The organism is Kitasatospora sp. NPDC058032 (genome assembly GCF_042885845.1).
GTDB lineage: Bacteria > Actinomycetota > Actinomycetes > Streptomycetales > Streptomycetaceae > Kitasatospora.
Genome location: NZ_JBHVRK010000009.1, coordinates 13155 through 127203 on the forward strand (window position 1 = coordinate 13155; position 114049 = coordinate 127203).

A 114049-nucleotide genomic window follows, 5' to 3' on the forward strand; every position below is an offset into this window, starting at 1 on the left:
GCCCTGACAGTGGCCCGACGGCATGGGGCAAGCGGCAGGGGTTGCTCCAGCGCAGCCCTTGGCGCCGGCCCACGGCGCAGAGGAGGGGAGGGCGAGCACCGCACCGAGAGAGTAGACGTCGCTCGCCACAGTCAGGCTCTCACCGCGGATCTGCTCCGGTGACATGAAGGGAGGCGAGCCGATCGCCACACCCGTACTCGTCAGGCCGCCGTCGACGGAGTCCGGAGCGCGCGCGATACCGAGGTCGACCACCTTCGGCCCGTCGATGGTCACCATGACGTTCGAAGGCTTCAGGTCCCGGTGGGCCAACCCGGCGGCGTGGATGCCGCCCAAGGCCCGACACACTCCTGATGCCAAGCCACGCACCGAATATTCCGGCAACGGCCCGGAGGCCGTCACCCCCGATCGGGCCGAGCGCCTGCGTCTTCCCGACGGTGGAGCCGGGTGAGGGCCGGCTCCGCGGGGTGCGCTTGCCTTGAGCGGGCAGCCCTGGAGCGAGGTCCGCGGTGGAAAGCGCGAGCGGGTCGGCGCGGGGGCGGCGCGGCCGTGAACGAGGCACTTTTCGAGAGGGTCGGCGAAGTCTGCGAACACCCCCGGCGTCCATGCCCATCTCGTGCGGTTGTGTGGTCGTCAGGTGAGCCGAGACCGACTCCGCGTTCGCTACGTCGTCATCGGACGGGAAGAGCCCCCTTCGGCAGGCCGAAGGGGGGCCGCGGTCCGGCCGGTGGGGGCGGGACCTGGCGGGGCCCGCCCCCGGTGTCGTGTCAGGCCACCTCGGCCCGGGGCGCGAGGTGGAAGGTACAGGGTCCGCCCGCGTGGGCGGCGAGTCCTCCCCCGGCGATGTCGAGGGACACGGTGGCGAGCGTCTCCCAGCGTTTGCCGAGCGCCGCGTCCGGCTGGGCGTGGCAGCACAGTTCCGCGCCCTCGTCCGCGTGGCAGGTGAGGGCCTCGACGAGGTCCTCACCGTTCGGTCGGGTGAGGGTCGCCGTGCGCTGCCGCAGGACCTCCATCCGCCGGTACGTGCCCGGGTCCTCGACTCCCATGGCCTCGCCACCGGCCAGCGCCCGCTCCACGAAGTGGTTGGTCCGCAGCAGGAAGCCGTCCTCCCGCGGGCGCAGCAGGGCCGAGCCGGCCGGGCTGAGTTCGATCGCCGCGGCGGTGCTCCGCCCGTGCGCGTGGTCGGCGAACGTCAGTGAGCTGGAGGCCGCCACCGGTGTGGCGGTGGCCAGTTCGACGGCCTCGGAGGTGCTTGTGCAGGTGTCGAGCACGTGTCGTGCCAGGACGTGTACCGGTATCCACGGGCCGGCCGGCGCGGGCGACTTGTCGGAGGTGTGGCCGAGGATGTTGAAGTGCAGGCCCAGACCCGCCGTGTTGACGCCGATCTTGCCGACGATGCCGAACTCCGTCACCGTGTGCACGACCCGGCCGTCCGGGTGCTCGATGGTCCAGACGAACCAGCCGTCGCGCATGCCGTCGTGCCAGTCCCAGGTCTGCGCGGTGACCGGCGGGCGTCCGTCGTGCGGCGCGTACACGAGCGTGGAGCACTCCGGGTGCTGCGCGCGGCCGAGGCGGCCGAGGATCTCCGTCCGGGCGTTGAGCGCGGCGATCCGCCACAGGGGAAGGCCCGCGCCGCTCGCCATGCCGTCGATCTCCTCGGCCAGGTCCGGGGCCCAGGCGCTGATGTGATCGAGGGCCCGCAGGCTCCAGTCGGTGACGTCCTCGGGCGCGGCGCCCGAGGCGGCGAACAGCCGGTCGTAGAAGGCGCTGACCTGTCCGATGCGCTCCGGGAAGGCCTTGCCCAGGCGCTGCCCGCGATCGCCGGGGGCCGCCTTGGCCGATCGGAAGACCGTAGGGGTGGTCACGATGTCTCCTCCATGGCGAGCGCCCGGCGCTCGTCCTGGCTCATGCGCCGCGGCTTCCAGCCGGGACCGGGCACGGATCGGCGCAGCATCCGGGTGTAGGGGTGCTGCGGGTCGTCGAGGATGCGGGCGGTGGGGCCGGATTCCACGATCCGGCCCTTGCGCATGACGATCGCGTCCTCGCTGATCTGCCGTACGACGGACAGGTCGTGGCTGATGAACAGGTAGGTGAGGCCGGTGCGTTCGCGGATGTCGGCCAGCAGGTTGAGGATCTGGGCCTGGATCGAGACGTCGAGGGCGGCGACCGCTTCGTCCAGGACCAGGACCTGGGGTTCCGCCGCCAGGGCGCGGGCGATGGCGACCCGCTGGCGCTGTCCGCCCGACAGCGCGGAGGGCAGCGCGCGCGATTGCCGCTCGTCGAGGCCGACGTCCTCCAGCAGGCGGGTGATCCGCTCCTCGCGTTCGCCGCGGGCGGGTTTGAAGTGCAGGTCGATGACCTCGCCCAGGGCGTCGCGCACCGTCCTGCGCCGGTTGAGGGATCCGTAGGGGTCCTGGAAGACCATCTGGATCTCGCGTCCGCGCCGGCGTCGTTCGGCCGTGCCGGCGCGTCCCGGTGTGCGGGGGCGGCCGAGGACGGTGATGCTGCCGGAGGTCGGGGTCTCCAGGCCGACCAGCATCCGGGCGACCGTGGACTTGCCGGAGCCCGACTCCCCCACGATGGCGAGCGCTCCTCCGGCCCGGACCCGGAAGCCGACGCCGTCCACGGCGGTGAAGTCGGTGTGGCCGCGGCCTTCGGGGCGCCGGACCCGGAAGACCTTGCGCAGGTCGGCCGCTTCGACGACGGGGGTGTGGTCAGGCATCGCGCACCTCCGTGCCGGAACGTCGCAGAACGGGCTCGATCTCTTCGCTGCGCAGGCACCTCACCCGTCCCCCGCCGGTCGACCGCAGGGCCGGGACGGTGGCCGTGCACCGCGGCTCGGCGTGGGGGCAGCGTGGGGCCAGGGCGCAGCCGGGGCCGACCTCGAAGGCCGAGATCGGCCGTCCGGGGATGACTTCCAGGCGGTCGGCGGCCTGGTCGATGCGCGGCCGGGAGTCCAGCAGGAGCCGGCTGTAGGGGTGTCTGGGGTGGTCTTCGAGCGCCTGCGGCTCGCTCTCCTCGACGATCGAGCCCGCGTACATGACCGCGATGCGGTCGCACACGGCGCCGGCCAGTTCCAGGTCGTGGGTGATGAACAGCATGGCGAGGCCGTGTTCGCGGCGCATCTCGTCGAGGATGCCCATCACCTCGGACTGGGTGGTCACGTCCAGGGCGGTGGTGGGCTCGTCCGCGAGGATCATCCGGGGGCGGACGGAGATCGCGGCCGCGATGACGACGCGTTGCAGCAGCCCGCCGGACAGTTCGTGCGGGTACTGGCGCATCCGGCGCGCGGCGTCGGGGATGCCGACGTCGGACAGGATGCCCTGGACGCGGGTGCGGGCCCGGCGGGGATTCTCCCGGTGGTTGGCGACCAGTGCCTCCACGAGGAAGTCGCCCACGCTCGACACGGGGTTGATGGCGGCGCGCGGGTCCTGGTGGATCACCGCGAGATCGTGGGAGCGCAGCCTGCGCAGCTCCTTGGCGGGCATGGACAGGACGTCGGTGCCGTCGAAGTCGATGCGCCCCGAGGTCTCGGCGCCGCGCGGGAGCACGCGCAGGATGGAGCGCACCGTCATCGACTTGCCGGAGCCGGATTCGCCGACCAGGCCGACGGCCTCGCCCGCGGCGACGTCGAGCGAGACGTCGTGCAGGACGGGGCGGCGCTCACCGTCGACGTCGAGCGTCACGTGGAGGGCGTCCAGACGCAGCAGCGGGTTCACGCGCGTCCTCCTGCCTTGCGTCCGCCGAGGCGTTCGCCCAGCACGCTGAACGCCGCGACGGTGATGACGATCATCAGGCCCGCGTAGAGGGACTGCTGGGGGAAGCCCTTGACCAGGGAGGCCTGGCCGCTGGAGACCATCAGGCCCCAGTCGGCCGTGGGCGGTTGGACGCCGAGTCCGAGGAAGGAGATCGCGGCGAGTTCGATCATGGCGGATCCGAAGTTGATGGTGGCTCCGGTGAGGATCTGGGGGGTGATGTTGGGCAGGATCTGCCGCACGCAGATGCCGAAGCCCGAGAAGCCCTGGATCTCTCCGGAGGCGATGTAGGGCTGCATGCGTTCGCGCAGGGAGACGCTGCGCAGCACGCGTGCGGTGTAGGGGGTGAAGCCCACCGCGAGCGCCAGGGACGCCTGGAGCAGTCCGCGGTCGTAGAGCGCGATCACGATGATGGCGAGCAGCAGGCTGGGGAAGGCGAACAGCAGGTCGAGCAGGCGGGAGACGAGGTCGTCGACGCGGCCGCCGAACCAGGCGGCGGTCAGGGCCAGGACGGTGCCGAGCACCGCGGTGACGGTGACGACGATGAACGGGCCCAGGAGGCTGGTCCGGGCGCCCCAGATCAGCCGCGAGAGCAGGTCGCGGCCGGAGTTGTCGGTACCGAGCAGGTGCTGCGCGCTGGGGGGCTGATAGGTGGCGGCGAGGTCGACCTGCAACGGGTCGTAGGGGGCGATCCAGGGGGCGAGGACCGCGATGGCGGCCAGCAGGGCGATGACGGCGGCGGCGATGGTGCCGGCGATTCCGACGCGCGCGACGAGGCGTCGGAGCGGGTTGCGGCGGCCGGTGGTGCGCGCGGTCGGGGCGTCCTCGGCCGCGGGGGTCGCGGTGGTGGCGCCAAGGGTGTTGACGTCGTCGCTCATGAGCGCTTCCCTCCGAGCTTGAACCGCGGGTCCAGCCATGCGTAGAGCACGTCGACGGCCAGGTTGACCAGGCCGAAGGCGGCCACCAGCGCGAGCGCGATGGCCTGGACGACGGCGAAGTCCTTCTGGTTGACCGCGTCGACCAGCGCGGAGCCGAGGCCGTCGAGGGCGAAGGCCTTCTCGACCACGGTGGCGCCGGCGATCAGGGCGGCGATGTTGACGCCGACGATCGTGGTCACCGGCAGGAGTGCGTTGCGCAGCACGTGCCGACGCACCACCAGGGAGCGCGGCAGTCCGCGGCCGACCGCGGTGGTGACGTGTTCGGAATCCTTCTCCTCGGTGATCGCGGTGCGGGTGATGCGGGCGACCACCGCGCCCGAGGGGATGGCGAGCGCGATCGCGGGCAGGGTGAGGTGCCAGAGCCGGTCCGTCAGGCCCTCGCCCGATCCGAACACGGGGAACCAGCCGAGTTGCACCGCGAACAGGTCCATGAGCAGCAGGGCGGCGAAGAAGGTGGGGACGGCGAAGCCCGTGCTGGTGACGATCAGCGCCACCGTGTCGAGCCGGCCGCCGCGCAGTCCGGAGACCACGCCGGCCAGCACGCCGAACACGACGATGAGCACGGCGGCGTACAGCGTGAGCAGCAGGGTGGAGCCGACCCGCGGGGCGAGCAGGCCGGCCACGTCCTGGCGGAACACCAGGGACTGGCCGAGGTCGCCGTGGAGCACTCCGGTGATCCAGTCCCAGTAGCGCACCGGGAGCGGGTCGTCGAGGTGGTACTGGGCGCGGATCGAGGCGAGGGTCTCGGGGCTGATCGAACGCCCCTGGGTGAGGAAGGTCTCCGGCCTGCCCGGTGCGAGGTAGAGCGCACCGAAGACGAGGAAGCTGGCGACGATCAGGGTCGCGGCCAGCCCGAGCAGGCGTCGGACGAGGAATCCGAGCATGGGCTGTTCCTGTGTGGGGGTCGCGGGGGCGCGGCCGGGCGTGGGCCGCGCCCCCGGGCGGAGCGTGGTGGAGGGGCAGCGGGTGAGGGGGGCGAGGGGTGGGGGGCGAGGGGGGGGTGAGGGTGGCGGGCGCCGCGTGCTACGTGATCACTTGGCCGAACCCACGGACGCGGCCCACGGGTAGTACAGGTAGACGAAGGACGCGGGTGCTCCGGTGATCCGGCTGTTCATGAACAGCCGGGTCGAGGGGGCGACCATGGGCAGCCACGGCGTCTTGGCCATGTACGTCGTCTCGATCCGGGCGGTGAGCTCGGCCCGCTTGGTGTCGTCGCTCTCCGAGGAGGCCTGGCCCACCAGCGCGGTGATCTCGGGGTCGGAGAACTTGTCGTAGTTCTCGGGGGATCCGGGGTCGATGCGGTTGCGCAGGAAAGCCAGCGGCTCGGCGACGTCGAAGTAGTTCGTGGTCATGAAGCCCGAGTAGCCCTTGCGGGCCTCGGCGTCGGAGAAGAAGGCGCCGTACCGTGCGCTCGGGACGCCCTTGGGCTGGACGTCCAGTCCGATCTTCTTACCGGCGCTCTGCACCTCGGCGAGGAGGTCCTCGTAGACGCGCCGCTCGCTGGGATAGGCGATGGTGATCGGCCCGCTGGGCCTTCCGGCCTCCTCGACCAGCTTCTTGGCGCCCTCGATGTCCACCGTGGTGGGCGGCAGCTTGTCGTAGGCGCTCTCGTACGCGGCGGCCCCGTAGGAGTAGCTGCCCGGGGGCACCACGGAGCGCAGGGGCGTGGCGGTGCCGGCGAAGACGGTCCTGCCGATGGCCTCGCGGTCGGTGGCCATCAGCAGGGCGGTGCGCAGCCGCGGGTCGGCGAAGGGGCCTTCGCCGGTGCCGATGACGGCCACCATCTGCATGGACCTGCCCAGGTAGAGGGTGCCGTTGGTGGCGTTGGACAGCTGGTCGACGGCGTCGGTCGGCACGTCGTAGGTGCCGTCGATCTCGCCGGTCTTCAGCGCGTTGGTGAGGGTGGCCGGGTCCGTGATGAAGCGGAAGTCGAACTCCTTGGCCTTCGCCTTGAGCGTCTGGTCCCAGTACGCGTCGTTGCGCGTCAGCCTGATCTGGGAGCCCTTCTCCCACGACTTGAGCTGGAAGGGGCCCGTACACATGACGCCCTTGTCCGGGGTGCCGAACCCGGTGCCGGCCTGCTGGGTGAACGCGGCCTGGGTGACGGCGCCCAGCGGGGTCGCCATGTAGTCGTTGATGACCACGTCCGGCGTCTTGAGGGTGACGGTGACCTGGAGGTCGCCGGTCTTCTCGACGCCCGCGATGTTGCCGGTGAGCATGTCCGCGGCCCAGAAGGAGCCCTCGGCGGGGTCCAGGTGGCGCTTGAGGCTGAAGACGACGTCGTCGGCCGTCATCTCCTGGCCGTCCCAGAACCGCACGCCCTTGCGCAGGTTGTACACCCAGGTGGTGGGCGTGGGGTGCTCCGCCGACTCGGCCAGTCCCGGGGTGACCGAGAAGTCGGGGTTGATCCGCATCAGGCTTTCGCAGAGGTTCGAGAGGACCTCGTTCTCCGGGTAGTTGTAGGACTTGAGGGGGTCCAGCGAGGTGGGCTCGCCGTAGGGAACGTTCCAGGTCACCCGGTCCACCTCGGCCCTGGCGGAGGGGGTGTCGACGCGTGTTCCCGCGCCCGCGCCCTGGTCGGCGCTCGATGACTGCGCCGGGTTTCCGCACCCGGCCAGCGAGATCACGCTCGCGATCGCGACGGCGACAAACGCTCTCTTGCGCACTTCCGGTCCTTCCTGGCCTGTCCCCGGGCATGCGGCGGCGCCACGATGGGCGCACGTGGGGGTCCGCATCCAGCGGGAGTGGACAACTCAGACCGGTAGACTCACCTACCAAAACGTTTTGGTCAATCGTTTTGGTGGTATCTTTTTGCCAACATCCGGAAAGGCTGGACAACGCGTGATGGCTCCGTCGGGGAGAGTGACGATCCGCGACGTGGCGCGGGCGGCCGGTGTGTCGGCGACCACCGTCTCGCACGTGCTCAACGGAAAGGGCGCGGTGGCGGCGGCGACGCGCGAGCGCATCCTGCGCACCGCCGCCGAACTGCGCTACCAGGCCAACCCCATCGCCCAGAGTCTGCGCGGCGGCCGCACGGGGGTGATCGCGCTGGCCATCCGCCCGCTGGACGCCATCGGCTACACCCTGCAGGGCGTGGACTACTTCGTGCGGCTGGCCGGAGCCGCCGCGACCTCGGCGCTCGACCACGGCTTCGGACTCATGCTCGTCCCCGACCTCACGCGCCGGTCCGTCCCCGCCGCCATGAACCTGGACGGCGGTATCGTCGTCGACCCGTTCGTCGGCGACCCGGTCCTGGCCGAACTCCTCGACCGGGGGCTGCCCGTGGTCTCCACCGGCCGCGACCCCGCCCGCCCCGAACACATCTGGTGGACCGACACGGACAACCGCGCCGAGACCCGGCGCGTACTCGACCTGCTCTTCGAACGCGGCGCCCGCCGGATCGCCGTCGTCGCGGGCACGGACGACAACGCCTGGAACCACGACACGGTCGAGGCCTACCTGTCATGGGCCCACGAACACGGCCAGGAACCGATCCTGGAACGGGTCCCCGAAAAACGCGGCGAGACGGCCGGCGCCGAGATCGGCACACTGCTGCTGTCCCGCCCCAACCCCCCGGACGCCGTCTTCGCCAGCACCGGCCGCCACGCCGCCAGCATCGCCCGCACCGCGATCGCCCTCGGCTGGGACATTCCCGGCCGCCTCCTCATCGCCGCGGGATCGGACAGCGAACAGACCCGGTTCGCCTCCCCCGCCATCACCGCCCTCGACCTCTCCCCCGAGGCCACCGGCCGACTCGCCATGGAACTCCTGCTCCAACGCCTCGCCGGCGAGCCGGGATCGGCAGCACCGAGGATCGTGCCCGCGACCCTGCACGAACGCCAGTCCACCGCCCGCCCGCACTGACCACCACCCCCGCCCCTCCCACGCAACCGGCCACCGCCGCGGATCCACCCGTCCTCACGCAGGGAATGTCGTCGGGAAGGCGGCGGGGCGCCGCTGACGGGGCCGCAGCGTCGGCCGGCCGTCGGCCGGGTGCACCGCCGGTCGACTCCGGGGGCGGCCGACAACCGCCACGACCAGGACCGGCCCGGCCGCGGTCCCGGCCGCGCCCGCCGCACGAGCGGATCGGTGCGGCCGGACGGGACACGCGGAGCCCGGCACGAGGCAGCGTAGCGAACGCGTGCCACTGCCCGCCGCTGTCCCCGTCGACACCCCCATCGGGGCCACGGCCGGACCGCGGGTGCGGGTGCGAGCGCGGGCCGTGAAGGCAGCCCTGCTCCCGCGAACAGGGGCACCCATCCGGTACGACAGCCCAGCGCAGGGGCACCGGACGCGGCCCGCGCCGGGTACCGGGCGCCGGATGCCCCGGCGGGCGCGCGGGGCGGGCCGGGCCCCGGGCCGGAGGCCTCCCGGCGGGATCCTCCCGACCCGCCCGGGGTCGGCCCGCGCAGCTCGCCGAGCACGGAGTGGAGCGGCCTGGGCGGCCGGTGGCATTGCCGGGCAGTGACTTGCGGGGGCCTGGCGAAGGCCGGGAGTTGGTCACCCCGCCGGGTGACCAACTCCCGGCTGCCGCCATTCCGATCAACGGCAGTCCCGAAGAGGGGGTACCGGTGTTCCCTGCCAGTCGGCTAGAAGAGGCCGGCGCGCATGTGTTGCGTGAGGTTCTCCAGGACCTCGCGCAGCCACGGTCTGCGGGCGGCCGGCAACCGGACCAGCGTGTGCTGGAAGGTTCCCCAGTCGGCTCGGAACAGGTGATGGGGACGCGGCACGGGCGGGTCGTCGCGGAGAACACCGTCAGGCATGGTTCCTGACACGGGGAGGAGGAGGTGTGGCTCGGGGAAGGCCATCCACATCCACACCCCGAACGGCAGCGGCACCGAGCAGGCCGATGCCACCGGGCCGGCCGGGCTCCAGAGTTCCCCCGTCTGCGGGTGGGTCGGCACGATGACCATGTCGGCATCCGTAGCGGGGGCGGGCAGTCCGGGTCCGGCCAGGACGGCGCGCCGCGCCGGCTGGACCGCGGGCAGCAGGGCGTCGAGGGCACGTTGGAACACTTCCGCGATCAGACCGTGCGGGACGGTCACCGGCCGGCCGTCCGAGGCGGCCAGCAGGTGGGCCAGCGCCCGGCCGGCTGCCGCTTCCCACAGCGGGTTCCATGACCACCAGTGGTCCAGCCCGAGCCTCGAGCCCCATCTCGTGATCGGCACGCTCGGGGGTGTGGCCTTCCCCTCCACCAATAGTTCCGCCCAGGAGAGGATCGCGATGTCGGCGGCGTCGACGGGCACGCGGTGCACGGCGTCCGGCGCGAGCCAGACCGCCTGCCAGAGCGAGCAGTCGTCGATGCGGTTCGCCACGGGCAGGCCGCATGCCTCGCAAGCCATGTTGGGGCCGTCACCCCAGTCGAGGCCACAGCAGTAGCCGCCGGCTCGCTCCGGAACGAGCACGGTGCCGCAGGTGTCCCCCGGTGCGATGACGATGGTGCCGGACGGGCCCTCGGACAAGGCGTGGACCGGACCGTAGATGCCCCGCGCTGCCGCCTCGTCCGGATCGGTCTCCTCCCACCTCCGCCACGGGTGCCCCCAGGGCTCTGGTTCCACGGCGAACGTGCCCCGCTCCATGAGAACCGGGAGCTGAATCCCGTTCCCGTACCTCTGATGGGCGTGGGCCGGCAGCTCTACCCGGGACAGCGGCTCGGTCAGTCTGGCGCCACACCCAGCACACACAAAGACGAACACATGTCCTCCGCTGCAGAGACGCGGGGATCATCGCAGCTCCACGACGGACCGGCCAACGCGTTTTTGATCCGCCGCGCGGGATGCGGGCAGGGCGCGCCAGGCATCGACGGCGAGGAGGACATCCCGCCGCTGGCCGATACTCCCCGTACTACTATCGGACCCGCCTTCCACAGTCCGGGCGACGGGCTCGATCACGTTTTCTGGGGGATGAGAGATGGCCGTCGACTTCGACCTGCCGCTGGACGACACCGAGGAGGCAGCCGAACTCGCCGCCACGCTCACCGACCTCGGCAACGACGGCTTCCTGCGTACGGTGGTCCGCGAGGGCTTCACCGTGCATCACCGGTCCACCGGCGCCCTGCTCGGGTCCCCGCCGGACAAGCGGGACGCATCCGGCTCCAGCCTCCTGCTGCGCGCGCTGCACCTGTGCTTCTGCGCCCACCTGCCGCTGAGCCTCTCCCCCGACCTGCTGTGGTACACGGTGGTCCACGAGGTCGCCACCCATGTCCGGCTGAACAGTGACACCTATGCCGAACTCTTCACCGACACCCCGGGTGAGAAGCAGCTCATCACCGTCCGCGACGACTCGCTGCTGCACGAACCCGACTGGCAACAGTCACTCCACTTGATCCAGCGGCCTCTCCGGGAGCGGATCGGCGACGATGTCGCGGACCTTCTCCAGCCGACGTTCTCCACCACCACGCCCGTGGACGCCTCCGCGACCCTGGTCGCGCTGATGGACGTGATCAGCCCCTACTACGACTTCCGCTGGCATTCGCTCTGCGGCATTCCCCGGATTCGGCTGGAGGGCACCGCCCAGGACTGGCATCGGCTGACCGTCCGGGTCCGCGAGCTGGAGGGACGGTTCGCGGGTCTGCGGCCGTGGCTGCGGAACCTGCGACCGGTGCTCGCCACCATCGCCGCCACGGCCTCCGGCGAGCCGGTCGACCAGGACTTCTGGCGGTCGATCTACAAGTGGCGGTCCGCCTCCGGCGGCGCGCGGGTCACCGGCTGGATCACCGCCTTCTTCGCCCACGACTACGTCGCCGACGGCCCACAGCCGGCCATCGGCGACGTCATCCACGACGGCCGGTTCCCGTCCCACCTCTCCCGTGTCCCGTACAGGTGGCAGCGGCCGGACGGGATCCGCTCGATGGTCTTCCTCGGCGGAGTACTCGGCATCGAACGCGACGGCGACTGGATCCGCCCGCGTCTGGGTTTCGCCGTCCTCGAACTCACCGACCGCCCTCTGCCCGAGTCCTGGACCATCACCGACATCAACGCCTTCACCGGCCGCACGAACGCCACCCTCCTCCCCACCGACCAGTTGACCGCCATCTCCGCGGACTTCAGCCACCAGCTGTCCGCCACCCGGGCGATCTCCTTCGGCGACCACGCCGTGGTGGAAGCCGACGGCCTCTGGTATCCGGGCCACCTCTCCGAACCGGAGTTCATCGCGACGCGCCCTTCCGGCAGCGACCTCGGCTCCGCCCTCCGGGCGCTCCCGCGCTGACAACGACTGTCCCTCGGCGGGTCTTGGCACCCGCCCGTCAACTGTCCTCCCCACAGCCGTGCGGGGGATTTCCCGCCATCGCCGACACCAGCAGAGAGCAGCAGGCCGAGCAGCGTCCGAAAGACGTCACAGCCCGCCTGAAGGAGCGACCGCCGAATCCCCCGGGCGCGGCGCCAGTGGAAAACCGCACGCGACCGCGACCTCGTGGCGCTCAGCACCCGCTGTTGTCGCGGACGACCGTGCGGCCGGGGTCGTCCGCGTCGGGGCAGGCCCGGCCGGCGGTACCGAGGACGGTGCGCCCCCGCGCGGCACCAGCCTCGTAGACCTGGAAGTCGGGCCGGTCCAGGGCTTGGAGAGCGCCCTCCAGCGGGTAGTCGTGGCCCTGTTCCCACACCAGGTCCTGGCCGGCCTGGCCCCGGATCGCCACCGCCCGACCGGGGAAGGCCCGCTCCAGCGCGCGCCGGGCATCGTCGAGGCTGCCGACGCCCCCGACGGTCCGCGCCGGGCGGGGGCGGGTGTCCGGTGGGGGGGTCAGCCGACCACCGGCAGGTCCAGTGTCGAGGCCCGCCCGTCACCGTGGCCGATCAGGTAGGCGGCCCGCCCGTCGGCCGGGAGCAGTTCGAAGGAGTCGGGGTTGGCGGCCGCGACGCTCAGGCGGATCCGGTCGCCCGCGCGGAACAGCGCCGAGACCGGCTGCAGGTCGATCAGCACCCGCTGGGCGCGGCCCTGCGGGAAGGGCGCGGAGTCGGCGGCGGCGTAGGTGCGGGGCGTGCGCAGCCGGCGCCAGTCGGGGTTGTCGTCCCGGTCGGCCACAGCCCGTTCGGTGAGGGCGAGTTGGCCTTCGGTGAGGTAGGTGATACGGCCGTCGGGGGCGACGTGCTCCAGATAGACGTGCAACGCGCCGCGCTCGGAGCCGGCCAGGCCGGTGACGTCGAGGGTGACCTTGCCGTTGCCGGTGACCCGGGTGTCCTCGGTCAGCGGGGCGGTGGTGTAGCTGAGCAGCTTGGCGTCCACGGCGGCGCGGTCGGGGTAGCTGACCTGCTCGCCGCCGAGGTTGGTGTTCCAGCGGTCGAACGCCCCGGTGCCGGCGCTCGGGTCGAGGACCAGCCGGTCGGTGCCGGCGCGGTCCGGGCGGCGGCGGTCGAGGGTGTGGTCCTGGCCGAGGTGGAGCCGGCGGGTGCGGGTGCCGGCCACCGGCCAGCGGTCGGTGGTGCGCCAGGTGCCCTCGTTGAAGGTGTAGTAGTGCACCCGGCGGCGGCCGTCCGGGCGGGCTCCGTCGCGCACGTAGTGGTCGAAGAAGGCCACGACGCGCTGTTCGTTGTCGTGGCGTTCGGCGCTGGTGAGCTCGCGAGCCGGGCGGAACGGGTCGGCGAACCAGGTCGCGCTGTGGTTCCACGGGCCGATCCAGTCGTCCTGGGTGTTGGACAGGGCGCTGAACTGGGAGAGCACGCCGTTGGCGGTACCCGCGTCGAGCCAGCCCGCCATGGTGAACACCGGCACGCCGCCCGCCTCGATGGCCTCGGTGCGTTCGGCGACACTGCCAGTCTTCCACGCCTTGAGCCCGTCCCGGTAGTCACGGTGGGTACCGGCGCGCGCCATCTCGACCTGGTTGACGTTGCCGACATGCTCGGCCCGCGCGGCGGCCAGCAGCGCGGGACCGTCCGGGCCGTCCACCGGACGCGGGGTGACACCGCGCAGGCCCGCGAGGTCGCACAGCTCGCGGGTCTGCTCGTCGCTCTCGCACGTGGTACCACCGGTCCCGTCGAGGACGCGCAGCAGCAACGCGTACGGTCCGAGCCGGGGTTCGATGAGCACGCCGCCCGGGCGCACCAGGTCCTCGTAGATGTCGAAGTCGTAGGAGATCGGCGCGGCGGCGGCGATGTGGTGGTTGCCGAGGGAGGCCGCGAGCATGGCGGTGTCGCCGCCGTAGGAGTCGCCGGTGGTGCCGACCCGACCGTTGGACCACGGCTGGGCGGCGATCCAGTCACTGAGCGGGCCGGCGTCGGCGGCGGCCTCGTCGCTGGGCTCGGAGGTCAGGGTCCCGAAAGAGGCACCCGTACCACGCAGGTCGGCGGTGACATAGGCGTAACCGCGGGCGGTCCAGCGGCGAGCGGCTTCAGTGATGCCGCCGCTGTCGCCGGCCTGCGCGCGGGCACGCCAGTAACGCTGCACGGACAGCACGGTCGGCAGAGCAGCGCCGGGGGCCGTACCGGCGGGGACGTAGACATCGACGGCGATACGCACACCGTCCGGCATGGTGACATACCGCGACTGGAGTTGAGGATCCGCACCCTCCCGCGACACGCCACCACCAGCGGCCGCGGCGGCCGCCGCGGCGGGGCCGGGGACGGCGGCGAGCGTGAGCGCGGCGGCCGCCGCGAGCACCACGGCGCGCCGGCGGCGAGGCGGCGCGACGGCAGACGTGGCAGTGGGTGTGGCGGTGGGTGTGGCGGTGGGTGTGGCGGTGGCACCGCTGGTCCGGTGCACGGTACGACGATTCATCCGATGGCCTGGCCTCTCCTGATACGACGGAGTTCCTGGCTCGTCCCCCTCGACTCGATAGGACCACGGACCGGCGACGAGCCGCCATGGCCACCACCCCCGGAAGAACCCTGACACAGCACGGGCTCCCTCAGGGTTCTCCCTGAGTCCGGCCCCCCGGCTCCGGATCCGGCCAGGCGGTGAAGCCCGCCACGCCATCGGAGCGACATCACCGCAACCGGACCACCGGATGACGGAAGCCGGATCACCGGAGCCGGATGACGGGAGCCGGACGGCCCCGGCGGGTGCCGTCCAGCCGTCGGTGGTGAAGCCGCCGAGAAGGCCGGGCGCGTTCGACCGTGAGGTGTGCCGGGTGATCCGGCGGTCGCCGTGCCGGTGGATCACCGCCGGCCCGGCCGTCGCCAGAAACCGACCACGCCGGTGCCGCCCTCAACACCGAACCGCTCGTGGCACGCCTGCGGCCCGGTCACGGCACCGGCAAGGCGGCTCTCGTGGGCGTTGTACTCGCTATCGCCCGACAAGTAATCTCGACCGATTGGCAGATGACTCCGATCGGCGGCCCGCAGCGTCAGCGTGTTCAGCAGTACGTCTCGATCTATGCGATGCCAACGCCGGTCACACTCCGTTGAGACGGGTCGGTGGTGCAGGGGTGTCCCAGGCCTGCCCCAACCCCAGGACGGCCCGGGGCCGACCCGCGGGCCGTCCGAGAGCCGGCACGACACCGTGTCAGAACCCGGACCGGGGGTGGTGTGTCAGTGCCCCGCGTCCGTGTCCGGGGCGGCGGGGTCGTGGGTGATGAGGTCTCCGGGCTGGCAGTCCAGGGCCGCACAGAGCTTCGACAGGGTCGAGAAACGGATGGCCTTGGCCCTGTCGTTCTTGAGGACGGACAGGTTGACGACCGTGATACCGACCTGCGCGGACAGCTCGGTCAACGTCATGCCGCGCTCGGCCAGGAGACGGTCCAGGTGGATACGGATCGCATGGGGTTCCTCTTCAGGCATCAGATCGTCCCTTCGAGGTCCTCCCGCATACGCACACCCTCACGCATGATCCGCCCCATGACCACCGCGGCCAGGCCCGCGAGGACCAGCACCAGCGGACCGGAGAGCGCCGGCCCGGCCCCGACGATCGGCGCCATGCTCCCCACGAGCCAGGACTGCGACCAGCCCGCGACGAGCCCGGCCACCACCGCACCCACCGTGACGAACCAGCCCACAACGGTCAACAGCCGCGCAACCTCGACGGTGAACGGCCCACGGGACAGTACCGCCTTCATGAGCCGGGAGAACAACAGCAGCGCCATCGCGCCGAACAGCAGCCAGGGCAGTTCACCCCCGAGGTCGGCGGCGCGCTGCCCCACCGACGGATTCCCCTGGCACAGACGCGAGGCACTGCTGGCCGCGTCCACACCCTCACGCACCGGCAGGTCACCGGCCAGTGAGGCATTGGCCCAGAAGCCCGTCTGCACGCACACCGCCCCGTCGTCGAGCATGCGCACGGCCCCCGTCCCGAGGAACGCCAGCCCGCACAGCACCGCCAGCACGAACGTCACCGACGCCAGCACCTTCGTCAGCCGTGTGTCCAACTCCACCCTCCACACATCGATTTTCGATATGGTCAACGCTACTCGACCATATCGATAATCGACAAGCCCGGTCAGGGACCTGCGGGCACACCGCGGCCGGCGAGCGGCGCGGGGAGGTCGGTATCGTCTGCACCCGGCACGACCCGCACGAGGAGGCACCCACCGATGACCGGCTATCCGAACCCCGACACCGACGCGTGGGCCGCCGACCTGCGGGGCTTCGCCGAACGGATCGTGAACAGCCTCGGCGGCGACCCGCAGTGGCTGCGCACCAACCCCGACTGGGCGATCGGACTGCTCGACCGGGAGATCGCCGAGGGCTTCGACCCGACGGCCATGGACGAGGACGAACAGCACCGGTTCCGGGCCATGCTCATGGCCGTCACCGGCGAGTTCCTCATCCACACCCACGGCGCGCACTGGGCATGGCTGCCCGACGACACGTCACCGCTGGGCGGACGCTGGGTGGTCACCGGATTCGCCCACCCCCTCGGCCACGCGACCCGCCCCGTGGACATCGGACGGATCGCCAACGACGCTTTGTCCCTCCGCCAGGTCCAGGTGATCGACCTGATCAGCACCGCCGAACACGAGGCCGGCCTGCCCGCGACCACCTGACACCCGCCGCAACGCCGCCGGTCAGCAGGGGACGGCCTGGGCGCCGATCAGCCCTTGTCCGGTGGCGGACGCCCACCGCCAGGTGGGCGCCAGGTCGTCGAGGAGAACGGCGGCAGTCAGGGAGTTTCCGGCCGACGCGTGCCGGGAGCGGGGCCCGGTGGGGGCGGGCCCCGCCGTGGGTGGGTCAGCCGATGCCCGTGGCCGAGAGGGCGGTGGTCCAGTTGGTGCGGATGGCGTTGCGGGCGGCGGCCAGGGTGATGACGCCGCCGCAGACGGCGTTCTTCATCTTGGTCTCCACGCCGTCCTTGGTGGAGGAGTTCTTGGTGCCGTAGTGCGGCTCGGGCCACAGGTTGCCCGGGTCGCGGGGGGCTCCGCCGAGTTCGAGGGGGACGAGGTGGTCCTCCTCGTAGTCGGCCATGTTGGTGTCGCTGTAGCCGTAGTCGACGATGCCCTGGGCCTTGAGCGGGTTGGTGTAGGACGTCGGCGGGCGGACCGTGGCGGTCCAGCCCGCCACACATATCGTCGAGCCGATGGTGGCCTGGGTGACGGCGCCGTTGTACGAACCGGGCGTACAGCGCGGGTCGGGCAGCGGCAGGTAGGACTGCGAGCAGGTGGCGGCGTGCGCACTGCCCGTGCCGGCGACGAGCGCCGCGCCGGCCAGGGCGACCGCCGCGGTGGCGGAGACGAGACGTTGACGGGTCATCATGGGGCGTCTTCCCTTCGAGCCTGCGACCGGCCCCGCATATCGGGGATGTGCCCATGACAGCACCGGGCCGGGGCCGTCCGGCACCCACCGCGAGATGAACAACGGTCAACCGGCGCACGCGCGGACGGACCCCGGCCGGTCCGTCCCGGGGATGAGCCGCCGTTCCCACCGCAGACGGATGACCGCCCCGCTCGCCCCGGCGAAGCTTGAGCGGACACCACCGCCGCCCGGCAGCCCGCAGGCCCCACAGGAGACCCCGTGCGCGAACAGCCCGCAACATGCCGCGTCACCGTCCACCTGCCCACCGACCTCGCCGAATGGCTCCACTGCTTCGCCGAGATCTCCCACCAGACCGACGACGACGTGGTCCGACGGCTCGTCGAGGCCGAGCGGGCCCGCGTCGAGGCGAACTGGGATCGGCCGGGGCCGGAGGAGGCCTGACCGCGCACCGCCGAGGTGGTGGGGGCGGCCGGTTACGGCGTGGTGGGGGCGCTGTCGCCGCGGGTCCGGACGGCGGCGCCCAGCCGCCACGCCTCGATGTCGCGGTACCGGATCGGCCCCGGACCGCGGCCGATGTTGCTGCCGACGAGGTGCAGGCGTTCGGCCGACCATGTCCGGCCCGCGAAGGCGGCGAGGCCCGCCGCGAGGCCCGGCACGCTGGTGGGATCGTCGCGGCGGGCGCGGGCCAGCGTCAGGTGGGGGTGGAGCGCGCGGTCCCTGAAGCCGATCCCGCAGGACCTGACCTGCTCCCGGACGTCGGCGGCGAGGGTGTGCAGTCCCTCCAGGTCCCCGTCGATCCCGCTCCACAGCAGACGCTGGTCGAAGTGGCCGCCGCCCCGCAGGCGCAGGGCCGGGGCGGGGTGCGACGCGGCGGTGCCGGCCAGCACGGACCGCAGCGGCGGCACGGCCGTGGAGGGCAGCTCGCCGAGGAAGGCCAGCGTGATGTGCCAGTCCTCGATGCGGTTCCACCGCAGCCCCGGGTACGCGGCGTAGGCGGGCTGCAGGGCCCGGGCCAGTTCGTCCTTGGCGTCGTCGGGCGGGGCCAGTGCCACGAAGACACGGAGGGTCGGGGGCTCGGGACCATCGTTCACGAGGGGAGGCTAGCCGAGGGCCGGCCGCCCCCGCGCGGGCGGGGCCAACGGGCGCGGCCGGCGGGCCCCGGCGCCGGTCCGGGTCAGGGCAGCAGCGTGTTGTCCGCCAGCACGCCGCCCTGCAGCCCTGCCTGGCCCTGCGGGGCCACCCCCGTGGTGCACCCGCCGCCCAGGAGTATCCGCCGCCCGTTCGTGCCCTGGCCCACTGAAGCCGCACCCGCCGGGTGCGCCGCGAGTGCCGGACGGCCGCGCAGCACCCGCGGCTGCCTGACTTCGCCGCCGGTAGCAGCTCAGGTTGTTGTTCACCGGAGCCCGGTGCACATGGGTGTCCGGCTCGTCCGGGCGCACGGCCGCCCGGGACGAGGGATCACCGCGGGCCGGAGCGGAAGGCCCGGCGGTAGGCCCCTGGTGTGGTGCCGAGGGTGCCGAGGAAGCGCCTGCGGAGATTGGTGGCGGAGGACAGTCCGACGCGGCGGGCCACGGTGTCCACCGGGAGATCGGAGGACTCCAGCAGTTCCCGGGCCGCCGCGATGCGCTGGGCGAGCAGCCAACGCCCCGGGCTGGTGCCGAGCTGCTCGACGAAGCGCCGGGCCAGGGTGCGGGCGGAGCAGCCGGCCCGGGCGGCCAGGTCCTCGACGGCCAGCGGTTCGTCGAGCCTGGTGGTCGCCCACTCGAGGAGCGGCGCGAGCGAACCGTCGATGTGGGCGGGGTGGGGCGGCGCGGCGTACTGCCGTTGCCCGCCCTCGCGGTGCGGCGGCATGACCATGTTCCGGGCCACCTGTGCGGCGTACCCGGCGCCCTGGTCGACGCGCACCAGGTGCAGGCACAGATCGATCCCGGCTCCGGAACCCGCACTGGTGGCCACGTCGCCGTGGTCCACGTACAGCACGTCGGGGTCGAGGCGGACGGCCGGGAAGCGCGCGGCGAAGTCGCTCGCCAGCGCCCAGTGCGTGGTCGCCGAGCGGCCGTCGAGCAGGCCGGCGTGGGCCAGGGCGAAGGCACCGGAGCAGATGCTGATCACACGTGCGCCGCGCTGGTGCGCGCTCCGCAGGGCCTCCACGACGGCGGGCGACGGGGGCTCGCCGATGGGAAGCCAGCCCGGGACGACCACGGTGTCCGCCCGGCCGAGGGCGTCCAGCCCCTCGGTGACGAGCAGGTCATAGCCGGCGCGCGTGGCGACCGGGCCCGGCTGCTCGGCGCACACGCCGAACGCGTACCGGGTGGCCAGCCCGCCCCGTTCGATGCCGAACACCTCGGCGGCGCAGGCGAGTTCGAAGGTCGACTGCGGCGCATGGACGAGTGCCGCGACACGGTGCATGGCAGAAAAGTACCGCAGGACGTCAATCCCGACACTGGGCGGGGCGGCGGCCGTCGACGAGGCTTGTCCCATGTCAACGGACGCACGGCGAACGGCACAGGTGACACAGACGGCGGACGTGACCGCGCGCATGGGCGGGCAGGTGCCCGGCTACGCGTGGGCGGCCGTCCAGGACGCGCCCACGCGCGAGCTCTTCCCCGGCATCCGGGCGCGGCCGCTGTGGAGCGGCGACGGCGGCGCGAAGGCGCACGTGCTGGAGATGGACCCGCACACCTGCTGGGAGGGTGTCGACGTCCACGACCCCGGGCCGGAGGAGGTCTTCGTGGTCTCCGGCGTCTTCAACGACGGCGAGCGGGACTATCCCGCGGGATCATTCATCCACGCACCCGCCGGGTCGTCGCACGTCCCGCAGACGACGGAGGGCTGCACGCTCTTCGTCTTCTACCCCGAGGGGTAGCCCGCCCACGGCCCGGACGGCCCGGACGTCTCGACGGTGGGGTGGTGAGGAGGTGGTTCGGGAAGGGGCTGAAGGAAAGGGTCGACCCCGACGGCGTGGCCGGGGCGCCGTCGGGGTCGGGGGTAGGGGGCGGCCTGCGCTTCGGTCAGGGAGGCGTCGGCGGCCCGGGCGGGGCGGGGCCCGCCCGGGTGGTCAGCTGAACCGGAAGAGGGCGGTGTGGGTGGTGCCGTCGGTCAGACCCAGGGTGAACAGCCGGCAGGTCCCGGCGTAGGAGGACGAGGTCTTCCAGACGAAGGTGTAGGTGTCACCGGCCGGGTCGTAGCGCAGGGCGCTGCCGCCCGCGGTGACGGCGGGCGCGGGCGGGTCGAGCGGGGCGCCGGTGACGCAGTCGACGTTCCGTGCGGTGGGGTAGCCGCGGGCGATGACGTCCGGGCCGCGGTCGCCGCCGAGGCTGAACTTCATCGGGAACGCCCGGCCGGCGTGGCCCTGGTTGACGGCGGGCGGGTCGGCGACCGGCGGTTGGAACCCGCCGAAGGGGTACTCGTAGGTGTACCGGGCGGCGACACCGGTGGCGCTGCTGCCGGCGGGGGTGGTCACCGTGACGTCCACGGTGCCGCCGACGCCTGCGGGTACGGTCGCCTTGACGGTGAAGTCGTCGACGACGGTGACGCCGGTGGCCGGCACGGTGCCGAACCGGACCGACCTCGCACCCGCCAGGTGGGTACCGGTGATCGTGACGGTGCCGCCGCCCGCCGCCGGACCGTGACCGGCCCGCACCCCGGTGACGGTGGGCGCGACGGTGGCCGTGGCCACGGCGTAGGGGCTGCTCCCGGTGGCGGCGGTGCCGGTAACGGTGTTACCGGCGGTTTCGATCACCGACACCGTGTTGGAGCGGCTGTTGGTCACATAGACGGCGCCGCCGGCCGGATCGGCCATCACACCGACGGGCGTCCCACCGACGTCGACCGTGCCCGTGACGGTGCCGGCCACGGTGTCGATCACCGACACCGTATTGGCGTTCTGGTTCGTCACATAGGCGTGCGCGCCGTCCGGGGCGACCGACACTCCCCCGGGACCGGACCCGGTGGGGATGGTGCCGGTGATGGTGTTGGTGGCCGTGTCGATCACCGAGACGTTGCCGCTGTTGAAGTTCGCGGCGTAGGCGCGGGAGCCGTCCGGGGAGACCGCAACCGCCATCGGCATCCGGGCGTTCGCGCCCGCGATCGTGGCGCTGAGCGTACGGGCGGCCGTGTCGATCACCGAGACCGTGCCGCCGATCAGGTTGGCGACGTAGGCGCGCGTCCCGTCGGGGGTCACGGCGATGCCGAAGGGCTGGCTGCCGACCAGGACGGTCGCGGTGACCGTCCGGGTCGCGGTGTCGATGACGTCCACGCCGCCGGTGCCCGGGCTGACGTAGTGGCCGACGTAGGCGCGGGTGCCGTCGGGCGAGAACGCCACCGGTCCGGGCAGCCGGCCGACGGGGACGGTCGCGGCGACCGTGTTGGCGGCGGTGTCGATCACGGACACCGTGCTGCTGCCGTTGTTGACGACATAGGCCTGGGAGCCGTCCGGGGAGACCGCCACCCCCTGGGGCCCGGTGCCGACCGGGACGGTCGCGACGGCCGTGCCGGTCGACGGGTCGAACGCCGTCACCGAGCTCGACCGCAGGTTGGCGATGTAGACCAGCCGGTGCGCGGGGGCCGGGTCGGCCAGGTGCGCCCGGTCGGCCTGGTCGGCGGCGTGGGCCGACGACACCGGTACGACCGCGCCCAGGGCGCCGAGCGCGCCGGCCACCGAGGCGGCCAGTGCCCGGCGCCGTAACCGTCGAAGGCGGCCCGGGGATCCGGTCCGTCCACTGGGGACCACTGTCATGCCATCCACCTCTCTGCACGACGGCGCGGGGCGGGCGGGGCAGACCCTGGTCACAGCAGGCCGCCACCCTCCGGTCGGCGTGCGCATCCTCTGACGGCGAACCCGGCCGGCCGCCGGGCCACCCCGGGAAGCTTGACCGCCCGCGCCGGACCGCACCAGGGCGCGCGTGGACGGCGTGACGCGCGCCGGGCGCACGACTGCTCCGTGCCTGTGCTCCCCGCCCGGCCCGCCATGCCGGGCCTCCGCCGACGCGGGCTACGCTGGGACCGCTGATTCCTCCGACGACGGTGAAGTGACCGGCATGCGGCTGACGAAGGCACAGGACCGCGCGCTGAATCCGCGAAGGGCCGACGGATACGGACCGAGGCTGATTCCGAACGCTCGGGACCGGGCCCTCCAAGAGGTCATGCGGGCCGCTTCCGGCCCCGGTCGACTGGCGGAGGTCCTCCCCCTCATGCATCCCGACGCCTCGGAGATTCTCGGGGCGTTCGCCGGGCGGATGGCCACGCTGGCTGTGCGCACCCAGGACGTGCGGGCCGCCCGCGACGGGCTGGCGGCCGTGCAACTGGCGATGGCCACCACCCAGGATGCCCGCGAGGTCATCCCCTACATGGCACTCCTGTACCGGGCGCTGGAGCTCATCGGCGCAGATCCCGCAGCGGAGTTCCGCACGGCCCACCAACCGCTTCCCGTCGCCCTGTCCCACGACCTCCCCGGGTTCGCCGCGAGGGACCCGGAGATCCGGTCGCTGCGGAGCATGCTGTACCACGAGGAGGGCGAAGGAGCCGACTTCCGGTTCGTTCGCGACCGGTAGCGAGATTCTCGGGCCTCGAACGGCGCGTGGGCTACGGCTTGAGTGCCAGCTCGCACCGGTACCAGGTGCCCGGCTCACCGCCGAGGTCGGCGGGGTCCGCGGGGCCGGCCGGGACGAACCCGGCCTTGGTCAGCACCTTCCGGGACGCGGCATTGGCGTGGGTGGTGGCGGCCCGCAGTGTGCGCAGCCCGTGCCGTTCCGCCGCCAGCCGGCACAACTCCCGGACGGTCGCGGTCGCCACGCCACGGCCGGCGACGTGCTGCGCGACCCGGTAGCCGAGGCCGGCGGCGCCGTCCTCGAGGTCGTACAGGTTGAACCGGCCGAGCACCGCGCCGTCCTCGGCGACCAGCACGTAGAAGGCGCAGATGCCGGCCTCCTGCTCGGCCAGCAGGGCGCTGTACCGGTCCGCGAAGTGCTCGTAGAACTCGTCGCCCCGGTCGGGAACGGAGACGGCGAAGTAGGCACGGTTCGCCAGCTCGAAGGCCAGCACGGCCGGGGCAAGGCCGGCGTTCAACTGCTTCAGCTCGGGCACGGCGCAACTCTATCCGGACGGCGCGCCGGGGCGACCGGGGTTTCCATCGACGGCAGACCGCCCCGCACCGGGGCGTGGGCGGTGCCGGGGCCGGTCGGATGTGCGGCCGGCGTCGGCACCGCCCTCTCCGGGTGCGGGGTCAGCTCACGCAGGTGACGATGACCTGCCAGTAGCCGGGCGAGATCACCTCGTTCTCCTGGCCGCACTGGGCGTCGGTGTACCCGGCGGCGTGGGCGGCGGCCCAGGCGCGGGGGGCGGCGACGGCCGGGTTGGGGCCGTAGGCCTTGAAGTACCTGATCGTGGTGGCCGACGCGCTGGTGGCGGTACCGGCGAGGCCCAGCAGGGCCGCCGTGGTGAGGGCGACGGCGGCTGTGCGGCGGGGAAGCGAACCCATGGCTGTGCTCCACTTTCTCTGGTGGATCGAGGGGAGTCCGGGCACGTGCGGTGTGATGGCAAGCAGGGACTGTAGCAACGGAGGTGAAGGGCCGACAGGTGCGCGACAACTGCCATCGATCGGGAATCGTGAGCGAACGCCCGCGATGCGGCGGTCAGGCTCCGGAGGACTCGCGCACCGTCAGGTCCGGCAGCAGGTCCAGGTGGTGCACCGGCAGGGCGCTCCCGGTGGCGGTCAGCCGTCGTACCAGGAGGTCCACCGCGGCGGCGCCGACGGCGCGCTTGGGCGGGGCCACGGCGGTCAGCGGCGGGGCGCCGAGGGCGGCGAACACGTCGTCGTAGGCGACCAGGGCGAGGTCCTCGGGGACCCGTACCCCCCTGGTCCGCAGCAGCGGCAGCAGCTGCAGGGCGTCCTGGTCGTTGTGCACGAGTGCGGCCCCGACCCCGTCGGCGACCGCCTCGGCGAGCCGGTGGGCGACGTCGTCGACGCCGGCGGCCGGGGTGCGGACGTCGACGACGGGTTCGGCGGGCAGGTCGAGCGTGCGGCAGGCCTCGGCGTAGCCCAGGCGGACCTGGTGGGCCGTCCAGGTGTCGGTGCGGGCCGCCAGCGCCACCCGGCGGTGGCCGAGGGCGACGAGATGGCACAGGGCGAGCAGGACGCCGTGCCGGTGGTCGGAGCCGACCGCGTCGAGGGCGGCGGCGGGGCTGCCGGGGGCCGGGCGGCGTTCCAGCAGGACGGCGGGGACCGGGAGTTCGGCCAGCCAGACGTGGTCCTCGGGACGGTCGGCGGCGGTCCAGTTCGGGGCGAGCAGCAGGCCCTGGACACCGGAGGCGAGGAGCTGGTCGACCTGGACGCGGTCGGCGCTGGCCTCGTACGAGGAGATGCCGAGGACCAGGTGGACGCCGGCCTCGGCGGCGGCGGTGCGCGCGCCGGCGATCACCTCGTCGAAGTACTGCACGACGGCAGGGACGAGCAGGCCCAGGGTGGGGGCCTCGGCGGGGCGGACCGGTTCGGGGGCGGGGGTGGCCGTGGGGCCGCCGAACGAGACGGAGCCGTGCGTGCGGCGCAGCAGACCGGCGTCGGCGAGGGTCGCGACGTCCCGGCGGACGGTGACGGCGGGCAGGCCCAGCCGCTCGGCGAGGTCCACCACCCGGACGGTGCCCAGGCCGCGCACCGTGTCGAGGATGCGGGCACGACGATCGTCCGCCGGGATCGGCATGGCACTCCCTGTCGGTGGACCGGTCTGTCGAAGTGGACAGGAACCTACCACTCGGTCACCGGAGGGGCGGACGGGCGGCCCGTGCCTGGTCCCCGCGGAGGCGGACGGCCCCGCGGGCACGGGCCGGGGGCCGGCGCGTGCCCGCGGGGCGACAGGGGGTCAGGAGCCGTAGCGCTCCTCGGGGACGACGGGGCCGAGGTCGGGGCCCTCGACCAGTGCGACGTGGTCGCCGGGGCTGTGGAGTTCGAGGATCAGCAGTTCGTTGGCGCCGGCCCGCCAGAGTGGCGCCGGGGCGTAGAGGGTGCGCTGCGGGCCGAGGTCCCAGTAGCGGCCGAGCGCGAACCCGTTCAACCAGACCATGCCCTTGGTGAATCCGGGCAGGGCGAGGAAGCCGTCGGCGGGGGTGTCGACGGTCAGTTCGGCGCGGTGGAAGGCGGGCCCGTCGGCGGTGGAGGGCGCGCCGAGGGCGAGGGTCGTCGGGTCGTCGAGGGGCAGCGGGCGCACCTCCCAGCCGAACTGGTACTGCCGGTCGACCCGGACGCCGCCGGTGATGCCCTTGGGGTCGTGCAGCAGTGGGCCGTAGTTGATCCGGCCCAGGTTCTCGACGAGCAGGTCGAGCACGGCGCCGCCCTCGGGGACCCGCAGCGGGAGGGCCTGCTCGGGGTGGTTGCGGTCGAGGACGCCGAGGGGTTCGCCGTCGAGGAAGACCTGGGCGCGGTCGGCGAGGCCGTCCACCCGCAGCTCGCCGTGGGCGAGCGGGCCGCGCAGGCGGGTGCGGTAGTGGATGAGGCCGAGGTTCTGGCCGAGTTCCTCCATCGGGCGGGGCTCGGGGAGGTGGTGCGCGGTGGAGAGCTCACCGAGGGCGCCGCGGTCGCCCAGCAGGGGGCGGCTCGCGGTGACGGGGGCGGTGCGGGGGGCGAGGCGTGCGGGCAGCGGCGGCAGCGGGTGGGGGTTGGGGCCGAGGTGGCGTTCGATCACCGCGCGGAAGAGGCGGAACTTCTCGGTGAGTTCGCCGGCCTCGCCGACCGGGGCGTCGTAGTCGTAGCTGGTGACATCCGGCCGGTAGGTGGTGCCGTCGTGGTTGGCGCCGTTCCACCAGCCGAAGTTGGTGCCGCCGTGGCCCATGTACATGTTGACCGAGGCGCCGGCGGCGAGCTGGGCGTCGAGCACCTCGGCGGCGTCCCGGGCGTCGCGCACGTGGTGCGGCGTGCCCCAGTGGTCGAACCAGCCGCACCAGTACTCCATGGTGACCAGCGGGCCGACCGGCTGGTGGCGGCGCAGGCAGGCGAGGGACTCCTCGGGGCGGGAGCCGAAGGTGCCGGTGGTGAGGAGTCCGGGCACCCGGCCGCCGAGCTGGAAGCCGTCCTCGGCGCCGTCGGCGGTGAACAGCAGGACGTCGACGCCGCGGGTGACCAGGGCGTCCCTCAGGTGTTCGAGGTAGGCGGTGTCGTTGCCGTAGCTGCCGTACTCGTTCTCCACGGCGACGGCGACCACCGGGCCGCCGTGGGAGGAGAGCAGCGGGAGCAGCACGGGCACCAGGTGGTCGAACCAGGCCTCCACGGCGGCGAGGAAGGGCGGGTCCAGGCGGCGCAGCCGCATCGCGGGGTCGGCGAGCAGCCAGCCGGGCAGGCCGCCGAACTCCCACTCGGCGCAGATGTAGGGGCCGGGGCGGACGATGACGTCGAGGCCGAGGTCGCCGGCGGCGCGGACGAAGGCGGCGAGGTCGCGGTCGCCGGTGAAGTCGGCGCGGTCGGGCGTGGGCTGGTGGAAGTTCCAGGCGACGTAGGTCTCGACGGTGTTGACGCCCATGGCCCGCAGCCGGGTGAGGCGGTCGGTCCACTGTTCGGGGCGGATGCGGAAGTAGTGGACGGCGGCGGAGACGATCCGGTGCGGACGTCCGTCGCGCAGGAAGGTGTCGCCGTCGGTGGTGAGGGCGGGGTGGGGGGCCTGGTCGGCCATCGGGTCCTCCGCGGGAGGGGAGCGGGAGTGAGGGGGCGTGGGACCTCGGGTGGGTCCGGGTGGGTCCGGGCGCACGGCTGCGCGGGTGGCCGCGGACGGGTCGGCGGCGGCCACCGGGGTCACCCTAGGAGTTCGGTGATCGCACGGTCAATCGATCGGCGATCATCGGCATTATTGATCAATTTTCGATCGAACGATACTCTTCGATCGGAATATCATCGGCAGACCGCTTCCGGGCGACGCTTCCGCGGGCACGACAGAGGGAGGCCGGGATGGCCATTTCGGGGGAAGAGCGCCGCAGGCTGATCGTGTCGGCCGTCGGTGAGCTCGGCGGGCGGGTGCGCCTCACGGAGCTGGCCGACCGGCTGGGCATCCCGGCCGTGACGGTCCGCCGTGACGTCGCCGCGCTCGCCGACGCCGGCCGGCTCTCCCGCTCGCACGGCTTCGTCTCCCTGGATCGCCCGGACGCCGCCGGAGCGCCGATCGCCCCCGGCCCCGGCGCGGGCCGCGCCCTCGGCCTGCTGGTGCCCTCGGTCGGCTCCTACTTCGACGAGGTGATCGCCGGTGCCCGGGCCGCCGCCGCGGCCACCGGGGCCCGGCTGGTCCTGGGCATCGCCCCGTACGGCGCGGGCGGCGACCGGCTGCAGACCGAGCGCCTGCTGGAGTCCGGCGCCGAGGGCCTGCTGCTGGCCCCGGGGCTGGTCCCCGGCCGGGCGGCCGAGGACTACGCCTGGCTGGACACCCTGCCGGTGCCCGCCGTCCTGGTGGAGCGCCGCTCCCCCACCCCGGACGGCCCCGGCTCCGGGCTGGACACGGTGGCCTCCGATCACCGCCACGGAGTGCTGAGCGCCCTGCGCCACCTGGCCGGGCTCGGCCACGGGAGCGTGCTGCTGGCCGCCCGGGGCGACTCCTGGACGGCCGCCGAGGTGCGGGCCGGGTACCGGGAGGGCGCCCGGCTGCTCGGGCTGCCCGACCTGCCGGCGCTGGACACGCTCGGACCCGGCAACGTGCCGGCCGACCCCGAGCCGCTGGTGGCGCGGATCGCCGAGGCCGTGCGGTCCGGAACCCGGGCGGTGCTCGTCCACAACGACCAGGACGCGCTGCGGCTGCCGCCGCTGCTGCGCGCGCACGGTCTGTCGGTGCCCGCGGACGTGGCGCTGGTCGCCTACGACGACGTCTTCGCCGCGCTCGCCGCGCCCCCGCTGACCGCCGTCGCCCCGCCCAAGCGCGCGGTGGGCGCGGCGGCGGTCGATCTGCTGCTGCGCCGGCTGGCGGCCGGCGCCGAACTGCCGGTGCACCGCACGGCGCTGCTCCCGGTGCTGCACGTGCGCGCCTCCTGCGGGGCCGAGCAGGCGGCGGCACGAACGGGCGCCGCGCCCCTGGGGTGAGGGGCGCGGCGCCCGCCGCGGAGCTTCGCCGTCGACCGGCCGATCCGGCGAGTCCGGCAGCCGTGCAGCCCGGAAGCCCGGCCGGTCCGGCTACTCCGGCAGCAGCGCGGACAGGTGTCGCGCCCCCGGGCCCAGCCGCGGCGCGAGGGGCGCGGCACGCGGGTGCCAGGGGGCCTCGTACTCCCAGGCCGCCCAGGAGCCGGGCGGCAGCAGGCGCAGGCAGTCGGCGATCGGCAGCACGCCCGCGCCGAGCGCCAGCGGGGTGAGGTCGTCCGCCGAGGCGACGTCCTTGACCTGCACGTACCCCAGGTGGGGGCCGAGCGCCCGATGGGTCTGTGCCGGGATCTCACCGGCGAGCCAGGTGTGCAGCAGGTCCCAGAGCGCGCCGACGGCGGGGTGGTCCACCCGGTCGAGCAGCGGTGCCAGCGCGGCGCCGGCGCGGTGCGAGTCGTGGGTCTCGACGAGGATCCGCACGCCGAGGGCCGCTGCCCGCGGGGCCGCCGCGCGCAGCCTGCGGACCGCGCGCTCGTCGGCCTCGGCAGCCGCTCCGGGGCCGCCGTGCGGGAAGACCCGCAGGTACCGGCAGCCGAGGTCGGCGGCCAGCCGCAGGTGGGCGGTCAGCGCGGCGAGCACCGACGCGTCCGGCCCGGGGGCGGCGACGCCGACGTAGGAGGCGAGGGTCAGCGGGAGCAGGCCGGCCCGGGCCAGTAGCCGGGCGGTGCGCCGGCGCTCCTCCGCGTCCAGCCCGAGGCGGACCGGCTGGTCGTCGGCGCAGCGCAGTTCGAGGCCGTGCCAGCCGTGCTCGGCGGCGAGGGCGGCGGTCCGGTCGAGCGGGAGCCCGGGCAGGCCGAGGGTGGCGAGGGCGAGGGGCACGGCGCTTCAGTCCTGTGCGGCGGGGTGGACGGTGACCGCGCCGGGCGCCAGCCGGATCCGCAGGGCCGGGGCGCCGGCCGGGCGCACGGTCAGGACGACGGCCGCCGGGTCGCGCTCGTCCGGGCGGGCCTCCAGGGTGACGGCGTCGGCGAGGGCGGGCGGGTGCTCGGCGGCGGTGAGCCGGGCGGCGCAGGCGAACAGGGCGGGGCCGTCGGCGGGCAGTTCCCCGGTGAGCCGGGGCAGTGCCGCCTCGGGGCCGAAGGCGGTGCCGCCGGGGACCCGTTGGCTGTCGGCGACGGTGAAGCCGTGCAGGGCGCGCAGCTCGGAGGCCAGCCGGCCGTCCGCGCGGACGCCGATGGCGGCGTGCTGTGCGGCGGCGGCGTCGGCGCCGAGTGGCCGCCCGGTACCGGCGACGGCGGGCTGCTCGGTGCGCCGGCCCGCGACGGCCCAGCCGGTCTGGGTGACCGGGGTGCCGGCCGGCCCGCCGGTCACCAGGTGGGCGCGGACCTCCTCGGCGCCGTGGGCCAGGGTGAGCGAGGTGACGGTGAAGCCGGGCAGTTCACGGCCGCCGACGCGGGGGTGCCAGCGGGAGGCGGCCCAGCCGGGCCCGGTGCCCAGGGGGTGGATGCGCCCGCGCTGGGTGGGTCCGGCGTCGGTCAGCAGGGCGAGGTGGTTGTCGGCGGGTCCGTCGAGGGACGGCCCGGTGGCGGTGGAGTGGGCGAGCCGCGCGTACTGCGGGTCGTCGGGGCCCACGGCGTCCGCGGGCTGGTCGTCGCTGCCGTGGTTGTGCAGCCGGACCAGACCGTCGGCGGCGGTGGACTGCACCAGCCAGCCGGGTCCGGACAGGGCGAGGACGGTGTCGCGCCGCTCGGCGGGCGCGAGGTCCTCGGGTGCGGTCCACACCGGGTGGCCGGGCGGGAGCAGCAGGCCGAGGAAGGCGCTGCCGGCCCAGTACGGGGAGGCCGGGCCGGAGTAGGGCTGGACGAGCCGCAGGTCGGGTCCGTGCCAGCCGAGGGTGAGCAGGCCCCGCTCGTCGACGGCGCCGCGGTCGAGGAAGTGGCGCAGGGCGCCGGAGGCGAGGCGGCGGGTGGTGCCGGGGGCGAGCGGGGTGTGGCCGGTGAGGGCCCCGGCCCAGAGCGGGGCGGTGGCGGCGAAGCGGTAGGTGAGCGAGCGGCCCTGGTGGACGGGCGCGCCGTCGGCCCCGAAGGTGTGCGCGTAGCCGGCCAGGTGGGCGGCGAGGCGTTCGCCGTACACGGCGCGCAGGGCCCGGTCGTCGGCGAGGTGGGCGTGCAGGACGGGGTAGAGGTGCAGGGCCCAGCCGTTGTAGTGGTCGAAGGCGCGGGGGCGGCCGTCGGTGTACCAGCCGTCGCCGAGGTACCAGCGGTCGATGTTCTCCAGTCCGCGGCGGACCGCGGCGCGGGCCTGGTTCTCGGCGATGCCGGCCTCGGCGAGGAAGCCGCCGACGGACATCGGGAAGAGCCACCAGTTGTTGTCGTTGGGCGCGCGGTGCAGGGCGTCGGCCAGCCAGCGGCCGACGCGGTCGCGGACGGGTCCGGGCAGCCGGTCCCAGAGCCAGGGGCGGGTGAGGCGCAGCGCGAAGGCGATGGAGGCGGCCTCGACCATGGCCTGGCCCCGGTCGGTGATCAGCGGCCAGGACTCGAGGTCGCCGTCGGCGAGGTCGCGTTCGCCGGTGGGGGTGCGGGTGCCGGCGTCGAGTCCGGCGGCGTAGTGCGCCAGCAGGCCGTGCGGGTCGGCGCCGCCCGCGCCGGCCACCCGCAGGGCGGCGGGCAGGAAGGTGCGGGCGAAGCCCTCCAGGCCGTCGGAGCGCCGTCCGGACCAGCTCGGGCGGGGGCCGGGCAGGTCGATCAGCGCGCCGGCGGGGCCGGCGTACGGGCGGACCGCGGTCAGCAGGGTGTCGGCCACCGCCTCCCAGTGCTCCCTGGTCCAGCCGGTGTGCGGGCTGAGGTCGCGGTCCTCCGGGGGCAGGCGCATGAGGTCCTCCGTGATCGGGTGGTGAGCCGGAATCTAGGCAGCGCCTGATCATTCGTCAAGCCGAGGCGATCAAATGAGCGGCTTGATCGGATTGTGACCTTGCCGCCGAGGTGGCCGATTGCCCAGATTTTCCGGCATTTCCGGTGCTCACAGGGGTGCCGCCGGGCGCCGGTCAGGCCGATCAGGTCGGATCATTTGATCCAAATCTCTTGACTCCGATCGCCGACCTGCTCAGGATGACAGCCAATCGCCCCCACCCTCTGCGGGTTCCGGTCGGAGCCGACCGTTCCGCAGCCCGCGCACCCTCGCCCTAAGGAGCCCACCGATGCGCTCGACCCCCCTCTCCCGGCGCAGAGCCCTCCGCCTCGCCGCCGCGGCCACCGCCACCGCGCTCGGTGTCACCGTGCTCGCCGCCTGCGGCAGCAGCGGCGACGGGGCCGGGTCCGCCGCCGCCGCCACGGACGACGGCAAGCCGGTCAGCCTGACGTTCTGGGGCTGGGCGAAGGGCACCAAGGACGTGGTCGCCGCGTTCAACGCGAGCCACCCGAACATCCAGGTCACCTTCGAGGAGATCCCGGCGGGCGCGGCCGGCGGCTACGCCAAGATCTCCAACGCGGTCAAGGCCGGCAACGCCCCCGACGTCTTCAACATCGAGTACCCGCAGCTGCCGGACTTCGTCAGCCAGGGCGCCGTCCAGGACATCGGCAAGCTCGTCGGCGCCGACCTCAAGGCCAAGTACCTGCCGCAGGCCGTCGAGCTCACCTCGCTCGGCGGCCGGACCTGGGCCCTGCCGCTGGACGCCGCCCCCCAGGTCTTCTACTACCGCAAGGACCTCTTCGCCAAGGCCGGCATCACCGTCCCCAGGACCTGGGACGAGTTCCGCACCGCCGCGCAGCAGCTGAAGGCCGCCCAGCCCGACACCCGCATCGCCACCTTCTTCCCCGACGACCCGACCACCTTCGAGGCGATGGCCTGGCAGAACGGCGCCCACTGGTTCACCGCCGCCGACGAGTCCTGGAAGGCCGACCTGACCGGGCCGGAGACCCGCAAGGTCTCCGAGTACTGGCAGAAGCTGGCCGACGAGGACCTGGTGCGGGTCATGCCGTCCTTCAGCCAGCAGTGGACCGCCTCCCTGCAGAAGGGCGAGACGGCCGGCTACCTCGGCGCGACCTGGGGCGGCGGCGTCCTGAAGGCCAACGTCGGCACCACCCCCGAGGTCAACGGCACCTGGGCGGCCGCGCCGCTGCCCAGCTGGGACGGCACCCCCGCCAGCGGCATGCTCGGCGGCACCACCTTCGCGGTGTCCAAGGACAGCAAGAAGGCCAAGGCCGCCGTCGAGTTCGCCACCTGGGCGACCACCACCGCCGACGGCTTCAAGGCCCGGATCTCCTCCGGCACCTCCTCCGCCTACCCGGCCGCCACCGAGCTGGTGCCGGTCGCCAAGCAGGCCTTCAACACCGACTTCTACGGCGGCCAGGACCTCTACGCCCTCTACTCCGACGCCGCCAAGTCCATCAAGCAGGGCTGGACCTGGGGACCGGCGATGGGCGTCACCAACGGCTCGCTGAAGGACTCCTTCGGCAAGGTCGCCGGCAAGAGCGGCACCATCGACGAGGCGCTCACCACCGCGCAGCAGGCCACCGTCGCCGAGTTCAAGAACCGCGGACTGAAGGTCGCCCAGTGACCTCCGGCACCCATCCCGGCCGTACCGCCCGCGTCGCCGGCCGGCGACGCGGGCGGTACGGGGCGCCCGCCGTGCTGCTCGCCCCCTTCCTCCTGCTCTTCACCGCGTGCACGCTGATCCCGATCGGCTACGCGATCCGGCTCAGCCTGTTCACCGAACACCGCTCCGGCCTCGGCTTCGGCGACGCCGAGACGGTCTTCACCGGGCTCGGCAACTACACCCGGGCGCTGAGCGACGAGGCGTTCCGCGGCGGCTTCCTGACCGCCGCCCAGTACTGCCTGATCTACATCCCGCTGATGACCGGCCTGGCGCTCGTGCTGGCCCTGCTGCTGGACTCCACGCTGGCCCGCGCCCGGCGCTTCTTCCAGCTGACGCTGTTCATCCCGCACGCCGTGCCCGGCATCATCGCCGCGCTGCTGTGGATGTACCTCTACACCCCCGGCATCAGCCCCGTGCTCGACGCGCTCGAGTCCCTGGGCACCCAGCCCGACCCGCTCGGCCACCCGCTGCCCGCCGTGGTCAACATGGCGCTGTGGCAGTGGACCGGCTACAACCTGGTCATCTTCTACGCCGCCCTGCAGGCCATCGACCGCTCGGTGCTGGAGGCCGCCGTCGTCGACGGCGCCGGACCGCTGCGCACCGCGCTGAGCATCAAGGTGCCGCTGATCCGGCCGTCGATCGCCATGGTCGGCCTGTTCACCGTCATCGGCTCGCTCCAGCTGTTCACCGAGCCGATGATCCTCTACGGCACCTCCCCGGGCGTCACCTCCTCCTGGACCCCCAACATGTACGCCTACACGGCCGCCTTCGAGCGCCACGACTACGGGCTCGCCGCCTCCGCCTCGGTGCTGCTGGCCCTCGCCGCGGCGGGACTCTCCTTCGCCGTCACCCGGCTCACCCGGGGCCGCTCCGACCGCCGGCGGGAGGCCGACGCATGACCACCACCGCCACCCGCCCCGCCGACGCCCCGCCGCGCCGCCCGGACCGCGCCAACCGCCCGCGCCGCCCCTGGACGCTCTCCAAGGCCGCCGTCAACGGCACCCTGGTCCTGGCCACCGTCTACACCCTGTGGCCGCTCGGCTGGCTGCTCACGGCCTCCGCCAAGAACACCGCGGACCTGCTCGGCGGGAACGCCCTGGGCGCCGACAACTTCCGGCTCGGGCAGAACCTGCACGACCTGGCCACCACCGGCGACGGCATCTACTTCCGCTGGTACCTCAACTCGCTGCTGTACGCCGGGATCGGCTCCGTGCTGTGCGCACTGGTGTGCGTCGCGGCCGGCTACGCCTTCCACGTCTACCGCTTCCCCGGCAAGGAGAAGCTGTTCGGCCTGGTGCTGCTGGGCGTGCTGGTGCCCACCACCGCGCTCGCCCTGCCGATGTACCTGCTGGCCTCCGAGCTCGGCATCGTCAACACCTTCTGGGCGGTCTTCCTGCCCTCGCTGGTCAACCCCTTCGGCGTCTACCTGGCCCGGGTGTTCTGCGCCGGCTACGTGCCGAACGAGGTCCTGGAGGCCGCCCGGATGGACGGCGCCGGGGAGCTGCGGACCTTCTGGTCGATCGGGCTGCGGATGGTGATGCCCGGCTTCGTGACCGTGCTGCTGTTCCAGTTCACCGCCATCTGGAACAACTTCTTCCTGCCGCTGGTGATGCTCTCCGACAGCAAGCTGTTCCCGGTCAGCCTCGGCCTGTTCAGCTGGAACGCCCAGACCAAGGCCTTCCCCGAGTACTACCCGCTGGTCATCACCGGCTCGCTGCTCGCCGTCGTGCCGCTCGTGCTCGCGTTCGTGCTGCTCCAGCGGCACTGGAAGGCCGGCCTGACCGCAGGGAGCGTCAAGTGAACCCGAACCCCGCCACCGCCGCGGACACCGCCGCCGCGACCGCGTCCGCCCCTACGCCCGACCGGGAGACCACCGTGCCAGACGGCCGGCCCGCCTGCCGCCCCCGCGCCGTCCTCGCCATGCACCGCGAGCTCGCCGGCCGCCTGATCGACCCGCACACGATGGCCCGGCTCACCGCGCTGGCCGACCTCGACCCGGCGCTCGTCCTGGACGACTTCACCACCCCCGAGGCCCGCGCCGCGCTCGCCGACGCCGAGGTGATCGTCTCCAGCTGGGGCTGCCCGCCGATCGACGAAGAGGTGCTGGCCGCCGCCCCGCGGCTGAGCGCCGTGATCCACGCCGCCGGCTCGGTCAAGCACCACGTCACCGAGGCCTGCTGGCGCCGCGGCCTGCAGGTCACCTCGGCGGCCTGGGCCAACGCCCTGCCGGTCGCCGAGTACACCGTCGCCGTCGTACTGCTCGCCAACAAGCGGCTACTGCCGATCCGCGAGGAGTACCGCAGCCGCCGCGCCCCGTACGACTGGCAGCTGGCGTACGCCACGGCGGGCAACTACCGGCGCACCGTCGGCATCGTCGGCGCCTCCCGGATCGGCCGGCGGGTACTGGAACTGCTGCGCCCGCACGACCTGGACCTGCTGCTGCACGACCCGTACGTCGACCCCGCCGAGGCCGCCCGGCTCGGCGCGCGCTCCGTCGGCCTGGACGAACTCTGCGCCGCCTCCGACGTGGTGAGCGTGCACGCCCCCGAACTGCCGGCCACCCGGCACCTGATCGACGGCCGCCGGCTCGCCCTGATGGCTGACGGGACCACCCTGGTCAACACCTCGCGCGGCTCCCTGGTCGACCAGGAGGCGCTGGTGCGCGAGGTCGCCTCCGGGCGCCTCGGCGCCGTCATCGACGTCACCGAGCCCGAGGTGCTGCCCGCCGACTCCCCGCTCTACGACCTGCCGAACGTCTTCCTCACCCCCCACGTGGCCGGCTCGCTCGGCGGCGAGCTGCACCGGATGGCCGCCGCCGCCGCGGACGAGCTCGCCCGCTACACCGCCGGGCAGCCCTTCGCCCACCCCGTCCTCGCCGAGGACGTCCACCGCACCGCGTGATCGCGCGCCGCGCCCCTGTGCCGCGCGGCCCCTCACCACGCGCACCGCCGCACGTGCCTCGCCACGCGCCCCGTCACGCGTGCCCCCGCACTACGCGCTCCCCGCACCAGCAACGAATCGGAGAACCCCCATGTCCCGCAGGGTGATCGGCATCGTCATGAACGGCGTGACCGGCCGGATGGGCTACCGCCAGCACCTGGTCCGCTCCATCCTCGCCATCCGCGAGCAGGGCGGCCTGCCGCTCGGCGACGGCGAGACACTGTGGCCCGAGCCGATCCTGGTCGGCCGCAACGCCGACAAGCTCAAGGACCTCGCCGACCGGCACGGCCTCACCCACTGGACCACCTCCCTCGACGAGGCCCTCGCCCACCCGCTCGCCGAGATCTACTTCGACGCCCAGGTCACCCCCGCCCGGGAGACCGCGCTGCGCACGGCGATCGCCGCCGGCAAGCACATCTACACCGAGAAGCCCACCGCCGAGTCGCTGGAGGCCGCGCTCGACCTCGCCCGGCTCGCCCGCGAGGCCGGCGTGTGCAACGGCGCCGTGCAGGACAAGCTCTTCCTCCCCGGCCTGCGCAAGCTCAAGCGGCTGGTGGACGGCGGCTTCTTCGGCCGGATCCTCTCCGTGCGCGGCGAGTTCGGCTACTGGGTCTTCGAGGGCGACTGGCAGCAGGCCCAGCGGCCGTCCTGGAACTACCGCGCCGAGGACGGCGGCGGCATGGTCCTCGACATGTTCCCGCACTGGCGCTACGTGCTGGACGGCATCATCGCCCCGGTCCGCTCGGTGTACGCCCACACCGCCACCCACATCCCGGAGCGGACGGACGAGCGCGGGCAGGTCTACCGGGCCACCGCCGACGACGCCGCGTACGGCGTCTTCGAGCTGGAGGGCGGCATCACCGCCCAGATCAACTCCTCCTGGGCGGTCCGGGTGGACCGCGACGAGCTGGTGGAGTTCCAGGTGGACGGCACCGAGGGCAGCGCGGTCGCCGGCCTGCGCGAGTGCCGCTTCCAGCACCGCGCCGCCACCCCCAAGCCGGTCTGGAACCCGGACCTGCCGGTGACCGAGCCGTTCCGCACGCAGTGGCAGCGGGTGCCGGACAACGAGGAGTTCGACAACGGCTTCAAGGCGCAGTGGGAGCTGTTCCTGCGCCACGTGACCACCGGCTCCCCGTACCACTGGGACCTGCTGGAGGGCGCCAAGGGCGTGCAGCTCGCCGAGCTCGGCCTGCGCTCCGCCCGCGAGGGGCGCCGGCTGGACGTTCCCGAGCTGTCCCTGTGACGGCCCGCCGGCCGCACCCCGACACGTCGGCCGCACCCCGGCCGGCCGCCCCGCACCCGGCCGCCGGGGAACCGACCGCCCCGCAGCCGCCCGCCGACGAGACGATTGCGCTGACACCATGACCGAGATCGACCTGCCCGGCCACGGCCGGATCCGGCTGCGCGAGCCCGCCGTGCTGCCCGCCTCCCCCGACGCCGCCCGCTCGCGGACGGCCTTCGCCGCCGCCCACGTGGTCGCCGACCCGCTGGGCGACAACGCACCCGGCGCACCCGCCGCCGTCGACTGGGACTCCACTCTCGCCTTCCGCCGCCACCTGTGGTCGCTGGGCCTGGGCGTGGCCGACGCGATGGACACCGCCCAGCGCGGCATGGGCCTCGACTGGCCCGCCACCCGCGAGCTGATCACCCGCTCCGGGGCCGCGGCCCGCGCCTGCGGCGGCCGGCTGGCCTGCGGCGTCGGCACCGACCAGCTCGCCCCCGGCGCCCACGCGCCGGCCGCCGTCCGCGCCGCTTACGAGGAGCAGCTGACCGTGGTCCAGGAGGCCGGCGCGCAGCCGATCCTGATGGCCAGCCGCGCCCTGGCCGCCGCCGCGCGCGGCCCGGAGGACTACCTGGAGGTGTACGGCGGGCTGATCGCCGGCTCCGACCGGCCGGTGCTGCTGCACTGGCTCGGCGAGATGTTCGACCCGGCGCTGTCCGGCTACTGGGGCTCCGCCGACCTCGACACGGCCACCGCCACCGTGCTGGAGCTGATCGGCGCGCACGCCGACCGGATCGAGGGCATCAAGGTCTCCCTGCTGGACGCCGACCGCGAGATCGCGCTGCGCCGCGCGCTGCCGCCCGGCGTGCGGATGTACACCGGTGACGACTTCCACTACCCCGAGCTGATCCGCGGCGACGAACGCGGCCACAGCCACGCCCTGCTGGGCGTCTTCGACCCGATCGCGGCCATCGCCGCGGCGGCGCTGCGGGCGCTCGACGAGGGCGACCTCGACCGCTACGAGGAGCTGTTCGCACCGACCGTGCCGCTGGCCCGGCACCTGTTCGCCGCGCCGACCTTCCACTACAAGACCGGCGTGGTCTTCCTCGCCTGGCTGGCGGGCCACCAGGACCACTTCACCATGGTCGGCGGTGCGCAGAGCGGGCGTTCGCTGCCCCACCTGGTGGAGCTGTTCCGGCTCGCGGACGCGGCCGGGGTGCTCCCCGACCCGGATCTCGCGGCCGACCGGATGCGCCGGCTGCTCGCGGTCGCGGGGGTGGCGGCATGAGCGGCTCCCCCGCGGTGACCGGCCTCGACCGGCTGTCGCTCAACCAGATCACCACCAAGGGCTGGAGCCTGCCGGAGGCCGTGCGGGGCTGTGCGGACGCCGGCATCCCGGCCATCGGGCTGTGGCGCGACAAGGTCGCCGAGACCGGCCTGGCCCGCTCCGCGAAGCTGTGCCGGGACGCCGGGCTCGCCGTCAGCAGCCTCTGCCGGGGCGGTTTCCTGACCGCCGACGGGCCCGAGCAGCGCCGGGCCGCGCTCGCCGACAACCTGCTGGCCATCGAGGAGGCCGCCGAACTCGGCACCGACACCCTGGTGCTGGTCGTCGGCGGCCTGCCGGCGGGCAGCCGCGACCTGGTCGGCGCGCGCGCCGCCGTCGCCGACCTGCTCGCCGAACTCGCGCCGCACGCGGGCGACTTCGGCGTGCGGCTGGCGATCGAGCCGCTGCACCCGATGTTCTGCGCCGACCGCGCGGTGGTCTCCACCCTGGGCCAGGCGCTCGACCTCGCCGCCCCGCACCCCGCCCGGCAGGTCGGCGTGGTCGTCGACAGCTACCACGTCTGGTGGGACCCGGCGCTGCCCGAGCAGATCGCCCGCGCCGGGCGGGAGGGCCGGATCGCCTCCTACCAGGTGTGCGACTGGACCCTGCCGCTGCCCGCCGACGCCCTGCTCGGCCGCGGCCACGTGGGCGACGGCCACATCGACTTCCGCGCCCTCACCGGCCTGGTCACCGCCGCCGGGTACGAGGGCTGGATCGAGGTCGAGATCTTCAACCAGGAGATCTGGGACACCCCGGGCGAGCTGACGCTGCGCACCCTGATCGAGCGCCACCTCACCCATCTGGCCTCGCCGTGAGGGTCGTCGTCGCGCCCGACTCCTTCAAGGGCACCGTCGGCGCCCGGGACGCCGCCCTCGCCCTGGCCGCCGGCTGGCGCTCGGTGCGGCCGGACGACGAGCTGCTGATCCGTCCGATGGCCGACGGCGGGGAGGGCACACTCGACGCACTCGCGGCGGCCCTGCCCGGCGCCGTCCTGCACCCGGTCCCCGGCTGCACCGGCCCCGACGGGCGGCCGGTCACCGGACGCTACGCACTGCTGCCGGACGGCACCGCGCTGGTCGAACTGGCCGACACCGGCGGCCTGCCGCTGCTCGGCGGCGCCCTCGCCCCGCTCACCGCCGGCACCCGCGGCACCGGCGAGACCATCGCCGCCGCGCTGGACGCCGGTGCGCGGCGGGTGACCGTCGCGCTCGGCGGCTCCGCGTCCACCGACGGCGGTGCCGGGCTGCTGGCCGCCCTCGGCCTGCGGCTGCTGGACGACACCGGCGCCGACCTCCCGGACGGCGGCGGCGCCCTCCCCCGGGCCGTCCGGCTCGATCGCACCGCCCTGCGCGCCGCCCCGGCGGGCGGTGTCCGGGTGCTGACCGACGTCACCAATCCGCTGCTCGGCCCCGGCGGAGCGGCCGCGGTGTACGGACCGCAGAAGGGCGCCGACCAGGACGGGACCGCCCTGCTGGAGGCAGGGCTGCGCCGCTTCGCCGAACTGCTCGGGGGCGACCCGGACCTCCCCGGATCGGGCGCGGCCGGCGGCACCGCCTACGGCCTGGTGACCGCCTGGGGCGCCCAGGTGGTCCCCGGTGCGGCGGCGGTGGCCGGGCTCACCGGACTCGACGAGGCCCTCGCCGGGGCCGGCCTGGTGATCACCGGTGAGGGCCGGTTCGACGGCACCAGTCTGCTCGGCAAGGCGGTCGGCGAGGTCCTCACCTGCGCGCGGCGGGCCGACGTCCCCGCCCGGGTCGTCGCCGGCGAGTCCGCCGACCCCGCCGCGCTCACCCTCACGGAGCTGTCCGGCGACCCGGCCGACGCCCGCCACCGGGCCGCCCACTGGCTCACCACCGCCGGCGCCCACCTGGCCCGCACCCACCCCACCGGCTGACCAGCCGACCGTGCCCCGGGTGCCGCCGCGCGGTGCCCGGGCGGGAGGAGCGGATCACCCGCGTGGTTCGCCCGGCCGCCTCCTGTCTGCGGGACGCCGAGCGCGATCTGGTCGAGCGGTACGTCGCGGCCGCGTGACACCCGGTCCGCCGCCGTCGCGGTGGGTCTTCCCCCGCCCACCGCCGCCGGCTGCCATACTCCGCAGATGGGCAACGCGGACGACGACCCGGGGAAACCCGTCGCGGCGGCCGGAAGGCACCGCGGCGAACCGCACGAGGCGGGCGGCCTGGGCGGCCGGCTGAACTGGCTCCGCGCCGCGGTGCTGGGGGCCAATGACGGGGTGGTGTCGACGGCCGGGCTCGTGGTGGGCGTGGCGGGTGCGCAGGCCACGTCGAGCGAGCTCCTGACCGCCGGTCTGGCCGGGCTGCTGGCCGGATCGCTGTCGATGGCCGCCGGGGAGTACGTCTCGGTCAGCACCCAGCGGGACTCCGAGCGGGCGGCGCTGGCGCAGGAGCGACGCGAGCTCGCCACCGCGCCGCAGGAGGAGCTCGACGAGCTGACCGGCCTGTACGTCGCCAAGGGCCTGACGCCCCAGCTGGCACGGCAGGTCGCGGTGGAACTGACGGCACACGACCCGTTGGCCGCACACGCCGAGGTCGAGCTGGGCATCGACCCCGAGGAGCTCACCAACCCGTGGCACGCCGCCGGGGCCAGCTTCGCGGCGTTCACGGTCGGCGCCCTGCTGCCGCTGCTGGCCATCGTGCTGCCGCCGGCCGACGCCCGGATCGCGGTGACCGTGGCCTCCGTGCTCGTGGCCCTCGCCGTGTGCGGCTGGGGTTCCGCCCGCCTCGGCAGGGCGCCCGTCCGGCCCGCCGTCCTGCGCAACGTCGCCGGCGGCGCCCTGGCCATGGCGATCACCTACGCGGCCGGAGCCCTGCTGCACGCCTCCACACTCTGAGGTCCCGCGGCCCGGAACACTCCGTCCCCTCCGGAGCTCAGTACTCGTTCTTGATGACGAAGAACGATCCGCGGATGGTGCCGGCGAGCTTCGACTTCTGCCGTGCGAACTTGAACCGTGGGGCGAGTTCCTCGGGGACCTCCATCCCGTCGGAGAGCTTGAACCCGACCGCCCGCTTCCCGGAATCGTCCACGGTGTACATCACGTTGACCGACAGGCCGCTCTCGTAGAAGACGTAGGCCATCCGGATGTTCTCGACCTGGAACGCCGTGGCTTCCAGCGGCCTGGACGCGATGACGATCTCGCGTTCCTCCCGGAGGATGCGGTGCACCCAGTCGACGACCTCCGCGGCGTCCTCCGCGCGTTCCACCGTGAAGACGTGGTCGTACTTGTTCTTGAAGTAGCGGGCCTCGTTGGCGCGGAGCCCGGCGAGCGCTTCCGCGACGGGTGACGACTCCAGGCCGACGGTCGACACGGTGGCGAAATCCACGGTGTAGGTCATGACGGACTCCCTCTCAACGGCCTCGACCGCATCAACGGCGCCGCGGGCCATGGAGCGGCCCGTTCGGGGTGTGCCTGTGCACCGGTCCGGCGACGGCGGGGGCGTCGATCGTAACAATCCGCCGCCTCCCGCCCCGGGAACGGCCGAACGGCGTGTCCGCCGCGGCGGGGCCGCCCCGGGCCGGCGGCCGGTCGGTTCCGCGCCCGCCACCGTCGGCGCGGTTGGCCGTTGACCGTACGGCGGGCGAGCGGCACCGGTAGCGTCTGCGGTATGGGAACGACCGAACGCCTTTGGGCGGCAGTGGTGTTGACGATCGCCTGCCTGGCAGCGAGCGGATGCTCCGGGGGCAGCACCCCGGCCGCGGACACGGCCTCGGCGGGGAGCACGACAGGGAGCGCGGCGGAGGACATCGAGGCCGGCGAGTTCGCGTCCGGCCACCTCCGGAACATCGTCGAGTCGGTGTACATCTCCGGAACCGCGGGGCTGCGCGGCGGCCAGGTGTTCCGTCCCGAGCCGGGAAAGCAGCTGACCCTCACGCCCTGCCGGCTGGAGCAGCCGCAGGTCGGCGTGCAGATCCTCGACAAGGACCGCGCGGGGGTTCCGGTCGTGCCTGTTCCGGCGCTCTACGAGTTGCGGGTCCCTGCCGAGGCCGACGGTCTGTGGGTGAGCGTGTACGTGCTCGCGCGCGACGCGGACAAGACCAAAGTGCTCACCGACCTGGTGACGGCCGGCCGCGCGTGCGAACCGCGCAAGGTCACGAGCACCGACCACCCCGCGACGGCGACCGCGCCGGCACTTTCCACGGCGCCGGTGCTGACCACCGCGGGGATCACCTCGGGACCGGACGGCCCCGGTGTGGCCGTGCTCAGCAGGTCGACCCCCGCCACCTCGGCCGCCACCACCCCGCCGAGGACCCCGGGCTGGACCATCGGTCCGGACGGGAGGCTCGCGCCCGACGGCGATCTGCTGGCCGCCTCCAAGCCCGGCCCGGCGCCCGTCGACTACGGCGAGGCGGTGTTCTACGGCACCAACGGCCGCGTCCTGGTCGAAGTGGTCAAGGTCGGCAAGAACCACGTCTCGACGAGCACGTCCGAAACCCCCGCCGCCGAGGAGGCGTATCCGGCCGCGCAGCGGGCCCTCGCGGCGCTGCTCGGCGGCTTCAAGGGCCTGCCGGACTGACCCGGCATCCGCCGGAAGCGGAGTCTCCAATTCCTTGACAGGCCATGTGACTTATCACACCATGAACAGAGGTCGCCCCGAGTCCCGGACGACCACCCCCACACCGAAGGAGACAGACATGCGGAAGATGACGATCCGTAAGTCCGGCACCGTCGCGCTGACCGGCAACACCCGCCGGCTCTGGTTCGAGTGGTGCTGGTAACTCCGGCGCACCACCACTGACACCGGTGGCGTGCCGGGCGTTCCAGGAGCCCCGGCGCGCCACCAGGCGGCAGCCACCGTCGGAAGCGACGGCCACCGGCAGCCCGCAGCGGGCCCGTCGGCGCGAGGAGGAGTCAGTCGAGCATGCGGCACGTCTGGCTGGAGGCACCCCGGCCCCGGGACCGGCGCGCGGCGGCCGCCGGAGCCGAAGGGCTCCTGGGCACCTTCGACTGCCGGGTCTGGCAACGCGGCCCCTACGGCGGAGTCGGTGAGTTCGTCCGCCGCCTCGTCCTCGACCAGGGGCACTCCCCACTGGTGGCCCGCCACCAGGTCGAACTCCTCTGCGCGGTAAGGGACTTGAAGCCAGCGATGCCGTGGGCCACCGAGGCCGTCGCGGCCCTGGACGTCGCGGACGTCCAGATCAGGTTCCACCCGGCCCGACGCACCCGTCATCTCGCCTACGGGACCGGCGAGTTCGTCGCGGCCTGGGCGGCGGGGCGCAGGGCGCCGGCCGCCGTCGTGCTCGACCGGCTGGACCAGGCGGACGCCACCACCGTCGAACTCATCGACGTCCTGCTGCGGCGCGTCGACCCGTCCCGGCTGAGGCTGTACGTCGGTGGCGCCTCACTGCCCGACGCGCTCGCGGAGACCGTCGCCGAGTTCGCCCGGCCCCTCGCCGTCGCCCCGTCCGGGCCGGCCACCGAGGACGCCGCCCCGGCCCACGACCCCGCCTGGCACGACGAACGCGCCGACGAACTGGCCGCCACCGGCGACTGGTCCTGGCAGCTGGGCGCGATCCCCTACCACCGCGAACGCGGCACCCGCCCGGCCACCGACGGTGTCGACGCGCTGCGCACCGCCCTCGGCTCGGCCCTGAACAGCGGCTTCTACGAGCACGCCGTCCGGCTGGCCGAGCGCGGCCTGCCGCTGGTCACCCCGTCGGCGGACACCCGGAACTGGTGGGCCTTCACCACCATGCTGGCCACCGCGCTGACCGCCCTGGACCGCCCGGCGGAGGCGCTCGCGCTCTACGACCACGCCCGGCAGGTCACCGACGAGCCGAGGATCCACCTGTCCGCCGCCTACTCCACCGCCATGCTGCACGCCCGCCACCTTCCGGCGCCCGCCCGGGACCTGGCCGCCGCCCGCACCTGGCTGGAGCGCGCCCTCACGCTCGCCGGGCAGATCGACGACCCGCGCGAGCGCGCCGTCACCACCGTCTTCCACCGCCAGGGCCTGGCCCTGCTGGACAGCCGGGCCGGTGACCACGCGGCGGCACTGCGGACGGTCGAGGAGGGCATCGCGAGGCTCGCCGAGACCCTGGCGCCCGGCGAACGCCCCCAGGACCGCGCCCGGCTGGTGCACAACCGGGCCCAGCTGCACCTCGCGCTGGGCGATCCGGACCGCGCGCTCGCCGATCTCGACGCGGTGATCGCGCAGGACCCGCAGAACGCCGAGTACTACGTCGACCGGGCCGCCCTCCACCGGGCCACCGGGCGGCCGGACGATGCGATCGCCGACTACGGCACCGCGATCCGCCTCGGTCCGCACCTTCCCGAGGCGTACTACAACCGCGCCGAGACCCACACCGACCTGGGCCGGACGCAGGCGGCCCTGGCCGACCTCGACCGGACCCTGCGGATCGCCCCCGACCACCTCGACGCGCTGGTCAACCGGGCCGGCCTGTACCTGGACAGCGGCGAGCCCGACCTCGCCGAACGCGACGCGAACGCGGGCCTGAGCCTGTCCCCCGGCCAGCCCCACCTGCTGTGCGTGCTCGGCCTGGTCGAGTCCGAACGCGGCCGCCTCCCCGAGGCCGAGGCCCTGCTCACCCAGGCCGTCGAGCGCGCCCCCGAACTGCCGACCGCGTGGGCCAACCGCGCGGCGGTCCGCTTCGAACGGGGCGACGTCCCCGGCGCCGTCGGCGACCTGGACCGCGCCATCGCCCTGGACCCCGACCCCCTCGCCCTCTACAACCGGGGACTGGCCCACCGTCGGCTCGGCAACCGCTCCGCCGCCGTCGAGGACTTCACCCGCGCACTTGCCGCCGCCCCCGGCCCGGACCCCGAGCTGCGGGCCGAACTGCGCGCCGAGCTGGCCCGGGAACGGGCCCGCTGAACCCCGCCCCGGGGCCGACCACGGGCCGGCCCCGGGACGCCACTACTCAGCCGCTACTCGATGGGGCCGATCAGCCAGTTCCCCGGTGCGTTCTCGTCGGTGCTCAGGTAGAACTCGGTGATGGCCGCCCTGAACTCCTCGTGGCTGATCGCCCCGTTGCCGTCCCGGTCGAGCCGCCGGAAGGCGTCCCCCGAGTGCTCGGGCGGGATTCCCAGGGCGCTGTACATGCGCACGTACTCGTCCTGGCTCAGCTCCCCGTCACCGTTGGTGTCCAGCGCACGCATCAGGGCGTCGGCGATCGCCAGCACCGCCGACCCGAAGTGCTCCGGAGCCGTGACGTTGACCTCCATGACGTCGAGGAACTCCTTGCGGCTGATCCTCCCGTCCCCGTCGGCGTCCCCGTGCGCGAGCAGCACTCGCCACCACTCCTCGAACGCCTCCCGCATCGCCGAGGCGTTCTCCCGGTCGTCCTCCCCTGCCAGCCCGCTGAAGAGATCCCCCATCGCCCGGAAGTCGTCCTGCGTGAGCAGGCCGTCACCACCCTGGTCGAACCAGTCGAAGAGCATGGTGAACTTCTGCTTCTTCACCTTGGCCGGCATGCCTTCTCCCTCGCTCCCGCCCGACGGCGCAGCCCGCCGCTCCACCCAGGCTCCCGACGCACGTTAGGTCGAAGCCGAACGGTGAGACCATGGCCCGGGGGGAAGTTCACACCTTCGATGGAACAGCGCACCATCGAAGGTGTGGTCCGGGCGCGAGGGCGAGGTGCCGATCCCCGCCGGTTTCACGGTGCAACTGTTCCTGTGCCTGACCGCCGGCATGGTGGCGTACTTCGTGATCCAGCCGTAGGGACGGTACGTCCACAGCTGGGCCGAGGATGGAACCGAAACGGACAAAGTAGGATGAATAAACTCCGGCGCTACGCGCGGAGAGATCCATAAATGATCCATTTTGCCCGATTCATCTCCCGCTTCACATGCACGGAGCCACCCTCATGGACAATCTGTCCACCGCCGACACCGGCGGCGCCGTAGAGACACGCGGTATCGAGCCCGTCCCGGACCACGAGCGCCGGGGCAGGGTCCGCGAGCTCTTCCCGACCTGGGTCGCGGCCAACATCAGCGTCCTGCTTCTCACCATGGGTGCGGCCCTGGTGGTGTTCAACCGGTTGAACTTCTGGCAGGTCCTGGTCGTCGCCGCGTGCGCCGCACTCGTCTCCTTCGGCCTGGTCGGCGTGGTGTCGGTCTCCGGGAAGTGGGGCGGCGCCCCCGGTGCCACGCTCTCCCGGGCCACCTTCGGGGTGCGCGGCAACCTCTTTCCCGGCGCGATCCTGTGGATCGCCCGGTTCGGCTGGGAGACGATCAATGCCGTCACCGGCGCCTACGCCGTCCTGACCGTCCTCGACCTGCTGTTCGGTGTGAGGAGCAACACCGCGCTGATCGTGGTCACGCTCGTCGCCTTCGTCGCCGCCACCTTCCTGGTCTCCGGGCTGGGCCGCAAGGCGCTGAACATCTGCAACACCTGGTCGACGTACCTCTTCGGCGTCTTCAGCGTCCTGGTGCTGGGCTACCTGATCGCGACCATGCCCTGGAGCGAGGTCTTCGCCAAGCCCGCGGGGACCACCGCGATGATGATCGCCGGCATCGGGACCATCGCCGCCGGCGGCATCAGCTGGGTCCCCACCGGCCCGGACTTCGCCCGCTACCTGCCGCACTCCGCCTCCGGCCGGAAGATCGTCGGCGTGACGGTCTCCGGTGCCGGCCTGGTGATGGTGCCGATGGTGCTGATGGGCGCCGTGATGGCGGTGGCCTCCCCCGGGCTGGCCGACGCCGCGGACCCGGTCTCCTTCCTCGGCGACCTGCTGCCGACCTGGCTGGCCGTGCCGTACCTGCTGACCGCGATCGTGGGCATGCTGCTGATCAACAGCCTCTCCATGTACTCGGCCGGCTTCACCGCGCAGACCATGGGCGTGAAGCTGCCGCGTGCCATGGCCGTCAGCATCAACGCCGTGATCTCGCTGGTCGCCGGCCTGCTGCTGATGCTGGTCGCCAAGAGCTTCCTGGGCTCCTTCATCACCTTCCTGATCCTGCTCGCCGTCTCCTTCTCGGCCTGGATCGGCGTCTACGCGGTGGACATGTTCCGGCGCCGCAGGCGCGCGGTGCGCTACGACGCCGACGCGCTGATGGACACCAGCAGGAACAGCCGCTACTGGTACACGGGCGGCTTCTGCTGGCAGGCCATGGTGTCCTGGGTGCTCGCGCTGCTGACCGGGCTCGCCTTCACCAAGTGCGACTGGTTCGCCGGCCCGCTGTCCGGTACGCCCATCGGCCGGTACGGGCTCGCCTGGGCGGCGACCATCGTGATCTCCGCCGCGATCATGGCCGTGCTCCCCACGCCCCGGGAGAAGGCCCCGGCCGCCGGGTCGGACACCGAGCCGGTCACCGAGCCGGCCGCCGACCTCCAGGCGGAGCGGAGCGAGGCGGTCACCGTCTGACCTCGGACACCCCCGGACCGCCCGGCAGCAGCCTCGACCGAGCCTGCGACCGGGCGGTCCGGTTTTGTCACGTGTGCGCAGCACCCACTGCGGCGGGGTCAGGCCAGCGGGCGGCAGAGCAGGGCGTCCGGGACGCCGTAGTGGAGCCACTTCCAGGTGTAGGCGACGCCCGCGACGTACTCGGTGTCGGCGCACTGGCCCTTGTAGTGCCCCGGGGCCCAGTCACTGGCGGTGGAGCCGCCGGTGGCCGGGCGGTTGTCGCCGTGGTCGAACCAGACGGTCCGGCCGGTGCGGGGCAGCGGGGTGGCGGACGGGGCGCAGAGCAGGGCGGACATGGCGTTCCGGTTGACGCTGTAGCCGACGGCGAAGGTGCCGGCGGGGCACTGGAGCTTGTCGTAGCCCGGAGCCCAGTCACCCTCGGTGACGTGGCGCTGGTCGGCGACGGTGACCCAGGTGCCGCTGCCGGTGGCGGGCGAGCCGGCGTCGGTGCACAGGCCGCGGCTGTCGCTCCGGCCGAGGCCGGCCAGGCGCTGGCCGTCGGGGCAGTTGCCCTTGCGGTTGCCGCTGCTCCAGTCCGGCAGGGCCAGCATGCGACCGGAGACGTTCTGGTCGCCGTGGTCGAGGTCGAGCATGTTCCAGTGGTTCACCGGCGCGACCCGGCCGCGGTACGAGGGCGCGTCGAGCAGCTTGTTCCAGTCGGCGGCCCGCCAGTCGCCCGGGTCGCCGAGCCCGAGCCGCCGGCCGTCGGCGTCGTAGGAGAGCAGGGCCCAGTTGTCGTTCGGGACGCCGCCGCTCTGCCAGCCGACCAGCGGCCAGACCGCGAAGTCGGTGTCGTTGGCGGCGAGGATGTCGGTGAAGCGGTCGAACCAGCCCTGTTCCGCGGTGTTCGTGGAGCCGCGCCCGGCGGCACTGAACTCGCTGATCCACACGGGCGCGGTGAAGTGCTGGCCTGAGCGGGTCACGAAGAGCGCCTCCTCGTCGACCACGCGCGCGAGCTGCTCGGGCGTGAAGTCCTGGTAGCGCGGGTCGTTCGTGGCACCCGCGCCACCGGCCGCGCCGGTGTTGGCCGGGCCGGTGTAGGCGTAGAAGTGCGCGGCGTAGACCAGCTTGTCGGACCGGACGAGCGTGTTCGACAGGGTCGCGACCGGGGCGAGCACCGGCCGTCCGTGGGAGAACCCGGCGGCGGGGATGCCGTACCAGTTGATCCCCTCCATGATCACCAGCATGTCCGGGTCGGCCCGCAGGATCCGGTTGCCGGCCTCCTCGAAGGCGGCGTACGCGTCGTGGCCGTCGCCCATCCCCCAGTTGGGGTCGTCCCAGACGTCCCGGCGGACCTCGTTGCGCAGGTCGGCGCCGACGACGCGCTTGTCGGCCTCGTAGCGGTTCACCATGAACAGCCAGTCGTCCTCCCACTGCTGGGTCGTCTGGCCGCTGTTCCACCGCTCGTTGCCGTCCAGGCCGCAGCAGAACCGGTAGCCGGTGGTGTGGTTGTTGAGGATCACCGCGAAGCCGTCGGCGGTCAGCGCGGCGACGACGGCGTCGTACACCTGGAGCGGGGTCCTGCCCCTGAGCTGCGGGTTGGCGGTGACGGCGGCGTCCGGGACGGGGGTGGTGTCGTGGATCATCGCGTTGGCGAACGGGAGCCGGACGCTGTTCAGGCCCAGGCTGTGGAGGTCCGCGAGGATCCGGCCGATCGGCGCCCGGTCCAGACCGAGCGGGATGTTGTACGACACCTGGCGGGCCTGGTTGTTCGCCGGATCCGTGGTCGAACCGTTGCCCTCCCAAGTGCCCTGGGCGCCGGCCCAGTTGCCCGCCTTCAGCTTGAACCGGTCGCCGTTCGCGTCGACGATGTAGCGGCCTCGGGTGCTCAACGGGCCGGTCCAGGAGGCGGCGAGCGCGGCGCCGTCCAGGACCGGCGTGGCGGCCGCGGGGGCGGGCGCGGCGGCGTACGGGGCCGCGGCCGGAAGCGCGGTGGCCGGGGCGGCGGCCGCCGTCCCGGTGAGGAGGGCCGCTGCCGCGACGGCGGCCGCGACGCGTCGGGGTCGGATCCGCGGCACGCGGGCCGGACTGCTGGGGTTCACGAGGTCTCCATGGGTGGAGCGGGGGGCAGGGAGTGCTGACGGTACGTCTGACCGGCACCCGGGAACAGGGGAGCCGCCCGGCGAGCCAAGCCTGCCCGACCGGTCGGATCAATCCGGGGCCGTCCCCATTCATTGCCGGACGGCGGGCGGAAAGAATAGGTAGTCCGATACGCCCGACGGTGCACACGGAAATCGGGCCTCGGCATCAATTCACCGTTGCGTACCCGAATGTGACTACTGGTCGGATCGCCCGAATTCGCCTCGTCGGAGCATCCGGGACCGAATCGCCCGGCGCGCCGCATTAACCGCAGGGGAAAAGCCCGTTCCCGAATCGTGAAATCTCGGTAAGGGCAATCCGAGAACCGTGCGAACCGGTCAGCGGCGCCTTGGGCGGCTGCTAAGTTACCCGTCGGTCAGGAGCGGCGTGCGGCTGCTCCGGGCCGTCGTGCCCCACCGCAAGTCACCACTGCTCCAGCACCGTTGACCGGAAGGGACCCTCCACGTGACCGTGCGCAAGCTGACCCTGTCAGCAGCCGCGACAACCACCGTGCTCCTCCTCTGCGGCACCGTCCTGAACGGGGCGGCGGTGGCATCGGCCGCCGCCGTCACCACGACCACGGCGGCCACTGTGGCCGCCGTGAACGCCGTGGACGCCGCTTCGCCCGCGTCGCCCGGTGTGCCGGCGACCCTGGCACCCCCGAGCTCCGACAGCGCCTCCGACACCACCGAGACGGCCGCGGCCACGGTGGCGAACCCGGCGCAGGGCAGCGCGCCGGCCACCGCCACGACCGCCCCCGGCCTCACGCTCTCCGCGTACGACGCGAGCACCGGCACCGCCGAACTCGCACCGGTCGCGGCCGATGCGCAGTCACCGTCCGGCCCGGCCGCGGCTCCCGGCGCCGCCGAGGCCGCCGCGGTCGCCGTGCGGCCCGGGCAGCTGATCGACAGCCCGCCCACCCCGGCGGCGCCGCACGGCGCGCTGGTCGCCGTCACCGGCGTGCAGCCGACCACCGACGGCAAGGTGGCCGTCACCACCCGCCCGGCCACGCTCCCCGAGCTGCTCGGTGCGACCAGCACCAGCCTGCACAGCGCCGTCAGCCCCAGCGCGTTCCAGGTCCAGCCGCAGATCGGCGGCGTCCAGGTCACCACCGACCTCGGCGCCACCGCCGGCCGGGGCTCCGTCTCCGGCAGCCTGGGCCTCAGCGCCGACACCACCGTCCCGCTGCCGAACGGCTCCTCGGCGCGGCTCTCCGGCTCGGTCTCGCTCACCCCGGCCGTCGACTTCTCCTACCGGGGCGGCCTCGGCCTGATCGACCCCCAGCAGGCGCGGATCGGCTTCAGCCTGGGCACCCACGCCGACTGGCACGTCAGCGCGGACCTCACGGCGAGCGCCACGGGCATCCGGATACCGCTGGCCACGTACAGCGCCAGTCCCGTGGTGATGGTGGGCCCGCTGCCCGTCGTCATCAACCTGAAGTTCACCCTCTCCGCCGACATCGCCGCCGACGGCACCGTCACCCTCGACGCCGAGCAGGCCTACGACGGCCAGTGGGGCGTCCACTCCGACTACGTCAAGGGCCCGGGCTGGACCACCACCACCGACCCCGGGACCTCCACCGTCACCCCGCTGCGCCTCAAGCTCAAGGGTTCCGCCTCGGCGAAGGCCGGCCTGCTCGCCGAGGGCTCCATCGCCCTGTACGACACGATCGGCGTGAAGGCCTCGATCGAGCCGTACCTGCGGGCCGCCGTCAGCGGCTCGGTCGTCCTCGGCGGCGCCGGCGGCACGCCGGAGGTCAACGGCACGGCCGCGCTCTACGGCGGAATCGACATCAACGGGGCGCTGACGGCGCGGCTCGCCGTGCTCGGCACGCCGATCCTCTCGGCCGATCTGCCCTTCCTCGCCTTCCACCGCGAATGGCTGCTCACTTCGGCGAGCACCGGCCCGAACCCGCCGCGCCTGGTGGACTGGACCGCGCTCAGCTCCGGCCTGGGCGACGACCAGCACTCCGCCCACCTGAGGACCCGGCCGGACTGGGACCCGTACGCCCTCAAGGCCTCCTGCCCGGACGGCAGCCGGCTGATCGGACTCAGCCACGGCGGCGACGACGGCCTGTGCACCGACGCCACGAAGGCGGACCTCTGGGACGCCGGCCACGCGTTCGTCGTCGACCACGGCGGCACCTACGTGACCACCGACTGGGCGCCGGGCTACACGAAGGCCCAGTGCCCCACCGGATCCTTCGTGTCCGGATACGGCCGCAACGGCCGGACGATGAGCGTACTGTGCGCCAAGTCGGCGACCCCACTCGGCACTTCGACCCGCACGGTCGGGTTCGACAAGGGCGACGACCGCCCCGCGGTGGCGGGCGGCGGTGACTTCGCGTACGGCTTCGCCAAGGGCCAGTGCGCCAACGACGAGTTCATCGCGGGCGTGGCCTACAGCCAGCCCTGGTGGCAGCTGTGGGCGGCGCGGCCGTACGCGCTGCTCTGCCAGAAGCTCGCCTGAGCACCGCCTGAGCGCCCCCGCCCGGCCGAGCGGAGCGGTCCGGCCCCGAGCGATCGGGGCCGGACCGCAGACGCCGGCTGGCCGGGCGCGACGTGCCCCGGGCCGGGGCGCTCGCCTGGGCGGAGCGGCTCGGGCTGCCTGCCGGGGCGCCCTTTGCCGTCTCCGGGACGCTCGCCGCGGACGGTGGCGCCGATCGCGCCGAATGACACCGCGACGAGTCGGATGACGGCCGGGGCGGGCCGCTTCCGGCGACGGACCGACTCCGGTTTGGGGTAAGCAGGTTGACGTATTATTCGCCGCCGAACGCGCCCGGGCGTTGACCGCGGGGCGCGCCGGGGATTGGCTTGCCCGGAAAGCCCGCCACCGGGAGGGAGCCCGGCCGGGCGAGCAGAGGGGAAGACCTCATGACACGTACCACCCGGACGATCCGCAACCGGTGGCGGGCGGGCGGCGGTCTGCTGGCCGCGGCCACGCTGGTCGCCGCGACCGCCGCCACCGCGATCGCCGCCCCGGCCCAAGCCGGCCCGGTGCCACGCGGCACCGTCCAGGTCAGCACCGGGCTCAACGGCGCCGTGCCGGACGGCCAGTCCTCCGGCCAGGGCGTCAGCGCCGACGGCCGCTACGCCCTGTTCACCTCCTGGGCCACCAACCTGGTGGAGCAGCCCGGGAAGAGCTGGCGCGACGCCTTCGTGACGGACCTGCGCACCGGCCGCACCGAGCGCGTCAACCTGTCCGACTCGGGCGAGCCGCTGGCCGGTTTCACCGACTACGTCGCGATCAACGCCAACGGCCGCTACGTCGCCTTCGACAGCGACGCCGAGGGTGTGGTGCCCGGCGCGCGGGTGGCGGGGCGCGACGAGGTGTACGTCCGCGACCGCTGGACAGGGCGCACCGAGCTGATCAGCGGCAGCCTGGCCAACACCGACACCGACCAGTACCACGCCTCGTACGCGCCGTCGATCAGCGCCGACGGCCGGTACGTGGCCTTCGTGTCCTCCCGGACCGACCTGGACCCGACGGTGGTGGACACCGAGCCCTCGCTGAACAGGCCGTACACCTGGAAGTACAACGTCTACCTGACCGACCGCCGGACCCACACCACCCGGCTGGTCTCCCGCGACGCGAACGGCAAGCCGGGCGAGAGCCTCTCGCTGCACCCGACGATCAGCGCGGACGGCCGCACCATCGGCTTCTCCTCGCTGTCCCAGCTGCTGCCGGAGGAGCAGGCCCCCGGCCTCGCCGCGGCGTCGGCCGCGGCGTCCGCGGACACGGAGCTCACCCCGAGCGCCGCCGAGGCCGCGCGGCGCAGCACCCCGCAGGGCCCGGCGGAGACGGTCCTCTCCCACCCGACGTCCGCCGTCTACTACACGTACGACGTGCGCTCCGGGAAGCTGACCCCGGTGAGCGCGGGCCTCGACGGCACGCTGGGCTACTCGAGCTTCGACGCGACGATCAGTCCGGACGGGCGGCGCGCGATCTACACCCTGCCCGAGCCCGGCGGCTCGACCAGCGGTCACCGCTACCACACGGTGCTCCACGTCCGGGACCTGAGGACGGGCACGGTGACGAAGGTCAGCGGCGGCCTGCCGGGCACCAGCTCGGTCGGTTCCTCCGACCACGGCTCGATCACCGCCGACAACCGCTGGGTCTACTTCGAGTCGGCGGCCGACAACCTGGTGCCCGGCCCGCAGCACCCGGGCTGGGACGTCTACCGCCAGGACCTGCGCACCGGCCGTACCGAGCGGGTGTCCACCGCGCCGGACGGCTCGCTCGGCAACGGCTCGTCGACGGCGCCCTTCGTGGACGCCGCCGGCCGCGCGGTGGTGTTCGGTTCGACCAGCGGCAACCTGGTGGCCGGCACCGACGCCCCGCCGACCGAGAACTCGCAGGCCTTCGCCGCGTTCGTCGGGCGCCACCGGGGTGGCGGCGGCGACGACCAGGGCGAGAACGAGAACGGCTGACCGGTTGCCGTGCCCCGGCGTGCGTGCACGCCGGGGCACGGCCTGGGGCGGCGGCGTGCGCGGTGCGGTGGGGGTGTGCGCGACCGGCTCCGCTCCCCCGGACGGGGCCGTGCGGGGGACGGCGGATGGCTGCGCGGCACCGTCCGGGGCGGGACAACCGCCTGGTTCGACGGTTCGGGCCCGGCCAAACCGGCGCGCGAGAGCCCGGCGGCGAGCGCGGTGCGACACCGGGCGCCCGGCCTCCGGCCTTGGCAGGGATCACCCGAACGGCGGACGCTCGGTGCGCAGCCGATCACCGGCTGACGTCCACCAGCCCCAGGAGGGCCACCCATGTCGTTCCCGCGTGCCCGCATCGCCGCCGCCGTCCTGCTCGTCGCCGGAGCCACCGCCGCGGCCGTCCCGGCCCAGGGTGCCGACGGCCACCGTGCCCTGAGCCACTTCGACGACGGCAGCTTCGAGACGCCCAAGGCCCCGGCGAACGGCTTCGTCGAGCTGACCGCCGGTCGGACCATCGGGCCGTGGACCGTCACCGCCGGCAGCGTCGACCTGACCGGCGCCGGCTTCTGGCAGGCCGCCGAGGGAGACCAGGCGGTGGACCTCAACGGCAACACCAACGGCACCATCGCCCAGAGCTTCACCACCGTCCCGGGCACCCTCTACTCCGTCACCTACGCGCTGGCCGGCAACCCGGCGGGGGGAACCCCCGTGCGGACCGGCCGGGCGCTGATCGACGGCCAGAACTTCCAGGACTTCTCCTTCGACGTCACCGGCCGGACCAGGACCGCCATGGGCTACGTGGGACGCCAGTTCAGCTTCGTCGCGCAGAACACGTCCACCACCCTGAGCTTCGCCAGCACCGTCGGCGGGGCGTTCGGCCCGGTCGTCGACAACGTCCAGGTAAAGGAGTGCAAGCCCTGTTCCGGGTGACCGGCCGGGTCCGTCGCTGACGGGCCACCGTTCGACCTGTCCCGCGACCTGATCCGCGACCGGGCCCTGCCGAGGGCCCGGTCGCGGGCGTGTCGGCCGCTCTGCCCGTCCCCCGGACGGGGACGGTCAGCGGGTGGCGGGGGTGCGGATGGCGAGGATGGCCATGTCGTCGTGGCCGTCGCTGGGGTGGTGGTCGGCGAGGGCGCGGACGAGGTCGTCCAGGGGGTCGGCGGCGTGCGCGGCGGCGAGGGCGGCGAGGGCGTTCAGGCCCTCGTCGATGGAGCGGGCGGGGTCCTCGACGAGGCCGTCGGTGAAGAGGACGACGGTGCTGCCGACGGGCAGGGGGTGGGTGTGGTCGGGGCGGTCGACGGCGACGTCGACGCCCAGCGGGATGCCGGGTTCGCCCTCCAGGTACCAGGCGCGGCCGTCGGGGGCGAGCACGAGGGGCGGCAGGTGGCCGGCGGTGCTCCAGTGGAGGATCCAGCCGTCGGCGACGGGTTCGATCCGGGCCAGGCACGCGGTGGTGACGGGCAGGTCGGTGATGGCCTGCACGGTGTGGTCGAGCTGGGTCAGCACCGAGCTGGGCGGGGTCCGGCGGTCGTAGAGCAGCGCGCGGAGCATGTTGCGGGCCTGGGCCATGGCCGCGGCGGCGTGCAGGTCGTGGCCGACCACGTCGCCGATGACGGCCACGCAGGCCCGGTCGGGCAGCACGGCGGCGTCGTACCAGTCGCCGCCCACGCCGGCCGGCTCGGCGGCGGTGCGGTAGACGGCGGCGCCGGAGAACGGGGCCAGGTCCGGCAGCGTGGGCAGCAGCAGCCGCTGGAACTGCTCCGCGCTGTCGCGCATGTAGCCGAACAGGCGGGCGTTCTCGATGGCGATGCCGGCCGCGCCCGCGAGGGCGCGGACGATCTCCTCGTCGTCCTCGTCGAACGGCCGGCCGTCGACGCGCTCGGAGAGGTAGAGGTCCCCGTAGATCTCGCCGCGGACGGTGATCGCCACGCCGAGCAGCGTGCGCATCGGCGGATGGCCGGGCGGGAAGCCGACCGACGCCGGGTGGGAGGGGATGTCGTCCACCCGCAGGGGTCCGGGGTGGCGGATCAGGTGGCCGAGCACGCCGCGCCCGTGCGGGAAGTCGATCCCGGCGAGGGCCGCGCGCTCCTCGGGTGTCAGACCCGCGGTGATGAACTGCTCCAGCCGGTCGCCGGAGGGGCCGAGCACGCCGAGGGCGCCGTAGCGGGCGCCGGCGAGGTCCATGGCCGTCGTGACGATGCGGTGGAGCACCACGGGCAGCTCCAGGTCGCCGCTGATGGCCAGCACCGCCGACAGCAGGCCCTGCCACCGGTTCTTCGCCCTGGCCAGCGCGTGCAGCTGCAGGGCGACGCCCTCCAGCCGGCCGCCCGGCTCCAGCCGGTCCCCCGCTCCCGGTGACCCGGCCGGCTCCGCTTCGGCGTTCACGACATCACCTCGCTCATCACCACCCACGCTACGCACGGCGGTGCCGCCCGGGCGGGTGCATGCGCCCGCCCGGGGCACACGGACCGACCGTGCGGGCCCCGGCGGGTCGGTCGGCCGGGTCAGCCGACCGGGCCGGACCAGGTGACGTGCTTCAGCACGGAGCCGTGGTTGAACTCGACGGAGAACGACTCGCCCGCGGTGTTCGGCACGGCGTAGGCGGTCAGGCTGGTGACCTCCTGGCCGACGGCGAGCGACCCGGTGGGGACCTGCATCCGCGAGCTTCCGTCGATCAGCACGAGGAGGAGGCCGCCGTTGGCGTCCCGGACGAAGGGCAGGCCCGCCCCCTCCAGTGCGAGGTTCGTCGAGCCGGTGTTGACGATGGTGATCCTCACCTGGACGAACCTGGAGTTCTTGGGGGCCCGGAAGACCGTCTCGTCCGGGACGTAGCGCTCCGGCTTGCCCATGGTGACCTTCAGGCCGTCCGGGTAGGTGTAGGACTGCCCGAACGACAGGAGCCGGGCCTTCTCGTCCGCGGCCGCCTTCTCGCGCTCGGCCTCCAGCCGCTTGCGCTCGGCCTCGATCCGTTCGCGCTCCTTGGCCGCCCGTTCCTCGGCCTCCTTCATCGCGGCGTCGTAGCGGGCCTGGTCGGCCTCCTCCGCCGCCTTGCGCTCCTTCTCGACCGCGCGCACCTCCGACACCACGAACACTCCGGCGCCGGTCGAGACCAGCAGGCCCAGCACACCCAGGATCACGCCCGCGAGCGCCATCCCGCGGTTGGTCGCGATGCCCTTGCGCACCTGCACCAGGCCGACGGCGCCGAGGATCACGGCCAGCAGGGCCGGCAGCCAGGACAGCCAGAACAGGAGGACGGCCAGGCTGAGCACCAGGCCGACGACCCCGACGACCATGGCCGCGATGCCCACGCCGTTGCGCGGCGGCGGCGCCGGCATCGGGTACGGGAACGGGAACGGGCCCCGGTACGGCGCACCCGGGGTCGGGGGCGCCGGGGACCAGCCCTGGCCGCCCTGGCCCGGGACCCCGCCCGGCGCGGCGCCGGCGAGGTCGCTCGGGTCCGGGCCCGGCGGCGCCCAGGGGTTGGCGCCGGCAGCCTCCTCGGCGGGCTTGGGACTGTCGGACGGGGCGGGGAGGGTCATCCGGATTCCTTCGAGAAACGGTGCGACGAGGCACGGCCGGCCACCTCCGGCGGGTGATCAACATACCGGTGCCCGGTGGCGTTTCCGCCACCGCGTCCCGGCCGAGGACGGCAGGAGGGGCGACGGGGGGTGACGGGGGGAGCGGATACGGCCATTTCCATCGAACCCTCAAACCAGATGCTCTTCATGCGATATGACTTGCAGTGCCACTTATTGGCCGTGTACAGAACAGTCGGAATTCACGAAGGGGATATCGTGGGGAAAACATCCACAAGGGTGTCAATAGCGACACTGGCGGGGCTGGTCCTGGCTTCCGTACTGCCCGGGCAGGCCGGCGCCGCCGCCCCGCCCTCGGTCTGGGTCGCCAGTGGCGCCGACCACGTCTTCAGCTCCTCACCGACCCCTCAGCGGCCGACCGGAGGGGTGACCCTGTTCGCGGCACGCAACGAGGTCCAGGCGGCCCAGATCGCCGTCCGCTCGGCGGCAGCCCTGACCGGCCTGTCGGTGCAGGCGAGCGATCTCGCCGGACCGGGCGGGGCGGTGATCCCGTCCTCCAGGATCAGCGTCAACCGGGAGTACAACCATCCGAACGTCGTGAAGATCGGCAGCCCGCACCACGAGGAGCCCCCGAACGGCGGCAACGACTACTACGACTCGCTCTTCGGCAACGCGCCCTACGACCTCGCGGCGAACACCACGCAGCCCTACCACTACAGCGTGGCGGTGCCCCCCGGGCAGGCGCCCGGCACGTACACCGGCAAGGCCACCGTGAACAGTTCCTCGGGGCCGGTGGACGTCCCGGTCTCGGTGACGGTGTACGCGACCGAACTGCCCCCGACGAACCGCTCCGCCTTCCGGCTGAACAACTGGTTCACCTCGGTCGGCTGGGACTACACCTGGACGGCCAGTTCGATCCCGGACCAGTTCGGCGTGAACGCGTACTCCGACGACTGGTGGACCCTGATGGGGAACATCGCCCGGAACCACGCCCGGCACCGCAACAACGTCGTCTTCGCGGACTTCCAGGCGCTGGCCGCCCGCGGCACCACCCTGGTGAACGGCACCTACACCTTCGACTGGACGACCTTCGACCGCTTCGTCCAGCTCTTCCAGGACGCCGGCGCGCTCCAGTACATCTACACCCCCCACCTCCTGGAGGGCGTGGAGCTGGAGGCGCTCGTCGAGGACGGCAGCGGCGGGGTGCGGGTCGGCCACGTGGCACCCGGCTCCGACCAGGCCACCGGATACCTCGCCGCCGCCCTGCCCGCGCTCAAGGCCCACCTCGACACCAAGTGCCTGGACCCGGGACCTGGCTGCGCGCCGGGCCGGCGCTGGAGCGACGTGTTCTACCTCTCCGCGACCGACGAGCCGCTGTCCGAGGACACCGCCCAGGTCGCCGCCGTCACCTGGCTCAACGACCGCTTCCACCAGTACTTCCCGCAGGCGATGACCGGCGAGGCCCATCTCCAGCCGAACGAAGCCATCGACTCCCGGATCTCGACCATCGCCGCCCATGTCGACGACTCCTACGACAACAACGCCGGCTACTACCAGGAGAAGCGGCTCGCCGGCAAGGACCTCTGGCTCTACTACAGCAACGACCCCAACGACGCCCACCCCAACCGCTACATCAGCTACCCCCTCTCCGACTCGCGGCTGACGCCGTGGATGGTGTCGGCGGCCGGCGGCAACGGGTACCTCCACTGGGGCTGGAACATCTGGACGCAGCCGAAGAACGGCGGGTACGCGCACGTCGACACCTTCAAGGACGCCACCACCGGTGACCCGTTCCTGGTGCGCCCCAAGACCGCGAACCACGCCCTCGACGTCTACGACAGCCTGCGCAGCGAGGCGATGCTCGCCGGCGTCCAGGACTACGAGCTGCTCACCCGGCTCGCCGCCACCAAGCCCGTCCTGGCCCACGCGCTGACCTCGTCGCTGATCACCAGCACCACCCGGTTCACCACCTCGGGCGCCGAGATCGACCACCGCCACAAGCAGATCCTCGACGCCCTCACCACCCCGGGGCCCGACGCCACCTACCCGTTCACCGACGACTTCTCCTCCGGTGCCGACGACCAGTGGCGCCACACCCACGGCGCCTGGACCGTCACCGGCGACAAGGCCTACGCGCAGACCAGCGCGGGTGACGAGTGGAACAACGTCGCCGCGGTGGCCGGGCGCTCCTACGCGGACGTCGCCGCCTCCGTCGACGTCCGGATCACCGACGTCAACGCCAGTGGCGGCAACGCCAACTGGGCCGGCCTGATCGTCCACGGCCAGCACCCGACCGACCGTCAGACCGGCTACCTGGTGGCGCTGCGCAACAACGGCGAGGTCTTCGTCAACCGCGGCAACGTGCCCCTCTCCAGCGCGCAGGTGCCCGGCTTCACCCCGGGCCAGACGGTCACGCTGCGGGTCGTCACCCGCGGCTCCGTGCTCGACGTGTACGCGGGCGCCAAGAAGCTGATCACGGTCAACGACCCGTCCTACCCGGTGGGCGACGTCGCCCTCGCCACCGGTGGCGCCGCCGCCCGCTTCGACAACGTCCGGCTCAACCCCGGCAGCGACCCCGCCGAGGCCGCCGGCGTCTCCCCCACCAGCAGTTACGAGTCCGACGGCTGGAGCGCCGCCGCCCTGACCGACGGCCGCCGGGGCCTGCCGACCGGCACCCTCGGCTGGAGCAGCATCGACAACCTGTCCACCGACCACACCGAGGGCGTCACCGTCGACCTCGGCGCCACCCGCCGGATCAGCCGCCTGGACCTGTTCGGCCGCGCCGACGGCGCCAACACCGGCCTCGGCTTCCCGGTCGACTTCACCATCGAGGTCTCGACCGACAAGAACACCTGGACCACCGTCGCCGACCGGCACGACTACCCGCGTCCCGACGCCTCCGCGCAGGTCTTCGGGTTCGCGCCCGCCGATGTGCGCTACGTCAAGGTCACCGGGACCAGGCTGCGCACCGACCCCCGCGGCAACTACCACATGCAGCTCGCCGAGGTCGAAGCCGCCGGCGACAACCTGGCCGCCAACCGGCCGGTGACCACGTCGAGTTCGGTCGAGGCCTCCGGCTGGGGCCGGGCCGCGGCCACCGACGGCGTGCTGAACTCCGCGGCCGGCTACTCGATGGGCTGGAGCAGCCTCAAGTCGCCGACCGCGACGGCCGACGAGTCGCTCACCGTGGACCTCCAGGGGGCCAGCCGGATCGAGCAGGTCCGGCTGACCCCGCGCACCGACGGCGCCAACACCGGCCTGGGCTTCCCGGTCGACTTCACCATCCGGGTGTCGGCCGACGGCAGCACCTGGACCACCGTCGCCGACCGCCACGGCCAACCCCGCCCGGGCGGCACCGTGACCTTCCCGTTCGCACCGGTCACGGCCCGCTACGTGAAGATCACCGGCACCCGCCTGAGCGCCGACCAGTTCGGTGACCACTACCTGCAGCTCGGCGAGGTCGCCGTCTCCTGACGCGCCGCGCTCAGAGCGCGGTGCGGTAGGCCTCCAGTCGCTCGGCCACCTCCTCGGGGTGGCCGAGCATCGGGCAGTGGTCGCCGGGCATCTCGTCCGGCTCGAAACCGAGGCGCTCGACGACCAGGCGCCGCATGAACCCGGCGGGGAAGAAGCGGTCGTCGGCGGAGAGCAGGAACCTGGTCGGCACGTCCGGCCAGGAGGCCGCCGGCCACGGCCGTCCGAACGGGGTGGGCGCCTGCCGCCGCTGGTGGCCGGCCAGGAACGCGGCGGCCAGCTCCGGCGGGGTGTCGTGCAGCACGAGGGAGGACGCGTCCTCCTCGGCCCCGGGTGCGACACCCCGCAGTAGGTCGGCCTCGGCCCGCGCGGCCGGGTAGCCGGTGTCGGCCCACCACGCGCCGGGCGACTCGCCCGGCGCCGGGACCTGGGCCTGGAGCATCACCAGCAGGTCCACCGGGACCCGCTCGCACACCAGCGGGCCGGTGAACCCGCCGAAGGAATGGGCCACGACGACCAGACCGGTGCGGTCGCCGATCGCCTCGACGACGGTGTCCGCGTACTCCTGGAGCCCGGCCGACTCGTCCTCGCACGGCAGGTCCGGGGCCACCACCTGGTGGCCCCGGGCGCGCAGTTCGGCGGAGAGCGGCCCCCAGTACCAGGAGTCGACCGCCGCCGCGTGGATCAGTACGTAGGTCGCCATCGGACGCATACCTCCTGGATCGTCGATACGGCCGCAGCCTAGACCCGGGCACCGACAACGAGGTCCGGGCGGAGTCAGGGCCGGGGCGAAGCCTGGTCCTGGACCCGCCCCTGCAGCGCCCTGGACAGTTCCGCGACGCAGGCGGCGAGCTGTCCGGTCGTCAACTTCGCCGGGTCACCGCCGCATTCGCCCGCCGGTACGGCCGGGGGCGCGGTCGCGGACGAGGACGCGGACGGAGCCGGAGTGGCGGACGGGCTCGCGGAGGGGCTCGGGGACGCGGACGGCTGGCCGCCCGGCGGGGTGATGCTGCCGTTCAGCGACACCAGGTTGGGCGTCACCCCGGCGTCGCCCGACAGGTCGATGTAGTCCTGGGTCTGCCCGTTGAAGTCCACGAAGCCGCGCCACTTGTCCCGGCCGAACGGGATGATCTCCTGCAGCGCCCCGTCCTTCCCGGCGCTGATGGTGACCGACGTCTGCTGCGCCATGTACGTCACCATCCGGCCGGCCAGCACGTCCAGGTTCACCGGCGGCTCGTCGTCCCCGCGCACGTACACGTGCAGGTCGCTCAGGCCCCCGCCGACCCGGTCGGCCTGCAGCACCGCGAAGGCCACCACCAGTTGCGAGGAGCTCTCGCGGGGCACCAGCGGGGTCACGTAGTACAGGTGGCCGTCGGCCTTGGAGCGCAGCAGGAACTCGCCCGGGTTGGTGGCGTTGGTGGCCGCCGAGGTGTGGTCGTAGCCGAAGCCCCGGTCGTCCTTGGCGCCGCGCCCGCCGAGCCACTGCACCTCGTGGATCTGCGAGCGGACCACCGAGGCCGGGTACACCGCTCCCGGCAGTTCACCCGGGGCCACCTCCGCCCGGTAGGTGACGTCCGGGCGGCCGTCCGAGGAGCCGCGCAGCACCAGCACACCGGCCGGCTCCAGCACCGTGCGCTGCCGGAAGCCGGTCTGCCGGGCCACCGAGATCACCACCACCGGCCGGGCGGTGCGGGGGTCGGTGCCGTCGCAGTAGCCCCAGATGTCCTGGTCGCTGTAGACCAGGTCCGGGAAGCGCTCGGCGAGCAGGTTGCGCAGGCTGACGGCGCCCGTCCCGCCGAAGGCCCGGCCGAAGGCGTGGTCGCCGCGGAAGACGCAGCTGACGACGGAGTTCGAGCGGCCGTCCCAGACGGCGACGCCCTCCATCGGCTGCTCGCCGGAGCCGTCCAGGACCGCCGTCCACACGCCGCCGCCCGCCGAACCGTCGGGCAGGTAGTGCAGGCTGTGTCCCAGCAGGTTGATCCCGGAGGTCAGGCCGGCGCTGTCGGTGAGCGCCTTGGTCGCCGCCGCGTAGGAGGCGGTGCGCGCCTCGAAGTCGAAGTCCGGCATCGGCGCGGTCTTCACGCAGGCGGGCACGTCCGCGGTGCCGAGCAGGTCGCAGCGGGTGCCGTCGCCCGGGCGGGTGTGCTCGGTGACCGGCAGCACCGAGCGCGGGGTGCCCGCGCCGGAGGCCGGGACGTCGAGCACGGTCGCCGCCGCGTAGAAGCGGCCCGCGTCCTTGTCGTCGTCCCACAGTCCGGTGCCGGCGCGCACCAGCGAGCCGGCCACCGCCAGCACCACGACCGCCACCGCCAGCCGCGTCCGCCGGCCGTGGAGGGCCGCCCCGGCCTCCTCCGCGATGTGCACGACCGCCCACACCGTGCCGCACAGGCCCACGGCGATCCAGAACCAGAACAGCGGCGCGGCGTCCAGCGGGCCGCCGTTCGGGAAGAACTCCCGTTCGATCAGCAGTACATAGCTCTGGTCCTGTTGTCCGAAGCCGCCGAAGGCGAAGTGCTTGACCAGCCACACCAGCAGCGCGACCAGTGGCATCCACAGCCACCAGACGGCCAGTGCGACGGCACCGCTCCGTATCGCATGGGCTGCACGCTTCGTCACACGACCCCCAGTTCCGCGCCCCGGTCCTTCGTCCCGCCCCCGCCTCTTCCCGCCCCACCCGTCCGTCAACCGCGCAGATGGTGGTTGTTCAGTCGGAGTTGGGGCGCTGTTCCCTGGGGTCGGGCTTCCCTCGTACAGGGGACGGCGCGGCGGGGTGCCCGGTTCCCGCGGGACGGCGCCGGAATCGCTCACCACGGCGCGGACCGGCCCACCCTGGTGCGGTGGGCCGGCCCGTGCGGTGTGCGGGTCGGGCTAGTGGCGCTGGGTCCGCCGGTGCCGCAGGCGGCCCGCGAGCTTCGTCGCGGCGCGCAGGGCCAGGCCGATCACCGGTGCGAGCAGCAGGGTGCACCAGGTGCGGGCGGTGGCGTCGGCGGTCAGCCGGTCGGCGAGCAGGAACGCGGCGAGGAACGACGGGGCGAGCCAGGCCCCGTTCGCCGCGGCGAGGCGCAGCGGGCTCGCGCCCCGCGCCGGCGGTTCCTGCCCGGGTGTCACACGAACCTCCGGACCACGCCGATCACCTTGTCGATGATCTTCTGGGAGACGCCGCGGTCGAAGACGAAGCCGGCCAGGCAGCCGGCCACGGCCCAGACGATGCGCTGCTTCCAGTTGCCGCTGCCGAACAGCACGCCGGCGCAGGCGCCGCCGGCGCAGTTGCCGATGTGCAGCGCCCACGGCGCGAGGAACGGGACCCAGGCGGCCACGGCCGCGGTCACGGCCAGCTGGACGGCGCGGGAGACGGCGGCCTTGAGCGCGGCCTTCAGCCAGCCGGGCATCCGGCCGTTGAGGTCGGTGCAGTTGACCGGGTCGGCGTTGCAGTAGTCGTAGGCGTTGGCGCTCGCGCCCTGGACCGGGTCCGGGGACAGGAAGCGGCCGGTGGCCGGGTTGTAGAGGCGCACGCCCATCAGGGTGAGCGCGCCGGGGGTCTCGTCGGAACGCTGCTTGTCGCCGAGCCAGGCGTAGCGGGTGCCGGGCTGGCCGGCCCGCGGCTGGCCGTACTCGTCGTAGTCGAGCACGGTCGGCGCGACGGCGGTGTCCAGCGGCAGGCGCAGGGTGATGTCGCCGTGCAGGTTGGCGAGTTGCAGCACGCCGCCGCCGGTCCTGGTGGTGGTGGCGGCCAGGGTGCCGGTGGGGCCGGTGACGTTGCGGGTCAGGTTGCCCGCGGTGTCCTCGGTGGTCCAGCGGGGGGTGTCGGTGTCGGAGCCGTAGTGGTTGGTCCTGATGCCGGTCTGGGCCCAGGTGCCGGCGTTGTTGGCCTCGGTGGTCCAGGCGCGGAAGCGCTGGGCCGAGTCGAGGGTCCAGGTCTGCCGGTTGTTGCCGCTGGTCTGCTGCTGCACCAGGTCGGTGGTGAAGTACGCGACGGTGCTGCCGGGCAGTGCGGTGGTGCGGCCGAACGCGTCGTAGGTGTAACCGGGGTTCACCAGGCGGTCGGCGGTGTCGTAGCCGCTGGTCTGGCTGCTGCCTCCGGTGGTGGTGCAGGTCTGGCCGCGGGCGGCGTCGGCGGTGGCCAGGCCGGTGCGGTTGGTGTTGCGGTCGAAGGTGTAGGTGCGGGTGGTGCAGACGGCGTCGGTCGAGGTGTCCTGGACCTGGACGAGCCGGCCGGCCCGGTCGTAGCTGTAGGTCTGGGCCGCGGTGACGCCGGGGGTTCCGGTGTGGGTGGCCCGCTGGCCGTGGACGGTCTCGGTGATGCCGTCGGAGACCAGGACGGCGCCGTCGCCGTCACGGGTGTAGACGCGGCTGACGGTGGTGCCGGCCGGGTCCTTGGTATCGGTCTGGGTGTAACCGCCGGGCAGGCCCTGGGTGAGCGGCGTGCCGTCCGCGTCGTAGCGGGCGGTGAAGGTGCCGGCGACGGAGTCCGTCACCGAGGTGGCCAGGCCGCGCGGGTCGACGGCGGTGTCGTAGGTGTAGGTGGTGGTGGACGGGGCGGTGTCGGTGACCTTGGTGGGACGGTTGAGGGCGTCGTACTCCGTGGTGGTGACGGCGCCGTCCGCGTCGGTGTAGGAGATCAGCCGGCCCAGCTCGTCGTAGCCCTTGGTGATCGTTCCGCCGGTGGCGGAGGTCTGCTGGGTGACGGCGCCGGTGCCCGGGTGGTAGGTCGTGGTGGTGGCCGGGACGGCGGTGCCGAGGCCGTCGGCGACGGTGACGGTGGTCGGACGGCCGGCCGCGTCGGTGTCGGTCACGGTGGTCCGGGTGACGCCGTTGGCGGTCTCGGTGGTCCGGGTGGCCTGACCGAACTGCCCGTACTGGGTGGTCCGGACGGGCAGCTGCGCGGGGTTGGAGCCGCCGCCGGTGACGGCCGCGGCGGGCCCGGTCTGGCAGACGAGGTCGGCCCACTCGGGGCGGTTGGCGCAGACGCCGGTGCCGTCGGCGGTGTAGTAACTGGTCCAGGCGGTGCCCGCGTCGGCGCCGGTGGAGGCCGGCTGCTGGGTGGAGACCATCCGGCCCTGGGCGTCGTAGCCGGTGGTGGTGGTCAGGGCGAGGCCGCCGCTGTCCTTGGTCTGCGCGGTGGGCACGCCCAGCGCCCAGTTGTAGGTGCTGCGGTCCTGGCGGGCCTCGGTGAGCAGGTCGGGCCAGGCGCGCAGGCGGGCGCCGGTGGTGGTGAGGGTGACCTGGTTCTTGATCTTGGCGGTGCCGTCGGTCGGCCGGCCCTCGTCGTAGGTCTTCACGGTGTGCTGACGGGCGGGCAGCTGGGTGCCGGCCTTGGCCAGGACCGTGCTGCCGGAGACCGCGTCGGCGGCGAGGGTGATGCGGTGCAGCGGGTTGTCGACCTCCGTCTCCTGCTGCCCGTCCGCGCTGTAGACGCTGCTGCTCGACAGCAGCTGGGCGCGCTCGGCGGACGGCAGGGTGTCGATGCCGAGGTCGGCGAGCCGGGCCTTGGCCGCGGGGGTGCCGCCGAGGGCGAGCTCGCGGTTGGCCGCGGTCAGGCTGCGGACCTGGTGGCCCTGCTTGTCGTGCTCGGTGGTGGTGACGTGGTGGCCCGGGGTGAGCTGGTTGACCTGGCGGCCGGAGGCGTTCAGGTAGCCGACGGTCGCCCTGGTGTAGTCACCGGCGCCCAGGTCGGCGCCGTTGTTGGAGGCCGGGACCTGGTCGGCCGGGAACACCGCGGTGGCGTCGGTCGGCAGGTCCCGCTGGCCCCACGCGGCGGCGGCGGAGGCGCCGAGGTCCTCGGGCGCCTTGGCGCCGGTGAGCGGGACTCCGTAGACGACGGTGGTGGTGGCGGTGCCGTTCACCGTGCCGGTGGTGCCGGGGGCGAGCGTGTCGTGCCAGGCCTTCGTCAGCATGCCGGGGCCGGCGGCCGGGTTGGAGGCGACGGTGCCGTACGCCAGCGAGGTGGCGCGGGTGCCACTCAGCTGGACGGAGGCGAGCAGGCCGTCGTCGGCGCCCTGGGTGTAGTAGGTGTACTGGTTCTGGCTGCTCTGGCCGAGCCGCGGGTCCCAGGTCTGGCGCAGCCGGCCGGCGGAGTCGTAGCGGTAGACCGCGACGTCGGTGGCGGTGGCGGCGGCGGCCCCGGGGGCGGTGCTCCACAGCTTGATGGCGCTGACCTGCCCGGCGACGTCACCGAACTCGCTCGCGCCGTTGACACCCGTGGCGGTGGTGGCGGCGGCGTAGACGAACTGCAGGACGCGGCAGCCCTTGGCGGTCGGGTTCGCGGCGCAGACGGCCGGGGTGACCGCGGAGGTCGGCGCGATGACCAGCTTCGGCCGGGTCAGGGTCTTGCCGCCGACCACGGTGGCCTCGGAGACGACCGTGGTGGTGGTGTTGGCGCGCCCGTCCAGCAGGGTGGAGGTGACGGTCCAGGTGGCGGCGGCCGGGTCGGCCTTGCCGAACGCGGTGACGGTGCCCTCGGCGCCGGACAGGGTGAAGCCGCCGGCGAAGGAGCCGGCCAGGGTGAGGTCCTCGCTGCCCGGCTCGGGCGCCCAGCCGTTGCCCGCCGCGTTCGAGGTGAAGGAGACGGCCGAGCCGTCGGCCGCCATCACGCTGAGCGAGGTGTTGGAGGTCCTGCGGATCTCGGTGTACTCCGAGGAGGAGAGGTTCGAGGACACGCTGGACACCCAGTTGGGGCCGAAGATCGCCGCCTGGCCCTCCTGGCCGGCGGCGGCCCGCGGGTCGCGCGAGGAGTGGGTGCGGCCGACCGTCATGCCGAACAGCGACACGTCGGTGGCCGGGACCCGGAGGTCGCCGGTGAGCAGGTTCAGCGCGCCCGGGCCGACGTTCTCCGTCGCGGCGTCGTCGGCCTTGCGGTCGACCACGACCCGGACCGGCTCCGAGGAGACGGCTGCGGAGGCGGGACCGGTGAAGTCGGCGCGCAGCTGGACGGTTCCGTCCGGGGTCACGGTGGAGGTGGCGTTCCAGGTCAGCGCGGGGCTCTTGCCCGCGGTGAGGGCCACCGGCCAGGCGGTGAGCGCGGTGCCGCCGGCGGTGACCTCGCCGGCCGGGACCGGGGTCCAGGCGTCGGCGTCGGAGCGCCGCCACGAGAAGGACACCTTGTCGTACTTGGCGGCGTCGGCCTCGGCGGCCAGCGGCAGGCGCGCGGCGGTGCGGGTGCCGTCGTTCGGCGCGGTGACGCCGCCGGCGCCGACCTGGAAGGTGTAGGACAGGGCCTCGGACTTGTTCTCCGCCCGGTCCACCGCCCGCACCTGGAGGGTGTTGGTGCCGGCCTTGGCCGGGGTCACGGTGAAGTTGAGCGGCGCGGCGGAGCCGTTGGTCGCGACCTTGGTCCAGGTCGCGCCGTCGAGCGACCACTCCAGGGCGTTCTGGTCGCCCGCGGGCGGGGTCGCGGTGAAGGTGCCGGGCCGGCCGGCGCCCTTGACCCACTGGCCCGACGGGTAGTCGGCCGAGGAGAGCGCGGCGGGCGCCGACGGGGCGGAGGTGTCGACCGTGAAGGTGGCCCAGGCCGACCAGTTGTTGTTGTAGTGCAGGCCGTCGTACGGCGAGGTGCGGAACTTGTAGGTCTTGCCGTTGGTCAGTACGCCGGCCGGGACCGTGACGGAGGCCGGGGCGCCGCTGGGCACGTACGGGGAGACCAGGACGTTGCCCACCTGGGTGTCGGTGGCGGCGTCGAAGATCTGGAAGGTGCCGTCGACCTTGTCGTTGTTGGGGTCGACGAAGGTGTCGCGCAGGGTCGGGGTGGCCGAGTTGACCCACCAGGTGCCGGCGGTGTCCTTGTAGAACGGGGAGCCGGCCTGCTGGTCGGTGCCGGTGCGCGGGCGGTAGTTGTACGTCACCGTCAGCTTCGGCACGTTGCTCGCGGCGTTGGCGGAGTTCACCTCCTTCCAGTACTTGGTGTTGGTCTCGTCGGGGGCGCGCAGGCCCATGCCCGAGGTGGCGTTCTTCGCCGAGGTCCAGGTCTGCACCAGGTTGGTGACGTCGGCGGTGATCCAGCCGTCGCCGCCGCAGGCGTCCCGGCCCTTGGTCTCGGTGCCGGTGGCCTTCTTGGAGTTCCAGGAGGGCTGGGCGGTCCACCGCGAGGCGGTGGAGGCGAGACCGGTGTCCCAGATGTCCCACGCGTAGGGCAGGCAGTCGCTGTTGCCGGAGTGGAAGTTGTACAGCGACAGGGAGGCGTTGGTGATCAGCGCGTCCGCGATCGGCGCGGTGTTCCAGTTGATGAAGGAGCGGGCCTGGCGGGAGGAACCGTCGGCGTTCTTGGTGCCGGAGTTGCCCCAGTAGATCTCGGTGTCGGCCGACCAGTCGACCGTCTCGCCCTGCTGCACCCGGGTGTCGAAGGCGTTGCCGAGCGCCGTGGTGGACGGGTCGACCGTGACCGGGTAGCGGGTGTTCGGGTCGGCCAGGAAGGCGGCGTCCGGGGTGAAGACGAGGTCGATGCCGTTGCCGTGCTGGACGACCTTCAGGTCGACCTTGGCCTGGCGCGGGTGCTCGCTGGACCCGGGGACGGTGGTGGCGTCCCACATCACCGGGGCCGGCAGCACCGCCTTCTTCTCACCGGACTTCTTGTCGGTGAACAGCACGCTGCCGTCCGGCTGGGCCTCGGCCTTCAGGCCGTCGGCGCGCAGCGGCATCGTGTACGAGAAGCCGGCGGCGGCCGGGCGCTGCTTCAGCACCGTGTACTGCTCGAAGCCGGTGCGGGTGGCCTCGACGACCAGGTCGGCCGCGCCGTCGGCGATGGCGTCCCGGTAGGTGGCTTTGGTGCCGTCCAGGACGGGCTTGGGCAGGCCGCCCTTCCACTGGAGTTCGACCTGCTCGTCGCCCTGACCGAGGGTCACCAGGGTGCGGGCCTGCTCGGCCGCGCCCTGCGCCTCGGCCAGGGACTTCGCGCGGGTGCCGCCGGCACCGGCGAGCCGCAGCGCGTTCGGGTGGGCCTTGGGCGCCACCGACCCGTCGGCGGCGGCCTGCAGGCCGAGGTCGACGTCCACCCACTGGCCGTCGCGCTGGAAGCGGACCGGGCCGGCGAACAGCTCCGTGGTGAGCGAACCGTCCTTGTTGACCCAGGTCGTCGACGTCTCGGTGCGCTCGGAGAGCGCCTCCACCCGCTGCCCGGAGAGCCGGGCGGCGATCCGCGCCGACGGAACGTCCGCGGCGGAGCCGGCCCACCGGTCCGTCCCCTGGCCGGCCGGGGCGGCGGTCGGCGAGGCGGCGAGCGCCGCCTCGGACCCGGCCAGCAGCGACACGGCCACGGCGAGCGCGAGCGTCCCGCTCAGCGCCCGCATGCCCACGGGCGCGCGGCGCCCGGGCCGTGCGGGTATGTCCCTCTTCATATCGACTCCTTGACTTACCGTCACTCGACGGTGCGCTCGGAGCTTAGGAGGGGCCGGAACGATCAAAATTGACCAAACGGCGTCAAATGATCACCGGCCGACGCGATTGTTCGACCAGGATTCATTTGCTCGTGATCATGAAGCGGCGGGATCGGCCCGGAGGGATCCGTTCCCGCGATTCTTGACGGAACTTGCCAACCCCGGTCACCCCTTGCGGCACTCATTGACCGGAGCATGACGTCGTGTGAGGGTTCGAGCACCCGAGCGCGGACGGCCCGCACGGCCGTCCCCGAAACACGGCCCTGCGGTGCGCCATCAGCCATGCCTTCCGCGGTCGAGGACCCCCACGTTGCTAGGAGCCTCGATGAAACGCAGTGCCACCGCGGGCCGGTTGCTGACCGCCGCGACCACCCTGACCGTGCTGGCCGGCACGATGGCCGCCACCGCGGGCCCGGCCACCGCCGCGGCCACCCCCGCGCCGCCCAGCGCGCTGGCCGCCGCCGTCAACGCCGCCGACCAGGCGGCCGCGGCGGGCCTGGACGCCCTGGCCAAGGGCCCGGACGAGACCTACGAGCGCCAGTCCGTCACCCCCTGGGTCGGCGGCCTCTACTCGGTCTCCTACGAGCGCACCTACAAGGGCCTGCCCGTCGTCGGCGGCGACGCCGTCGTGCTCGCCGACGGCCAGGGCAAGGTCCGCGGCGCCCAGTCCGCCTCCACCGGCCGGATCGGGGGCGCCACCAGCGCCAGGATCAGCGCCCAGAAGGCCGAGAAGACCGCCCGCACCAAGCTGGCCCGGGTCGACTCCGTCGAGTCGCGCCGCCTCGTCGTGCGCGTCAAGGACGGCGACAGCGGCCGGCTCGCCTGGGAGACCGTGCTCACCGGCAGCAACGGCAGCGCCCCGAGCACCCTGCACGTCTTCGTCGACGCCACCTCGGGCGAGGTCATCGACAGCTACGACGACGCCCGCGCCGGAACGCTCAACTCCAAGTGGAACGGCCCGAACCCCACCATCAACACCACGGGTTCCGGCAGCTCCTACTCGCTGCGCGACCCCAGCCGCCCGGGCCTGAGCTGCGCCGACAACGCCACCGGCCAGGTCTTCACCAAGTCCTCCGACTCCTGGGGCACCGGCAGCCCCACCAGCAAGGAGACCGGCTGCGGCGACGCCATGTTCGCGGCCCAGAAGGAATGGGACATGCTCCGCGACTGGCTCGGTCGCAACGGGCACAACGGCAACGGCGGCAGCTGGCCGATCAAGGTCGGCCTCAACGACGTCAACGCCTACTGGGACGGCTCGTCCATCTCCATCGGCCACAGCAACGCCAACGAGTGGATCTCCTCGATCGACGTCGTCGGCCACGAGTTCGGCCACGGCATCGACCAGTTCACCCCCGGCGGCGCCAACAACGAGGCCGGCCTGGGCGAGGGCACCGGCGACATCTTCGGCGCACTGACCGAGGCCTACGCCAACCAGCCCGCCCCGTACGACAGCCCGGACTACCTCGTCGGCGAGATGATCAACCTCGTCGGCAGCGGCCCGATCCGCAACATGTACAACCCCTCGCTGGTCAGCAACAACCCCAACTGCTACTCCTCCTCGATCCCCAACACCGAGGTGCACGCGGCCGCCGGCCCGCTGAACCACTGGTTCTACCTGATCGCCGAGGGCTCGAACCCCGGCGGCGGCAAGCCCACCAGCCCCACCTGCAACAACTCCACCGTCACCGGCGTCGGCATCAAGGACGCCGGCCGGATCTTCTACGGCGGCATGCTGCTCAAGACCAGCGGCATGACCCTCAAGCGCTACCGCACCACCACCCTGACCGCCGCCAAGCAGCTCGACTCCACCTGCAACCTGTTCAACCGCACCAAGGCCGCCTGGGACGCCGTCAGCGTCCCCGCCCAGACCGGCGACCCGACCTGCACCAACAACGGCGGCGACGACTTCTCGCTCGCGCTCAACCCGTCGTCCGCCTCGGTCAAGCCCGGCGCCTCGACCACGGCGACCGTCAACACCGCCGTCACCTCGGGCAACGCGCAGACCGTCGCCCTGACCGCCTCCGGCCTCCCGGCCGGCGTCACCGCGGCCTTCAGCCCGTCGTCGGTCCAGTCCGGTGCCTCCGCCACCCTGACGCTGTCGGCCTCGTCGAGCGCCACGGCCGGCACCTACCAGATCACCGTCACCGGCACCGCCGGTGCCACCGTCCACACCAGCCAGTTCAACCTGACGGTCGGTGACGGCACGCCCAACCCCGGTGGTGGCACCTGGGCCGCCGGAACCACCTACAAGGCCGGCGACATCGTGACCTACAACGGGGTCAGCTACCGCTGCCTCCAGGGCCACACCGCCTACGTCGGCTGGGAGCCGCCGAACGTCCCGGCGCTCTGGCAGGCCGTGTGACCGGCAGGCGCTGACGCCCGCTGAAACCGCCGCGCCGCGGTCCGTCGAGGGGACGGACCGCGGCGCAGCTGTGTGCGGGGCCGGGGTGGATCAGTTGTACCACCACTCCTGGTTGCTCCGGCTCGCGCAGTCCCACAGCTGGACCGCGTCGCCGCGGCCCCAGTCGTAGATGTCCAGGCACTGGCCGGTGACCATGGGCAGGGGGTAGGAGCCGGGGAACTGGGCGTTGATGAGGTGCCAGGGGCCACCCGTCGTGGACAGGATCCAGGTCTGCGTCTTGCTGTTGTCGCACGGGAGCTGGACGACCTGCTGCCCCCGGCCGCGCCAGCCGTCGATGCACTTGCCGCTGGCGTTGCTCTGGATCTGGTAGCCGTTGCTGACGCTGTTGAACGAGACGTTCCAGGACTGGTTGCTGCCGCCGTGACAGCCCCACATCTGGATCCACGGCCCGTTGCCCCAGTCCCAGACGTCCAGGCACTTGCCGGCGGCGTCGGGGCTGTTGCTCACGAGTGTGAAGGTCCGGGCGAACGTGCCGGCCGACACGCTCGCCGCCGGGCTCGCCGCGAGGGTGCTGCCGGACACCGCGGGTGCCGTGGTCGCCGCGGGCTGCCCGACCGCGGCCGCAGGTCCTGCGCACAGCGCCAGTGCCGCCGCCGCGGCGCCGATGGTCGCGCCAACTCGTCTGAGTACGTTCGTCATTGGGGCCCTTCCGCCGGAGTGGTTCAGACCAGTGACGGTAGGGGTACGGCGAGGCCCGCGCACAGTCGAGTACCAGCCGTTCCGATCATGGCCGAGTTCCGGTACGGACGGATGGCGCGGGAGCGGCGGCGTCAGCGGCGGAAGGTGGTCCGGTAGTCCGCCGGGGAGGTGCCGACATGGCGGTGGAAGGCCGCACGGAAGGCCGCGGGGCTGCCCAGGCCGCTGAGCCGGGCGACCTGTTCGACCGGGGCCGCGGTCGTCTCCAGGAGTTCGCGGGCCCAGTCGATGCGGGCGGCGGTCAGCCAGGCCATCGGCGAGGTGTCCGTCTCCTGCTGGAAGCGCCGGATGAAGGTGCGCCGCGACATGTGGGCGCGGCGGGCCAGCTCGTCCACGCTGTGGCGCGCCGCGAGGTTGTCGAGCATCCAGGCGCGGACCGGGGCGAGCTCGTCGCCACGGTCGGCCGGCCGGAAGCGCTCGATGAACTGCGCCTGGTCACCGGACCGTTGGGGCGGGGCGACGAGAGCCCGGGCGCGGTCGTTGGCGGCGGCGGCGCCGTGGTCGCGGCGGATGACGTGCAGGCACAGGTCGATGCCGGCGGTCACGCCCGCCGAGGTGAGGATGTCGCCGTCGTCGACGAAGAGCCGGTTGGGACGGACGTCGATCCGGGGGTAGCGGCGCTGCAGTTCGGCGGCGTCCCGCCAGTGGGTCGTCGCGGGCCGGCCGTCCAGCAGCCCGGCGGCGGCCAGTGTGAACGCCCCGGTGCAGATCGACACCAGCCGCGCTCCGCGGGCGTGCGCCGAGCGGATCGCCGACAGCACCGTGGCGGGAGGCGGGGCCTGCGGCTCCACGTAGCCGGGGACGACGACGGTGTCGGCGTCCCGCAGCGCCTCCAGCCCGGCGGGTGCGGTGACGGTGAACCCGCCGCTGCTGACCGGCCCGGCCGCCGGGTCGACGCAGACGGTGACCCGGTAGTGCGGGTCGCTGCCGAAGACCTGCGCCGGTATGCCCAGGTCGAGCGGGAGCACGCCCGGGAGCGCCAGCACCGCGACCCGGTGCCCTGCTGTGGCCGACATGGCACGATCCTAGCGGCACCCGTCCCGCGTGCCACTGTCGGGGGTCGGCGGCGGGTTCGTAGCCTGCGCCCATGGACATCTCACTCGACCTGCCGACCGGCCCCCTGGCCGAAGCCGTCCTCGCCACCGTGCGGGCCTCCGAGGCTCCCCCGGTGGCCAATCACAGCGTGCGCAGCTTCCTCTTCGCCGAGATCCTCGCCGCCCACGAGGGGTGCCTGGAGGACGCGGCGTACGACCGCGACCTGCTGTTCGCCGCCACCGTGCTGCACGATCTCGGCACGGGTGACCTGGCGCCGGGCGCGGCCCGCTTCGAGGTGGAGGGCGCGGACCTGGCGGCGGAGCTGCTGCGCCGGCACGACGTTCCCGAGGGGGACGTCGACCGGGTCTGGGAGGCGATCGCCCTGCACACCTCCCCCGGCATCGCCGAGCGCCGCGGCCTGCTGTGCCACCTCACCCGTGAGGGTGTGGGCGCCGACTTCGGGCGCAACGCCGCGATCTTCGCCCCCTGGGAGAAGCGGATCCACGCCGCCCATCCCCGGCTGTCCATGGTCCGCGCCCTCGTCGACGCGATCGTGGAGCGGGCCGCCCGGTCGGACGCCGCCTCGGTGCGGTACTCCCTCGGCGGCGAACTGCTGCGGGAGCGCCGGGCCGACGGGGTGACCGAGCTGGAGCGCGCCGCGGCCTCCTGCCCCTGGGGGGAGTGACCGGCGGCCGGCGGACCGGCGCGCGCCGCCCGGCCGGTCGCGTGCCGCCCGTCGGGGGCGACCCGTCGCCGGGAGCCGGGTACGGTGACGTCCGGTGATGATCGACGGAGAGGCAGTGAACGGATGACCCTGGAGGAAGGCCGCCGCGTCAGGCTCGCCGAGGACCTCGGGATCGGTGAGGCGCTCGCCGGGCAGCCGGCGGCCGTCGTCGGGTTCCTCGCGCTGGGGGCCGGGATCGAGGGCACCGTCGAGCGGGTCCACGGGGAACTCCCGGAGAGCGACGAGGTCCGCGAGTACCAGCGGCTGAAGGCGCTGCTCGACGATTACGGGCACACCATGCCGGTGGCGAGCCGTGAACGGCTGGAGGCGGAGGTCGCCGAGCTGGAGCCGCAGTGGGCCGCGTACCGGGGGCGGGGCCGGCGGGTGACGGTGCGGGTCCGGTGGGACAACGGCTTCGTCCTCGACGAGCTGCACCAGGACGTCCTCACCCTGCTGTGACCCCGGGCGCGCCCGCCCCCGGCCGGTGGTGCGGCGGTGCGGCGGCTCAGCCGAGGTCGAACTCCGCGACGACCGGAAGGTGGTCCGATGCCAGGTGCGCGCGCTCGTCGTCGACCACGGTGAACTCCCGGCACCGGGCGGCGAGTTCGGGTGTGGCGAGCAGGTAGTCCAGCCGGGCGGAGCCGCCGGGGGCCTCCTCGGCGCTCGGCAGGCGGCTGGGATAGGTCGGCCGCGGGGCGCCGGATTCGAGGTCCGTCCAGCCCCGGGCGGCCAGCAGTTCGGCGGGCCCGGTGTCCACCCGGCCGTCGGCGGTGGTGGTCCGCAGCCGGAACGTCCTGGCCAGCGCCTCGTGCGTGCCGGGGAGTTCGGCCGCGGAGAGACTGTTCAGGTCGCCCATCACCACCGAGTGCGGGGTGAACGACGCGGCGCCGGCGACGGTCTCCGCCTCCGCCAGCCGGAAGACGGGCGAGAACGGGTGGAGGTGGGTCATCACGAAGGCGACCTCGCCGAGGCCCGTGCGCAGCACCACCTCCACCATGCCGTTGTACATCCCGGCCGACTGGGTGCCGGTCCGGACCACCTCCAGGCCCGGCCGGTGGAGCAGCGCCACGTGGTTGCCGCTGGGGGCCCGGTTGAGGACGCCGGTCAGGCCGAGGGCCCGGGCGAAGTGCCCGAACGTCCCGTCCGTGTCGAAGCCCGCGCACTCGCACAGGCCGAGCACGTCGGGGCGCTGCTCGCGGATCACCGAGAGCAGCGCCTCGGTGCGCCGCTGCCCGCCGTCCAGGATGTTGTAGGCCATGACGCGCACGGTGGGTCCTCCCGGTGTGGTGGGTCGAAGGGGGCGGTTCATGAGCGGCCGATCACGGGCGGCACCATCCCCAGGTGCCGCTCGGTGGGCGCCCGCAGGAAGTCCAGGTCGCAGCCCTGCGGGGCCTGGGTGACGTGCCGCCGGTACAGGGCGGGCCAGCCGCGCAGGTGCGGGGAGGGCGGCGGCGACCAGGCGGCGCGGCGGCGGGCCAGCTCCCGCGCCGGGACGTCCAGGTCGAGCCGCCCGGCCGGGACGTCCACCACGACGGTGTCGCCGGTGCGGACGAGGGCCAGCGGCCCGCCGACGGCGGACTCGGGGGCGGCGTGCAGGAAGACGGTGCCGAAGCCGGTGCCGCTCATCCGCCCGTCGGTGACCCGGACCATGTCGCGCACCCCCTGCGCCGCCAGCTTGGCGGGGACCGGGACCATGCCCCACTCGGGCATGCCGGGCACGCCGACCGGTCCGCAGCCCGTGAGCACCAGGACCGTCGCGGCGGTGACGTCGAGGTCCGGGTCGTCGATCCGCGCCCGCATGTCCTGGTAGGAGGTGAAGACCAGCGCCGGACCGCGGTGGACGAGCAGTTCGGGTCCGGCGGCCGAGACCTTGATCACCGCGCCGTCCGGGGCCAGGGAGCCCCGGACGACCGCGAAGGCGCCGCCGCGGCGCAGCGGATCGGTGAGCGGCCGCAGGACCCCGGAGGGCCGGGGCGCGTCGGCGGCGGCCTCGCCGAGGGAGCCGCCGGCCACGGTCGGCGCGTCCTGGTCGAGCAGCGGGCCGAGTTCGCGGACCAGGGCCGGGACGCCGCCGGCCGCGTGCAGGTCCTGGACGAGGCCGGCGCCGGACGGCTCGACGTCGGCGAGCACCGGCACGTCCGGGCGGACGAAGTCCTCCGGCGCGAGGTCCAGGGCCAGCCGTCCGGCGATCGCCGCCAGGTGGATGATCGCGTTGGTGGAGCCGCCGACGGCGTTCAGCATCGCGATGGCGTTGCGGAACGCCGCCGGGGTGAGGACCGCCGACGGGGTCAGGCCCTCGCGGACGAGTTCGACGGCCCGTCGGCCGGCCCGTTCGGCCAGGACCGCGGCGGCCGGGTCGCCGGCCGGGACGGTCGCCGAGCCGGGCAGGGCCATGCCGAGCGTCTCGGCGAGGACCGCCATGGTGGAGGCGGTGCCCATGGTGTTGCAGGCGCCCAGGCCGCAGGAGAGGCAGCGTTCCACCTCCGCCCAGCCGGCGTCGTCGAGCCGCCCGGCGCGGTGGTCCTCCCAGAGGCGCCACAGGTCGGTGCCGGTGCCGAGCCGGCGGCCGCGGTACACGGCCGCCGGGCGGGCGCCCCCGGTGACCAGGACGGCCGGCAGGTCGGCACTGGCGGCGCCCATCAGGGCGCCGGGGACGGTCTTGTCGCAGTTGGCGAGCAGGACGACGCCGTCGAGCGGGTTGGCCCGCAGGGTTTCCTCGACCTCCATGGCGAGGAGGTTGCGGTAGAGCATCGCGGTGGGCTTCATCAGGTCCTCGCCCAGCGACATGACGGGGAAGCGCACCGCGATGCCGCCCGCGGCGGTGATGCCCCGGCGGACGGCGTCGACCAGTGCGGCCAGCGGCAGGTTGCAGGGGTTGAGGTCGCTCGCGGAGTCGGCGATGCCGATCACCGGGCGGTGGTCGTCGGCGTCCATCGCGACGCCGGTCGAGCGCATCGCGACGCGGTGCAGGACGGCGACCTCGTCCTCGCCCGCGAACCACTCCCGGCTCCTCGGCGTGCGCGGGTCCGCGCCCGGTCGTCGGTGCTCACTCACGGCTCGGGCACCCCCAGACCCTCGGCGCCGGGCGAGGACTGGACGAGGGGCAGGCCCGAGCGGTCGATCCACTCCCGGGCGACGGCGGCCCGGTGGACCTTGGCCGCCGCGATGGCGGCGGCGTCGGCCGCCAGGTGCTCGCCGGCCGGGTAGAGGTTGCGCGCGTTGCGCAGCCCGAACTTGACGTACAGCGGCGCGCCCACCGGCACCAGTTCGGCGGTCTCGTGCCCGCGCACCACCCCGGCGAGCCAGTCGGGGGACTCGACGTAGAGGTCGATCGGCAGCGTGGTCGCCGCGCGCAGTTCGGCCAGCTGCCCGAGGGTGATGTCGCAGGGCACGTTGACGGTGTGGGCGCCGAGCCGGGCGAGCTGGCGGATCGCCACGGGGTTGGACGGCGCGATCAGCACGGAGGCCTTCCAGACCACCGAGGCCGGGATCTCCCCGGTCCTCTGGAGGCCGTCGAGCACCTCCAGCAGTCCGAGGTCGGAGACCAGGAAGCCCCGGATGCCCTGCTCGACGGCGCGCAGCACGTCCTCGACGGCGTGGCGCAGCTGGCGGGTGCCGCGCAGCTGGCCGGCGAGCGCGGCGCCGTCCGCCGAGCGGGAGTGGTTGCCGGTGTCGTAGCCCTCGCGCGGGCCGACGAACAGGGAGACCTCCAGGCCCCGGTCGGCGCCGATCCGGGCCAGTTCGGCGAGTTCGGCCCGGGTGAGCAGCATCGCGCCGCTGCCCTGCGAGACGCGGTTGACCGTGACGCCGAGGGCGTCGGCCGCGGCGAGGGTGGCCCGCAGTACGTCCGGGCCCTCGACGCTGGGGATCTCCACCCGGTAGTGGGCGCCGTCGGGGAAGCGGAGTTCGCTGGGCGGCGGGACGGGTTCGGCACTCAGTCCGAGTCCGGCGACGATGTCGGTACTCCTCATGCGCTTCCTTTCACGTCAAGGTCATCTTCTATGCCCTGTTCTGCTTCACAGAACCTGGTTTTCTGAGGCGATCGAGAGCCAAGCAGTACGGCTCACCGATCGTCAAGCGTGATGTGCCGAATGACAGATCATCGTTCGTCAGCACCGAACAGAGGAGACCGACCGTGCGAGCCCTCCGCGTCGACCGCCCCCGCTCCGTCGCCCTCGCCGAGCAGCCCGCCCCCGCGCCGGGCGCCGGCGACCTGCTGGTCCGCCCCCGCACGGTCGGGCTCTGCGGCACCGACCTGGAGCTGATCGACGGCACCGTCGACCCCGCCTACGTCCGCTACCCGCTGGTGCTCGGCCACGAGTGGTCCGGCGTGCTGGCGGACGGGACCGCGGTGGTCGGCGAGGGCGTCGTCCCCTGTGGCGCCTGCGCCGCCTGCGCGCGCGGGGCGACCAACCTGTGCGCGACGTACGACGAGCTCGGCTTCACCCGCCCCGGCGCCGCGGCCGACCAACTGGCCGTCCCCGCCCGGCTGGTGCACCGGCTGGCGACCGGGGTGGACCTCGCCGAGGCGGCCCTGGTCGAGCCGATGGCCGTGGTGCTGCGCGGTCTGCGCCGGGCCGCACCCGAGCCGGGCGGGCGCGCGCTGGTCGTCGGCGACGGCACGATCGGCCTGCTGGCCGCCCATCTGCTGCGGCTCTGGTCGCCCGCCGAGGTCACCGTGCTCGGCCGGCGCCCGGAGCAGGCGGGCCTCGCGGCGGCGGCCGGTGCGGACCGGTTCACCCTCGACGCCCGGGAGGCGGGCGGCGGCCACGACCTCGTGGTCGAGGCGGCCGGCGCGCCGGAGGCGGTGCGGACCGCGCTCGGCGCGGCCGGGCGCGGCGGACGGGTCCTGCTGCTCGGGCTGGCGGGCGCCGGCCGCACCGCCGCCCTGCCGATCGACGACACGGTCAACGGGGACCTCACCGTGCTCGGCAGCTTCGCCTACACCTCGGAGGTCTGGCGGGAGACGGTGCGGCTGCTGAACGCCGGCGAGGTCGCACCGGGCTTCGTGATCACCCACCGCTTCCCGCTCGCCGAGGCCCACCGGGCGCTGGCCGTCCTGCGCGGCTGCGACGGGCCCCGGGGGAAGGTGCAGCTGACCCTGCCGTAGCCGCGGGCCCTGCGGTAGCACCGGACCCTGCCGTAGCCCCGGAGCCTGCCGTGGCGCCGGGCCGACCCGGCGTGCCCGGCTCACCCGACCGCCCGGCGCAGCGCGGCGGCGATGCCCGGAGCGGCGGCCAGCACCAGCTCCCCGTCCGGCGGGCCGCCGTCCGGCCCCGCCACGACGGCGCCCGCCTCCCGGGCGATCAGCGCGCCCGCCGCGTGGTCCCACGGCCCGAGGCCGCGCTCGTAGTAGCCGTCGAGCCGCCCCGCCGCGACCGCGCACAGGTCCGCGCAGGCCGAGCCGCTCATCCGGATGTCCCGTACCGCCGGGGCGAGTTCGGCGAGCACGGCGAGCTGCCCGGCGCGGGCCGCGCGGTCGTACGCCAGGCCGGTGGAGACCAGCGCCCGCGACAGCGCCGTCTCGCCGCTCGCCCGCAGCGGCCGGCCGTCCAGGGTCGCGCCCCTCCCCCGGGCGGCGGCGAACACCTCCCCGCCGGGGAGGGTCACCACCGCACCGGCCTCGGCCGTCCACCCGCCCGCCCCGGCCGTCCAGGTGTCCGGCGGGCCGCTCACCACCGCCACGCTCACCGCGCACGGGGCGGCCCCGTACAGGAAGTTGACCGTGCCGTCGAGCGGGTCGACGATCCAGGTCAGTCCGCTGCTCCCGGGACGGTGGCCGCTCTCCTCGCCCAGGAAGCCGTCGAGCGGCCGCGCGGCCAGCAGCGCGTCGCGGATCAGCGCCTCGGCCCCGCGGTCGACGGCGGTCACCACGTCCAGCTCCGAGGACTTGGTCGCGACCACGCGGGCCCCGCCCGCGCGGCGCCGGACGAACGCGGCACCCTCGCGTGCGAGCTCGGTCGCCAGGGTCAGCAGGTCCACGGGCCCTCCTAGAATGTTTGGCAGGGAAGAATCAGGTTCCACAGGACAGCACAGAACGGGGACGGCGATGGCGGACGGCACGGCGAGCGGCGAGAAGCGCACCTACGCGGTGGGCAGCGTGGTCCGGGCGCTGCGCCTGGTGGACCTGGTCGCCGAGGGACCGGCCGAGGGCGTCACGCTGACCGAGCTCACCCGCGGCCTCGGCACCTCCAAGTCCACCGCGTACTCGCTGGCCCGCACCATGGTCGACGCCGGCTACCTGCGCGACGTGCAGCCCGGCCCGCGCTACCGGCTCGGCATGGCGCTGGTGCGGCTCGGCGACCGGGCGTCGGCCGCGCACCCGCTGGCGGACGTGGTCAAGCCGGTGCTGAACGAGCTCAGCCGGCAGACCGGGATGACCGCGCGCGCCGCGATCAACGACGACGGCTACCCGATGTTCATCGCCCGGGTCGACGCCGCGGGCACCGTGCGCTTCCACACCCCGCTCGGGGTGCGCGAACTGCCGCACACCTCCGCCGCCGGCAAGGTGATCCTCTCCCTGCTGCCGGCCGCGGTGACCGAGCGGATCGCCGAGGAGACGGGCCTGCCTCCGCGCACCCGCAAGACGATCACCTCGGCGGCCGAGCTGCGGGCCGAGCTCGACCTCACCCGGGGGCGCGGCTACGGCGTGGACGACGAGGAGGACTCCGACGGGGTGCTGTGCGTCGCCGCGCCCGTCTTCGACCACACCGGGACGGTCCTCGGCGCGCTGTCCGTCACCGGTCTCAAGGGGGACCAGTCGGTGCGGCAGATCACCGAGCTGGGCGGGGTGCTGACCGAGGCCGCCGACCGGATCACCCGCACGCTCGGCGGCCACCGGGCCCTCTGAGCACCGGCCGCGGGCGTACGGCCCCGGGCCCGGCCGGGTGCCGGACCCGGCAGCCGGTCCGGGGCGCGGTCGGGCTCCGGGTGCGGGGCCCGGGGCCACTACTTGATCCCCGAGCGCAGGAAGCTGTTGATGAACTGCCGCTGCCCGATCAGGAAGAGCGCGAGCAGCGGCGCCGTGACGATCACCGTCCCGGCCGCCATCCTGGGCACGTCGATGCCCGTCTCCGGGGCCAGGAAGCGGACCAGGCCGACCGTCACCGGGCGCGTCTCGTCCGACACGGCGACGATCAGCGGCCAGAGGAAGTTGTTCCACTGCGTCGAGATCGAGACCAGCGCGTACGCGACGATGCTCGGCCGGGCCGCCGGCACGAACACCTTCCACAGGATGCCGATCCGCGAGACCCCCTCGATCCGGGCCGCCTCCACCAGCTCGTCCGGCACCCCGAGGAAGGCCTGCCGCAGGAAGAACACGCAGAACGCGCTGGCCACATAGGGCAGTCCGACCCCCGGGAGGGTGTCGAGCAGCCCGAGGGCGGCGATCGTCCGGTAGTTCTCCGACATCAGGACCTCGGGGAAGATCATGAGCTGGATCAGCACGAAGCCGAACAGCGGCCCCCGCAGCGGGAACGCGAACCGGGCGAAGGCGTAGGCGGCGAGCACGCCCACCACGAGCTGGGCGGCGGTGATCCCGGTGACCAGCAGTGCGGTGTTCAGGTAGTAGCGGCCGAACGGCGCGGCCCGCCAGGCCGCGGAGAGGTCGGCGGTCCCCGACTCGAAGGCGCGGACGAAGACGTAGAGCAGCGGGGCCGTCCAGAGCAGGCCGGCCAGCCACGCGAGCGCCGTCTCGACCCGGTCGGGCCAGCTGACGATGCGGTCCACGGGGGCTCCTAGCGGTAGTGGATCCGGCGGTCCAGCAGTCGGATCTGCAGGACGGCCAGGGCGACCAGGACACCGATCACCAGCAGCGCGATCGCGGCGCCGTACTGCGGCCAGTGCTGGGAGAAGGTCACCCGGTAGAGGTAGTAGAGGAGGAGGTTGCTGGCGTTGTCCGGCCCGCCCTGGGTCATCACGAAGACGAAGTCGACCATCTTGATGCTGTCGGCGAGCGCCACGATCGCGGCGAACAGGGTGGTCGGCATCAGCAGCGGGAAGGTCACCCGGCGGAAGTGGGCGAACCGTCCGGTGCCCTCCAGCCGGGAGGCCTCGTCCAGCTCGGGGTCGATGGCCTGGAGGCCGGCCAGGTAGAAGATCATGAAGAAGCCGGCCTCCTTCCAGACCATCATCACCATCAGCGAGGGCAGCACCAGGGCGGTGTCACCGAGCCAGTCCGGCCCGGTCACCCCGAACCGGGCGAGCAGTTCGTTGATCACACCGATGTTGGGCTGGTAGAAGTACAGCCAGATCACGGCGATCGCGACCACCGGCAGGATCGCCGGGGCGAACACGCCGGCCCGCAGCAGCGCCTTGCCCCGCAGGGCGCGCTGCAGCAGGACGGCGAGCAGCATCGCGAGGGCGAGGGAGACCGGGACGGTCAGCGCCGAGAACAGCAGGTTGTTCACCAGGGCCTTGCGGAAGACCTCGTCCTCGGCCAGGAAGCGGTAGTTGTCCAGGGTGGGCCCCTCGTCCCGGCGGTCGTACAGGCTGCTGACGACCGTCGAGACGAGCGGCTTCACCGTGAACAGGGCGAGGAAGGTGAACGCGGGCACCAGCAGCGCGTACGCGAACACCTGGTCCGGGACCCTGCGCGGCGAGGTGCGGGACCTCACCGGTGGGTCTTCAGGATCGCGTCGATGTCCGACTGGGCCTTGTCCAGCGCCTGGCGCGGGTCGGCGCCCTTGAGCAGCACGGACTGCAGCGCGGGGGCGAGCGTCTGGTAGACCACCCGGTCGCGGTCGACCGTGGCCATCTCGGGGACGGCGTCGGCGACGGCGTCGTGCGGGGCCTTCGCCTGCGGGTGCTGGGCGAGGTAACCGCGCATCGCCTCGGTGTTCCAGGCGGCGTCGGAGGTGGCGATGTAGCCGGACTTGGCGGAGACGTCCGCGGCCCGCTCCGGGGTGGTGAGGAACTTCGCCAGCGTGACGGCGGCCTCCTTCTGCTTCTTGGAGACGCCCGCGTCGAAGAGCATCAGGCTGCCGCCGCCGGTGGGCGCGCCCTTGCCGGCGCCCGCCGGGAGCGCCGAGACGCCCCAGTCGAAGCCCGCCTTCTCCTGGATCGAGCCGATCCGGCCTGAGGTCGTCCAGAGGATGCCGGTGGTGCCGGCCAGGAAGTCGTCGGTGGAGGTGCCCCAGGCGACCTCGGTGGTCGGGGCGATCTTCTGGGCGCCGAGCGAGGCCCAGGACTCCAGGGCCTTGACGTTCTGCGGCGAGTTGACGGTGACCTTGGTGCCCGTCCGGTCGCTGATCGCGCCGTCGCCGCCGGCCTGCTGGACGAGCGCCTGGTAGAGCCAGTACGCCGTCCCGGTGGAGGTCGGGATGAACAGGCCCCACTTGGCGCCCGCGCCGCTCTGCACGGCCTTGGCGTCGGCGATCAGCTCGTCCCAGGTGGCCGGCGGCTTCTCGGGGTCGAGCCCGGCCTTCTTGAAGTAGTCCTTGTTCCAGTACTGGACGATGGTGGAGCGGGCGAAGGGGATGCCCCAGACCTGGCCGTCCGCGCCGACCGAGTTGGACATGAACTGCGGGTAGAAGGAGTCCTTCCACTGCTTGTCGGCGTCCGTGGTCAGGAACGGCTTCCAGGCCGTCACGGCCTTGCGCTCGACCAGGTCGTGCATGAAGGACTGGTCCATGATCGCCAGCGCGGGCGCCTTCTTGGCGTCGATCGCGGTGTTGACGGCCGCCAGCGTCTGGTCGTAGTCACCGGAGTAGACGCCCTTGACCTTGATCTCGGGGTGCTCCTTGGCGAAGTCCTTGAGGTAGCCGTCGATCAGGGTGCTGAGGGTGCCGACCTGGTCGGGGTAGTAGAAGTCGATGCTGACGGCGCCGTCCTTCGCGCCGTCAGCGCCCGAACCGCCCGAGGCCGAGGAACAGCCGGCGATCGCGGTCAGCGCGAGCGTCGCTGCGGCGAGCGCTCGGGTGCGGGGAGAGAGGGCCACGGAGATCTCCTGACGGGTCTGTGCTTCGGTGCTTGGTGCGTGGTGCTTCTCGGTGCTTGGTGCGTGGTGATTGGTGCTTCTCGGTGCGCGGGTGGGGCTTCGGGCCGCTGGGCACGGGGTTCAGCCCACGGCGCCGACGAGGCGGCGGGCGTCGAGACGGTCACCGGTGCGGCGGTCGAAGAGGTGGCAGGCGGAGAACCGGGCGCCCAGCCGGTCGCCGCCGGGGCGGTGCTCGTCGGCGCGGACCCTCACCTGGACGGTCCGGGTGCCGACGCGGAAGGCGATCAGCCGGTCGGCGCCCAGCAGTTCGTCCCTGATCCGGACGGCCGGCAGGGTGAGCTCGCCCGGGCCCGGCACCAGGTCCTCGGGGCGGACGCCGAGCACGAGTTCCTCGGGCAGCTCGTCCGGCAGGCCCTTGAGCAGGGCGGACGCCTCGATCCGGACCGCGTCGTCGCCGCTCTCGCCCTTGCCCTCGCCCTTGCCGTCACCCTGGTCGAGGACCAGCCAGGCGCCGTCCCGGCGGACGTCGAGCAGGTTCATCGGCGGGGATCCGATGAAGGAGGCGACCCGGACGGAGGCCGGGCGGGCGTACAGCTCCTCGGGGGCGGCGATCTGGTCGATGCCGCCCTCCCGCATGACGATCACCCGGTCGGCCATGGTCATCGCCTCGACCTGGTCGTGGGTCACGTACAGGACGGTCAGCCCGAGCCGCTGCTGGAGTTCGCGCAGCTCGGTGCGCATGTCGGCGCGCAGCCGGGCGTCCAGGTTGGACAGCGGCTCGTCCATCAGGACGAGCTCGGCCCCGCTGACCATGGCCCGGCCGAGGGCGACCCGCTGGCGCTGGCCGCCGGAGAGCTGGGCCGGACGGCGGTTGAGCTGCTCCGTCAGCCGCAGCTGGCGGGCCGCCTCCGCCAGTCGGGCGTTCCGCTCGGCCCTGGGCACCCGGCGGGACTTGAGGCCGAACAGGATGTTCTCGGCGACGGAGAGGTGCGGGAAGAGCGCGTAGTTCTGGAAGACCATCGCCAGCCCCCGGTCGGCGGCGGGCACCCGGTTGACGGAGCGTCCGCCGATCCTCAGGTCGCCCTCGTCGGCGCGTTCCAGGCCGGCCACGATCCGCAGGGTGGTGGACTTGCCGCAGCCGCTCGGGCCCAGCAGGGCGGCGAACTCGCCGCTCGGCACGGTGAAGTCGATCCCGGTCAGCGCCTGGTGCCGGACTCCCCTGGCGCCCTGATAGGTCTTCGAGATCCGCTCCAGTACCACGTCGGGCATTCCCGCCCACCCCTCACGATCCGCAAAGTGCTCTGCGATGTTCCGATATGTTCTGCGATTCCGAACATCGATCTGCTTTCCTGAACATGGTGGCGCGCCACCCGGTCGTCGCGGCGGCGCGCCGATGACCTGCCGATGAAATCCGGGCGGCCGCTCGGAGCGGCCGGACCCGGACCGGTCAACTGGTCCTGGTGTAGTGCTGGAGGTAGAGGAAGATCGACTTCCAGCCGGAGCCGACGTGCACGATGTGCAGCTGGCCACCGGAGGGGCCGAGGTCCCAGGCCGCGATGCCCTGCACCTCGTCGCCCGGCTCCGCGTCCTGGTGGAACTCGTAGGAGACCTGACCGGTGTTCGGGTCGATCGAGTAGACGGACTTGCCGCTGTCGTCGACCGAGGCGTAGAGCTTGTTCTGCCAGACGGCCGCGCCCTGGATCCGGCTCAGCGGCTGGGACAGGGTGATGGTCCGCCGCACCGGGAGGGTGCTGCCGGCCGGCAGGGTGAGCAGGTCGGCCAGGCTGTAGGCGATCAGGGTGTTGGTGCCGTTGGCGGCGTTCTGCGTCCACGGCGCGGTGTAGACCAGGCCGGCGGCCCCGTCCACGGCCACCCACGGCACACCGCCGGGCATCTTGTCGAGCGGCAGCTGCACGTAGCGGCCGGTGTAGCTGAGGTCGCTCGCGTTGTAGAGCGCCAGCAGGGGGTGCTGGTAGTTGTTCTTGCCGTCCTCCAGCGGGGCGATCACATAGCCGCCGTAGTACTCCAGGTCGCCGATGTGGTCGCTCTTGAACGGGGAGCTGAGCGACGACGGGATCGGGAACGCCGAGGAGGCAACCTCGCTGTCGTTGGAGATGGTCGCCTTCACCATCCCGCCGGGACCGGCGCAGTAGAAGTACGTGCCGTCGGTCGCCACGCCCTGGCCGCGCTCCAGGGCGTTGAATCCGGTCCACCGGTAGTACTGCGCGGTGCGCGTCCACGTCGCGGCCTGCGCGGGGGTGGCCGCCGCGACGGCCACGGCCGCCACGACGGCGGCGCTGATGCTGATCCTGCCCAACTTCTTCACAGCCGATCACCTCTGCCTGTTCGGGGGGTGCTGGTGCTCGATGTCGTTCGACGCCGTGCTCGTCGGCGATACCTCGGGAGCCTTGAGGTTCGGTATGGCAGAACCTTGTTCCCCATCGCCAACAGGATTACAACAGGGCCGGTGAGACAGGGTCAACGAGCGGGAGGTGAACGTCTGCGGTACGACGGAAGGCCCCGGGTGCTGCCGGCTCCTCGGTGAGGAGTCGGCAGCACCCGGGGCCTTCGGGAGCCGGCGGGGCGGGCAGCCCTGACGGGCGGGGGATCAGAGATCGGGCTCGGTGCGGGACCGGCTGCGGCTCCCGGGCAGGAGGCGATCGCAGTACGCTGGACGACCGGTCTCGTTTCGGACGGGAGGCGACAGTGGCGGCGACGGCTCGGTCCAACCATGAACTGCAGACGATGGGCGACCTGTTCGCACCGCCGGGCGAGCCGGGGCCGCCCGAGGTGCGCGAGCGGGCGCGGCGGACGGTGGCGGCGCGGGCCCGGAACGCCGAGGACTGCCGGCTGCTGCTGGACGCCCTGGGGCTGCTCGAACCCGGCGATCCGGCCGGGGAGTCCGGGCGATAGGCCCGCCATCGTCCGAGGGCCTGTCGACAAACTGACAGGCCCTCGGGAACGGTCGGGATCAGAACTCCGTCGGGATCAGAACTCCGTCGAGGTCGGGGCGGCGGCGATCGAAGTGCCGAAGTGGTGATACCCGTCCTGCGTGTTGATGTCCGGCACGTGGTCCTTCTGGAACAGCAGGATGATGTCGGAGCCGCCGAAGAGGAAGTAGCCGAACTCTTCGCCCTTCGGCACCTGGTTCTTGGAGATCTGCATCGTCATCCTGACCGACGAGATCTGCGCCATGCCCACCGGGACGATCGCGACCAGCCCGAGGTTGCCGTACGGGGACTTGGCGGTGTCGATCACGATGACTCCGCGTCCCTGGGTGAACTCGTAGCCGTCGGTGCTGTTGTCCGGGGCGTCGAACTGCCCCTTGTCGTCGATCCTGACGTCCAGGTACGCGTTCTCGTGGATGGTGAAGCACTCGATCACCCGCCCGGCCACCGGGGTGTGGAACCGGTGGTACGAGTACGGGGCGAGGAAGTAGTGCACGAACGTTCCACCAGCGAAGTCCTTGCCGTACGCGCTTCGCCCACTGAGGAGCTGCGGGATCGTGGTGACCTCGTGGGTGAGCTTGAGCCGCAGCGGATCGGTCGGGTGGATGGTGGAGTTGTCGTCGATGGGGTACGTCATCTTGTAGATGCAGTCGGCGGGCATGGTCACCGTGCGGTTGTGTTCCGGGTCGGTGACCGGGCGCAGGCCGGGGTTGAGCTCGCGGGCGAAGAACTGGTTGAACGTGAGCCAGCCACTCGGCTCATTGGGCTTGCCGTCGACCATCGAGTCCTCGACGCGGTAGCGCGGTGAGAGCTTGAACGACTCCAGTTGCTTCTCGCTGAACGACGCCGTCGTGTCGAGGAAGCTCCCCCAGGCGTCGATGTATCGGACCAGCCATTCCTTGAACCACGGATCGTTCTGCACGATCCTGTTGCCGTCCTTCGCGACCTTCTGGTCGATGAGGTAGTAGAAGTGGCACAGCCGGTCGTAGACCTCCTGCTGCCCGCCCTTGTCGTCGGACCAGGCAGGACGGGAGTCCTGTTTCGGCGCCCACTTGGCGAACGTCTCCAGATAACCCAGGTAGCCGGGGACGTCCTTGGGCCATTCCAACGCGTCGAACAACGGCTTCCTGAGCGACTTCTTCGCCTCCGCGTGCGCTTGCTCGAGCGAGTCCTTCAGCAGGCCGGCCAGCCCCTTGTCCGCGGCGAGTCTGGCCTTGAGTTCATCGATCACCGCGGTGGAGGTGAACGTGGTGGTCATCGTCGGGCTCCTCTCCTCGATGGGATTCCCGCCCCTGTTCGAGGTTCGCCCGTCAATCCTCCAGCGCTCTCATTCCTCCGGCAAACGCTGCCGCGGACCGGCGGCCGGCCCCTTCGGCCGTCCGCCACGGTGTGTTCCGCGTACGCCGCGACGGTCCGTGACCGGCGTCGGTGACCACGGCCCGCGAGGTGGGCGGTCAGGTCGTCCGGGGCGAGGACAGCCGGCGGAACGGCGGCGCCGCCCTCCGCGGGCACGGTGAACCGGGGCGCGCGGCACCCGAAAGGACGGGATCGCCGCGGGCCCGGCTTCGGGGCCGGCGCCGGTGGGCAGTCTCCCGGGCGGACATTCGGCCGCGAGGAGGAGGACGGGATGAGCCAGGACGAGACCGTGGTGGCAGCGGGGACCGTGGGGACGGAACGGACCGGGGACGGCGGCGGCGAGGACGGTCTGCGGCGCTCCGCCGCGTTCCTCGTCGACGAGGCCCTCGGCTTCCTGTTCCCCGCGGCCCTGCGCGCCGCCGCCGACGTCGGGGTGGCCGACCACCTGGCGGACGGCCCCGCCACCCCCGCCGAACTCGCCGCCGCGACGGGCACCGACACCCGCAACCTCTACCGGGTGCTGCGACTGCTCGCCACCCGGGGTGTGGTGTCCGAGGACGCGCAGGGCCGCTTCACCCTCACCGACGCCGGCCAGGCGCTGCGCGGCGACGTCCCGTACTCGGTGCGGACGGCCGTCCAGATGCTCACCGACCGCACCATGTGGCGCCCCGCCGGAGAGCTGACGCACTGTCTGACCGAGGGCACCACCGCGTTCGAGAACATCTTCGGGATGCCGTTCTTCGACCACTTCGCCAAGGACGAGCGCACCGCCGCCGTCTTCCACGTGGGCATGGCGGCGATGTCCGACCAGGAGAACGCGCCCATCGCGGCCGCCCCCGACTTCCCGCCGAGCGGCACGGTGGTGGACATCGGCGGCGGCCACGGCGGTCTGCTGCTGGAGGTACTGCGCCGCAACCCGGGCCTGGAGGGCGTCCTCTACGACCGCTCCCACGTCCTCGCCGGGAACCGGCTGGGCGCGCACCCGGAGATCACGGGCCGCTGGACGGTCCAGGAGGGTGACTTCTTCGCCGCCGTGCCCACCGGCGACGTCCTGATGCTCAAGCGGATCACGCACGACTGGGACGACGACGCGTGCGTGACCCTGCTCGGCCACTGCGCGCGTGCGCTGCGCCCCGGCGGCCGGGTGCTGGTGCTGGACGCCGTGGTCCCTCCGGGCAACGAGCCCCACCAGTCCAAGGACCTGGACCTGATGATGATGGCCTCGCTGACCGGTCGCGAGCGCAGCGCGGGCGACTTCGCGGAGCTCTTCGCGCGGGCCGGACTGCGGCTGTCCCGGGTGATCCCCACACCGACCGTGCTGTCGGTGGTCGAGGCGGTCGCGGCCTGATGCTTCCCTGACCCCTCGTCGGCTGTCCGGGCCGCCGGTCGGCTTCGGTCCGGGCACCGGTCCGGGCGGCGGCGCGGGCGGCCCGTACGCGCGTGTCACCCGGCTGCCGGGAGGCGGCCGGGTGACGGGGCTGCGGGCCTGCGGACGTGCGGGTGGGTCAGTTCCCGGTGGGGCGACGGCGGCGGGAGACCACCACGAGCGCCGCACCGGCGGCGACGGCCGCGGCGGCAACGCCGGCCTCGGTGCCGAGGCCCTCGGCTCCGGTGGCGGCGAGCTGCCCGGGGCGGGCGGCGACGGTACCGGTGGTGGTGGCGCGGGTGGTGGGTGCGTAGCGGGTGCCGGTACCGGAACCGGTGCTGCCGACCGCGGCCTGAACGACCTGGCCGGCCGGGGCGGTCGGGCCGGGCGTGGCGGTGTCCTGCGGTGCCGGGGAGGCGGCCGGCGCCTGCTCGGTGGGCTGAGCGGAGGGCTGAGCGGTGGGCTGGCCACCGGCCTTCGCGGCGGCCTCGTCCTTGGCGCGGGCCGCGTCCCAGCCGTACTCCAGGAAGCCCAGGACGGCCTGGTCGCTGCCCTCCAGGGCCGCGAGGGCGGCCTGCCGGACCGCCGGGCCGCCGCTCTCGGCGATCTGCGAGACCCTCACCCGGTGGTCGCTCATGCGCACCGCCGCCAGCTCGGACTCCAGGAAGCTGCGCAGGCCGGCGGCGTCGCGGTCGAGCGCCTTCCGGGCGGCGCTGCGGGTGTGCGGGCCGGTCTGCGGGTCGGCGACGATCCGCTCGATCTCGGCGTGGTCGTCCTCGGCGCGGGCCGCGAACTGGCCCTCCTTGAGGAACTTGACGATGTCCGCGTAGGTGCCGTTGATGGCCTCACGCGCGGCCTTCTGCACGGCGGGCCCGCCCTTGGCAAGGATCTGGGTGACCTCGACGCGGTCGTCACCGGCGCGCACCTCGGCGAGTTCGACCTCGATGAAGTGCCGCAGCGCGGTGGTGGTCCCGGCGTCCAGGGCCTTCTGGGCGGCCACCCGCAGGCGTCCGCTGGTCTGCGGATCGGCGAGGATGCGTTCGATCTCGTTGCGGTCGTCCTCGGCGCGGGCCGTGAACTGGCCCTCCTTGAGGAAGGCGATCAGGGCCTCGTGGGTGTTCGCGGTCACCGCGGCCACCGCGGCCCGCTTCACGGCCGGGCCGCCGACGGCGAGGGCCTGGAAGACCTTCACCCGGTCGTCGATGTAGCGGGCGTTCTCCAGGCCCTCCGCCAGGTAGTGCCGCAGGGCCTCGGCCGTTCCGACGTCGAGGGCCTTCTGAGCCTCTTCCCGGACGGATATTCCGCTGTCCTCGTCCGCGAGGATCCGCTCGATCTCGGCGCGGTCGAGCTCCTCCTGGGTCACGCCGCCCTCGGGGGCGGCCGTCCGGGGCGCGGGGGCGCCGCCGGGCTGGGAGGCCTCTGCGGTGTCGGGCCCGGCGACGCCGGCCGGCTGGGGAGTGTCGGCGGCCACGGCCGACGACGGGAAGAGAACGGCAGGGGCGAGGACCGCGGCCGCGACGACGGCGGTGACCCGAGGAAGCTTCATCCGGCAGAACCTGCTCTGTACGAAGAGTCTGTGAACGCACGAAGCATAGAGCGTCCGGGCCGATCGTCACATCCCCTTCTTGTCAGGGGAGTCGGGCGGAGTCGGCCGTCCACCGCCGGACGGCCGCGGACGGGCAGACTTGGCCCATGGGTCACGATGACGAGGAGCGGCGGCCGGTGCCCGCCGAGCTGCGCGGATACCTGGGGGAGGTCGTCCGCCGGGTGCGGGCGGTGTGCGGGGCGCGGCTGGTGAGCGTGGTGGCGGTCGGGTCGGTGGCGCTCGGCGACTACCGGCACGGCCGCAGCGACGTGGACGTGGTGGTGGTCGTCGAACCGGGCCTGCCGGCGGCGGCCCTGCGGCGGCTGGCCGGGGAGCTGGCCCATCCGGGGCTGCCCTGTCCGGCGGCCGGGCTGGAACTGGTGGTCCACGACGCGGAGTTCGCCGGGCGGCCGGTGGGCGGTCCGGGGTTCCTGCTGAACCTCGACACCGGGCCGCTGCTGGCGGAGCGCGCCGACCTGGACGGTGCCGGGGCGGCGGCGTTCTGGTTCGTCATCGACCGCTCGATCGCGCACCGGGCCGGGATCACCCTGTGGGGCGCGCCGGCGCGCCAGGTGATCGCGGAGCCCGCGTCCGCCGACCTGTTCGCCGCACTGCGCGCCGCCGTGCGCGAGCACGCCGACGGGCCGGGGCACCGCGCGGAGGACCGGGTGCTCAACGGCTGCCGGGCGGTGGTCTTCTGCCGCTCCGGCGGATGGTCGGCCAAGCGGGCGGCGGCCCGGGAGACCGCAGCGGCCGAACCCCGGTTCCGGGCGCTGCTGGAGGCCGCGGTGCGCGGCTACGAGCGGCCACGGGCGGCGGCCGGGGCGGCGCTGCCGGACGCGGAGGTGCGGGCGTTCCTGGCCTGGGCGGCCGAGCGGGTGGCGGAGGCGGGCGAGTGAGACCGGCGGCGAGGCTTCGGGTGGCAAGGCTCAGCGGCGAGGCTCAGGCGGCGACGGGGCGCGTGGCCGCGAGCAGTTGGTCGAGGGTCACCAGGCGGTAGCCGCGTGCGCGCAGGCCGGTGATGACGGCGGGCAGCGCGGCGACGGTCTGCGAGCGGTCCTCACCGCCGTCGTGCATCAGGATCACCGATCCGGGGCGGGCCTGGCTCAGGATCCGGTCGGCGATGACCTCGGGGCCGGGCCGCGACCAGTCCTTGGCGTCGACGTCCCAGAGCACCGTGACGAGGCCCAACCCGTCGACCGCACGGAGCAGTTCGGGGCTGCGCCCGCCGTACGGGGGGCGCAGCCAGCGGACCGGGCGGTCGTCGCCGCAGGCCTCGGCGAGCACGTCACGGGTGTGGCCGAGCTGGCGGGCGAGGCCGATCGGGCCCAGGTCGGGCAGGTAGGCGTGGGACCAGGTGTGGTTGCCCAGGGTCTGGCCCGCGTCGGCGATCCGACGCACCACGGCGGGGTGGGCCAGGGCGTTCAGGCCGATGCAGAAGAAGGCGGCCGGGGCGTCGTGGCGGTGCAGTACGTCCAGCACCCGCGGGGTGAACTCCGGGTGCGGGCCGTCGTCGAAGGTCAGCGCCACCAGCGGTCCGGCGTCCTCGCGTCCGGTCAACAGCCGTCCTCGGGAAGCGAGTTCGCTCTCGACCGGCGCGCTGGCCCGATCCGCGGCCGCGATCTCCTCCTCGCGGCCGCTCATCGTCCAGGCCGCGGCGGGCAGCGCCGTGAGGGCCTCGGCACGGGAGCGGCCGAGCGCGGCGAGCGCCTCCGCCGTCGCACCGCCGTCCGCGAGGAGCGGTGGGTCGGCACGCAGCACGGGCACCCCGGCGGCCGTGAGGGAGGCGTCCATGACGCCGTTGGCGCTGTCGACGACCACGGTGAGGCCGTCCGGGGTTCGGGCCGCCAGTTCGATCAGCCGGGCCACCGGCCGTTCCACGCCGCAGTGCTCGAACACCTCGACCGCCCCCGGCACGGCGATCCGGTAGCCCTCACGCGTCACACCCACACCCGCGAACCGCACCGTGCTGCCCTCCCTGGGAACGATCGAGGCCGACGGGACGGCTCCGGGCACCACGCGGGGTCCCGCCCCCCACAGGCGTCCCCGACGGCAGGCAGCCCAGATCATACGGACGCCCGCCCGCCAGGACGATAGGGCGGAACGGAATGAATCCGATGACACCGGCGCGTGATTGACGCCGAGACAGGAAACGACAGGACAGGACACGAAAGGTCGCGACGGGGAGCGGCCGGGTGAGCCGGGGTGCTCTCCCTAAAGTGGGGCCATGACCGATCCGCAGCCGACCTCGCCCTTCCACGCCGCCAACGCCGATCCCGCGGTCACCGGCCGGTTGGTCGCCGCGCTGGACGCGCAGGCCGCCAACGCCGGGGTGCGGCGGCTGCGCGCGTGGGCGCACGAACGGCTGGCGGTGGCCCCCGGGGAGCGGGTGCTGGACGTCGGGTCCGGCACCGGTTCGGAGACGCGGGTGCTCGCCGCGGCGGTCGGGCCGGGCGGCAGCGCGATCGGCCTGGAGCCCAACCCCGGACTGCGTGCCCTCGCCGAGCGGCGCGCCGCCGAGGCCGGGAGCGCGGCCCGCTTCCTGGACGGCGACGCGCTCGCGCTGCCGCTGCCGGACGCGGACCTGGACGCGGTGCGGTGCGAGCGGGTCCTGCAGCACCTGACGGATCCCGCGCGGGCCGTCGCGGAGATCGCCCGGGTCCTGCGGCCCGGCGGCCGGGTCACCCTGCTGGACACCGACTGGGCCACCTTCATCCTCCACCCCGCCTCCCCCGGCGTCCGTTCCGCGCTGGCCACGGTCGTCCGGGACGCCGCCGCCACCCCCGACGCCGGGCGCCGGCTCGCCGGCTGGCTGGCGGAGGCCGGGCTGACCGTCGACGCGATCGGCTCCGACGTCCTGCTGCACGACCCACGGTCCGTCACCTGGCCCCTGGTGCGGGGGCTCGGCGCGGCGGCCGTCGGGCGGGGCCTGATGAGCGTGGAGCAGCGCGACCGGCTCTACGAGGACCTGACGGCCGCCGCCGAGCGGGGCGCCTTCCACCTGTCGGTGACGATGTTCGCCGTCGCCGCCCACCGGCCGCGCTGACGGCACCGCGCCACCGCTCTCCCGGGGGGCACCGGACGCCGGCGCTCCTGGCGGGGCCGACGGCCGCCGCGGGTGGTCGGCCCCGGGGCAGAGAGAGGCGTCCGGACTACTCCTCGGCCCCGGATCCGGCGGCCGGGTGCCGGGAGGGGAGCCGGCGGGTGAACAGGACGGCGGCGGCGGTGATGCCCGTGCACGCGAGGACCGCGGCCTTGAGTCCGTTGATCTGTGCGTCCTGGTAGCTCTCCACCACGGCCGCGGCCTCCTCCGGCGGTATCCCGGGCTGCGCCGCCAGCGCCGCCGCCACCTGGTCGGCGGGCACGAACGACAGCCCCGCCTCCACCCGGACCCCGGCCTGCTCGGCGACGGCGGCGGAGACCCGGGGGTCGCTCTCGATCCGGCTGGTGACGGACGTCGCCAGGGCGCCGATCAGGATCGCGCCGATCAGCGCCGTCCCGAGCGAGGAGCCGAGGTTCTGGGCCGTGTACTGCAGCCCGCCCGCCTCGCTGCGCTCCTCCTGCCGCACGCTGGACTGCACCGTGTTGCCCAGCTGGGAGGCGAGCATCCCCATGCCGATGCCGAGCAGTGCCATCGCCCCGGCGAACGAGCCGCCGCTCAGCTCCGGTCCGATGACGGTGATCAGCCACAGGGTGGCGGCGACCAGGACCAGCAGCCCGGCCCGGACGATGGTGCGGGGCGAGGCGAACCGCAGCAGCAGGGAGCCGGACATCGACGCCGCGAGCATGGTGATGGACACCGGCAGCAGCCGCAGGCCCGTCTGGAAGGCGTCCAGGCCCTGGACGACCTGGAGGTAGAGCGGGATGACGAAGAACAGGCCCAGCAGGACGGTGTTCTGGTTGAACAGGGTCGCCAGGCCCGAGCGCAGCGTCCGGTTGTCGAACAGGGCGAGCGAGACCAGCGGGTCGAGGCCCTTGTCCTCCCGGCGGCGTTCGTGCAGGGCGAACGCGTAGATCAGCGCGCCCCCGAACGCCACCGCGAACAGCGTCGGGGCGAAACCGAGGACGGTGAACGGCGGGTTGCGGGGCTGGACCCAGCCCCAGGTGCCGCTCTGCAGCACCGCGAGCACCATCGCGGCGAGGCCCGCGGCGGACAGCACCACGCCCGCCACGTCCAGCCGGGGCCGCCGCTCCGGTGGTGGCTGCGGCGGCACCCAGCGCATCAGGAACAGGATCACGACGACCAGGACCACCTCCCCGGCGAACACCAGCCGCCAGGTCAGGTAGGTGGTGACCCAGCCGCCGAGCAGCGGCCCCACCGCGATGCCGGCACCCGCGAGTCCGCCGACGACGCCGTAGGCCACGGCGCGGTCGCGGCCCCGGTAGGTGCCGGCCACCAGCGCCGCCAGCGCGGGCAGGACCAGCGCCGCGCCCAGGCCCTCGATGACCGACCACCCCAGCGCGAGCACACCCACCGTCGGGGCCACCGCGGTCAGCCCCGACCCGACCGCGTACACGACGAGCCCGACCACGAAGACCCGGCGCCGCCCGTACATGTCGCCGAGCCTGCCGCCGGTCAGTATGAACGAGGCCATGACCAGGGTGTAGAGGGTGATGACGGCCTGGATCGCGGTCACCTCGGTGTCGAAGTCCTCGACCAGCTGGCTGATCGACACGTTCATCACCGAGGCGTCGAGCACCATGAGGAACTGGGCCGTCCCGAGCACGACCAGGGTCTTCCAGCGGTTCACCACGTCACCACCACGTCACCCGTCCGTCCACCGCGTCACCCGCCTGTCCGCCGCGCGCCGCGCACGCGCGGTCAGCTGCCGAGGATCCGGGCCTTCTGGGCGGCGAACTCCTCCTCGGTGAGTACGCCCTGGTCCTTGAGCGCCGCCAGGTCCTTGAGCTGGTCCAGCTTGTCCTCCATGGTCGGCGCGGCTGGCGGTGCGGCGGCCGGCGGGGGCGGGGGCGCGGCGGGCTCGGCGTAGGAGCCGGCCTGCGGGGCGTCCTGCTGCGCCCAGCGGCCGGCCTGGCGGCGGGAGACCCGGTTGGAGACGGCGGTGGCCGTTCCGGCGACCACCGCGGTACGGGCGACTCCGCGGAGCAGTCCGGGCATGGCTTCCTCCTGGGGTGAGGGGGGTGAGGGAGGGGTCGGGCTCAGCTCGCGGCGTCGAGCCGGTCGAGCGAGTCCAGCACCGTCAGCAGGTCCTGGACCGGGACCCGCCCGCCGGCGACGAGGCGCGCGTCCTCCCGGCGCAGCGCGGACACCAGCGGCGCCGCCCAGCGGTTCTCGTAGAGGAGGACGGCCGCGGAGTCGCCCGGTTCCAGCAGTGCGCCGGCCTCGGCGACGTCGGACTCGCCGAGCACGCCCGAGGAGGCGCCCTCGAAGACGGTCAGGTCGAGACGGCCGTCGCCGGTCACATCGGCCAGTTCGGCGCCGACCACCGTGCCGTCCGTGTCCTTGCGGACGAAGGTCAGGTCGAGGATGCGGATGATGCCGCGGTCGACCAGGTCGACGAGCAGGGGCAGCCCCTCGCCGGTGAAGTGGCTTCCGGGGAACGCGATGACCAGGTAGTCGATGGGGCCCAGGTCGTCGAGTTCGCCGCGGGTGTCGGGTTCGCTGCTCACGTCGGCTCCTGTCGGAGGAGGGCCGGCCGACGGCGTCGGCCGGGAGCCGGCCCCGGACGCTGCGGTGAAGCCGACCCTCGGCGACGCTAACCCGCCGGGCCCGCCCTCCGGCTCACCTGTTCGGGGTGACCCGAGCCGTGACCCGGGCGCTCCCTCCGCCGGGGGGAGCGCCTCACCCCGGTGGGGTAACCCTGCTCGCCGTCCGCCCGGCCGGGCCCTTGGCTGGTGTCCACGGCGACCGTCCGCTCGGTGCCGTCGTTCCGCCCCGGACCGCCCAGAGCGAGGAGCCGCCCGCATGCCACCGGACGAGTCCAGCACACCGCAGCCCGACCGCCCGGAGCCCGTCCGCCCGGACGCGGGCGAGCTGGAGGCGCTCCACCACCGGGTCGCCCAGCTGGAGGCCGAGGCCCGGCGCGGGCCGCAGCACCACCGGCTGCGCACCACCGGCGCGACCGTCCTGGTGATCGTGGCCTCGGTGCTGTCGCTGCTCGCGGTGATCGCGGTCTGGACCCACGACGAGATCACCGACACCGACCGGTTCGTCGCCACCATGGCGCCGCTGGCCCACAACCCCGACGTACAGAACGCCCTCGCCAACCGGATCACCGATGCCGCGACGGAGCAGATCGACGTCAAGGCCGTGGTCAACGACCTCTCCCAGGCCGCCGCCGAGCAGGGCGTGCCGCCCCGGCTCGCCCAGCTGCTGGGCGGGCTGACGGGTCCCCTGGAGGGGGCGCTGACCGACCTCGTGCACGGCGCCGCCACGCGGGTGGTCACCAGCGACGCCTTCGCCACCGTGTGGGAGGACGCCGTACGGGCCGCGCACGGCACCATGGTCAAGGCCCTGACCGGGCAGGGCGGCGGCGCGGTGGAACTGAAGAACGACGAGGTCGTGATCGACATCGGGCCGATGGTGGAACGCGTCAAGACCGAGCTGGTCAACGCCGGTTTCGCGCCCGCCGCCAAGATCCCGGAGGTGCACACCTCGTTCGTGGTGTTCTCCTCGCCCGACCTCGCCAAGATCAAGGGCTGGTTCCGGCTGCTGCAGATCCTCGGCTGGTGGCTGCCGGTCATCACGGTCCTGATCGCCGCGGCCGGCGTGCTGACCGCCTTCAACCGCCGCCGCGCACTCGTCGGCGCCGCGCTCGGCATCGGGGCCGCCATGCTGCTGCTCGGCATCGCCCTGGCGGTCTTCCGCTCCTACTTCCTGGACCACCTGCCCGCGGACGCCTCACAGGCCGCCGCCGGCGCCGTCTACGACGCCCTGGTGCACTACCTGCGCGTCGGCGTACGGATGATCGGCTTCCTGGCGGTGGTCGTCGCGCTCGGGGCGTTCTTCATCGGTCCCTCGCGCGCCGCCGTGACCATCCGCTCGGTGACCGGGCACGGGGTCGCGGCGCTGCGGTCCTCCGCCGACGCGGCGGGGTTCCGGGCCGGGCCGGTGGAGCGCTTCGTCCGCCGCTGGAAGCGCTGGCTGGGCGTGCTGATCCTGGTCGTCGCCGCCGTGGTCTTCGTCCTGTGGGACCACCCGACCGGGATGGTGGTGTTCTGGTTCGCGGTGGTCGTGCTGGCGGCCTTCGCCCTGCGCGAGTTCTTCGCCCCCGCCCACCCGGTCACCCCCGCGCCCCCGTCCCCCGCGCCGACGCCCCCCGCCCCGGCCGGGGCGGGGGGCACCGAGCACTGAGCACACGCCGCTTCGCTCCGGGGCTCACTCCAGGACGATCGCCTTGGCGCGCTGGTACTCCTCCTCCGTGATCGAGCCGTCGCGCTTCAGCTCCGCGAGCCTGGCCAGCTCCTCGGCCGCGCTGGCCGGCTTGGTCTCGGTCGCGGCCGCGTCACGCACGTAGGTGCGGAACTCCGCCTCGGCCTCCTTCGCGCGCGCCATCTCGCGCATCCCCATGCCCTTCCCGCGGGCGATCAGATAGATGAAAACGCCCAGGAACGGCAGGATGATCAGCAGCACGCACCAGCCCGCCTTGCCCCAGCCGTTCACGGAGTCGTCCCGGAACAGGTCGCCGAAGACCCGGAACAGGAGCATGAACCAGAGGATCCAGAGGAAGATCCACATGGTCGTGAGGAAGATGTTCAAGAGCGGATAGCTGTCCATCGCCCGCCTCCGGAGGAGAAGCCGAACCCCCTCGCGCCCACCGTCGCCCACCCCGCCCGCCCGCGCACCACCCCTGACGGGTGAGCCGGGTGTCAGTCGGCGGGGGTGCGGAGGGCGCGGGCGAGGGCGGCGGCGGTTCGGCGGACGTCGGCTTCGGTGGTGCGCCAGTTGCTGAAGGCGGCGCGCAGGGCGGGGACGCCGGCGTAGTGGGTGGGGGTCAGGAACGCCTCGTCGGCCACGGCGGCGGCCAGGGCGGCGAGGCGTTCGGCGTCGGGCTCCTCGGCCAGGGTGAAGCAGACGACGTTCAGCCGGACCGGGGCCAGCAGCCGCAGGCCCGGCGTGGCCGCGACGGCCTCCCCCAGTGCGCGGGCGCCGGTCACGCAGCGCTCGACGATCTCCCGGTGGCCGTCCCGGCCGTAGGCGCGCAGGGTGAACCAGGCGGCGAGGGCGCGCAGCCGGTGGGAGTTCTCCGGGGTGAGGTGCACCAGGTCGGGGTGCTCGCCGAGCGGGCCCAGGTAGGCGGCCGCGTTGCGGAACACCTCGGCCTGGAGGTCGGGGCGCCGGGTGAACTGCACGGCGCTGTCGTACGGCACGTTGAGCCATTTGTGCAGGTCGACGCAGATCGAGTCGGCCCTGTCCAGGCCGGCCACCAGGTCGGCGTGCTCGGGGACCAGGGCGGCGAAGGCGCCGAACGCGGCGTCCACGTGCAGCCAGCAGCCGTAGCGGTCGCGCAGGTCGGCCAGCGCCCGCAGGTCGTCGAAGTCCACCGTGTTGACCGTGCCGGCGTTGGCCACCAGCACGCAGGGGCCGTCGGCCTCGGCCAGCGCCCGCTCCAGCGCGGCCGGGTCCACCGCCTCCCGCCCGCGCAGCACGGGCACCGGTACCAGGGCGGCCCGGCCCAGGCCCAGCACGGACAGGGCCTTGGCGACGCTGGAGTGCGCGCTGCCCGACAGCACCCGCACCCGGCCGAGCGCGCCGGTGCCGTCCCGCGCCACGTCCACACCGAGGCGTTCGCCGAGCCATTGGCGGGCGACGGCCAGGCCGACCGTGTTGGACATGGTCGCGCCGCTGACGAAGGTGCCGCTGTGCGCGGCGGAGAGCCCGAAGAGTTCGCGCAGCCAGCCGACCGTCTCCCGCTCCAGCTGCTGGCCGGCGCCGTCCAGCGAGGAGTTGGAGTTCTGGTCGGCGGCGGCGGTCAGCCAGTCGCCCGCCAGCGCGGCCGGGGTCGCGCCGCCGGTGACGAACCCGAAGTAACGCGGCCCGGCCCCGGCCGAGAGCCTCGGCTCCCAGCGCTCGGCGAACTCGGCCAGCGCCACCCGCAGACCACCGCCCCGGTCGACCAGCGGCGTCCGGGCGGGCGGGTCGGCCGGCGGGACCACCGGCCGCTCGTCGAGCGAGCCGAGGAAGGCGGCCGCGGCCTGCCGGGTCTCCTCCAGCAGGGCGGGCAACCGCTCCAGGTCGGCGGCGAGTTCGGGGTGCATGGCGCGCTGTCTCCGGTCGGTCGGCTGTGTGTCGTCGACGGTAGCCGCCGGGCCGCACGGCGTCCCGGTCCAATCCGCGGCAGGTGGCCTGATCGGACACGTGCTCGGACGGCCGACGCCCGGAACGGGTCGGCGGGACCGGACCGGCGGCTTCAGGCGTGCAGGGGCGGGCCGGCCTGGCTGGTCACCAGTTCCCGGTAGGGGGCGCAGCGGGCGAGCAGGGTGGGGTGGTCGGCGGCGTCGACGACGGCGCCGCCGTCCATCATGATCACGTGGTCGGCGTGCTGGACGGTGGAGAGCCGGTGGGCGACGACCACGACGGCGCTGCGGCGGGCCAGTCGGTCGACGATCTCGCGGAAGCGCAGTTCGTTGAGGCCGTCGAGCTGGCTGGTGGGCTCGTCCAGCAGGACGATGTCGGCGTCGGCGAGCAGTGCGCGGGCCAGGGCCATCCGCTGGCGCTGGCCGCCGGAGAGGTCGAACTCCCGGCCCAGGACGGTGTCCAGGCCGTGCGGGAGGCGTTCGACGTCCTCGCTCAGGCCGACGGTGGCCAGGGCCCGGGCCAGCTCGTGCTCGTCGGCGGCGCCGGCCCGGCCGAGCTGGAGGTTGTCGCGGGCGCTGGCCTCCAGAAGGGTGAACGCCTGGTCCACGTACGCCATGCGGGCGCGCAGTGCGCCGAGCGGCCAGGCGCGCAGGTCGTGGCCGAGGACGCTGACCGATCCGGCGCCGGGGCGCACGAAGCGGCCGACGAGCGCGAGGGCGGTGCTCTTGCCGGCGCCCGAGGGGCCGACCACGGCGGTCAGTCCGGTGCGCGGGATGCTGAAGGAGGCGGCGCTGAGGGCGGCGCGCCGCGCGCCGGTGTGGGTGTAGGAGACGGTGCGGAAGACCACCGCCGGGGCCTCGGGCGCGGGGACGGGCGCCGTCCGGGCGGCGTCGTCCGGCTCCGCCTCGGGGGCCAGCGCGAGGAGTTCGTTGCAGCGGTCGCGGGCGGCCAGCCCCGCCTGGAGGCGGCCGAACCCGGTGGCCAGCGTGTTGACGGAGGGGACGGTCTGGAGCAGGTAGAGCAGGAACGCGGCGAAGGCCGCCACCTGCAGCCGGCCGGCCGCCAGCCGCGCGCCGCCGGTGAGGATGACCGCGATCATGGCGAACTGGTTGCCGAGGGTGAGCACGGCCGGGACCAGGGCGCCGAGGCGGGCGCCGGTCAGCGAGACGGCGCGCAGGTGCTGGGCGTCCTCGGCGAGGACGCGGTCGGCCAGTTCCTCGGCGCGGTAGGCCTTGATGGTGGTGAGGGCCTCCAGGTCGGCGGTGAAGCGCTGGGCGATCCTTCCCACCGCGTCCTGCTGTCCGGTGACGTTGGCCCGCATCCGCCGGGTGATCACCAGGACCAGGGCGGTGAGCAGGGCGAGCGCGGCCACGGTGACCACGGTGAGCACCCAGTCGATCCACACCATGACCGCGAGGGTGGCCAGCACGCTGAGCGCGGCGAGCGGCAGCTGCATCGCCACTTCCACCACCTGGCCCAGCAGTTGGGCGTCGGAGGTGACGCGGGCGGCGAGTTCGCCGGTGCCCCGGGCCCGGACGACGGGCAACGGCAGGCGGAGCGCGTGGGCCATCAGGGCGGTCCGCAGCCGGTAGGTCATCCCCTCGCCGACCTGCGCCAGTTGGAAGCCGGAGAGGGCCTGGGCCACCGCGCCGATGAGGGCGGCGGCGGCCATCATCAGCAGTCCGGGGGCGAGCGAGCGGTGGTCGGAGAAGTCGCCGACGATCCGGCGGACCAGCAGCGGGAGCGCGAGAGCGGCGGCGGTGGCCACCACGGCGAGGGTCAGGGCGGCGGCGAGGCGGACCGGCTGGGCGGTGAGTTCGCGGCGCAGCCGGACGAACGGCGGCGCGGGGGCCGGGGCGGGCGCGGAAGCGTCGGCCGGGGCAGCGGCACGGGCCGGCTCGGCGGCGTGGGCGGGCGCGGGCGCGGGCCGGTCGGCCACGGAACACCTCTCTCCTGGGGCGGGACCGTCGGGAAGCGGCGGTGGCCGCCGCGACCGGGACCCGGCCGGACGGTCCGTGGACCCTCCGGCCGGGTCGACCGTCACGGGCCGCCCGTGCGGGCGGCCGGTCGGGTCAGAGACAGAGCAGGGTGCTGACGGTGCTGGTGCCGCAGTTGAGGACGCTCAGCGAGCTGGTGCTCGCGAGGGTGTCGTCGATCGGGGCCGCCTCGGTCTCGGGCAGCTCCAGGGTCTGGAGGTCGAGGATCGCCATGACGTTCTCCTTCGGTTGCGGTGTACCACCCGGCCGGGCGGCCGGGAGTCGGTGGGGGCGCGGCCGGCGCGCCCGGGTCGTCACCGGGGCGCGGGGGCCGGGCCGGTGAACGGGAGGAAGGGGGTGCCCGCGAGGGCCGTGCCGAGGGCCAGCAGCACTCCGGCCGAACCGGTCGCCAGGTCCGTCGACAGGCGCAGCAACTGGTCGCCGGGGAAGGCGAGGTGACCGTGGTAGGGGACCTGGTGGAGCGCCAGCAGGGCGCGGTGCCGGGCCGACCGGGTCCACGCCGTCGCCGGGTCGCCGGTCAGCGCGAGGTAGCCGAGGAGTCCGGCCCGTCCGTTGAACAGGCCCGGCTGGATCACGAACTCCGGCTCGGCCGCCTTCCGGATCGGCGCCTGCCGCTGGGCGAGGGCGCTGCCGGGCCGGTGGGCGAGGAGGGCGGCCAGGGCGAGGCCGATGCCCGCGCTGCCCGTCTCGACGTAGGGCAGCACCCGGCGCCGGTCGACCACCTGCAGCGTTCCGTCGGCGACCGTGACGCAGCGGTCGAGGTCGAGTTCCAGGAGGGCCTCGGCCTGGTCGAGCAGGGCGCGGTCCCCGGTGTGCTCGTGGAGGCGGACCAGGGCGAGCGCGGCGCCCGAGGCGCCGGCCAGCAGCCCGGCGCGCCGTCCGGCGTCGCCGCGACCGGTCTTCTCCCAGGTCATGGCGGCGCTCCTGGCGGCGCCCAGTGCCTCGTCCAGCAGCCGTTCGTCCCCGGTGGCCCGGGCGAAGTGCAGCAGCGTGAGCGCGATCCCCGGCCCGCCGGAGGCCAGCGTCGGGGCCGAGGCGGGTTCGCCCTCGGCTCCCGCGGCGGCGGCCAGGCGGCGCAGGAGCTCGACCGCCTGCTCGGTCTCGCCCAGCAGGTCCAGGACGTAGGCGACGCCGTGGCCGCCGTGGTACAGCCCGGGCACCGGGGCGCGGTCGCGGGCGGCGGCGGCCAGCCACCGCACGTGCGCGGGATCGACGGCGGCCCCGGTGGCGTGCAGGGCGTAGAGCACCCCGGCCGCGCCGTGCGCCAGGCCGAGCCCGCCCTGGGTGAACTGGGCGATGTCGCCCGGGAAGAGCCGGTCGGCGCGCCCGGGGGTGGCCGCGGCGGCGATGCCGGCGGCCAGCGAGTCCCTGATCGCCGGCCAGTCGGCCACCGGGGCCTCCAGCAGCGCGCGGGTCCCGGCGCGGCCGGCGGCCAGTTCGGGGCGGGGCGTGCGGCCGTCCTCGGGCGAGCGGGCGAGGTGGCGGCGGATGTCGTCGGTGTAGCCGGGCGGTACCGGGAAGCGTCGGTCGATCGCGTCGGCGAGCTCGCCGGCCTTGTCCGCGTCCAGCGCGGTGAGCTGGACCAGCGGGTAGAAGAGCCAGAGCCGCAGCGCCGCCAGCGCGTACCGGTCGATGTCGGGCCCGGTGACGCCGAGTGGTGCGGTGAAGCCGGCTGCGCCGAGTGCCGGGCGCAGGAAGTCCTCGACGGTGCTGGCGAGTTCGAAGTCGATGAAGCTCAGCCCACCGTCCGGTCCGATGATCAGGTTGCGGGGGTGGAGGTCGCCGAAGACGACGCCCCGGGCGTGGATCTGCCCCAGGGCCCGTTCGACCTGGCCGACGATCGCCAGGGCCTCCCGGGTGTACCGGGCGACGGCCTCCTCGTCGGCGTCGGGGTGGATCAGCGGGTAGCGGGCCGTCAGCCACTCGCTCAGGGACTGCCCGGCCACGTACTCCTGGACGAGGAACTCGTGCTCCCAGGCCGTCAGCAGCCCGTGCTCGGCGGGGACCCCGGGGACGCCGGCCAGCCGGACCAGGACGGCGTGCTCGTTGCGCAGCCGGGTCACCGCGTCCACGCCGCGCTGGTCCAGCCCGGCGAACGGGCGGGCCTCCTTCAGCACCACCGGCGGGCCGTCCTGCCCGTCGCGGGCCAGGTAGACGCCGCCCGCGTTGGAGAAGTGCAGGACCCGCTCCACGGTGTACGGCAGCCCGGTGTCGCGCTGGACGGCGCGCTCGGCGACGGCCGGGGCGATGCACGCCGGCACCGGCGCCCAGGCGGGGACCGAGAAGGCCGTCCCGCGCACGTCCGGAACCAGCCGCCCGTCCGGCCCGACCAGGGCCAGCACCCGCTCGCCCGCCTCGTTGCGGCAGTAGCGCTCGGCGAAGCCCCCGTACCGCAGGTACAGCGGGCCGTCCTGCCAGCGCAGGTCGCTGAGGATGTAGGGCCCCCGGCGGCCGGCGAGCAGCGCGCCGAGGCCGTCGAGACAGCGCTCCAGCTCGGCGTCGTCCACCGGGTAGAGGGTGCAGAACTTCCCGCTGGAGCCGCGGGGCGCGTACTTGGAGTTCTGCACCTGGAGGATCGGCAGGCCGCGCAGGAACTTGAAGGTCACGTGTTCGCGCAGGCAGTAGGCGAAGACGGTCTCCAGCACCTCCTCCGCGTCCTCGACGCACGCGGAGACGTGGATCTTCCAGCCCTGGTCGGGGATCCGCACGTCGACGGGACGCACCACCGCCCACATCTCCAGGTCCCCGTGCTCCCAGCCGGCGGGCAGCGGGCGGGTGACGGCGTCGAACTCCTCGTGCGCTCCCCAGCGCCGGGGCGAGTCGTAGAAGATCGGATCGGCATAGGCGTAGGCCTCGTACCGGTTGTCCAACGGAACCCTCCTCGGGGCGGGGGGTCGGCGGCGGGCGGCGGCGGTGCGGAACGGGTGATCGCGGGACGGGAGAAGTGCGGGGTGGAAAGCACGGCGCGGAACGGCCCCGGGCACGACGGAGCGGGGGTGTACGACAGGGGGCGGGACCCGGAAGCGGGATTCCGGTATGGCGATAAGGCCATCCGAATATTGGGTTCGCCGCCACGACTCCCGCAACGGCGCGCATTCCGCCCGCACGACCGGAATCGCGCACCCCGGGCGCCCGTCGCGCCACTGCGCGAGCGGGGCGCGGGGCCGCGCGCCGTCCACGGCCCGTCGGCGGTCGGAAAAACCGTCCGGGGGCGCACAAAAGGCGCGGGCGGCGGGGGCGTCACTCCCCCACGGAGATGGCGTCGACCTGGCGCGACGCCCTCGGGCGAGGGCCGACGGACGGACGCCCGCGCGGCGCGGGCCGGCCGCTCGAGGCCCGGCGCACGCCCGGCGCGCCACCCCGTCCGGCCGCCCGGGGCACGCCTCCTCCTTCACCCAACAAACCGAACAGGTGCCCGCTGTTTGATATTGCCGTTCTATTTCAAGAGTATTTCAGCCGGTCGGGAAATTTGTTTTCCCTTGACCGACCGGGAGCCTCATCGGAATGATTCGTTCGCACGAGTCCGACCCCGAACACCACTGGCGCCCCATCAGCAGCACGGGGCCCGCCAAGGGATCAGCAGCACGGGGTCAGCGGCCGAGTTGCGCATAGGCGGCCGTGCCGTGCAGGACGGCGCCCGCGGTGCGGGCCGCCTCCAGGCTCCGGCCGAGCACCTCCGCGCCCTGCTCCGGGGTGAGGTCCATGAGGTCCGGCGGCCACGTCCCCGGCGGTACGAGCAGCACCACCACGACGGCCCGGCCCTCGGCGGCCGCCACCCAGCCGGGCGAGGCGTGGACCTCGGAGGAGGGCTCCCACAGCTGCCGGCCGCCCACCAGGACGAGCCGGCTCAGCACCCGGCCCCGCAGCCCCACCACGGCGGTGGTGGCGGGCGGCTCCCCCGCCGCCAGCACGAAACCGCTGTCCACCGCGCTCTCGACGAACTCCTCGTACAGCCGAGGGCCGATCTCCACGATCAGCTCCGCGTACGGCGGCCCGGCCGCCGTCGCACGCACCGCCAGGGCCCAGACCATCGGCGCCGATCCGCCGTCACCCGCTTCGTCCGCCATACCCCCTTCAACGAGCCGGCCGCCCGATCGGAGCGGCCCGCCTGCGCAGCGGCGCCCACCGCTCGGGCGAACGGCCGATCGGGTCTGGCGCCCGCCCCCGCCGCCGGGCGAGGGTGGAGGAGCCACCGAGTGTCCCCCAGTGGAAGGAAGCCGAAATGAGCGAGACGATCGCGGGTGTGCGGATCCCGGACAGCGCACTGGCCGCGGAGGCCACCGAACTGGTGCGGGACGCCGCCTCCCCGCTGCTGTTCGACCACTCCCGCCGGGTCTTCCTGTTCGGCTCGCTGCGCGGCGCCGAACAGGGACTGGAATTCGACCCGGAGCTGCTCTACGTCGGCGCGATGTTCCACGACCTCGGGCTCACCGGCCGCTACGCCCGCACCGACCAGCGCTTCGAGATCGACGGCGCCGACGAGGCCCGCCGCTTCCTGCGCGCCCACGGCATCACGGGCGAACCCGCCGACCGGGTGTGGACCGCGATCGCGCTGCACACCACCCCGGAGATCCCGCTGCACATGGCACCCGAGATCGCCCTGGTCACCCGTGGCGTCGAACTGGACGTCCTCGGCATCGGCTACCACGCCGTCACCGACGCCCAGCGCGCCGCCGTCACCGACGCCCACCCCCGGCCCGACTTCAAGAACCGGATCCTCGCCGCGTTCACCGAGGGCATCAAGGACCGGCCCGCCACCACCTTCGGCAACGTCAAGGCCGATGTGCTGGCCCACTACCTGCCCGGTTTCGAGCGCGGCGACTTCGTCGAGGTCATCAAGGACTCCGCCTGGCCGGAGTGACGGGCGCTCCGCCTCCGAACGGCGGGTCCGGGCCGGGTCACCGGGGCCGGGCCCGGGGCGCCCCGTGATCTTGCGGGGCGCCCACGTCGTCCCCCCGGGCGGGCCGGGTCAGACTGGTGGCAGGAGGCAGCCATGACCGTGACCAGGGTCGCCGTGGTGACCAGCGAGGCCGGCGCCGGGCTCGACGGCGACCTCGCGCCCGTCGTGGCGGCGCTGACCGACCGGGGACTGGCGGCGGAACCGGTGGTGTGGGGCGGCGGAGCAGCGGCCTGGGAGCGGTTCGACCTGGCCGTCGTCCGCTCGGTGTGGGACTACGTGGAGCGGCTCGACGAGTTCCTGCGCTGGGCCGACGACACGGCGCGCGCCACCCGGCTGTGGAACCCGGCGCCGCTGATCCGCTGGAACTGCGACAAGCACTACCTGCGCGAGCTGGCCCGGCGCGGGGTCGCCGTCGTACCGACCCGGTTCCTCGAACCCGGCTCCCCGCACGACACGGCCGACCCCGCGGAACTGGACGGCCCCGACGGCGTCGTGGTCAAGCCGATCGTCTCGGCGGGCGCGCTGGACACGGCCCGTTACGAGCCCGGCCACGCCGAGCAGGCCGCGCGGCACGCCCGGACGCTGCTGGAGCGGGGCCGTGGCGTGATGGTCCAGCCCTACCTGCCCCGGGTGGCGGAGGGCGAACGCGCGCTGGTCCTGCTCGGCGGGGTCTTCAGCCACGCGGTCCGCAAGGGCCCCCTGCTGACCGAGCCCGGGGTGATCGACAACGACCGCCACCCGCACCCCGGCCTCGCCCCGTACCGGCCGACCGGGGCGGAGCTCCGCACCGCGCTCGCGGCCCTGGCGGCGCTGCCCTCCCCCCGCCCGCCGCTGTACGCCCGGGTGGACCTGGTGCTCGACGGCGACGGGCGGCCGCTCGTCCTGGAGCTGGAGCTCGTCGAGCCGAACCTCTTCCTGGACACCGTTCCGGACGGCCCGGCGCGCTTCGCCGACGCGGTGGCGGCGCTGGCGCGGCCCTGATCCGCCGCTCCCGCGGCCCCGGGAATGGACCGGGCGGGGCCCGTGTTGGAACCGGATGAAAACGACTTCCATTGCAGTGGAGGGGCTCCGGCCCACCACCGCGCGACCCCGGGAGGACACCCCCATGGCCCGTAGCGAACTTCGCCCGGTGATCAAGCTCCGCTCCACCGCGGGCACCGGCTACACCTATGTGACCCGCAAGAACCGCCGTACCGACGCGGACCGGATGGTGCTGCGCAAGTACGACCCGGTGGTGGCCCGGCACGTCGACTTCCGCGAGGAGCGCTGACCCACCGCACCGGCCCGCACAGGCCCGACCCACACCGACCCGAAGGAGCCCCCTGTGAAGACCGCCATCCACCCCGCGTACCGGCCCGTCGTCTTCCGCGACAAGAGCGGCGGCCTCTCCTTCCTGGGCCGTTCGACGGCCACCGGTGACCGCACGGTCGCGTGGGAGGACGGCCGCAGCTACCCGGTGATCGACGTCGAGATCTCCTCGGCGAGTCACCCGTTCTACACCGGCCGCTCCCGCGTCCTCGACACCGCCGGCCGGGTCGAGCAGTTCCACCGGCGCTACGGCGACCGGTACTGACCGAGGCCCCGCGGGGCCGCACCCCATGCTCGGGTGCGGCCCCGCCGCTCTGGTGACACACCTGCGGCGCGGGACATCATGGCGTCCATGGGGAGACCGAGGGAGATCATCGACTGTGGGGACCTCACGCTGCGCCGGTGGCGGGGAGAGGAGGACTTCGCTGCGGCGCTGGTGCTGTTCGAGGAGTCCCGGGAACACTTGCGGCCCTGGGTGACCTGGGTCACCGGGAACAGTGAGGAGGACACCCGGGGCTTCCTCGCGCGGTCCTGGGTCCGGTGGGAGGAAGGCGAGGTCTTCAACTACGCCGTCGAGGCCGGGAACGGCGAGCTCCTCGGCATGTGCCAGGCCTACTGCGGCGCCGATCCCCGGGGGCGGGGGCTGGGGTACTGGCTGCACCCGGCCGCGACCGGCCGGGGCATCGCGACCCGGGCCGCGGCGGCCCTGACCGCCGAGCTGTTCACGCTGCCGGACGTGGACTTCGTGGAGATCGCGCACGACCTGGCCAACACCGCCAGCGCCGCCGTACCGCGCCGGCTGGGGTTCACCGAGGTCCGCCGCGGGCCGGGAGCGCCGCCGCTGCCTCCCGCGGGCAGCGGGATCGAGGTGGTCTGGCGGCTGGATCGGCCGGCGGCGGGGACGGCGCAACCGGGCTGAGCGGCCGGACGTGCGGGACCGCCGGTCCCCCGCCCCCCGGACGAGCCGGGAGCGGGGCGGGGCGCGGGGGTCGCGGGGCCCGGGGACAGGGCCCGGCCGCTCAGACGCCGCCGGGGCCCGGGGGTTCCTCGGAGCGGGCGGGGCCCCACCGGTCGGGGGTGGCGTAGGCGGTCAGGGCGTAGATGGCGATCACGTCGATCGCGATGATCGTCAGCGACCACACCGGGTAGGACGGCACGAAGGACATCTGCGCGAAGGCGTTCAGCACCAGGACGACGACGCCGGCCCACCGGGCCCACTGCGTGCGCAGGGCGAGGACGCCGTAGGCGACCCCGAGCTGGGCGACGGCCAGGGCGAGCATCACCCAGCCCCAGGCCAGCAGGTCCCCGAAGACGAAGTGGGCGTTCCCGATGAAGACGTGCGAGCCGGCGATCGCGGAGATGCCGTCCAGGGCGTTCAGCGAGCCCACCAGCACCAGCAGCACACCGGCGAAGGTCAGCAGGCCGGAGCCGACGGGGTCGGTCGTCGCGCGCGCCCCGGGCGGGCGGGCGGCGCCGTGCGGAACGGCGGCGGTCATGGTGGCCTCCGTGGGTTGTCGTGGGTTCTCGTGGGTCGTCGGGCTGGGTCGTCGGGCTGGATCGTCGGGCGGCCCGGGAGTGCCGGACCCGGGCAGGCTGCCCCGGGTACCACTGCGCCACGACGGAGCGCCGCCGGGACCACCCGGTCCGGGTGATTCAGTGCCCGACGGCCACCTTGGCCGCCACGATGACCAGGCCCAGCATCAGGTTGACCGCGCCCTCGGCGAGCACCTGGCGCGGCGTCGCCCCCGCCCGGCGGGCGCCCAGACCGGCCCAGCCCACCTGCTGGGCCACCGCGACGCCGAGCGCCAGCCAGGCGTTCTCCCCCGTCCCCAGCCAGGGGCTGACCAGCACCGCCAGGGCCGGCAGCGCGGCGGCCTCCACGATCGGCCACTCGTGCCGCCCCACCTCGCGCACCTGCCGCCGGGTGACCTGGCGGCCGGCCTCGCGCTGCCCGGCGACGTGCGCGTAGACGTGCGCCGCCCAGAACACCAGGCCGGTGATCACCAGCAGCAGGATGAGCGAGAGCCTCGGGTGCGGTCCGCTCAGCGTCGAGGCCGCGATCACGGAGGCCGCCAGCATCGAGCCGTAGACGGCGCCGGCGTAGTCGGTCCGCCGCGCGGACCCCTCCGGGTCCGGTGCGCGCCTGCGGGATGCCGGTCCGGGGACGGTCACGGCGGCCTCCTGCGGGGTCGGGGCCGGACCGGCCCACCGGACCGGCCCTCGTCACGATCGTCGCCGGTGCGCCGGGCTCCGGCCTCACCCCCGGCAGGTGAGGCGGGCCGTCCCGCCCGTTCGGATGGCACCCGGCGGGCAGGCCGTACTACCGTCGAAGTGGCGTCACCCGGAGCGACCGAGCGAGGGTGCGCCCGCGGCCCGCCACTTCGCGCCCCGCGCCCGGACGTGCCCTCCGGCACGGCGGAACCACCAGGCGGTGGCCACATGCCGCACACCCGTACCGCACCCGCGCGGCTCCCCAACGGGGACCCGATGCTGCTCACCCGGATCCGGCCGCCCGGCCCGCCCGCCGCCACCTTCGTCCGGCGCGAACGGCTGCTGCGCCGGATGGACGCGGCCGTGTCCCGGCCGGTGACCCTGGTCGACGGGCCCGCGGGGGCGGGCAAGACCCTGCTGGTGGCCGACTGGCTGGCCCGCGACGGGCTCCCGGGGCCGTCCGGGTGGCTCACCCTGGAGGAGGGCGACAACCAGCCCGGCACCTTCTGGGCCTACGTGCGCGAGGCCCTGCGCGGCGGCGTGCCCGGGCTGCCCGAGGAGGTCGGCGCCCCGGCCCGGGCCGAGCACGTCGAACCGTCCCTGCTGCTCCGGCTGGCCGCCTGGATCAACGCCCGGCCCCAGCCGCTGGTGCTGGTGCTGGACGAGTTCGAGCACATCGACAACCCCCGGCTGACCGGTCAGCTGCACGACCTGGTCCGGCACACGGCCGGGCAGCTGCGGCTGGTCCTGGTCGGCCGCCGCGAGCCGCTGCTGCCGCTGCACCGCTACCGGGCCGCGGGCGAGCTCGCCGAGATCCACGCCGCCGACCTCGCCTTCGGCCCGGCCGAGACGGCCGAGCTGCTGGAGCGCCACGGGCTGCGGCTGGACGCGTCCACCGTCGACACGGTGCACCGGGCGGTGTCCGGCTGGGCCGCCGGGCTGCGGCTGCTCGCGCTCGCCGCCAAGGACTCCGGCGAGCCCGAGGCGTACCTCGGGCGGATCGACGCCGGCCAGGCCGCACTCTCCGACTACCTGCTCGCCGAGGTGCTGCGCACCCAGCCCGCGCCGACCCAGGACCTGCTGCTGCGCTGCAGCATCCTGGGCCGGGTCCACCCCGACCTCGCCGACGCGCTCACCGGGCGCCGCGACGGCCGGCGGATCCTGGAGCAGCTGCACCAGGACAACGCCTTCACCGAGGCGCTGTCCGACGGCTGGTACCGGCTGCACCCGATGTTCGCCGGCATCCTGCGCCTGCACCTGCGCGCCGCCGCCCCGGACCGGGTCGACGGGCTGCGGGTGCGGGCCGCGCGCTGGCTCGCCGACCACGGCCAGTACCGGGCGGCGCTGGACCACGCCGTCGAGGGCGGTGCCTGGGGGTCGGCGGCGCAGCTGCTGGTCGACCAGCTGGCCCTCGGCGAGCTGGTCGCCGGGCGGGACGCCACCCGGCTGCGCGCCCTGTTCTCCCGGATGCCGCCCTCCGAGCACGCCCCGGCCGCCGAACTCGTCCGGGCGGCCGTCCAGTTGGGCCGCGACGAGGCGGACGGCGCGCTGCGGGTCCTGGAGCGCGTCGAACCGCGGCTGGCGGAGCAGCAGACCGAACTGCGGCTGGCGGCCGCCT

Annotated in this window: 95 protein-coding genes and 2 pseudogenes (1 of these 97 running past the window's edge); 40 read left to right on the plus strand and 57 right to left on the minus strand. The window is 73.8% G+C overall.

Annotated elements, in window-relative coordinates; translation table 11 throughout:
- The 7 genes from ACFVUH_RS16650 to ACFVUH_RS16680 all read right to left on the minus strand — a co-directional run.
- Positions 1–591 (minus strand): protein kinase (locus tag ACFVUH_RS16650; RefSeq protein WP_387914182.1); only part of this gene is annotated, 591 nt, incomplete at its 3' end.
- Positions 592–764: 173 nt separating this feature from the next.
- Positions 765–1862 carry a C45 family autoproteolytic acyltransferase/hydolase gene (locus tag ACFVUH_RS16655; protein WP_387913907.1) on the minus strand — a complete coding sequence of 366 codons (1098 nt, stop codon included), beginning with the start codon at positions 1860–1862 and terminating at the stop codon, positions 765–767.
- Positions 1859–2719 (minus strand): ATP-binding cassette domain-containing protein, encoded by an 861-nt coding sequence (locus ACFVUH_RS16660; protein ID WP_355363628.1) that lies wholly within the window; start codon positions 2717–2719, stop codon positions 1859–1861. Before ACFVUH_RS16660 ends, ACFVUH_RS16655 begins: the two co-directional genes overlap by 4 nt.
- On the minus strand, positions 2712–3716 hold the full coding sequence (locus ACFVUH_RS16665; RefSeq protein WP_387913908.1) for an ABC transporter ATP-binding protein: 1005 nt from the start codon (positions 3714–3716) through the stop codon (positions 2712–2714). Before ACFVUH_RS16665 ends, ACFVUH_RS16660 begins: the two co-directional genes overlap by 8 nt.
- Positions 3713–4630: an ABC transporter permease gene (locus ACFVUH_RS16670; protein ID WP_355363624.1), complete on the minus strand. Its 918-nt coding sequence runs from the start codon at positions 4628–4630 to the stop codon at positions 3713–3715. The genes ACFVUH_RS16665 and ACFVUH_RS16670 overlap by 4 nt, the downstream gene beginning before the upstream one ends.
- A complete protein-coding gene (locus ACFVUH_RS16675) occupies positions 4627–5574 on the minus strand; it encodes an ABC transporter permease (protein ID WP_355363622.1) in 948 nt (315 codons plus the stop codon). Before ACFVUH_RS16675 ends, ACFVUH_RS16670 begins: the two co-directional genes overlap by 4 nt.
- 147 nt (positions 5575–5721) lie before the next feature.
- Positions 5722–7356, minus strand: a complete 1635-nt coding sequence (locus ACFVUH_RS16680) for an ABC transporter substrate-binding protein (RefSeq protein WP_355363620.1) — start codon at positions 7354–7356, stop codon at positions 5722–5724.
- Positions 7357–7552: 196 nt separating this feature from the next.
- On the opposite strand from ACFVUH_RS16680, the gene ACFVUH_RS16685 reads away from it, so the two are divergent.
- Positions 7553–8554: a LacI family DNA-binding transcriptional regulator gene (locus ACFVUH_RS16685; RefSeq protein ID WP_387913910.1), complete on the plus strand. Its 1002-nt coding sequence runs from the start codon at positions 7553–7555 to the stop codon at positions 8552–8554.
- A gap of 725 nt (positions 8555–9279) precedes the next feature.
- Here the strand turns inward: ACFVUH_RS16685 and ACFVUH_RS16690 are convergent.
- Positions 9280–10386, minus strand: a complete 1107-nt coding sequence (locus tag ACFVUH_RS16690; protein ID WP_387913911.1) for a hypothetical protein — start codon at positions 10384–10386, stop codon at positions 9280–9282.
- A 214-nt stretch (positions 10387–10600) separates the two neighbouring features.
- Between ACFVUH_RS16690 and ACFVUH_RS16695 the strand changes: the two genes are divergently transcribed.
- On the plus strand, positions 10601–11899 hold the full coding sequence (locus ACFVUH_RS16695) for a DUF4419 domain-containing protein (protein WP_387913912.1): 1299 nt from the start codon (positions 10601–10603) through the stop codon (positions 11897–11899).
- Between the two features lie 211 nt (positions 11900–12110).
- Here ACFVUH_RS16695 and ACFVUH_RS16700 read toward each other — a convergent pair whose 3' ends face one another.
- From ACFVUH_RS16700 to ACFVUH_RS16715, 4 genes are all read right to left on the minus strand, one after another.
- A complete protein-coding gene (locus tag ACFVUH_RS16700; RefSeq protein ID WP_387913913.1) occupies positions 12111–12326 on the minus strand; it encodes a hypothetical protein in 216 nt (71 codons plus the stop codon).
- A 104-nt stretch (positions 12327–12430) separates the two neighbouring features.
- Complete coding sequence (locus ACFVUH_RS16705) at positions 12431–14386, minus strand: CocE/NonD family hydrolase (RefSeq protein WP_387913914.1); 1956 nt, start codon at positions 14384–14386, stop codon at positions 12431–12433.
- Positions 14387–15153: 767 nt separating this feature from the next.
- Positions 15154–15402 carry a helix-turn-helix transcriptional regulator gene (locus ACFVUH_RS16710; protein ID WP_355363610.1) on the minus strand — a complete coding sequence of 83 codons (249 nt, stop codon included), beginning with the start codon at positions 15400–15402 and terminating at the stop codon, positions 15154–15156.
- Positions 15402–15986 carry a DUF2975 domain-containing protein gene (locus tag ACFVUH_RS16715; RefSeq protein ID WP_387913916.1) on the minus strand — a complete coding sequence of 195 codons (585 nt, stop codon included), beginning with the start codon at positions 15984–15986 and terminating at the stop codon, positions 15402–15404. The genes ACFVUH_RS16710 and ACFVUH_RS16715 overlap by 1 nt, the downstream gene beginning before the upstream one ends.
- 165 nt (positions 15987–16151) lie before the next feature.
- On the opposite strand from ACFVUH_RS16715, the gene ACFVUH_RS16720 reads away from it, so the two are divergent.
- A complete protein-coding gene (locus ACFVUH_RS16720; protein ID WP_387913917.1) occupies positions 16152–16604 on the plus strand; it encodes a hypothetical protein in 453 nt (150 codons plus the stop codon).
- Positions 16605–16788: 184 nt separating this feature from the next.
- Here the strand turns inward: ACFVUH_RS16720 and ACFVUH_RS16725 are convergent, their stop codons facing one another.
- Positions 16789–17310 carry a hypothetical protein gene (locus tag ACFVUH_RS16725; protein WP_387913918.1) on the minus strand — a complete coding sequence of 174 codons (522 nt, stop codon included), beginning with the start codon at positions 17308–17310 and terminating at the stop codon, positions 16789–16791.
- Between the two features lie 258 nt (positions 17311–17568).
- Between ACFVUH_RS16725 and ACFVUH_RS16730 the strand changes: the two genes are divergently transcribed.
- On the plus strand, positions 17569–17751 hold the full coding sequence (locus ACFVUH_RS16730) for a hypothetical protein (protein WP_387913920.1): 183 nt from the start codon (positions 17569–17571) through the stop codon (positions 17749–17751).
- Positions 17752–17783: 32 nt separating this feature from the next.
- Here the strand turns inward: ACFVUH_RS16730 and thpR are convergent, their stop codons facing one another.
- The 3 genes from thpR to ACFVUH_RS16745 form a co-directional block, all read right to left on the minus strand.
- Positions 17784–18401, minus strand: a complete 618-nt coding sequence (thpR, locus tag ACFVUH_RS16735; RefSeq protein WP_387913921.1) for an RNA 2',3'-cyclic phosphodiesterase — start codon at positions 18399–18401, stop codon at positions 17784–17786.
- A gap of 83 nt (positions 18402–18484) precedes the next feature.
- On the minus strand, positions 18485–18607 hold the full coding sequence (locus tag ACFVUH_RS16740; RefSeq protein WP_387913923.1) for a hypothetical protein: 123 nt from the start codon (positions 18605–18607) through the stop codon (positions 18485–18487).
- 161 nt (positions 18608–18768) lie between these two features.
- On the minus strand, positions 18769–19719 hold the full coding sequence (locus ACFVUH_RS16745; protein ID WP_387913925.1) for a helix-turn-helix domain-containing protein: 951 nt from the start codon (positions 19717–19719) through the stop codon (positions 18769–18771).
- Between the two features lie 130 nt (positions 19720–19849).
- Here ACFVUH_RS16745 and ACFVUH_RS16750 point away from each other — a divergent pair, with 130 nt between their 5' ends.
- Positions 19850–20176 (plus strand): cupin domain-containing protein, encoded by a 327-nt coding sequence (locus ACFVUH_RS16750; protein ID WP_355363648.1) that lies wholly within the window; start codon positions 19850–19852, stop codon positions 20174–20176.
- A gap of 192 nt (positions 20177–20368) precedes the next feature.
- Here the strand turns inward: ACFVUH_RS16750 and ACFVUH_RS16755 are convergent, their stop codons facing one another.
- Entirely contained in the window at positions 20369–22048 is a 1680-nt protein-coding gene (locus ACFVUH_RS16755) for a PxKF domain-containing protein (protein WP_387913926.1), read from the minus strand.
- 301 nt (positions 22049–22349) lie between these two features.
- Between ACFVUH_RS16755 and ACFVUH_RS16760 the strand changes: the two genes are divergently transcribed.
- Positions 22350–22862 carry a hypothetical protein gene (locus ACFVUH_RS16760; protein ID WP_387913928.1) on the plus strand — a complete coding sequence of 171 codons (513 nt, stop codon included), beginning with the start codon at positions 22350–22352 and terminating at the stop codon, positions 22860–22862.
- Between the two features lie 31 nt (positions 22863–22893).
- On the opposite strand, the gene ACFVUH_RS16765 is transcribed toward ACFVUH_RS16760, so the two are convergent.
- From ACFVUH_RS16765 to ACFVUH_RS16780, 4 genes are all read right to left on the minus strand, one after another.
- On the minus strand, positions 22894–23394 hold the full coding sequence (locus ACFVUH_RS16765; protein WP_387913930.1) for a GNAT family N-acetyltransferase: 501 nt from the start codon (positions 23392–23394) through the stop codon (positions 22894–22896).
- A gap of 139 nt (positions 23395–23533) precedes the next feature.
- The gene (locus ACFVUH_RS16770; RefSeq protein ID WP_355363529.1) at positions 23534–23788 is read right to left on the minus strand and encodes a hypothetical protein; all 255 of its coding nucleotides are present in this window, start codon (positions 23786–23788) and stop codon (positions 23534–23536) included.
- A 154-nt stretch (positions 23789–23942) separates the two neighbouring features.
- The gene (locus tag ACFVUH_RS16775; protein ID WP_355363527.1) at positions 23943–25007 is read right to left on the minus strand and encodes a substrate-binding domain-containing protein; all 1065 of its coding nucleotides are present in this window, start codon (positions 25005–25007) and stop codon (positions 23943–23945) included.
- Positions 25008–25166: 159 nt separating this feature from the next.
- The gene (locus tag ACFVUH_RS16780; protein WP_387913933.1) at positions 25167–26966 is read right to left on the minus strand and encodes a beta-galactosidase family protein; all 1800 of its coding nucleotides are present in this window, start codon (positions 26964–26966) and stop codon (positions 25167–25169) included.
- A 272-nt stretch (positions 26967–27238) separates the two neighbouring features.
- On the opposite strand from ACFVUH_RS16780, the gene ACFVUH_RS16785 reads away from it, so the two are divergent.
- Complete coding sequence (locus ACFVUH_RS16785) at positions 27239–28354, plus strand: substrate-binding domain-containing protein (RefSeq protein ID WP_387913935.1); 1116 nt, start codon at positions 27239–27241, stop codon at positions 28352–28354.
- A 90-nt stretch (positions 28355–28444) separates the two neighbouring features.
- On the opposite strand, the gene ACFVUH_RS16790 is transcribed toward ACFVUH_RS16785, so the two are convergent.
- Both ACFVUH_RS16790 and ACFVUH_RS16795 read right to left on the minus strand, forming a co-directional pair.
- Positions 28445–29227 carry a sugar phosphate isomerase/epimerase family protein gene (locus ACFVUH_RS16790; protein ID WP_387913937.1) on the minus strand — a complete coding sequence of 261 codons (783 nt, stop codon included), beginning with the start codon at positions 29225–29227 and terminating at the stop codon, positions 28445–28447.
- 6 nt (positions 29228–29233) lie between these two features.
- Positions 29234–31219, minus strand: a complete 1986-nt coding sequence (locus ACFVUH_RS16795; protein WP_387913939.1) for a DUF2264 domain-containing protein — start codon at positions 31217–31219, stop codon at positions 29234–29236.
- Positions 31220–31544: 325 nt separating this feature from the next.
- On the opposite strand from ACFVUH_RS16795, the gene ACFVUH_RS16800 reads away from it, so the two are divergent.
- The 9 genes from ACFVUH_RS16800 (at position 31545) to ACFVUH_RS16840 (ending at position 41279) form a co-directional block, all read left to right on the plus strand.
- Positions 31545–32903: an ABC transporter substrate-binding protein gene (locus tag ACFVUH_RS16800; protein ID WP_387913941.1), complete on the plus strand. Its 1359-nt coding sequence runs from the start codon at positions 31545–31547 to the stop codon at positions 32901–32903.
- On the plus strand, positions 32900–33841 hold the full coding sequence (locus ACFVUH_RS16805) for a carbohydrate ABC transporter permease (RefSeq protein WP_380715115.1): 942 nt from the start codon (positions 32900–32902) through the stop codon (positions 33839–33841). Before ACFVUH_RS16800 ends, ACFVUH_RS16805 begins: the two co-directional genes overlap by 4 nt.
- Positions 33838–34743, plus strand: coding sequence for a carbohydrate ABC transporter permease (locus ACFVUH_RS16810; RefSeq protein ID WP_355363515.1), 906 nt, complete (start codon positions 33838–33840; stop codon positions 34741–34743). Before ACFVUH_RS16805 ends, ACFVUH_RS16810 begins: the two co-directional genes overlap by 4 nt.
- 119 nt (positions 34744–34862) lie before the next feature.
- The gene (locus tag ACFVUH_RS16815) at positions 34863–35843 is read left to right on the plus strand and encodes a hydroxyacid dehydrogenase (protein ID WP_355363644.1); all 981 of its coding nucleotides are present in this window, start codon (positions 34863–34865) and stop codon (positions 35841–35843) included.
- A gap of 130 nt (positions 35844–35973) precedes the next feature.
- A complete protein-coding gene (locus ACFVUH_RS16820; RefSeq protein ID WP_387913943.1) occupies positions 35974–37125 on the plus strand; it encodes a Gfo/Idh/MocA family protein in 1152 nt (383 codons plus the stop codon).
- Between the two features lie 118 nt (positions 37126–37243).
- Positions 37244–38392, plus strand: coding sequence for a dihydrodipicolinate synthase family protein (locus tag ACFVUH_RS16825; RefSeq protein WP_387913945.1), 1149 nt, complete (start codon positions 37244–37246; stop codon positions 38390–38392).
- Positions 38389–39243 carry a sugar phosphate isomerase/epimerase family protein gene (locus ACFVUH_RS16830; RefSeq protein ID WP_355363509.1) on the plus strand — a complete coding sequence of 285 codons (855 nt, stop codon included), beginning with the start codon at positions 38389–38391 and terminating at the stop codon, positions 39241–39243. Before ACFVUH_RS16825 ends, ACFVUH_RS16830 begins: the two co-directional genes overlap by 4 nt.
- Complete coding sequence (locus ACFVUH_RS16835) at positions 39240–40322, plus strand: glycerate kinase (protein ID WP_387913947.1); 1083 nt, start codon at positions 39240–39242, stop codon at positions 40320–40322. The genes ACFVUH_RS16830 and ACFVUH_RS16835 overlap by 4 nt, the downstream gene beginning before the upstream one ends.
- 204 nt (positions 40323–40526) lie before the next feature.
- Positions 40527–41279: a VIT family protein gene (locus ACFVUH_RS16840; RefSeq protein ID WP_387913948.1), complete on the plus strand. Its 753-nt coding sequence runs from the start codon at positions 40527–40529 to the stop codon at positions 41277–41279.
- A 37-nt stretch (positions 41280–41316) separates the two neighbouring features.
- Here ACFVUH_RS16840 and ACFVUH_RS16845 read toward each other — a convergent pair whose 3' ends face one another.
- Complete coding sequence (locus tag ACFVUH_RS16845) at positions 41317–41781, minus strand: phage tail protein (RefSeq protein ID WP_355363493.1); 465 nt, start codon at positions 41779–41781, stop codon at positions 41317–41319.
- A 270-nt stretch (positions 41782–42051) separates the two neighbouring features.
- Between ACFVUH_RS16845 and ACFVUH_RS16850 the strand changes: the two genes are divergently transcribed.
- Together ACFVUH_RS16850 and ACFVUH_RS16855 are read left to right on the plus strand one after the other, a co-directional pair.
- Positions 42052–42960, plus strand: a complete 909-nt coding sequence (locus ACFVUH_RS16850) for a hypothetical protein (protein ID WP_387913950.1) — start codon at positions 42052–42054, stop codon at positions 42958–42960.
- A 345-nt stretch (positions 42961–43305) separates the two neighbouring features.
- Positions 43306–45279, plus strand: coding sequence for a tetratricopeptide repeat protein (locus ACFVUH_RS16855; protein ID WP_387913951.1), 1974 nt, complete (start codon positions 43306–43308; stop codon positions 45277–45279).
- Between the two features lie 53 nt (positions 45280–45332).
- Here the strand turns inward: ACFVUH_RS16855 and ACFVUH_RS16860 are convergent, their stop codons facing one another.
- The gene (locus ACFVUH_RS16860) at positions 45333–45878 is read right to left on the minus strand and encodes an EF-hand domain-containing protein (protein WP_387913952.1); all 546 of its coding nucleotides are present in this window, start codon (positions 45876–45878) and stop codon (positions 45333–45335) included.
- Positions 45879–46270: 392 nt separating this feature from the next.
- Here ACFVUH_RS16860 and ACFVUH_RS16865 point away from each other — a divergent pair, with 392 nt between their 5' ends.
- Positions 46271–47770, plus strand: coding sequence for a purine-cytosine permease family protein (locus ACFVUH_RS16865; protein ID WP_387913953.1), 1500 nt, complete (start codon positions 46271–46273; stop codon positions 47768–47770).
- Between the two features lie 98 nt (positions 47771–47868).
- Here the strand turns inward: ACFVUH_RS16865 and ACFVUH_RS16870 are convergent, their stop codons facing one another.
- The gene (locus ACFVUH_RS16870; RefSeq protein WP_387914184.1) at positions 47869–49827 is read right to left on the minus strand and encodes a glycoside hydrolase family 5 protein; all 1959 of its coding nucleotides are present in this window, start codon (positions 49825–49827) and stop codon (positions 47869–47871) included.
- A gap of 526 nt (positions 49828–50353) precedes the next feature.
- Between ACFVUH_RS16870 and ACFVUH_RS16875 the strand changes: the two genes are divergently transcribed.
- From ACFVUH_RS16875 to ACFVUH_RS16885, 3 genes are all read left to right on the plus strand, one after another.
- Positions 50354–52357, plus strand: a complete 2004-nt coding sequence (locus tag ACFVUH_RS16875) for a hypothetical protein (RefSeq protein WP_387913954.1) — start codon at positions 50354–50356, stop codon at positions 52355–52357.
- Positions 52358–52761: 404 nt separating this feature from the next.
- Positions 52762–54318, plus strand: a complete 1557-nt coding sequence (locus tag ACFVUH_RS16880; protein WP_387913955.1) for a TolB family protein — start codon at positions 52762–52764, stop codon at positions 54316–54318.
- 330 nt (positions 54319–54648) lie between these two features.
- Positions 54649–55245, plus strand: a complete 597-nt coding sequence (locus ACFVUH_RS16885) for a choice-of-anchor C family protein (RefSeq protein WP_387913956.1) — start codon at positions 54649–54651, stop codon at positions 55243–55245.
- A 126-nt stretch (positions 55246–55371) separates the two neighbouring features.
- Here the strand turns inward: ACFVUH_RS16885 and ACFVUH_RS16890 are convergent, their stop codons facing one another.
- Both ACFVUH_RS16890 and ACFVUH_RS16895 read right to left on the minus strand, forming a co-directional pair.
- Positions 55372–56700 (minus strand): PP2C family protein-serine/threonine phosphatase, encoded by a 1329-nt coding sequence (locus tag ACFVUH_RS16890; protein ID WP_387913958.1) that lies wholly within the window; start codon positions 56698–56700, stop codon positions 55372–55374.
- Positions 56701–56819: 119 nt separating this feature from the next.
- On the minus strand, positions 56820–57854 hold the full coding sequence (locus ACFVUH_RS16895; protein ID WP_387913960.1) for a DUF4190 domain-containing protein: 1035 nt from the start codon (positions 57852–57854) through the stop codon (positions 56820–56822).
- A 276-nt stretch (positions 57855–58130) separates the two neighbouring features.
- Here ACFVUH_RS16895 and ACFVUH_RS16900 point away from each other — a divergent pair, with 276 nt between their 5' ends.
- Positions 58131–61325 (plus strand): discoidin domain-containing protein, encoded by a 3195-nt coding sequence (locus ACFVUH_RS16900; protein ID WP_387913961.1) that lies wholly within the window; start codon positions 58131–58133, stop codon positions 61323–61325.
- A 10-nt stretch (positions 61326–61335) separates the two neighbouring features.
- Here the strand turns inward: ACFVUH_RS16900 and ACFVUH_RS16905 are convergent, their stop codons facing one another.
- The 4 genes from ACFVUH_RS16905 to ACFVUH_RS16920 form a co-directional block, all read right to left on the minus strand.
- The gene (locus tag ACFVUH_RS16905; protein ID WP_387913962.1) at positions 61336–62025 is read right to left on the minus strand and encodes an alpha/beta fold hydrolase; all 690 of its coding nucleotides are present in this window, start codon (positions 62023–62025) and stop codon (positions 61336–61338) included.
- A gap of 74 nt (positions 62026–62099) precedes the next feature.
- A complete protein-coding gene (locus tag ACFVUH_RS16910) occupies positions 62100–63938 on the minus strand; it encodes a hypothetical protein (RefSeq protein ID WP_387913964.1) in 1839 nt (612 codons plus the stop codon).
- A gap of 252 nt (positions 63939–64190) precedes the next feature.
- A complete protein-coding gene (locus ACFVUH_RS16915; RefSeq protein WP_355363463.1) occupies positions 64191–64430 on the minus strand; it encodes a hypothetical protein in 240 nt (79 codons plus the stop codon).
- Complete coding sequence (locus ACFVUH_RS16920) at positions 64427–70648, minus strand: DNRLRE domain-containing protein (protein WP_387913966.1); 6222 nt, start codon at positions 70646–70648, stop codon at positions 64427–64429. The genes ACFVUH_RS16915 and ACFVUH_RS16920 overlap by 4 nt, the downstream gene beginning before the upstream one ends.
- Positions 70649–71012: 364 nt before the next feature.
- Here ACFVUH_RS16920 and ACFVUH_RS16925 point away from each other — a divergent pair.
- A pseudogene (locus ACFVUH_RS16925) lies at positions 71013–72908 on the plus strand (M4 family metallopeptidase); the annotation flags it as partial.
- Positions 72909–72923: 15 nt separating this feature from the next.
- Positions 72924–73049, plus strand: a pseudogene (locus tag ACFVUH_RS16930) (carbohydrate-binding protein); the annotation flags it as partial.
- Positions 73050–73139: 90 nt separating this feature from the next.
- Here the strand turns inward: ACFVUH_RS16930 and ACFVUH_RS16935 are convergent.
- Positions 73140–73556 (minus strand): RICIN domain-containing protein, encoded by a 417-nt coding sequence (locus tag ACFVUH_RS16935; protein ID WP_387913968.1) that lies wholly within the window; start codon positions 73554–73556, stop codon positions 73140–73142.
- Positions 73557–73879: 323 nt separating this feature from the next.
- Positions 73880–74821: a GlxA family transcriptional regulator gene (locus ACFVUH_RS16940; protein WP_387913970.1), complete on the minus strand. Its 942-nt coding sequence runs from the start codon at positions 74819–74821 to the stop codon at positions 73880–73882.
- Positions 74822–74892: 71 nt separating this feature from the next.
- Here ACFVUH_RS16940 and ACFVUH_RS16945 point away from each other — a divergent pair, with 71 nt between their 5' ends.
- Complete coding sequence (locus tag ACFVUH_RS16945) at positions 74893–75525, plus strand: HD domain-containing protein (protein WP_387913972.1); 633 nt, start codon at positions 74893–74895, stop codon at positions 75523–75525.
- 123 nt (positions 75526–75648) lie between these two features.
- Positions 75649–76023: a hypothetical protein gene (locus tag ACFVUH_RS16950; protein WP_387913974.1), complete on the plus strand. Its 375-nt coding sequence runs from the start codon at positions 75649–75651 to the stop codon at positions 76021–76023.
- Between the two features lie 46 nt (positions 76024–76069).
- On the opposite strand, the gene ACFVUH_RS16955 is transcribed toward ACFVUH_RS16950, so the two are convergent.
- The 3 genes from ACFVUH_RS16955 to ACFVUH_RS16965 are packed head-to-tail and all read right to left on the minus strand — an operon-like array spanning position 76070 to position 79535.
- The gene (locus ACFVUH_RS16955; RefSeq protein ID WP_355363452.1) at positions 76070–76822 is read right to left on the minus strand and encodes an endonuclease/exonuclease/phosphatase family protein; all 753 of its coding nucleotides are present in this window, start codon (positions 76820–76822) and stop codon (positions 76070–76072) included.
- A gap of 47 nt (positions 76823–76869) precedes the next feature.
- Entirely contained in the window at positions 76870–78618 is a 1749-nt protein-coding gene (locus ACFVUH_RS16960; RefSeq protein WP_387913977.1) for a dihydroxy-acid dehydratase, read from the minus strand.
- Positions 78615–79535 carry a hypothetical protein gene (locus ACFVUH_RS16965; protein ID WP_387913978.1) on the minus strand — a complete coding sequence of 307 codons (921 nt, stop codon included), beginning with the start codon at positions 79533–79535 and terminating at the stop codon, positions 78615–78617. The genes ACFVUH_RS16960 and ACFVUH_RS16965 overlap by 4 nt, the downstream gene beginning before the upstream one ends.
- A 164-nt stretch (positions 79536–79699) precedes the next feature.
- Between ACFVUH_RS16965 and ACFVUH_RS16970 the strand changes: the two genes are divergently transcribed.
- Entirely contained in the window at positions 79700–80674 is a 975-nt protein-coding gene (locus ACFVUH_RS16970; protein ID WP_387913979.1) for a zinc-binding dehydrogenase, read from the plus strand.
- A gap of 80 nt (positions 80675–80754) precedes the next feature.
- Here ACFVUH_RS16970 and ACFVUH_RS16975 read toward each other — a convergent pair whose 3' ends face one another.
- Entirely contained in the window at positions 80755–81546 is a 792-nt protein-coding gene (locus ACFVUH_RS16975; protein ID WP_387913981.1) for an inositol monophosphatase family protein, read from the minus strand.
- 67 nt (positions 81547–81613) lie between these two features.
- Here ACFVUH_RS16975 and ACFVUH_RS16980 point away from each other — a divergent pair, with 67 nt between their 5' ends.
- On the plus strand, positions 81614–82414 hold the full coding sequence (locus ACFVUH_RS16980; protein WP_355363442.1) for an IclR family transcriptional regulator: 801 nt from the start codon (positions 81614–81616) through the stop codon (positions 82412–82414).
- Between the two features lie 98 nt (positions 82415–82512).
- On the opposite strand, the gene ACFVUH_RS16985 is transcribed toward ACFVUH_RS16980, so the two are convergent.
- From ACFVUH_RS16985 to ACFVUH_RS17005, 5 genes are all read right to left on the minus strand, one after another.
- Positions 82513–83292, minus strand: a complete 780-nt coding sequence (locus ACFVUH_RS16985; protein WP_355363440.1) for a carbohydrate ABC transporter permease — start codon at positions 83290–83292, stop codon at positions 82513–82515.
- A gap of 8 nt (positions 83293–83300) precedes the next feature.
- On the minus strand, positions 83301–84179 hold the full coding sequence (locus tag ACFVUH_RS16990; protein ID WP_387913984.1) for a carbohydrate ABC transporter permease: 879 nt from the start codon (positions 84177–84179) through the stop codon (positions 83301–83303).
- Positions 84176–85501, minus strand: coding sequence for an ABC transporter substrate-binding protein (locus ACFVUH_RS16995; RefSeq protein WP_387913986.1), 1326 nt, complete (start codon positions 85499–85501; stop codon positions 84176–84178). Before ACFVUH_RS16995 ends, ACFVUH_RS16990 begins: the two co-directional genes overlap by 4 nt.
- A 120-nt stretch (positions 85502–85621) precedes the next feature.
- Entirely contained in the window at positions 85622–86770 is a 1149-nt protein-coding gene (locus tag ACFVUH_RS17000; protein WP_387913987.1) for an ABC transporter ATP-binding protein, read from the minus strand.
- A 178-nt stretch (positions 86771–86948) separates the two neighbouring features.
- The gene (locus ACFVUH_RS17005) at positions 86949–87827 is read right to left on the minus strand and encodes a hypothetical protein (RefSeq protein ID WP_387913989.1); all 879 of its coding nucleotides are present in this window, start codon (positions 87825–87827) and stop codon (positions 86949–86951) included.
- A gap of 419 nt (positions 87828–88246) precedes the next feature.
- On the opposite strand from ACFVUH_RS17005, the gene ACFVUH_RS17010 reads away from it, so the two are divergent.
- Positions 88247–88414: a hypothetical protein gene (locus tag ACFVUH_RS17010; protein ID WP_355363431.1), complete on the plus strand. Its 168-nt coding sequence runs from the start codon at positions 88247–88249 to the stop codon at positions 88412–88414.
- 75 nt (positions 88415–88489) lie between these two features.
- Here ACFVUH_RS17010 and ACFVUH_RS17015 read toward each other — a convergent pair whose 3' ends face one another.
- Positions 88490–89707, minus strand: coding sequence for a phosphatidylserine decarboxylase (locus tag ACFVUH_RS17015; protein WP_387913991.1), 1218 nt, complete (start codon positions 89705–89707; stop codon positions 88490–88492).
- Between the two features lie 369 nt (positions 89708–90076).
- On the opposite strand from ACFVUH_RS17015, the gene ACFVUH_RS17020 reads away from it, so the two are divergent.
- Positions 90077–91153 carry a methyltransferase gene (locus ACFVUH_RS17020; RefSeq protein ID WP_387913993.1) on the plus strand — a complete coding sequence of 359 codons (1077 nt, stop codon included), beginning with the start codon at positions 90077–90079 and terminating at the stop codon, positions 91151–91153.
- A gap of 157 nt (positions 91154–91310) precedes the next feature.
- Here ACFVUH_RS17020 and ACFVUH_RS17025 read toward each other — a convergent pair whose 3' ends face one another.
- Positions 91311–92717, minus strand: coding sequence for a hypothetical protein (locus ACFVUH_RS17025; protein ID WP_387913995.1), 1407 nt, complete (start codon positions 92715–92717; stop codon positions 91311–91313).
- A gap of 146 nt (positions 92718–92863) precedes the next feature.
- Here ACFVUH_RS17025 and ACFVUH_RS17030 point away from each other — a divergent pair, with 146 nt between their 5' ends.
- Positions 92864–93655 carry a nucleotidyltransferase domain-containing protein gene (locus ACFVUH_RS17030; RefSeq protein WP_387913997.1) on the plus strand — a complete coding sequence of 264 codons (792 nt, stop codon included), beginning with the start codon at positions 92864–92866 and terminating at the stop codon, positions 93653–93655.
- A gap of 43 nt (positions 93656–93698) precedes the next feature.
- Here the strand turns inward: ACFVUH_RS17030 and ACFVUH_RS17035 are convergent, their stop codons facing one another.
- Positions 93699–94706 carry a polysaccharide deacetylase family protein gene (locus ACFVUH_RS17035; RefSeq protein ID WP_387913999.1) on the minus strand — a complete coding sequence of 336 codons (1008 nt, stop codon included), beginning with the start codon at positions 94704–94706 and terminating at the stop codon, positions 93699–93701.
- 277 nt (positions 94707–94983) lie between these two features.
- Here ACFVUH_RS17035 and ACFVUH_RS17040 point away from each other — a divergent pair, with 277 nt between their 5' ends.
- Positions 94984–95802, plus strand: coding sequence for a methyltransferase domain-containing protein (locus ACFVUH_RS17040; protein ID WP_387914000.1), 819 nt, complete (start codon positions 94984–94986; stop codon positions 95800–95802).
- 106 nt (positions 95803–95908) lie between these two features.
- Here the strand turns inward: ACFVUH_RS17040 and ACFVUH_RS17045 are convergent, their stop codons facing one another.
- From ACFVUH_RS17045 to ACFVUH_RS17055, 3 genes are all read right to left on the minus strand, one after another.
- Positions 95909–97507, minus strand: a complete 1599-nt coding sequence (locus tag ACFVUH_RS17045; RefSeq protein WP_387914001.1) for an MFS transporter — start codon at positions 97505–97507, stop codon at positions 95909–95911.
- 71 nt (positions 97508–97578) lie between these two features.
- Positions 97579–97875, minus strand: coding sequence for an SHOCT domain-containing protein (locus tag ACFVUH_RS17050; protein ID WP_355363417.1), 297 nt, complete (start codon positions 97873–97875; stop codon positions 97579–97581).
- Between the two features lie 41 nt (positions 97876–97916).
- Positions 97917–98387 (minus strand): DUF6325 family protein, encoded by a 471-nt coding sequence (locus tag ACFVUH_RS17055; protein WP_387914003.1) that lies wholly within the window; start codon positions 98385–98387, stop codon positions 97917–97919.
- A 295-nt stretch (positions 98388–98682) separates the two neighbouring features.
- Here ACFVUH_RS17055 and ACFVUH_RS17060 point away from each other — a divergent pair, with 295 nt between their 5' ends.
- Positions 98683–100071 carry a hypothetical protein gene (locus ACFVUH_RS17060; RefSeq protein WP_387914005.1) on the plus strand — a complete coding sequence of 463 codons (1389 nt, stop codon included), beginning with the start codon at positions 98683–98685 and terminating at the stop codon, positions 100069–100071.
- Positions 100072–100095: 24 nt separating this feature from the next.
- Here the strand turns inward: ACFVUH_RS17060 and ACFVUH_RS17065 are convergent, their stop codons facing one another.
- From ACFVUH_RS17065 to ACFVUH_RS17090, 6 genes are all read right to left on the minus strand, one after another.
- Positions 100096–100494, minus strand: coding sequence for a PLDc N-terminal domain-containing protein (locus ACFVUH_RS17065; RefSeq protein ID WP_387914007.1), 399 nt, complete (start codon positions 100492–100494; stop codon positions 100096–100098).
- A 92-nt stretch (positions 100495–100586) separates the two neighbouring features.
- Positions 100587–101975, minus strand: a complete 1389-nt coding sequence (locus ACFVUH_RS17070; RefSeq protein WP_387914009.1) for a pyridoxal phosphate-dependent decarboxylase family protein — start codon at positions 101973–101975, stop codon at positions 100587–100589.
- 152 nt (positions 101976–102127) lie between these two features.
- Positions 102128–103954 (minus strand): ABC transporter ATP-binding protein, encoded by a 1827-nt coding sequence (locus tag ACFVUH_RS17075; protein ID WP_387914011.1) that lies wholly within the window; start codon positions 103952–103954, stop codon positions 102128–102130.
- 133 nt (positions 103955–104087) lie between these two features.
- The gene (locus ACFVUH_RS17080) at positions 104088–104225 is read right to left on the minus strand and encodes a SapB/AmfS family lanthipeptide (RefSeq protein ID WP_350571418.1); all 138 of its coding nucleotides are present in this window, start codon (positions 104223–104225) and stop codon (positions 104088–104090) included.
- Positions 104226–104305: 80 nt separating this feature from the next.
- Complete coding sequence (lanKC, locus tag ACFVUH_RS17085; protein WP_387914013.1) at positions 104306–106882, minus strand: class III lanthionine synthetase LanKC; 2577 nt, start codon at positions 106880–106882, stop codon at positions 104306–104308.
- 720 nt (positions 106883–107602) lie between these two features.
- On the minus strand, positions 107603–108079 hold the full coding sequence (locus tag ACFVUH_RS17090; protein WP_387914015.1) for a hypothetical protein: 477 nt from the start codon (positions 108077–108079) through the stop codon (positions 107603–107605).
- 155 nt (positions 108080–108234) lie between these two features.
- Between ACFVUH_RS17090 and ACFVUH_RS17095 the strand changes: the two genes are divergently transcribed.
- The 5 genes from ACFVUH_RS17095 to ACFVUH_RS17115 all read left to right on the plus strand — a co-directional run bounded on the left by ACFVUH_RS17095 (position 108235) and on the right by ACFVUH_RS17115 (position 111139).
- Complete coding sequence (locus tag ACFVUH_RS17095) at positions 108235–108873, plus strand: HD domain-containing protein (RefSeq protein WP_387914016.1); 639 nt, start codon at positions 108235–108237, stop codon at positions 108871–108873.
- 132 nt (positions 108874–109005) lie between these two features.
- Positions 109006–109893 carry a RimK family alpha-L-glutamate ligase gene (locus ACFVUH_RS17100; RefSeq protein WP_387914018.1) on the plus strand — a complete coding sequence of 296 codons (888 nt, stop codon included), beginning with the start codon at positions 109006–109008 and terminating at the stop codon, positions 109891–109893.
- 124 nt (positions 109894–110017) lie between these two features.
- A complete protein-coding gene (rpmG, locus tag ACFVUH_RS17105; protein ID WP_355363397.1) occupies positions 110018–110182 on the plus strand; it encodes a 50S ribosomal protein L33 in 165 nt (54 codons plus the stop codon).
- Positions 110183–110236: 54 nt separating this feature from the next.
- Positions 110237–110485, plus strand: coding sequence for a type B 50S ribosomal protein L31 (locus ACFVUH_RS17110; protein WP_387914019.1), 249 nt, complete (start codon positions 110237–110239; stop codon positions 110483–110485).
- Between the two features lie 87 nt (positions 110486–110572).
- On the plus strand, positions 110573–111139 hold the full coding sequence (locus tag ACFVUH_RS17115; protein WP_387914021.1) for a GNAT family N-acetyltransferase: 567 nt from the start codon (positions 110573–110575) through the stop codon (positions 111137–111139).
- Between the two features lie 100 nt (positions 111140–111239).
- Here the strand turns inward: ACFVUH_RS17115 and ACFVUH_RS17120 are convergent, their stop codons facing one another.
- Both ACFVUH_RS17120 and ACFVUH_RS17125 read right to left on the minus strand, forming a co-directional pair.
- Positions 111240–111716, minus strand: a complete 477-nt coding sequence (locus ACFVUH_RS17120; RefSeq protein ID WP_387914023.1) for a hypothetical protein — start codon at positions 111714–111716, stop codon at positions 111240–111242.
- A gap of 157 nt (positions 111717–111873) precedes the next feature.
- Positions 111874–112392 carry a hypothetical protein gene (locus ACFVUH_RS17125; RefSeq protein ID WP_355363389.1) on the minus strand — a complete coding sequence of 173 codons (519 nt, stop codon included), beginning with the start codon at positions 112390–112392 and terminating at the stop codon, positions 111874–111876.
- Positions 112393–112659: 267 nt separating this feature from the next.
- On the opposite strand from ACFVUH_RS17125, the gene ACFVUH_RS17130 reads away from it, so the two are divergent.
- Positions 112660–114049 carry the 5' portion of a LuxR C-terminal-related transcriptional regulator gene (locus ACFVUH_RS17130; RefSeq protein WP_387914025.1) on the plus strand. The gene runs 1337 nt beyond the window's last position, so 1390 of the gene's 2727 nt are visible here — the first part of the coding sequence; the start codon lies at positions 112660–112662; its stop codon lies off the right edge, out of view.

What these genes read in the sequence shown, in the direction of transcription:
- ACFVUH_RS16825 (WP_387913945.1), top strand. Translation starts at nt 37,244, where the DNA reads ATGACCGAGATCGACCTGCCCGGCCACGGCCGGATCCGGCTGCGCGAG.
- ACFVUH_RS17100 (WP_387914018.1), top strand. Translation starts at nt 109,006, where the DNA reads ATGACCGTGACCAGGGTCGCCGTGGTGACCAGCGAGGCCGGCGCCGGG.
- ACFVUH_RS16670 (WP_355363624.1), bottom strand. Translation starts at nt 4,630, where the DNA reads ATGAGCGACGACGTCAACACCCTTGGCGCCACCACCGCGACCCCCGCG.
- ACFVUH_RS17065 (WP_387914007.1), bottom strand. Translation starts at nt 100,494, where the DNA reads ATGGACAGCTATCCGCTCTTGAACATCTTCCTCACGACCATGTGGATC.
- ACFVUH_RS16725 (WP_387913918.1), bottom strand. Translation starts at nt 17,310, where the DNA reads ATGATGACCCGTCAACGTCTCGTCTCCGCCACCGCGGCGGTCGCCCTG.
- ACFVUH_RS17095 (WP_387914016.1), top strand. Translation starts at nt 108,235, where the DNA reads ATGAGCGAGACGATCGCGGGTGTGCGGATCCCGGACAGCGCACTGGCC.
- ACFVUH_RS16800 (WP_387913941.1), top strand. Translation starts at nt 31,545, where the DNA reads ATGCGCTCGACCCCCCTCTCCCGGCGCAGAGCCCTCCGCCTCGCCGCC.
- ACFVUH_RS17090 (WP_387914015.1), bottom strand. Translation starts at nt 108,079, where the DNA reads ATGGCGGACGAAGCGGGTGACGGCGGATCGGCGCCGATGGTCTGGGCC.
- ACFVUH_RS16940 (WP_387913970.1), bottom strand. Translation starts at nt 74,821, where the DNA reads ATGTCGGCCACAGCAGGGCACCGGGTCGCGGTGCTGGCGCTCCCGGGC.
- ACFVUH_RS16785 (WP_387913935.1), top strand. Translation starts at nt 27,239, where the DNA reads ATGGCCATTTCGGGGGAAGAGCGCCGCAGGCTGATCGTGTCGGCCGTC.
- ACFVUH_RS17025 (WP_387913995.1), bottom strand. Translation starts at nt 92,717, where the DNA reads ATGAAGCTTCCTCGGGTCACCGCCGTCGTCGCGGCCGCGGTCCTCGCC.
- ACFVUH_RS17040 (WP_387914000.1), top strand. Translation starts at nt 94,984, where the DNA reads ATGACCGATCCGCAGCCGACCTCGCCCTTCCACGCCGCCAACGCCGAT.
- rpmG (WP_355363397.1), top strand. Translation starts at nt 110,018, where the DNA reads ATGGCCCGTAGCGAACTTCGCCCGGTGATCAAGCTCCGCTCCACCGCG.
- ACFVUH_RS16965 (WP_387913978.1), bottom strand. Translation starts at nt 79,535, where the DNA reads ATGAGGAGTACCGACATCGTCGCCGGACTCGGACTGAGTGCCGAACCC.
- ACFVUH_RS16905 (WP_387913962.1), bottom strand. Translation starts at nt 62,025, where the DNA reads ATGGCGACCTACGTACTGATCCACGCGGCGGCGGTCGACTCCTGGTAC.
- ACFVUH_RS16885 (WP_387913956.1), top strand. Translation starts at nt 54,649, where the DNA reads ATGTCGTTCCCGCGTGCCCGCATCGCCGCCGCCGTCCTGCTCGTCGCC.
- ACFVUH_RS17120 (WP_387914023.1), bottom strand. Translation starts at nt 111,716, where the DNA reads ATGACCGCCGCCGTTCCGCACGGCGCCGCCCGCCCGCCCGGGGCGCGC.
- ACFVUH_RS16755 (WP_387913926.1), bottom strand. Translation starts at nt 22,048, where the DNA reads ATGACAGTGGTCCCCAGTGGACGGACCGGATCCCCGGGCCGCCTTCGA.
- ACFVUH_RS17015 (WP_387913991.1), bottom strand. Translation starts at nt 89,707, where the DNA reads ATGACCACCACGTTCACCTCCACCGCGGTGATCGATGAACTCAAGGCC.
- ACFVUH_RS16950 (WP_387913974.1), top strand. Translation starts at nt 75,649, where the DNA reads ATGACCCTGGAGGAAGGCCGCCGCGTCAGGCTCGCCGAGGACCTCGGG.
- ACFVUH_RS17050 (WP_355363417.1), bottom strand. Translation starts at nt 97,875, where the DNA reads ATGCCCGGACTGCTCCGCGGAGTCGCCCGTACCGCGGTGGTCGCCGGA.
- ACFVUH_RS16820 (WP_387913943.1), top strand. Translation starts at nt 35,974, where the DNA reads ATGTCCCGCAGGGTGATCGGCATCGTCATGAACGGCGTGACCGGCCGG.
- ACFVUH_RS16660 (WP_355363628.1), bottom strand. Translation starts at nt 2,719, where the DNA reads ATGCCTGACCACACCCCCGTCGTCGAAGCGGCCGACCTGCGCAAGGTC.
- ACFVUH_RS16850 (WP_387913950.1), top strand. Translation starts at nt 42,052, where the DNA reads ATGGGAACGACCGAACGCCTTTGGGCGGCAGTGGTGTTGACGATCGCC.
- ACFVUH_RS16955 (WP_355363452.1), bottom strand. Translation starts at nt 76,822, where the DNA reads ATGGCCTACAACATCCTGGACGGCGGGCAGCGGCGCACCGAGGCGCTG.
- ACFVUH_RS16710 (WP_355363610.1), bottom strand. Translation starts at nt 15,402, where the DNA reads ATGCCTGAAGAGGAACCCCATGCGATCCGTATCCACCTGGACCGTCTC.
- ACFVUH_RS16945 (WP_387913972.1), top strand. Translation starts at nt 74,893, where the DNA reads ATGGACATCTCACTCGACCTGCCGACCGGCCCCCTGGCCGAAGCCGTC.
- ACFVUH_RS16865 (WP_387913953.1), top strand. Translation starts at nt 46,271, where the DNA reads ATGGACAATCTGTCCACCGCCGACACCGGCGGCGCCGTAGAGACACGC.
- ACFVUH_RS16880 (WP_387913955.1), top strand. Translation starts at nt 52,762, where the DNA reads ATGACACGTACCACCCGGACGATCCGCAACCGGTGGCGGGCGGGCGGC.
- ACFVUH_RS16845 (WP_355363493.1), bottom strand. Translation starts at nt 41,781, where the DNA reads ATGACCTACACCGTGGATTTCGCCACCGTGTCGACCGTCGGCCTGGAG.
- ACFVUH_RS17060 (WP_387914005.1), top strand. Translation starts at nt 98,683, where the DNA reads ATGCCACCGGACGAGTCCAGCACACCGCAGCCCGACCGCCCGGAGCCC.
- ACFVUH_RS17020 (WP_387913993.1), top strand. Translation starts at nt 90,077, where the DNA reads ATGAGCCAGGACGAGACCGTGGTGGCAGCGGGGACCGTGGGGACGGAA.
- ACFVUH_RS16855 (WP_387913951.1), top strand. Translation starts at nt 43,306, where the DNA reads ATGCGGCACGTCTGGCTGGAGGCACCCCGGCCCCGGGACCGGCGCGCG.
- ACFVUH_RS17030 (WP_387913997.1), top strand. Translation starts at nt 92,864, where the DNA reads ATGGGTCACGATGACGAGGAGCGGCGGCCGGTGCCCGCCGAGCTGCGC.
- ACFVUH_RS16860 (WP_387913952.1), bottom strand. Translation starts at nt 45,878, where the DNA reads ATGCCGGCCAAGGTGAAGAAGCAGAAGTTCACCATGCTCTTCGACTGG.
- ACFVUH_RS16720 (WP_387913917.1), top strand. Translation starts at nt 16,152, where the DNA reads ATGACCGGCTATCCGAACCCCGACACCGACGCGTGGGCCGCCGACCTG.
- ACFVUH_RS16750 (WP_355363648.1), top strand. Translation starts at nt 19,850, where the DNA reads ATGGGCGGGCAGGTGCCCGGCTACGCGTGGGCGGCCGTCCAGGACGCG.
- ACFVUH_RS16815 (WP_355363644.1), top strand. Translation starts at nt 34,863, where the DNA reads ATGCACCGCGAGCTCGCCGGCCGCCTGATCGACCCGCACACGATGGCC.
- ACFVUH_RS17010 (WP_355363431.1), top strand. Translation starts at nt 88,247, where the DNA reads ATGGGCGACCTGTTCGCACCGCCGGGCGAGCCGGGGCCGCCCGAGGTG.
- ACFVUH_RS16840 (WP_387913948.1), top strand. Translation starts at nt 40,527, where the DNA reads ATGGGCAACGCGGACGACGACCCGGGGAAACCCGTCGCGGCGGCCGGA.
- ACFVUH_RS16675 (WP_355363622.1), bottom strand. Translation starts at nt 5,574, where the DNA reads ATGCTCGGATTCCTCGTCCGACGCCTGCTCGGGCTGGCCGCGACCCTG.
- ACFVUH_RS16920 (WP_387913966.1), bottom strand. Translation starts at nt 70,648, where the DNA reads ATGAAGAGGGACATACCCGCACGGCCCGGGCGCCGCGCGCCCGTGGGC.
- ACFVUH_RS16830 (WP_355363509.1), top strand. Translation starts at nt 38,389, where the DNA reads ATGAGCGGCTCCCCCGCGGTGACCGGCCTCGACCGGCTGTCGCTCAAC.
- ACFVUH_RS16795 (WP_387913939.1), bottom strand. Translation starts at nt 31,219, where the DNA reads ATGCGCCTGCCCCCGGAGGACCGCGACCTCAGCCCGCACACCGGCTGG.
- ACFVUH_RS16695 (WP_387913912.1), top strand. Translation starts at nt 10,601, where the DNA reads ATGGCCGTCGACTTCGACCTGCCGCTGGACGACACCGAGGAGGCAGCC.
- ACFVUH_RS17070 (WP_387914009.1), bottom strand. Translation starts at nt 101,975, where the DNA reads ATGCACCCCGAACTCGCCGCCGACCTGGAGCGGTTGCCCGCCCTGCTG.
- ACFVUH_RS16810 (WP_355363515.1), top strand. Translation starts at nt 33,838, where the DNA reads ATGACCACCACCGCCACCCGCCCCGCCGACGCCCCGCCGCGCCGCCCG.
- ACFVUH_RS16745 (WP_387913925.1), bottom strand. Translation starts at nt 19,719, where the DNA reads ATGCACCGTGTCGCGGCACTCGTCCATGCGCCGCAGTCGACCTTCGAA.
- ACFVUH_RS17000 (WP_387913987.1), bottom strand. Translation starts at nt 86,770, where the DNA reads ATGCCCGACGTGGTACTGGAGCGGATCTCGAAGACCTATCAGGGCGCC.
- ACFVUH_RS16760 (WP_387913928.1), top strand. Translation starts at nt 22,350, where the DNA reads ATGCGGCTGACGAAGGCACAGGACCGCGCGCTGAATCCGCGAAGGGCC.
- ACFVUH_RS16780 (WP_387913933.1), bottom strand. Translation starts at nt 26,966, where the DNA reads ATGGCCGACCAGGCCCCCCACCCCGCCCTCACCACCGACGGCGACACC.
- ACFVUH_RS16770 (WP_355363529.1), bottom strand. Translation starts at nt 23,788, where the DNA reads ATGGGTTCGCTTCCCCGCCGCACAGCCGCCGTCGCCCTCACCACGGCG.
- ACFVUH_RS17080 (WP_350571418.1), bottom strand. Translation starts at nt 104,225, where the DNA reads ATGGCGATCCTCGACCTCCAGACCCTGGAGCTGCCCGAGACCGAGGCG.
- ACFVUH_RS16895 (WP_387913960.1), bottom strand. Translation starts at nt 57,854, where the DNA reads ATGACCCTCCCCGCCCCGTCCGACAGTCCCAAGCCCGCCGAGGAGGCT.
- ACFVUH_RS16775 (WP_355363527.1), bottom strand. Translation starts at nt 25,007, where the DNA reads ATGCCGATCCCGGCGGACGATCGTCGTGCCCGCATCCTCGACACGGTG.
- ACFVUH_RS17115 (WP_387914021.1), top strand. Translation starts at nt 110,573, where the DNA reads ATGGGGAGACCGAGGGAGATCATCGACTGTGGGGACCTCACGCTGCGC.
- ACFVUH_RS16980 (WP_355363442.1), top strand. Translation starts at nt 81,614, where the DNA reads ATGGCGGACGGCACGGCGAGCGGCGAGAAGCGCACCTACGCGGTGGGC.